Here is a 115,343-nt window from a genome sequence, read left to right as displayed (position 1 = left end):
GCTGCGCACGGTGTGCGTCGACCAGGCGGCGCTCCAGCATCAGAAGGTCGTGATCAAGCGCGAGCTCGAAGGCCTGTCGCCGCAGATGCAGGATCGCGACGGCGAGCGCGTGCTCGTCGGCGTCGGCGTGCCGATCGGCGGGCAGCGGGTCGTCGTGCGCGATCTGAACACGAACGAGCGCTGCGCGGACGATGCGATCGGCGAAATCTGCGTCGCCGGCAAGAGCGTCGCGCCCGGATACTGGCAGCAGTACGAACAGACGATCGCGACGTTCCAGCGCGGCATCGGCGGTGAGGCGGGACAGGAGTTCGCGGGCACGGGCGACCTCGGCTTCTATCATCGCGGCGATCTGTACGTCACCGGCCGCCTGAAGGACATGATCATCATCGCGGGGCGCAACTACTACTCGGAAGACGTCGAGTATGCGGTGATCGGCAGCCGGCCCGAGCTGGTGCCGAACGGCTGCGCGGCGTTCACGATCGAGGCGGACGACGAGGAGCGGCTCGTCGTCATCGCCGAAATCGAGCGCACGCAGCGCAAGGGCGACCTCGACGCGCTGCTCAAGGGCATTCGCGAGGTGATCTGGCATCGCCACGACATCAGTCCCGGCTCGGTGCTGCTGGTGTCGCCCGGCAGCGTGCCGAAGACGTCGAGCGGCAAGGTGCGGCGCAGCGAATGCCGCAACCGGCTGCGCGACGGCGAGCTGACGATACTCGCGCGCTGGGACGCCGACGATCGCATGTCCGACGCGACGCGGGGCGCTGTCGCGCCGACCGCGTCGTCCGCGCCGTCCGCGCCGTCCGTATCGTCCGTATCGTCCGCCGCGCCGAGCGTGAAGCGCGATGAGGCCGATGCGGGCGGCGCCGCTTCGCCGAACGCATCGAAGGTCGAGCAGATGAAGGACTGGCTGCGCCACTACGCGCGCACGCGGATCGATTCGCGAACCATCGACGAGCGCCGCACGATTCCGCCGCACGTCGTGCTCGATTTCGGCAACGAAGGGCTGCTCGGCATGCAGATCGACCGTGCGTACGGCGGCCTCGGCTTCGCGCATCGCGAGATGCTGGAGGTGGTGTCGCAGCTCGCGGCGATCGATTCGACGCTCGCATTCTTCGTCGGCCTGAACAATACGCTCGGCATCCGCCCGATCATGCTGCATGCGCAGCCCGCGCTGCGCGACGAACTGCTGCCGCTGCTCGCGACCGGGCGGACGCTCGCCGCGTTCGCGCTCACCGAGCCGGCCGCGGGCTCCAACGTGCGCGCGATCGCATCGACCGCGCAGCGCATCGACGGCGATCAATGGCTCGTCAGCGGCCAGAAGAGCTGGAGCGGATCGTCCGCGTGGGCGGGCGTGATCAACGTGTTCGCGAAGCAGGCCGACGGCGCCGGGATGATCGGGCTCGCCGTCAGGCAAGGCACGCCCGGCCTGCGGATCGGCGCGGAAGACCTGACGATGGGCGTGCGCGGAATGATCCAGAACGCGCTGCATCTCGATCGCGCACGCGTGAGCGACGCGTGCCGGCTCGGCGCGCTCGGGCAGGGCATGGCGGTCGCGCAGCAGACGATGAATTTCGCGCGCCTCGGCATCGGCGCGGTCTGCGTCGGCGGGATGAAGCGCTGCGCGCAACTGATGCATCGCTACGGCGCGCGGCGCCAGATCGGCACGGGGCTGTTGCTCGACAATCCGCTGAGCCGCCAGCGTCTCGGCGACCTGCGGCATCGCATCGACGGGTTGAACGCGCTGATCGAGCAATTGGCGGCCGATTTCGACGCGGGACGCGACGCGCCCGAAGACGGCTTGCTGATCGCGAAGATCCTCGGCTCCGAATTCCTGTCGCAGTCGTCCGACGAGCTGATGCAGATGCTGGGCGGCCGCGGCTACATCGAAACCAATCTCGCGCCGCAGATCTTCCGCGATGCGCGCCTGCCGCGCATCTTCGAAGGGCCGACCGAGACGCTGCTCGCGCATCTGGGCAGCCGTCTGCTGAACGGCAGCGACGATCTGCTCGGCTATCTGGGCGAGCGGACAGGCGCCGTCGCCCTCGCCGCGGAACTGCGCGAGCTCGGCGAGCAGCTGCTCGAAGACGGGCTCGCGAATGCCGAGCAGCTCGGCGGCGCCGCGCATGCGACGAACTGGGTCAACTACTGGTTCGGCGGCGTCGCGCAATGGGCGCTGTTGCTGGCGGCCGTCGAGCAGGCCGCGAAGCGGCGCGGCGTCGACGGCGCGACGCTCGAATGGGCGCAGAGCCAGTACGAACTCGCCGTCGAAGCGGCGCAGCGCCAGGTCGGCCGGCGGCGCGTGCTGTCGAGCGCCGCGCAGATCGCCGAGTGGGCGAGGCACGTCGAGCGCGAGATCGGACCGATCGAACAGACGGTGCCGGGCGCGACGCAGCGGCTCGATCCGCTGCTGCGCGCCGAGCACGACGCGCGCCCGGAGCCGTCCGATGCCGGCTTCGCGCTCGCTGGCGACGAACCGCTGCCGACGGCGAACGACGCGCCCATGCGTGCGCCGGTCGCTCCGGTCGACCCCGAACTGAAGCGGGAGTTCGAGCAATGGCTGCTGACGTGGCTGGGCGAGCGTCTGCGGAATCGCCGGATCGCGTTGACAGCCGAGACAACCTTCGCCGACATCGGGCTCGATTCGATTCTCGCGGTCGAGCTGACGATGGCGTTCAGCGACGCGTTCCGCACGACCGTCGACGCGTCCGCCGTCTGGGATCATTCGTCGATCGACGCATTGGCGGCGCATCTCGCCACCCGAATGGACCAAGGCACGCACGCGCATGCGGGCGCGGCTTCGTCCGATAAATCTTCTTCCTTGTGAGGCGCATCCGATCATGCAGTCGCTTTGTGAACTTGCCACTTCTGCCGGCATCCTGACCGAGCAGCTCGAAAACTACCTCCGCTCGCATGCGGACGACAGCTGCAAGCTGCTCGGCGTACCGGCGGGCACGCCGTTGCGCGTCGAGATCGTCGACACCGGCGCGCCGATCGAGACGCGCCGCGACGATGGCGCGGCGACGCTGCGCATCGGCGAAGAGGATGCGCAGCGCGTGATGGCCTATACGCGCAGCTGCAACTGGGCGAACGGCATCGTGCTCGTGCCGACGCTCACGCGCCTCGTGCTCGCGGGCGCGTTCGACGGCCTGAAGGCCGGCGAGCCGCGCGCGATGCGCGCGTTCGCCGCCGGGCACAAGGCCGACCCGACGCTCAATCTCGGGCTGCTGTGGGGCGCGCTGAACCTGCTCGGGCTGGCCGGCTGGGTCACGCTGAGCAGCGGCGACGAGCGCGCCGACTACGCGTTGACGCCCGCCGGCGCGTGCGTGGTCGCGTGCGTGAACGCACAGCGGCCGCTCTTCACGCGATTGGCCGACGCGACGTCGATGCTGCAGCACCTGCATGCGCTGTGCCATCGTCGGCGCGTGAACGACGACGAAAGCGCGCTCTATGCGGAGCTCGTGCGAATCTGCATCAACGGATGGCCGCTGCCGGAACCGCGGGACGGCCTCGAGCGGCACGTGCATGCGCAGTTGCGTACCGCGATGGACGGGCTGCTGCTCGGCCCTACGTGGGTCGCGCTCGACATGCCGGTGTTCGAGAAGCAGGGCGAGCAGCAAGGCAAGATCGCGGCGAGCGTCTTCGAGGCGTTCGACGCGCGACGCGACGGAGTGTCGACCGGCGACGGCTGGCCGCACGCGGATCAAGTCGTGCTGAACGCGGCGTGGGCGCTGATGGGCCACGCGGGCGTCGCGGACGTCGATCCGGAGGGCGCGCGCGTGCAGCTCAACGAAGCGGGCCGGATTCATCGGCCGATTGCCGCGCCGTACGCGGGGCTCGCCGCATCGTACCTGCGCACGTACGCGCTGCTCGACGAACTGCTGTTCGGCGACCCCGACCCGCTCGATGTCGATCGCGACGGGCACATCGATCGCGTGATGAACGTCTACGCGTCGAGCGGCGCCGGGTCGGGTCCCGCGTCCAGGGAGATTTCGACGAAGATCATTCGCCGCCTGTTCGACGAGACGCCGCTCGATCAGCAGCCGGCCGGCATTTCCGACATGGGCTGCGGCGACGGCAGCGCGCTGCGGCGCCTCGCGCAGTACGTCATACAGTCGACGCGGCGCGGCCGGCATCTCGCCGACTATCCGCTCATCGTCATCGGCGCGGACTACAACGAATCGGCGCGCAGCCGCGCGGCCGATACGCTGTCGGAGCTGGACAGCGTGCCGGGCGTGCACGTGCGCGTGATCGACGCCGACATTTCGCAGCCCGATCGTTATGACGAAGCGGTTGCCGCGAGCGGCCTGACCGTGAAGGAGCCGGACGGCGGCCGCCGCGCGGCGCGTCTGGGCGATCTGCTGCACACGTTCATGTTCCTGGTCCACAACCGGCGTCTCGACGTGCGTCGCGGCGACGCCGCCGACGCGATCCTCGAGCGCTACGTGCGGCAGGTCGATCGGACGCATCTGCGCAGCGTCGTCGAACGCTACTATCCAGGACAACTGACGGTGTCGGACGATGCGGCGCTGCCGATTCCGCTCGACGAGATCAAGCGTGCGTTCCGCGTCGCGTACAGCGACGCCGAGGGGCTCGTGCCCGGCTACGTCGCGGCCGCCGATCTGATCGACTTCGTCGCGCGCTGGAAGCCGCACGCGAAGCACGGCTTCCTCGTCGTCGAGGGACACAGCCCGTGGGCCGCGAGCCTGCTGGACGACGCGATGGCCGATCCGGGCCGCTGGAGCCGCACCGAGCAGTTGCCGGCCGTGTTCAATTGGGGGATGCACTTCGTGTCGCGGCAGTTCATGGCGCCGTTCGACGAGTTCATGCTCGCGATGTGCCTGGCGGGATTGAGCCCGCGTGACGCGATCCACGGTCGCATCCATCCCGAGGGCTTTCCCGGGCCGGATCTGCTGAACGAATATCGGTTCTTCAGCATTGCCGATTATGTCGCTTTCGACGCGGCGAATGCCTGAATCCGCCTGCCGGCGAACTTCCAGGCAGAGGCGGGACGTATAGCGCGAGAATCCATAAGGGAGGGGAAGCATGACCGTGTCGCAAGCTTGCCTGCTGCTCGCCGCGCTGATGCCGTTCGCCTGGACGATGTGCGCGAAGTCGGGCGCATGCTACGACAACCGCGCGCCGCGCCAGTATCTCGCGCAGCTCGAAGGCTGGCGCGCGCGGGCGTTTGCCGCGCATCAGAACTCCTGGGAGGCGCTCGCGCTGTTCACCGGCGCGCTCGTCGTCGCGTGGCACAACGGCGCGAACGTGCAGCGCGTCGATCAGCTTGCGATCGTCTTCGTCGCGTCGCGCGTGGTCTATGGGGTGTTTTATCTGCTGAACTGGGCGGCGCTGCGCTCGCTGGTGTGGACCGTCGGTTTCGCTTGCGTGGTCTGGCTGTTCTTCGTTGGGCCCTGAGCGCACGGCATGTTCCGTGCTCGTTGACGCCGTTGCGTGCGGCAGGCGCGGCGCGCTTCACATTCTTTCACAGGGCGATGCGGCGGCCGGGCGTTCGATGCGCTCGGCCGTCGCGGCTTCGCGTCGAAACCAAAAAAGCGCCCTCGTCACGATGCTCTCCACATCGCAACGAGGGCCAACGGTAGACAGTTGAACGGATATCGCGCGGATCAGGCGGCGATCATTTCGTCGCTTCGCGCGGTTTCGGCGGCCGGGGCCGGCGCCGCATCCGCTTCGCTGCGGATCAGGTAATCGAACGCGCCGAGCGAAGCCTTCGCGCCTTCACCGACCGCGATCACGATCTGCTTGTACGGCACGGTCGTCACGTCGCCGGCTGCGAACACGCCCGGCGCCGACGTCGCGCCGCGCGCATCGACGACGATCTCGCCGTGCTTCGACAGCTCGAGCGTTCCCTTCAGCCATTCGGTGTTCGGCACGAGTCCGATCTGGACGAACACGCCTTCCAGCTCGACGCGCTTCGTCTCGCCGGTGCGCATGTCTTCGTAGACGAGCCCGTTCAGCCTTGCGCCGTCGCCCGTGAGTTCGGTCGTGCGTGCCTGCGTGATCACCGTCACGTTCGCGAGACTGCGCAGCTTGCGCTGCAGCACTTCGTCCGCGCGCAGTTGCGCGCCGTATTCGATCAGCGTCACCTCGCGGACGATGCCGGCGAGATCGATCGCCGCTTCGACGCCCGAGTTGCCGCCGCCGACCACCGCGACGCGCTTGCCCTTGAAGAGCGGGCCGTCGCAATGCGGGCAGTACGCGACGCCGCGATTGCGATACTCGCGCTCGCCGGGCACGCCGATTTCGCGCCAGCGCGCGCCGGTCGCGAGCACGATGGTCTTCGCCTTCAGCACCGCGCCGCTCGCGAGATGGATCTCGTGGACACGGCCGGGGACGAGCTTGTCGGCGCGCTGCACGTCGATCACATCGACTTCGTACTGCTTCACGTGTTGTTCGAGCGCGGTCGCGAACTTCGGACCTTCGGTCTCCTTGACCGACACGAAGTTCTCGATGGCCATCGTGTCGAGCACCTGCCCGCCGAAGCGCTCGGCGACGACGCCCGTCGCGATGCCCTTGCGCGCCGCGTAGATCGCAGCCGCCGCACCCGCAGGGCCGCCGCCGACGATCAGCATGTCGAACACCGGCTTCGTCGCGAGCGCGTCCGCCGCGCGCCGGCTCGCGCCGCTATCGAGCTTCGCGAGGATTTCCTTCACGCTGCTGCGGCCCTGGGCGAAGGCTTCGCCGTTCAGGAAGATCGTCGGCACGGCCATGATCCGGCGCGCTTCGACCTCGTCCTGGAACAGCGCGCCGTCGATCATCACGTGACGGATGCGCGGGTTGACGAGCGCCATCACGTTGAGCGCCTGCACGACTTCCGGGCAGTTCTGGCAGGTCAGCGAAATGTACGTCTCGAATGCGTAGTCGCCGTCGAGCTGGCGAATTTGCTCGATCACAGCGTCGTCGAGCTTGAGCGGATGCCCGCCTGCTTGCAGCAGCGCGAGCACGAGCGACGTGAATTCATGGCCCATCGGCATGCCGGCGAAACGAATGCCGGTCGCCTTGCCCCGCTCGCCGACGGAGAACGACGGCGAGCGCTCGTCGTCGTCGCGGCGCTCGACGACGACTTGCGGCGACAGCGATGCGATCTCGTCGAGCAGCGCGCGCAGCTCGCGCGATTTGTCGCCGTCGTCGAGCGACGCGACGAGCTCGACCGGGCGGGTGATCCGTTCGAGGTACGATTTCAACTGAGTCTTGAGATTGGCGTCGAGCATGACGATTCGGATTCCGTAGCGAGAGTGGGCCGCGCTCGCCGCTGTCGTGCGACGCGATGCGGGGCGGTGCGGAGAGCGGGCCGCGACGGACGCGGCCCGCGTGGCGCGGACGGCGGCAATGCCGCCGTGCGGAGTCAGATCTTGCCGATCAGGTCGAGCGACGGCGTGAGCGTGTCGGCGCCCGGCGTCCACTTGGCGGGGCACACTTCGCCCGGATGCGCGGCGATGTATTGCGCGGCCTGGACCTTGCGAAGCAGCTCGCCCGCGTCGCGGCCGATGCCGTTGTCGTGGATCTCGCAGAGCTTGATCTCGCCTTCCGGGTTGATCACGAACGTGCCGCGCAGTGCGAGGCCTTCTTCTTCGATCAGCACGTCGAAGTTGCGCGAGATCGCGAGCGTCGGATCGCCGATCATCGGATACTGGATCTTCGAGATCGTGTCCGACGTGTCGTGCCATGCCTTGTGCGTGAAGTGCGTGTCGGTCGACACCGCGTAGATTTCGACGCCGAGCTTCTGGAATTCGGCGTAGCGGTCGGCCAGATCGCCGAGCTCGGTCGGGCACACGAACGTGAAGTCGGCCGGATAGAACACGACGACGGACCACTTGCCCTTCAGGGTGTCGTCGCTGACTTGCACGAAGTCGCCGTTGTGGTATGCGGTGGCCTTGAACGGTTTGATCTGGCTGTTGATGATCGGCATTTGCGCTTCCTCTTGAATCGGTGTGTGATCAGGAAGCGCCAGTATGGCGATGTGGTCCGCTTATGTGAAATTGCTTGTTTCAATGGCTGGAATCGGCAATTCCTATCCGGCCGCCCGGCCGGGACGCGGATGGGCAAGAAAGACTCTTCGTGGAGGCCGTTTCCCGGCCCTGAGCTGCCTCTCGCGCCATCGCGGCGAACGTCCATTGAGCCGCCGCAAATCGGACACTCGCGGACCGCGGCTATCCGGCGCGGGCGAGCGAGCCTGCATAGTCGATCAACCCTCGATCGACGGCTTGCGCCGGAATCGTTCGCGATACTGCATCGGCGTGACGCCCAGGCGCTTCGCGAACGTGGCCCTCATCCGATCGGCGATGCCGAACCCGCTTTCCCATGCGACCACCTTCAGTGGCGCATCGCCGCTCTCGAGCATCTGCTTCGCCGCGTCGAGACGTGCGCGCTCGACGAACTCATGCGGCGTCACGTTCGTTTCCTGCACGAAAACACGGGCGAAATTGCGTGCGCTCATGCCCGCCACGTCGGCGAGCTGGCGAACGGTGAACTTGTCGCGAATGTTCGCCATCACATGCGCCTGCACCTTGGCAATCGGTGATCTATCGTCGGCAGGCGCCGTCAGATACGGACTGAACTGCGACTGCCCGCCCTGGCGCTGGGCGAAGACGACCAGGCGCTTGGCCACCGCGAGAGCCGCGCGCGCACCGTGGTCCTCGGCGACGAGCGCGAGCGAAAGATCGATGCCGGCCGTCACGCCCGCAGACGTCACAAGCCGCTCGTCGCGCAGATAGATCCTGTCGAAGTCGACGCGCGCACGCGGGAACCGGTCCGCAAGCTGCCGGGCATGTTGCCAATGCGTCGTCACGCGGCGTTCGTCGAGCAGCCCTGCATGGCCCAGCGCAAACGCACCTGTGCATATCGACCCATAGCGTTCGCAGCGCGACGCCACGCCCGCAAGCCACGCCGTCAACGGCGGGTCCGGCGGTGCGTCAGGCAGCGCCGGACCACCCGCCACGAGCGCCAGATCGAAAGTCCGCGCGCGCTTGTCTGGCGTAGCGGCTAGCGTTGCGTCGAACGTCGCATCGGGCACAAGCGTCATGCCGTTCGACGCGCGCAACGCAGACGGCGCCGCCGCGAGCAGCGTCATCTCGTACTGATCCTCGGACGGGAGGAAACCATTGGCTTCCGAGAAGACGTCGATCGGACCGGCGACATCGAGCGCCTGTACGCCGGGAAAAATCGCAATCGCCACTGATTTCATGCTTGATGGGCCTCGAATCATGCGTTCCGGTGAAAGCGGAAACGGCGGGGATGCCCGGTTTGCAGCGGCAGCAAACGTCGTGCGCTTGGCAGTCTTCAATGGTCGTCGTGTGTTGTCGATCGCCGCAAGTTCGCCAATACTCGATTGCACCACAACGCAGGGGCGCCGGGTCGAGCAGCATATCAAACGCGCGTCGACCGCAGGTGTTCCGTGATTCCCAAGGACTTCTCACCATGAGCACGACAATCGCCGGCATCAGGATCCCAGACAGCGCAATGGCGCGCGCAGCAACCGAGTTCGTTCGCGACACCGAGCCGGACCTTCTCTATCACCATTCGCGCCGCGTGTTTCTGTTTGGCGCGCTGACCGGTGAGCGTGAAGGACTCAAGTACGATCCCGAGTTACTTTATATCGGCGCGATGTTCCATGACATCGGGCTCGTCGAGGCTTACAGCAGCAAAGCGGAACGCTTCGAAGTGGACGGCGCGAACGCGGCGCGCGATTTTCTTGGGCAGTACGGCGTGAACGGATGCGACATCGATCAGGTATGGATGTCGATCGCCCTGCATACGACGCCAGGCATTCCGAAACATATGAAGCCGGTCGTCGCGCTCGTGACAGCGGGGGTCGAAATGGATGTGCTCGGCATCGCGTACGATGCATTTACGGAATCGCAGCGTTCTCGGGTCGTCGACGCTCACCCGCGTGTGGAGACGTTCAAGACCGACATTATTGACGCTTTCGCCAGCGGCACCATCCGCAAACCCGAGACGACGTTCGGCAACGTCAAGGCCGATGTGCTCGCACTGCGCGACCCGACCTACAAGCGGATGAACTTTTGCGAGATCATTCTCGGCTCCGCTTGGGACGATCGGCGCGGACATGCGCATTGCGCCGGATGCGGGTCCGACGATCACGCCTAGGTCGTTCAGAAGAAGAAAAACCCGTTTTCCACTGAAGGCTTCCCCCTGGTGCGGCGATACGCGCAGCCGGTATCGACATGACTGATTTCAGCGATTTTCGAGGCGGCCATGAACCTCAATCGAGGCAACGCCTTCGAGATTGGATTCGCCGTTGCTGTCGGCAAGCGTGTGTTGGCAAGCAAGGCTGATCGTGAGACGGATGGTGCCTCGTGAAGGGGCGCTCACCAACACGCCGTGAAGGGCCGTTCGTGGCCGAACGCAATCTTCAGCCGTCTCGTGGCTCTCGTGAACACCGCCAAGCGCTCCTCGAGATCTCTGCCGCGTTCCCCGGTATTCCGCGTTGAACCAAAAAAAGGGCGGCGCATCGAGGATCGAGATGCGTCGCCCAATGCGGATATCGAGGGAATATCCGCAAGCACGCTATGTACGGCGACCGGCGCCGCCGGCAGCCGGCGGCGCGCGGTCGCCCGTCCGGTTGGACGGCAGCCGCTATTTCGCGCCGACGACGCCGAGCGCGCTGCTGTAGTTCGGCTGCAGCCAGATCTTGTTCGCGCGCAGGTTCGTCGCGTCGAAGTAGATCGTGTTGCCCGAGCGCACGCCGATCCGCGCGACGCTGCCGTAGCGGCCGTTGACCTGATCGGCGATCTGCTTCGCCCACACGCTGCGATCGACGTTGTATGGCGTGATCGGCTGGCGCACGTCGACGACTTCCGCGCCGCGCGCGTCGGTGCCCATCACGCGAAAGCGAACCTGTTGGCCGGCTTGCGGCGCGACACCCGGCTCGATGAACGCGCGCGTCGCGATCCACGGGAAGCCCGATGTGCTCTCGTCCGCGGCGATCGTCACGTCGCTGCAGTTGAAGAAGCCTTCGTTGCCCGCGTCGATGCGCTGCCAGTAGCTGTACAGCACGGCGTCTCCGGCGCGGCCCGCGGGCAGTGTCACGTCGAGCTTGTAGAACGACTGGATCGAGCCGGGCAGATGGCTCGCGCCGTTCGCGGGAACGGGCGCCGGAGCGGGCGCGTCGTAGATCTGCTGCAGATCGTCCCAGCGCAGCGGCCGCGCCGGATCGTACGACGGCTTCGAGATGAATACGCGCATGCGCGCCGGATTATGCGACGTCGTGTTTTCCCACACGAGCTCGACGTGACCGTTGCGCGGCGTCAGTCGCGTCTTGCGCCAGACCGTCGCCGGCGCTTTGTCGAGGCCCGCCTTCGACGTGTCGCCGCCCGCGCACAGCAGGCCGTCCGGCACGGCCGCCTTCAATTGTCCGAGATCGTTGCCCTGGCCGACCGGATTCGCGGACACTTCGTTCCATTGCGTGAAAGGGTAGGCCGAATTGTTGCCGGTGCGATAGGCCGCGCGGCAATCGTCATTCGGGATTCCCGAGCCGTCGGGCGGATCCCAGTAGCCGCCTTCGAGGCGGCATTGATATTGACGCGCGATCGGGAAGCCGACCGCACCGTGAGCAGCGGCATCGTCGACGGGCGCGAACAGCGCGGCGAGCGACGCGGCAAGCGTGGCGGCGGCGCCGAGCGTGGCGGCGCGACGCGCCCGGTGGCGAGACGACGGCGCATCGAAGAGCGACTTCATGTAGCGTTCCTCCTGGTGAAAAATGACACGGTTCGCGTTCCGCAGCGTGGTGGAGGTGCGTCAATTGTTTTGGATATCGAAATATGATGCGTCGAGGCTTTCTTTCGGGGATTTCGTCAGGATGGTAGATGACGTGGCGCGTCGGTAGGCCTACCAAAAATGGCAGGCGCGGCGAATTCGTGTGGTGCCGGTGCTTCAAGGGAGAGCCGCCGTCGAGCCATTCGATCCATGCCGAGGAGAAGTTCGTAAGCAGAGAGATCGCAAGCCTATCGTCACGGCGGCGGTGAACGTTACCGCGAAACTTGGGAGCTTGACCAAAGGCGGCGCGTGCGGCATTCGCTCGATGAGCGACGCTTACGGCGTGCGCTTGCGTGCGTGTCGGCCGATAGATGGCGGGATCGCGCCCGCCGGCGAGCATGCGACGCCGGATGCGGACGCGACGCTTGCCGAGCGGTGTTATCGATCATCGACGGCGCGCGACCGCTTGATCATTCGCGCGGCGGCGCGTGCGTCGATCGAGTCAGTGCATGTAGGCGGCGGGTTGCGCGGGCAGCTGAATCGCGAGCCCCGCATCGAGCAGCGCAATCGAGAACCACCGCGCGATCTTCAGCACGCCGCTGTCCGCGCAGCGCGGCAGCCAGTCGGCGAGCGCGCGCAGCGCCGCTTCGCTTCGCGTCGATTGCAGATGCGCCAGCGCTTGCAGGAGCCGCGCCTCGTCGCTCGCGAGCCCGCTGGCGCAGCGGCGATGCGTGTCGAGCGGGTGGCACGCATCGCACGTCAGGAAGCGCATCAGCATGTCGAAATGCACGAGGCCGTTGGCGTGCAGTCCTGCGGCGGCCAGCACATCGCGCCACGATTGCCGATCGCGTCGCGCGCCGCCGTCGTCGTCGCCGTTGCCGTTGCCGTCGGCTGCGGGATGCAGCCAGGTGCGAACCGCGGTCAGGACGATCCGCTCCGCGTCGGTGTCGCGCGGTGCGACGTCGGTGTCGACGAGCGGGACAGCGCTCGGATCGGCATGGTGGAAATTCATGACGGAACCCCCGGTAATCGAAGCGGCGCACGATGTGCGAGCCGCGCAATGAAGTCGATCGGCGCGGCCGTCAGCGTGCGGGGCCGAACCATTCGCGCACGTGCGCGTCGCGAGCCGGGCGTCGCGCGCTGCTCGCAGGCTCCGCCGGCGTGCCGACGAACAGAAAGCCGACGAGCCGTTCGTCGGAGCCGAAGCCGAGCGCGTCGTGCATCGCCGGCTCGTACGAGTCGACGCCCGTGGCCCAGAAGCCGCCGTAGCCGAGCTGATGGATCGCATTCAGCATGTTCATCGCGGCCGCGCCGACGGCGAGCAGCTGTTCGATCTCCGGCACCTTCGACGTGCGGTTCAGCGCAGCGCCGAGCGCGACGATGAGCGGCGCGGCGAGCGCCTTGTTCCGGCGGTGCTCGTGCGAACCGGGCGGATCGTCGGGCGCGCGCGCGTCGGCGAGCTCGACGAGCAGATCGCCGAACGCGTAGCGCGCCGCGCCCTGAATGACGACGAAGCGCCATGGGCGCAGATTGCCGTGATCGGGCGCGCAGAGGGCGGCATCGAAGATCGCGTCGAGCTCGCGCGGATTCGGCGCGGGCTCGGTCAGCGGCCAGCGGGAGCGGCGCGACAGCAGTCCGGGCAGCAAGTCGTGCGGCGGGTCGTCGGTGTCGGCGGCGGCGCGGGCGTGCGGCGCGGTGACGATGGCATCCATGGTCGAGGCTTCGGTATCGGGCGATGAACGGAACACATCATCGAACAGTTTCGGCTTAAATGCAAACGATTCTCATTTGCGAGTAGGGTTAATTCGATGATCGCGCGGCGGACGGGCGGGCGGTGCCTCGTCGGTCGCAGAAGCGGTCAAGCGGATTACAGGACCGGGGCAGCAAGAACCTGCCAGTTCGGATGACGCGGAGGCGATCACTGCGAGTGCGCGCTATTCGTGCGTGTCAGGAAATTTTCCGGGCGATCTTTCGAGTCGTCGATTCCTGTTGGTGCTTTATCGGGGCGCCCGACCGCCGCGCATCCGTCGTCGACTCGGCACCGGCCAATTTGCGGCGTCACGCCTGCGACACATGCGTCCCATTTCATGGACGTCCTTGGCTTTCCGCGCGCAGCGCCGCTTCGGCGCGGTTCGCGCTCGCATTCGACGATGCATAACTATCCAGTTAATCCAGAAAAGCCGCCGAATCGATCGGATGCCGAAGTGATCGCCCGCATAGACAGACGCGGCGAAAATCTGCCACGCTACAGACGCGGGCGACGCCGGCTGCGCCGAGTCGGCGCATGCCGCTGGCCGGCCGCCGCACCGTCGTGGTGCGGCGTGCCGCGCAAAAGTGCCAAATCAAACCGGGAATCGGACTCGAACAAGGCACGCTCTTTGCTCGCTACTCGTTACGCCGGTTCGGCATAGACAGATGCCGAGTGAATGATGGAGAACTATTCGATGAAGCCGTTCGACGAAATGCTGCAACCCGGCGATACCGTACGAGCGCCATATGAGCGCTTGAAACGATGGCTCGACACGCAGGATCCCGCGAGCCTGGCCCAGAAGGCGCATGACGCCGAGGGCGTGTTCCGCAAGACCGGCATCACGTTCGCCGTCTATGGCGACGCCGAAGCCGCCGAGCGGCTGATTCCGTTCGACATCGTGCCGCGGATCATTTCCGGGCAGGAATGGAATCGGCTGTCGCAAGGGATCGAGCAGCGCGTGATGGCGCTCAATGCGTTCCTCGACGACATCTATCACCGCCAGGAGATCGTTCGCGCGGGGATCGTGCCGAAGCACCTGATCGCGCACAACGAAGCGTTCCTGCCCGAGATGATCGACTTCCGGCCGCCCGGAAACGTTTACACGCACATCATCGGCGTCGACATCGTCCGGACTGCGGAAAATCAGTTCTACGTGCTCGAAGACAACGCGCGCACGCCGTCCGGTGTGTCGTACATGCTCGAGAACCGCGAAACGATGATGCAGCTGTTCCCCGAGCTGTTCCAGCAGGTGAAGGTGCGGCCGGTCGAAACCTATCCGCAACTGCTGCGCCAGTCGCTCGCGGCCGTCTGCCCGCCGGGCGGCAACGCGGACAATCCGACCGTCGCGGTGCTCACGCCGGGCATCCACAACTCCGCGTACTACGAGCACGCGTTTCTCGCCGACCAGATGGGCGTGCATCTCGTCGAGGGCAGCGATCTGCAGGTGATCGGCGATCGCGTCGCGATGCGCACGACCGAGGGCTTTCGGCCGATCGACGTGCTGTACCGCCGCCTCGACGACGCGTTCCTCGATCCGCTCACGTTCCGGCCGGATTCGGTGCTGGGCGTCGCGGGGATCATGGACGTCTACCGCGCGGGCAACATCACGATCGCGAACGCGCCCGGCACCGGCATCGCCGACGACAAGGCGATCTACTCGTACATGCCGGAGATCGTCGAGTTCTACACCGGCCGCAAGGCGATGCTCGAGAACGTGCCGACCTGGCGCTGCGCGGAAGCGGACAGCCTCAAGTACGTGCTCGAGCATCTCGACGAGCTCGTCGTGAAGGAGGTGCACGGCTCGGGCGGCTACGGGATGCTCGTCGGCCCCGCGGCGTCGAAGGCCGAGCGCGACGCATTCGCGGCGAAGCTGCGCGCGAAGCCGTCGAACTACATCGCGCAGCCGACGCTCGCGCTGTCGACGACGCCGATCCTGACCGAGAAGGGGCTCGCGCCGCGCCACGTCGATCTGCGGCCGTTCGTGCTCGTGTCCGACCGGATCCGCATCACGCCGGGCGGCCTCACGCGGGTCGCGTTGAAGGAGGGTTCGCTCGTCGTCAACTCGAGCCAGGGCGGCGGCACCAAGGACACCTGGGTGCTTGCCGACTGACGCACGCGCAAGACGGCGCGCGCCTGCGCGCCGCACCGAACAACGATCGGAGTGGACGGCAACCATGCTTCTCGGACGGACAGCAAGCGGTCTTTACTGGATGTATCGCTATATCGAGCGCGCGGAGAACACCGCGCGAATCGTCGACGCGGGATTGCGGATGGCGCTCACGCGCACGTCGGATGCGCCGGCGGAATGGTCGTCGGTGCTCGTCAGCTCGGGCGCGGACGACGGCTATCGACAGAAGTACGAAACATACGCGGCCGATACCGTCGCCGACTATCTGCTGCGGGATCGCGACAACTCGTCGAGCGTGCTGTCGTGCATCGAATACGCACGCTCGAACGCGCGGATGGTGCGCACGGCGCTCACGCGCGAGGCGTGGGAAAGCGTGAACGGCGCGTGGCTCGCGATCAGGCGCGGGCTCGCGCGGCCGATCCACGCGAGCGCGCTGCCGGCGATTCTCGACGAGATCAAGCGCGAGACCGCGCTGATTCTCGGCAGCTTCTACAGCACGATGCTGCGCAACGAGATCTTCGATTTCGCGCAGATCGGCGCGTTCATCGAGCGCGCGGACAACACCGCGCGAATCGTCGACGTCAAATATCACCTGCTGTTGCCGTCGGTGTCGCACGTCGGCACGATCCTCGACAATTACCAGTGGGAGTCGATCCTGCGCTGCGTCGCCGCGCACCGCTCGTACCGCTGGGTCTACGACGTCCAGTACAAGCCGCTCAACATCGCTCACTATCTGATCCTCAACGGACGGATGCCGCGCTCGCTGCGCTACTGCTACGGACGCGTCGTGTCGAGCCTCGATCATCTCGCGAAAGATTATGGCGTCACGCACGGATGTCACGAAACCGCCGCCAAAATCAAGCAGTCGCTCGAGGACAACTCGGTCGAGCGCATCTTCAAGAGCGGGCTGCACGAGTTCCTGACGGATTTCATCGCCAAGAACAACAGTCTCGGCCTCGAAATCGCCCAAGCCTACAACTTCGATTGAGATCAGCTATGCGCCTCGCCATCCGCCACATCTCGCGCTTCCAGTTCGACGAACACGCCGCCTACGTGTTGCAGCGCCTGCGGCTGCGCCCGCAAAGCGGCCCGTGCCAGACCGTGCGGGCCTGGCAAGTGACGATCGACGGCGTCGAGCCGACGCTCGGTTATGCAGACGGTCTCGGCAATCGCGTCGACCTCGTGCGGCACGAGCGCGACAAGCCGGAAATTACGATCGTCGCGGCGGGCGTCGTCGAGACGCAGGACCGCGCGGGAATCCTCGGCAACGTCGAAGGCTATGCGCCGCCGTGGATATTCGAGCGCGAGACCGACCTGACCCGGGCGGGCGACGCGGTCCGCGCGCTCGCCGACGCACTGCCGATCGAGAACAAGAGCCTCGACGCGCTGCACTGGCTGATGACCGAGGTGCACAGCCGGATCGCCTACGAGCCGGGCGCGCAGCCGGCGCCGCGCGACGCGGAGACCGCGCTGCAAAGCGGCGTTGGCACGAGCCGCGACCATGCGCACGTGTTCGTCGCCGCGGCGCGCGCGCTGAGGATTCCGGCGCGCTACGTGTCCGGCTATCTGTTGACGGACAGCTCGATGCAACGGATCGCGGAAGCGCTGCATCAGGCGAGCGGCGTCGCACAGCAGGCGATGCAGATGCGCCGCGACTCGGACGGCGCGCGCGAAACGCCGGACGACGCGGCGGGGCAGCCGATCGCCGCGATGCAGGACGCGGCGGTCGCGACGCAGCCGCAATCGGGCCACGCGTGGGCCGAGGCATACATCGAAGGCCTCGGCTGGGTCGGCTTCGATCCGTTCATGAACCGCTGCCCGGACGAGCGCTACGTGCGCATCGCGGCGGGCCTCGACTATCGCGACACGATGCCGGTCTACGGTCCGGGGGCGAAGCCGCTCGGCGTCGAGATCAGCGTGATCCAGTCGCCGGAGCTCGTCTGACGCGCGCGAGCGCCGCGCAGCGGCGCAGTGGGCGGCGGCGCGGTTGCGCCTCGTCGTCGCGCCGCTGCAACGCCGCATCCTGATCGTCCCTGCAACCGCATCGAACGGCCACGCCATGTCCATTCACGTCGCGCTTCACCACGTCACCCGCTATCGCTACGACCGGCTCGTCCATCTCGGCCCGCAGATCGTGCGTCTGCGGCCCGCGCCGCATTGCCGGACGCCGATCCTGTCGTATTCGATGAAGATCGAGCCCGAGCAGCACTTCGTCAACTGGCAGCAGGATCCGTTCGCGAACTACATGGCGCGGCTCGTGTTTCTCGAGCCGACGCGCACGTTCGAGATCGCGATCGATCTCGTCGCGGAGATGTCGGTCTACAACCCGTTCGACTTCTTCCTCGAAGAGCACGCGGAAATCTTTCCGTTCGATTACGGCGACGCGCTGCGCCGCGAGCTCGCGCCGTATCTCGTGTGCGATCCCGATGCGAGCGCCTCCGACGCGTTTCGTTCGTATGTCGAATCGATCGACCGCGCGCCGACGCGCACGATGAACTTCCTCGTCGCGCTGAACCAGCGGTTGCAGCGCGACATCCGCTATGTCGTGCGGCTCGAGCCGGGCGTGCAGACGCCTGTGGAGACGCTCTCGCTCGCGTCGGGTTCGTGTCGCGACAGCGGCTGGCTGCTCGTGCAGCTGTGTCGACATCTCGGCCTCGCCGCGCGCTTCGTGTCCGGCTATCTGATCCAGCTCACGCCCGACGTGAAGGCGCTCGACGGCCCGAGCGGCACCGAAGTCGATTTCACCGATCTGCACGCGTGGTGCGAGGTTTATCTGCCGGGCGCGGGCTGGATCGGCTTCGATCCGACGTCGGGGCTGCTCGCGGGCGAAGGGCACATTCCGCTCGCCGCGACGCCGCAGCCGACGAGCGCCGCGCCTGTCGAAGGGCTCGTCGACGAATGCGAGGTCGAGTTCGAGCACGAGATGCGCGTGACGCGGATCTACGAATCGCCGCGCGTGACGAAGCCTTACAGCGACGAGCAGTGGCATCGCGTGTTGCGGCTCGGCGCGCAGGTCGATGCCGATTTGAATGCGGGCGACGTGCGCCTGACGCAGGGCGGCGAGCCGACGTTCGTGTCGATCGACGATCGCGACGGCGCTGAATGGAACACCGATGCGTTGGGGCCGACGAAGCGCGGCTATGCGACGTCGCTCGTGCAGAAGCTGCGCGCCGAGTACGGCGACGGCGGCTTTCTCCACTTCGGGCAGGGCAAGTGGTATCCGGGCGAGCAGCTGCCGCGCTGGGCGCTGTCCGTGTTCTGGCGTGCGGACGGCGAGCCGGTCTGGCGCGATCCCGCACGCTTCGCCGACGAGCGCGAGCCGTCGACTTGCGCGACCGCGGACGCCGAGCGTTTCATCCGCGCGCTCGCGGCGCGTCTGGGCATCACGAGCGAGTATCTGACGCCCGGCTACGAAGACGTTTGGTATTACTTGTGGCGCGAGCGGCGGCTGCCTGTGAACGTCGATCCGTTCGACGCGCGGCTCGACGACGAGCTCGAGCGCGCGCGGCTGCGCAAGGTGTTCTCGCAGCAGCTCGACAGCGTGATCGGCTACGTGCTGCCGCTCAAGCCGCTCGCGCCGAACCCGGCGCTGGCGGGGCCGCGATGGGAGACGGGGCCGTGGTTCTTCCGTGACGAGCGCATGTATCTCGTGCCCGGCGATTCGGCGATGGGCTATCGTCTGCCGCTCGATTCGCTGCCGTGGGTGAGCAGCGGCGATTTTCCGTATCTCGTCGAGCGCGATCCGTTTGCGCCGCAGGACATGCTGCCCGATGCGCACGCGCTGCGCGCGCGCTATGCGGATGGCGGGTACGACGCGCCGCGGAATCCGGCCGCCGCCGCGCGCGACTTCGCCGAGTCCGCGCGGACCGTGATGCAGGCGCGCGCCGGCGAAGGCGGGAGCGCGGCGTCGGCGAGCGCCGGCGACGATCCCGCGCGCTACCCGCAGCGCTTCGAATCCGCCGGGTGGATCACGCGCACCGCGTTGTGCGTCGAGGTGCGCAACGGCGTGCTTTACGTGTTCATGCCGCCGGTCGCCGCGCTCGACGACTATCTCGATTTGCTGACCGCGATCGAGCTGACGGCCGAGTCGCTCGACGTGAAGCTCGTGCTCGAAGGCTATCCGCCGCCGCGCGACGCGCGCCTGAAGATGCTGCAGGTGACGCCCGATCCCGGCGTGATCGAAGTGAACATCCATCCGGCGCACGACTTCGACGAGCTCGTCCAGCACACCGAATTCCTGTATGACGCGGCCTATCGATCACGGCTGTCGAGCGAGAAATTCATGGTCGACGGCCGGCATGTCGGCACGGGCGGCGGCAATCACTTCGTGCTCGGCGGCGCGACGCCCGCGGACAGCCCGTTCCTGCGCCGTCCCGATCTGCTCGCGAGCCTGATCGCATACTGGCACAACCATCCGTCGCTATCCTATCTGTTCTCGGGGCTCTTCATCGGGCCGACGAGCCAGGCGCCGCGCGTCGACGAGGCGCGCAACGATCAGGTGTACGAACTCGACATCGCGTTCGCCGAGATTCGCCGCAACAAGCTGCGCTACGGCGAAGACATGCCGCCGTGGCTCGTCGATCGCGTGCTGCGCAACCTGCTGATCGACGTGTCGGGCAACACGCACCGCAGCGAATTCTGCATTGACAAGCTCTATTCGCCGGATTCGGCGACGGGCCGCCTGGGTCTTCTCGAACTGCGCGCGTTCGAGATGCCGCCGCACGCGCGGATGAGCGTCGTCCAGCAGTTGCTGCTGCGTGCGATGATCGCGCGCTTCTGGCGCGCGCCGTACACGACGCCGCTCGCGCGCTGGGGTACCGCGCTGCACGATCGCTTCCTGTTGCCGACGTTCGTGAAGATGGACTTCGACGACGTGCTGACCGAGATGCGCGAAGCGGGCTTCGCGTTCGATCCGGCATGGTTCGCGCCGCACTTCGAGTTCCGTTTTCCGTTGTTCGGCCAGGTCGCGGTGCGCGGCGTCGCGCTTGCGCTGCGCGGCGCGCTCGAGCCGTGGCACGTGATGGGCGAGGAGGGGGCGAGCGGCGGCACCGTGCGCTACGTCGATTCGTCGCTCGAGCGGCTCGAAATCCATGTGAGCGGGCTGAACGACAGCCGCTATGTCGTGACCGTCAACGGCCGCGCGCTGCCGCTGCAGCCGACCGGCACCGCCGGCGAATACGTCGCGGGCGTGCGCTACAAGGCTTGGGCGCCGCCGTCGGCGCTGCATCCGACGATCGGTGTGCATGCGCCGCTCACGTTCGACATTGTCGATACGTGGATGCGGCGCTCGCTCGGCGGCTGCCGATATCACGTCGCGCATCCGGGCGGCCGCAACTACGACACGTTCCCGGTGAACGCTTACGAAGCCGAGAGCCGGCGGCTCGCGCGCTTCGTGTCGATGGGGCATACGCCGGGCACGATGACGGTCGAGCCGGCCGCGCCGAGCCGCGAGTTTCCGTTCACGCTGGACTTGCGGCGTGGCTGAGGAATGCGGCGGGCGGGGAAGGGGGGGGTGCGCACCGCGACAGCGGCGGCGGGGACGAAACGTGCGGCGTGCAGGCGCCGCGCGACAGACGTGCCGCGCCGGTCGGGAATGTTAGGATTCGACATCGATGAGCGGCGCGCGCCGCGCGCGGGCGGCATTCGCTTCGCGACGGCGGCGCGGGCCGCTCGCCTTTGAAGAATTGAATCGTGCTTTCACTTTCCTCCGACGACGATCTGGCCGCCGACGCGATGCAGACGCTATTCGACACGGGGTCGCAGCAAGCCGCGGCCGAGCTCGGCGCGGCGCTCGCCGCGCCCGCGGTCACGGGCCGCTACGATGAGTTGCGCGGCGGCGCGGCCGCGTTTTCCAGCGCGTCGCTCGCGCCCGCGTGGCGCGCGTTCTTCACGCAGCTCGGCAGTATCGGCATCGCCGATCTCGACCGCCGCGCCGACGCGCTGCGGCGCCGCATGCGCGAGAACGGGCTCGCCTATCACCCGCACGAGCGCGCCGCGAGCGGCGGCGCGGTGCGTCCGTGGTCGCTCGACCTGCTGCCGCTGATCGTCGCCCCCGACGACTGGGCAACGATCGAGCGCGGCGTGCTGCAGCGCGTGCGCCTCCTCAACGCAGTTCTCGCCGATCTCTACGGAGAACAGACGATCCTGCGCCGCGGGCTTCTGCCGCCCGCGCTCGTGACCGGGCATCCCGGCTATCTGCGGCCGATGTGCGGCGCGCGCGCGCCGGGCGGCACGTGGCTGCACGTCGTCGCGTTCGATCTCGCGCGCGGGCCGGACGGCGCGTGGCGGATGATGGCGCAGCATACGCAGGGTCCATCCGGGCTCGGCTATCTTCTGGAGAATCGGCTGATCGTATCGCGGCTCTTTCCGCGTGCGTTCCGCAGCCTGCAGGTGCAGCGGCTCGCCGCGAGCTATCGCGCGCTGTTGCAGAGCATGCAGGCGCTGAGCCCCGTGCGCAAGAACTCGCGAATCGTGCTGCTGACGCCCGGCCCGCATGCGGCGACCTATTTCGAGCATGCGTATCTCGCGCGCTATCTGGGTCTCACGCTCGTCGAAGGCGGCGACCTGACGGCGCGCGATCAACGCGTCTATCTGAAGACGCTGCGCGGGCTCGAGCCCGTGCACGGCATCCTGCGGCGCGTCGACGACGAATGGCTCGATCCGCTCGAGCTGCGCCCGGATTCGCTGCTCGGCGTGCCGGGGCTGATGCAGGCGGTGCGCGCGGGCAACGTGCTGCTCGCGAACCTGCCGGGCTCCGCCTTTCTCGAATCGCCCGGCATTCTCGGTTTCCTGCCGCGCCTGGCGGAGAGCCTGCTCGGCGAGACCTTGTCGCTTCCCGCGGTGCCGTCGTGGTGGTGCGGCGAGCAAGCGGCGTGCGACGAAGCGCTGCCGCTCCTCGCGCGCGGCATCGTGAAGCCGACGTTCCCGGCGAGCATTCAGGCGGGCGGCGCCTTCGAGCCGGTGATCGGCGCGCGGCTCGCGCCGCCGCAGCTCGCCGAATGGCGCGCGCGGATCGCCGCGCATCCCGCGCACTACACGATTCAGGCGGACTTGCCGCTGTCGCAGGCGCCGACGTGGGCGGGCGGCGCGAGCGCCGGAGACGGCGGCGCGCGGATCGTGCCGCGGCCGCTGCTGCTGCGCGTGTTCGCGCTCGCGGACGGCGCGGGCTCGTGGCGCGTATTGCCCGGCGGGCTCGCGCGCGTCGGCACGCGCGACGAGCTGTTCAACGCGCCGATGCCGCGCGGCGGCAGCAGCGTCGACACGTGGGTGATGACGGAAGGCGCGGTCGATCCGACGACGCTGCTGCAGACGCACCTCGGCCCGGACGATCTGCAGGAGCGGTCGCGAGCAATCGCGAGCCGCGCGGCCGAGAATCTGTTCTGGCTCGGCCGATACACCGAGCGTGCGACGAACCTGACGCGGCTCGCGCGCAGCGCGCTCGAACGGCTGCGCGGCGAGGAGGACGTCGAGACGCCCGTTCATCTGCATTTGCTCGACGCATTGTGTCGCGACAACGGCTTGCTGCCCGCCGACGCGCCGTCGGCCGTCGAGACGCCGCGCGCGTTCCAGCAAGCGCTGACGCTCGCGCTCACGCATCGCGCGGATCGCTCGACGGGGATCGCGTCGTGCCTGTTCGGCATGCGCGGCGCGGCGGCGGCGATCCGCGAGCGGCTGTCGCGCGAGCAATGGCGGCTGATCGACGACGCAACGCAACTGTTCGACGAATGCGGCGACGACGCGGAGCCGGAGGAGCAGCTCGGCAACGACGCGCTGCAGCGGCTCGAGCGCCTGAATCTGCTGCTGTCGGCGATCACGGGCGCGCAGACCGACAACATGACGCGCGACGACGGCTGGCGCCTGCTGTCGATCGGCCGCCAGATGGATCGCCTCGAATTCCTGTGCGGTGTGCTGAGCCGCGCGTTCGAGGACGGTGCGATTCACAAGCAGGAGGGCTTCGAGCTCGTGCTCGAGCTGTTCGACAGCGCGATCACGTTCCGCTCGCGCTTCCAGCGCTGCTTCGACGTGGCGCCGCTGCTGTCGCTCGTCGTGCTCGACACCGACAATCCGCGCTCGCTTGCATGGGTCGCGCAGGCGCTGCGCGGTCGGCTGTCGAAGGTCGAGCGCAGCGAAGGCTACGCGTTGTCGGAACTCGCCGACGGGATGCCGGATATCGCGGGCTGGTCGCTGCATGTGCTCTGCGAGACGGACGGCGACGGCTGCCACGCGGCGCTGCTCGCGCGCCTGCAGGCGTGCAGCAAGGCGACGTGGGACTTGTCGAACCGGATCGGCGAGCGTTACTTCAGCCACGTGCGCGACGCGGGCAGGTCGCTATGGGGATGACGCAATCGCCGGCGAACGCGAAGCCGCGCGCCCGCACGCGCAAGGCCGCCGCCCGCACGGAGCCGGCAGGCGGCGGGCTGCTGCGCGTCACGCACGACACGCGCTATTGCTACGCGGCGCGCGTCGAGTCCGCGCAGCATCAGGCGCGCCTGCGGCCGCTCGAGACGCCGCGGCAGCGCGTGCTCGAGTTCTCGCTCGAGATCGATCCGCGCGCCGAAGGGCTCGTCGTCGATACCGATTCGTTCGGCAACCAGCGCACGTCGTTCGCGCTCAACCAGCCGCACGAGGCGCTCTTCGTGCGCAGCCGCAGCGTCGTGCGGATCACGCCGCCCGCGCTGTCGGCCGGCAAGCGAGGCGACCCGCCGCCTGCGATCGCCGCGCCGCGCGACGGCTGCGCGAGCACGTGGGAAGCGGTGCGCGAGCGTCTGACGTTTCGCGCGGGACAGCCGTTCGATCCGGCAAGCGAATTCGTGTTCGCGTCGCCGCATGTCGCGTGCCATCCGGATCTCGCCGCGTATGCGGCGGCGAGCTTCGCGCCGGGCCGCCCGCTCGTGCAGGCCGCATGGGAGCTGATGCGTCGCATCCACGCGGATTTCGCGTATACACCGAACAGCACCGACGTCGGCACGACCGCGCTCGACGCGCTCGCGCTGCGCAGCGGCGTGTGCCAGGATTTCGCGCACGTGATGATCGGCGCGCTGCGCTCGCTCGGGCTCGCCGCGCGCTACGTGAGCGGCTACCTGCTGACGCAGCCGCCGCCCGGGCAGCCGCGGCTGATCGGCGCGGACGCGTCGCATGCGTGGGTCGAGGTTTACGATCCGGCCTGGCCCGAGGACGGCGGCTGGCTGCAGCTCGATCCGACCAACGATCGCGCGCCCGGCGACGATTACGTGATGCTGTCGATCGGCCGCGATTATGCGGACGTGACGCCGCTGCGCGGCGTCATCCGAGGCGGCGGCGCGGATCAGGTGCTGACGGTCGGGGTGACGGTCGAGCCGCTCGGCTCGGCGGCTTGACGTGCGCTTGGGCGCTGGACGGCGTGGCGCGCGAGCGCGAACCTGAGCGCCGGATGATTGCGGGCAACGCGAAACAAGCATGCGGGTTCGACTCGATGGCTCGGCGCGCCTTCTTTCGGCGACCCACGTCGCGCTGACGGTGCCGGAACGGTTCGTCCAAAGCAGTCGAAGCAGGAACGGCGAACCGGGCCAAAAAAGCACGGGCACGGATCGAGGCCGCCGATCCCGATCCGCGGCGCATCGTTCAATGGTTGTGCCGAACCCGGGAGACGACCGCTTGTCGCGGCGCGTTGCGACTCAGCAGGATTCCGAAGGAAAGGGTATGTCGAACCGAACGCGTGCGACGTGTACCCGAAGCACTGGCAGACGAGCGGGTGTTCGCTGCGAGGCAAGCGCGACGGCAGTGCCGCAGTCGCCAGGCCGTTAGCGCGCGAGACATCGATCGATCAGCGCCGAGAACGCGTCGGGCTGCTCGAGCATCATCAGATGCCCGCACCCGTCGACGACGTGATGGCCCGCGCATTGCGCAATCGCCCAATCCGGCGCGTTCCATCCGTTGCGGGAGCGCGCGCCCGCGACCAAATACACCGGATGACGTTCGAAAACCCGTGCGAGCGTGGCGAGATAGCCGGCGTCTCCGGTCGTCTCGACGACCGATCGTCCCATCGCCCGCAACGTCGATGCCGGCTGATGGTCGAGCCACCGGACCGCGGTCTCGCGCATCGCCGGCGCAGGCCGGTCGACCGCACCGCCGAGCCATGCGAGCGGATCGGCGCGAAAGCCGTCGAGCATCGCCTGCGCGGCGGCTTCGCTCATCCGCCCGACCGACGCTGACCAGAACGCATCGTCGAGCGTGAAATTGCCTTCGACGTTGACGATGCGCCGCACGCGTGACGGATGCGCGTGCGCGAGCAGCATCGCGATCGCACCGCCGACCGAGTGTCCGACGACGTCGACGGGCGTCGTGCCGAAATGCGTGTCGATGAACGCGCACAGGTGCTCGACTTGCGCGCCGAGCGTGATCGAATCGGCCGGCGCGGCGCGATGTTCGCCGTAGCCGAGCAGATCGGGTGCGGCGCGCCGCGACGCGCGGCCATGCGTGCCGAGGCAGCCGATGAATCCGTGGATGAAGACGATGGGCGGCGAGTCGTTCATGAGCGTCCTTGATGTTTGGGGCGCGCGGCGGCTCGATCCGGCTCCGCGCAGCGTTCGTCGAGTTCGACGCAATGTTTGCGGTCGTGATCGAGCCATTCGACGTATACGGCGTTTTCGGATGCGGTCGGCGCCGATCGGCAAGGCTGGGCGCTCGGCGTCGCGGGCTCGGTGATGGCGATCGCGTGGGTCGTTACCGGCTTGCTGACCAACCCGCTGCCGTGGCTCGGCGAAACCGGGCTGCTGTTCGTCGGCGGGATCGGTTTTCTGCTCGGTTTCGCGATGCTGCTCGCCTATCGGCGACGGCGTGCGCCGGCCGGCGCGGCGCGGTAGCCGAAGCCGAAGCCGAAGCCGAAGCCGAAGCCGCGTCGGAACGGCGACGCGTTCAGATGTTCCATTGCGTCGAGGTATCGTGCAGGCGCAGCCGCAACTGCTCGATTTCGCGCGACAGCTTCGCCGTCAGCGACACGTATCCGGACAGCTGCGCGGGCGGCACGTTCTCGCCGAACGGCGCGGCGGACCCGGCCAGCGGCCCGAGCCGGCTCAGCGTGCCGAACTTGAGCGCGCGGCCGGCGCCGACGAGCATCTCCTGAATCCGCCGGTTGCTCGCCTTCATCTGGATCTGGACGAGTCGCCTGCCGGCTTCGTCGTCGGCGCCGGGCTGCAGGCTCGACAGGATCTCGAGCGAGCTGATGCATAGCCGCAGACCGCGCTGGATCGCCTCGAGCTGCGGCATCGACATGGAAATCTCCTTCGATACCGACGGCATCAGCGAGCGAAGCTGGACGAGGAGCGTATTGAGCTTCGCCATGTCCTTCAGATGCTCGTTGTCGCTCACGTGGCGCTCGCCCGCGATTCGCGCATGGACGGCCGCGCAGCCGCGCAGCGCGTCGGCGAGCTTGTAGCGCCACGAGTAGGTCGCGTAAAGCGGCAGCGCGAACGAGAACGCCAGCGCGATCACGATGCCGTTCAGCACGTTCACCGCGCGCCAGAGGCCGTCGGCGATCTCGTTGTCGCCGTGGCCGGCGACGATCACCATCGTGATCGCGGACAATAGCGCGATGTAGCCGGCCTTGCCGATCGCGTGATACGCGCAGACGCCGCACGCGACGCTCATGACGAGAAACGTCAGCGGCGATAAATGCACGGTGGTCTGAAGCAGGATCAGCAGCAGGCCGGCAATCGCGCCGATCAGCGTGCCGAGCGCGCGCTCGGCGGCCTTCTTGCGGATGTTGCCGTGGTGCTGGAGGCCGCCGATCACGATCAGCACCGTGATCGTCGCCCATTCGCCGTGCGGAACGTGCAGGCCGGTCGTCAGTGCGATCGAGGCCAGCACGCTCAGCGCGACGCGCGCCGCGTGGATCAGTTTCGCGTGGCGGTAACGGCGGTAGGGATCGAGCACCGGGCGCAGCGCGTTGCGGGCGAAGCCGGGCAGGCGGGTTTGTAAGGTCGACGTCATGAAGCTGCGGAGTAGGCGGGAAGGCATGACCGCCATGCGCGACGCGCGAAGCGGCGGAGTCGATCGTTACGCTAACCTAAGCATGATGCGCTGTCCATCTCGGCGAAAACGCCGCGTGGCGATTCGCATGCATGATGCGGGCGTGGTGGGTTGCGCGAGGCGCGGCTCGTTGGGCGATGGTTGCCGGCGGATGCGCCGGCCGGCACGGCAGTGGAATATCGATTCGATGTCCGATCGATGCGCATTCGGCCGCGGCAGTTCGGCATGGCTCGGCGTGCTCGCTGCGTCGTCACCGGGCGATTGCGTCGCGCGGCATGTGGCGGCGCGATGCTGTGAAGCGCTTCGAGCGATGATGCCGCGCCGATGCGGCGGGTTGCGCAACGCGGCCGTCTCCGTCGCGACGCCGGGCGAGGTCGCGATCCGAAGGCGCGCTCGATGGACTGTCTGGCGGCGACGGCGACCGTTGTCGGTGTCGTGGAGGCGGATTCGTTCTCGCGCGCTGCATGCCGCGCGCTACGCGCCGCGAAACCGGTCGCGATAGTCGTGCAGCGACGTATCGAATGCGCGCGCGAAGCTGCGCCGCAGCGTCGCGACGCTGCCGAACCCGCAGCGCTGCGCGATCTGCTTGACTGGCAGCGCGGTTTCGCTAAGCAGGTTCCGCGCGGTCTCGACCCGGATGCGCTCGACCGCTTTCGCGGGCGTCGTGCCGAACGTGTTCCGGTAGTGGCGCACGAAGCTGCGCTCGCTCATGTTCACGCGGGCCGCGAGCGTCGGCACCGACAGGTCCGCGCTCAGGTGGCGCCGGATCCACGCATGGAGATCGGCGAACTGCCCGGACGCGCTCTGCAGCTCGATCGACGCGCTGAACTGCGCCTGGCTGCCGGGCCGCACGAGGAACACGACGAGATGGCGCGCGACCGCGAGCGCGAGCGTATGGCCGCAGTCGTTCGTCACGAGGCGCAGGCACAGGTCGATGCCGGCCGTGACGCCCGCGGACGTCCAGATCGGCCCGTCCTGCACGAAGATCGGCGCGCGCTCGACGCGCACCTGCGGATAGCGCCGCGCGAGTTCGTCGCAGCACTGCCAGTGCGTGACCGCGCGGCGGCCGTCGAGCAGCCCGCACGCGGCGAGCAGGAACGCGCCGCTGCAGATCGACACGACGCGCCTCGCCTGCCGCGCGTGCGCGCCGAGCCATGCGAGCGTGTTGGCGTCGCGCGCGGCCGCGTCGACGCCGATGCCGATGCCGCCCGCGACGATCACCGTGTCCGCCGGCGCGTCGACGGGCGGAAGCGGCCGCGTCGACAGCGACACGCCTGTCGACGTCGGCACGCTGCGCCTGCCGTGCGCGACGACGCGGATGTCGTACGGTTCGGCCGCGCCGGTTTCGCGTGCGAGTTCGTTGGCGCTCGACAGCACCTGCAGCGGACCCGACAGGTCCAGGAGATTCACGTCCGGAAAGACGAGGATGTAGACGATCATGCGCGCATCGGGGAAGCGTTGGCGGAAACTGCAACCAGTTTGGCACAACCGCCAACCGACCGCGCGCTAAGCTGGTTGTCGTGCGGGGCGCTGCGTTTCGTCCCGCTCAGCCTGCGTCTCATCCTCACTTTTCGAAAAGGACGACCCGTGTCCCCGACTGCACAACGACCTCTGAAAATCGGTTTTCTCCTCGCGCCCGGCGTCGCCGTGATGGATCTCTTCGGCGCGCACGCCGTGTTCGGCTTCGCGCCGCGGACCGAGCTGCACATGCTGTGGAAGACGCGCGATGCGATCTCCGCGCTGCCGCCGTTCCCGATCGCGGCGACGACGGCCTTTGCCGATTGTCCGGACGATCTCGATGCGCTCGTTGTCGGCGCGGTGCCGGCCGACGTGATCGCCGACGAAGAGGTGGTGGCGTTCGTGCGCCGGCACGCGAGCCGCGCGCGCTACGTGATCGGCATCTGCGGCGGCGTGCTGCTGCTCGGCGCGGCGGGCCTGCTCGACGGCCGCCGGGCGACGACCAATTTCCACGTGCTCGATGCGCTCGCGGATCTCGGCGCGCAGCCCGTCGACGGCGGCGAGGTCGTGATCGACGGCAATCTGTATACGGCCGGCCCGGCCACGGGCGGCTTCGAGGCCGCGCTGCTCGTGCTGGCCGAGTTGCGCGGCGTCGAGCAGGCGAAGCACGTCGAGCTGACGATCGAATATCATCCGCGCCCGCCGTTCGGCGTCGGCACGCCGGAACTGGCTGGTCCGGCGCTGGCGAACGAGGTGCTGGCCGCGCATGCGTGGTTCTTCGATCCGTGCAAGGACGCCGCGCGGGCGATGTACGGGCGCGGGCGCTGAACGCGGGCGAACGGGCGACGCGGCTCGATCCGGCGGCGCGCTGCCGGTTCCGTCGAATTCGTCGAATCCGTATCGATCGACGATGACGCGCGCGCATGATCCGAGCGGACGGCCGCCCGACTGATGCGGCGGACCATAGAGGGCGCGTCGCTGGGCTGTCGGATCCGAATCGACAGGCGATGATGCGCACGCATGCCCGGACGAAACGGGCGCACGCCGCGGCCCCGTTGCATCCGAATCGATCACAGATGACCCGCGAGTGCGCTCCGCGCCCGGTGCGATGAAAGCGGGAGGGGCGCGCTGTTCGCCCCGTCGAATCGACGGACGACGATGTGCACGCACGACCGAGATGGTCCGCCGCGCGACGGCATGATGAAGGAAGCGCGCGGGTGGGCGATCGAAGAAAAACGGCGCCGCGCTCGTGCGCGGCGCCGCTCGCGTCACGAGGACGTCAGCGCGCGAGCGCCGAGAAGCCGTCGAGCAGGCGTTCGACGTCCGCCGGCTCGATTGCGCCCATCGTCGACACGCGGAACAATTCACTCGACAGGCCGCCCTGGCCCGCGTAGATCACGAAGCCGCGCGCCTTGAGCCCGTCGTGCAGCCGCTCGTACGCGACGCCGGCGGGGAGCCGGTAAGCGCGCAGCACGACCGACGATTCGCCGTCCGGCAGCACGAGCGGCATCCCGCGCGCGGCGAGCCCGGCGCTCACCTGCTCGGCGAGCGCCGCGTAGCGCGCGTGGCGCGCGCGCCAGCCGCCTGCTTCGTCGAACTCGCGCAGCGCCTCGACGAGCGCGTAGTACGCATGCACCGACGGCGTGAACGGCGTGTTGCGCACGTCCTGCAGCTTCGCGAGCCGCCCGAGATCGAGGTAGTACGCGCGGCTCGCGGCCGACGCGAGCGCGCGGCGGCGCACGATCACGAACGCCGCGCCCGGCACGCCGTGCAGGCACTTGTTCGCGGTTGCGGCGACGGCGTCGATGTCGCCGCCCGCAAAATCGATCGCTTCCGCGCCGAAGCTGCTCACGCCGTCGACGAGCATCCGCACGCCGCGCGCGCGGCACACGGCGGCGAGCGCGTCGAGGCCGTTCAGGCGCCCCGTCGTCGTCTCGTGATGGATCACGGCGACGTGCGTGATCGCGCGATCGGCGTCGAGCTTCCCGGCGATGCGTTCGAGATCGGGCGCCTGCATCCAGTCGTGCTTCGACACGTCGTGCGCGATCCGGTATTGCGTCGCGATCTGCGTGATCCGCTCGCCGTACACGCCGTTCTCGATCACGAGCAGCTTGCCGTTTTCGGGGACGAGCGCGGCGATCATGCTCTCGACCGCGGCCGTGCCGGAGCCCGTCATCAGCACCGCGCTCCATTCGGCCGGATCGAGCGCGTAGGCGGCGACGAGCCGCGCGCGCGCCTCGTCCTGCAGATCGAAGAACTCGCTTTCGCGGTGGCACAGATCCGGCTGGAGGAGGCTGCGGCGCACGCGCTCCGTCAGCGTCACGGGACCGGGGTTCAGCAACAGCATCTTCGTACTCCTTGTCAGACTGGCGCCGCGCCGATGTGGCGCATCAGGCGCGCTTTCACGTCGACGGGCGTCACGGTCGGGCGAGGCAGGCCGTCGGGCGCGCCGGTGCGGATCGCGAGCCGCGCGAAGTGCGCGCCGCCTCGCTGCGCGGCCTGCTCGCCCGCGCGCGCGGCGTCGAGCGCGGCGTCGAGCACGCCGAGCTCGTCGCCTTCGACCGCGGACGCGTAGCCGCACGCGGCCGCGACGCCCGCGAACGACACGTGGTGCGACACGGTCGCCTGGCCGCCCGTCGATTCGTGCGCGCCGTTGTCGAGCAGCAGATGCACGAGGTTCGACGGCCCGTACGCGCCGAGCGTCGCGAACGCGCCCATCCGCATCAGCGCGGCGCCGTCGCCGTCGACCGCGACGACGGTCAGATCCGGCCGCGCGAGCGCGAGGCCGAGCGCGAGCGGCGTCACGCAGCCCATCGAGCCGACCATGTAAAGCTGGTTCGGGCGGTCGTCGAGCGCGTACAGCTCGCGGCCGCAGAAGCCCGTCGATGCGAGCACGACCGTCGAATCGACCGGCGTGCGCTCGACGATCCGCGCGAGCGCGTCGCGTCGCGCCGGCCAGTCGGCGGGCGCGGCGGCGCGCGGCGTCGAGCGCGCGGCGACGTGCGCGCGGCGCTCGGGCATCGCCGCGTGCTTCAGCGCGTACGGCGCGACGCTGCCTTTCTGCATCACGAGCGCGTACGGGCGGCCCGTCGCGTCCATGTGCGCGATCGCGCGGTCGAGCGCCGGGCCGATCGCGTCCGCGTCGGCCGGAAACGTCTCCCACGGGATTTCCATCGTATCGAGCATCGCCGGCGTGATCGGGCCCATCAGCGCGTGCTGCGGCTCGTCGGGCACGCCCGGCTGGCCGCGCCACGTGACGATCAGGAGCTGCGGCAGCCGGAACGTCCACGTGAGCGACGTGAGCGGGCTCACCGCGTTGCCGAGCCCCGAGTTCTGCATCATCGCGATCCCGCGCCGGCCGCCGAGCGTCGCGCCCGCGACGAGCGCGACCGCGTCGCCTTCGTTCGCGGCCGACACGTAATGGAGCGCCGGGTCCTGCAGCACGTAATTGATGAACGGCGTCAGATACGAGCACGGGACGCCGGCGTACCAGTCGAAGCCGCGCGTGCGCGCTGCCTCGACGAACTGGGCGGCTTCGATCATCTCGCGCCCCCGTTGGCCGTGTTCTGCTCCGCGTACGGCGTCTGGCCGTGCGCGAAGTCGCCCGCGCGGCGGAAGTCGTCGAGATCGTTGACGCCGCGCCAGTGGCCGTGCACGTATTGCACCTCGATCTTCTCGCCCGCGTCGACGAGCGCGTTCAGGAGCGCCGGCAGATCGAGCGAATCGAAATCGGCGCGGGCCTTCAGCGTGTCGAGCATCGCCTTCAGCCGCGCGATGCCCGCCCCGCGGACGTTAAGGAGACCGATCCAGCGGCCGTGCGGCTCACCTTCGCTCGCATCGCTCGACACGCTGCGCAGCAGGGCCTTCTGGCCGAACAGCCCGCGGTCGTCGGCGGCCGAGCACAACGCGAAGTCGCGCACGCTCTGGTTCGACGGCTGCGTCTGCGACGAATCGACGACGACGCTGAACTCGGCCTCGCTCTCGGCGAGATCGCGCAGGATGTAGCTGCGGAACAGCAGGTCGCCGTACGAGATCACGGTGTCGCCCGAGAGGCGCTCGGCCGCGCAGGCGAGCGACGCGAGCTCGCCCGTTTCCGCGTGCCGCTCGTTGACGACGAGCTTCACGCCGGACGTGTCGATCGCGTCCGCGCGATAGCCGCCGACGACCGTGATGTCGTTCACGCCCTGCTTCTTGAAGCCGTCGACGAGCCAGCGCAAGAGCGGCTTGCCGGCGATCGGCAGCATCACCTTCGGCTTGTCCTCGGTGACGGCCTCGAGCCCCGCGCCGCGGCTCGCCGCGAGCACGAGCGCGGCGTTCGACGCGCGCGACGACGACGACAGGTAGATCCGCTCGGCGGCCGAGTATTCGTCGGCATCCTGCAGGCGGAAGATCTCGTTGACGCTCGCGACGCGCTCCTCGACGTTGACGAGTGTCTCGCTGTCCTGAATTTCGCGGGCGACCGCCTGCATCGCGGACGCGGACGCGCGGATCAGATGGTTCGCCCAGATCACGGTGCTGATGCCGGCCTGGCGGAACACGTCGGTCGGCGTGCTGTAGTACTTGGTCGGCACGATGACGAGCGGCGCGCGGCCGCTCCATTCGCGCGCGAACCGCAGGATCTCGTCGGGCCGCGACAGCTTGCTGTGGATCAGGATCGCGTCCGCGCCCGCCTCGGCATACGCGTTCGCGCGGCGCAGCGCCTCGTCCATCCCCCAGCCGGCGATCAGCGCCTCGACGCGCGCGACGATCGAGAAATCCGGATCGCTCTGCGAATCCTTGCCGGCCTTGATCTTGCCGCAGAACTCGTCGATCTCGGCGAGCGGCTGGCGCTCGCCGTCGATGAAGCTGTTGGTCTTCGGGAACTGCTTGTCCTCGATGCACACGCCGGCGATGCCGCGCTGCTCGAGCTTCTTCACGAGGCGGCGCACGTTGTTGAAGTTGCCGTAGCCGGTGTCGCCGTCGAGCAGGATCGGCAGATCGCTCGCGTCGGCCATGAATTCGAGCACGTCGACGACCTGCGTCCAGCTCGCCTCGTTGTTGTCGCGCACACCGAATTGCGCGGAGATCGCGAGGCCCGACGCCCAGATCCCCTTGAAGCCCGCCTCGCGGACGATCCGCGCGGACAGGCCGTTGTGCGCCTCCATCAGGAATTCGAGCTCGCTGCTCGTGAGCATCCGTCGCAGCCGCGCGCTGCGCGATTCGGTGAAGTTCGGTTCGCGTGCATTCATCGGATGGCCCCTATCGTGCGTTGGATTTGTGGCAAGACCTCGTCGCGCGCTCGCGCGACGTCCCCCGGAAAATCGATTTCGATCCACGGCGCGCCCGTCACGTCCGCGATGTCGAACGTGCGGCCGCCTTTGAGCAGCAGGTCGCGCACCGCCTCCTCGTGCGGCATGTTCGCGCGGCCGCCGTCGACGTAGCCCGCGACGATCTCGGCAAGCCGCCGCGCGGTGCCTTCGCTGAAGCGGAAGAAGCCGACCGATTCGCCGATCGTGTCGTACTCGAGGCCCGCGGCGACCTGCTTGCGCAGCTCGACGGGCACGCCGTCCTTCACGCACAGCTTGACGGGCTCGTCGCCCGCCTCGAAATCGCGGTCGATCAGGAGGCGATCGACCGCGCGCGACGGATCCGCCACGAGCGCGTGGAGGATGCTGTCGTCGTAGAGCACGTCGGCGTCCATCAGCAGCACGTCGCCGCCGCGCGTGAGCGCGTCGGCGGCCGTGTGGACGGTCAGCACGCTGCCGAGGTCGTAGCGCGGGTTCAGCACGATCTCGGCCTGTCGGTTCAGGCGCGCGAGCTCGGCATCGACCTTCTCGGACTGGAAGCCGAGCGCGAGCACGATCTCGTCGACGCCGGCCGCGTCGAGCACGCGCAGGTGCCGCTCGAGGAGCGACGTGTCGTCGAAGCGCAGCAGGCACTTCGGGAATTGCGCCTCGGGAGGCAGTTGCAGGCGCAGGCCTAGGCCCGCCGCAAGAATGATGGCTCGCATGAGTTCTCCACGCAAAGGACGCCGACCGTCTCGTCGCCGGATCAGTCGGCGATCGGCTGCGGCGCGCGCCGCCGCTGCCAGTTTCTTTCACTGAAATGCAGATACAGGATGCCGGGCAGGCCGAGCGCGAGCTCGCGCGCGCGCTTCGCGAGCGACAGCGCGAGCGCCGCGTCGGGCGGCAGCCCGACGAGCGGCGCGAGCAGCAGATAGCCGCCTTCCTGCGCGCCGAGCGAGCCCGGGATCGCGAACGCCGCGCCGCGGATCGCCTGCCCGACGCTCTCGAGCAGCAGCGCGTCGAGCCAGCTCACCGGGTGGCCGAGGAAGCGCAGCGCGAGCCATACTTCCGCGGTGCCGACGATCCAGCCGATGAAGCTCAGCACGAACGTCGAGCGGACCTTCGCTCGCTCGCGGTACAGCCTGCCGACCGCATCGTCGATCGCGTCCGCGCGCGTCGCGAGCGACGACCAGTCGCGCGGGCCGAGCAGCCTCGACGCGGCGCGCAGGCCGCGTCCGAACAGGCCGCGGCGCTGCGCGAAATAGAAGAGCGCGGCGCAGCCGCCCAGCACCGCGGTCGCGACGAGCGCCGGCGTGCGCAGATGCGCGGCGGCTTCGTGCGTCGCGTACGCGCTGAATGCCGCGATGCCGACGAGCGCGAACACCATCTGCGCGAGCGCCTGCATCGTCGTGCTGACCGTGATCGCGGCCGCCGCGTCCGCGAGGCGCGTGCCGCGCTGCGCGAGATAGCGGACCATCAGCACTGGCCCGCCGATTTGCCCGGCGGGCAGCAGGCTGTTCACCGATTCGCCGACCCAGCGCGCGCGCAGCGCGTCGCCGAGCGCGCTGCCGGGCTCGCCGCTGCGGAACATCACCGCGATCGCGGTCGCGTCGATGACGAGCGGCACCAGATGGAACGCCGCGACGAGCGCGAGCCCCCAGCCGGCCGCGAACAGCGTCGCCGCGACCGCGCCGAAGCCCTGCCACGCGAGGAGGGCGACGAACGCCGCTGTCCCGAGCGACAGCAGGATCATGCCGGTGCGTGTCATGAGCGCGACGGGCGGCGCGTCGCCGTTTGCTTGAATACCTGACGGAAGCCGAAGTACGCGATCGCGTCCTTCATGTTCGACACGAAGCGCTTCCACGGCCGCATGCCGGGGTTGGTCACGTACTCGAACGTCAGCGATACGCGAATCTCGTTCTCGCCGAGCGGCGTCACGCGGTGGCGCAGCTTGTCGCCGTCGAAGAACACGATGCCGCCGTGCGCGATCTGCACCGAGCCCGGCGCGTCGGGCACGTCCGGGTTGCGCGTGTGCAGCTCGTAGTCGAGCCGGGACGACGAATCGTCGATCACGCCGAAGAGCAGCGTGTAGCGGCGGCCGTCGTAGTACGACGTGTCGTAGTGCCAACCGATGTGATCGCCCGGCTTCGTGTAGTAGTACAGCGCGTACGCGTGCGGATCGTCATCCGGCGACGGCAGCAGCTTGTCGCCCGTCAGCGCCTCGAGAAAGCCGACGAGCGCCTTCGAGCGGTACAGCTCGGCGATGAACGGCGCCTTCGCGTCGATCGTATGGCGGCTCACGCTGCCGCCTTGCTTGTGGCCCGGCAGGTAGTTGCGGTTGATGTCGGACTGCAGCGCGCGGGCGCAGTCGGCGAGGCGGCCGGCGAGATCCTTCGGCAGGAACTCGTCCAGATAGAGAAACGCGTCCTGGCGCGCGAACTCGCCGCGCAGGCGCGCGGCGTCGAGCGCGCCGACGCGCGCGGCGACGGCTTCGTCGAGCGTGCCGCGCGCCGCGCGAGCTTCGGAGTCCGTGATCATTTGGTCGGTTGGATTTCGGTTGGATGGGGCGCGCGGGACGCGCCGCCGCGGCGCACGATGCGCCAGTAGTCGATCACGACCCACGCCGCGAAGAGCGGCGCGCCGATCGCCGCCGCGAGGAGGAACGGCTCGACGCCGTCGAGCAGCGTGACGACGGGCAGCAGATACAGCACGTCCTCGGTCTCGAAGCCGCCGATGAACGCCTGCTTCGTGCCCGCCTTGCCGGCGAACGACTCGATCCGCATCCGCAGGAAGAAGATCAGCGCGACGGCCGCGCCCGCGACGGCGCCGAGCAGCACGGGCGGCGCGGCCATCTGGCCCCCCGCCGCGACGACGCCGGCGCCCATGCTGACGAAGAGGGCGACCGTGACGAGCGCGTCGCTCGCGAGGTCGTAGAAGTGGCCGAGCTTGCTCGACTGGCCGCTGATCCGCGCGAGCTCGCCGTCGGTATGGTCGACGAAATTGGACAGCACGATCAGGAACGCACCGGCGTTGATCCAGCCGAAGCCGGGTTGCGCGAGGCACCAGGCGCCGGCAAGGCCGATCAGAAGACGCAGCGTGGTGAGGTGGTTGGGCGTGACCGGCGTGCCGACGAGCGGCGTGACGAGCCGGCGCGCGAGCCGCGCATCCCAGGTGCGGGGCGGCGGGCTCGCAACACGGTCGGCGGTGGATTTTCTTTGGTCCATCGGCGAAATATATACGGATTTGTAATTTATTGCTTTTTCGTGACTGAGACGCTCGATTGCACGTTCGCGAAAGGCGGGTGTAAGGTTTGGTCCTTGCCGGGAGCGAGGCGCCGGGTCGTCGCGATCGTCGCCTGCTTCGCGGCGCGCGTGTCGCCCGGATTTGATTTCGGGCAAATATCCAGCAAATCCGGCAAGTTACTTTTGCATCGGATGGACACTATGCCGCGGTGCGGTCTGCGATACTCCGGCCGTGCTTCCACTGCCGGCCCGCAATCGCCGTCCGCGCCGGAAGCGCGCGCCACTCCGGAGACACCCCCTGCGGCGCCGCGTCGCCAGATCTAATACAACCGTTCGACATTCAGCCATGCCAACCTCTCGTATCCTCGCACCCAGTCTGCGCCCCCTCGTCCGCACCGCCGACGAGGCCGCCGCACTGATCGGCCCGAACATGACCGTCGCGATGAGCGGCTTCACTGGCTCCGGGTATCCGAAAGCCGTGCCGGCCGCGCTCGCCGCGCGGATCGCCGCCTCGCACGCGCGCGGCGAAGACTTCCGCATCAACGTGCTGACGGGCGCGTCGACCGCGCCCGAGCTCGACGGCGCGCTCGCGAAGGCGAACGGCATCTCGATGCGCCTGCCGTACCAGTCCGATCCGACGCTGCGCGACAAGATCAACGCGGGCGAGCTCGACTATCAGGACATCCACCTGAGCCACGTCGCGCAGTACGCGTGGTTCGGCCTGTTCGGCGAGCTGGACGTCGCGATCGTCGAAGTCGCGGGCATCCGCGAGGACGGCCGCCTGATTCCGTCGGCGTCGATCGGCAACAACAAGACCTGGCTCGACCAGGCGAAGCGCGTGATCCTCGAAGTGAATTCGCGCCAGCCGCTCGGCCTCGACGGGATGCACGACATCTATTACGGCACCGCGCTGCCGCCGGACCGCAAGCCGATTCCGCTCGTGAAGAGCGACGACCGGATCGGCGAGCCGTATCTGCGCTGCCCGGCCGAGAAGATCGTCGCGATCGTCGAGACCGACGCGCCCGACCGCAGCAACGCGTTCGCGGCGCCGGACGAGACGTCGAAGCAGATCGCCGGACTCCTGATCGATTTCCTGCGCCACGAGATCAGGCGCGGCCGCCTGCCCGAAAACCTGCTGCCGCTGCAGTCGGGCGTCGGCAACATCACGAACGCGGTGCTCGCCGGCCTCGGAGAAGGCGGCTTCTCGAACCTGACCGCGTATACCGAAGTGATCCAGGACGGCATGCTCGACCTGCTCGCGAACGGCACGCTGAGCTTCGCGTCGGCGACCGCGCTGTCGCTGAGCCCGGATGCGGTGAAGCGCTTCGCCGACGAGATCGACACGTTCCGCACGAAGATCGTGCTGCGTCCGCAGGAGATCAGCAACCATCCGGAGCTGGTGCGGCGTCTCGGCATCGTCGCGATGAACGGGATGATCGAAGCCGACATCTACGGCAACGTCAACTCGACGCATGTGATGGGCACGAAGATCCAGAACGGGATCGGCGGCTCCGGCGACTTCGCGCGCAACGGCTATCTGTCGTGCTTCATGTCGGCGAGCACCGCGAAGGGCGGGGCGATCTCTCGGATCGTGCCGATGGCGAGCCACGTCGACCATACCGAGCATGACGTCGCGATCGTCGTGACCGAGCAGGGGCTCGCGGATCTGCGCGGGCTGTCGCCGAAGCAGCGCGCACGCAAGGTCATCGCGAACTGCGCGCATCCCGACTACCGCCCGATGCTCGAGGATTACTTCGAGCGTGCGAGTCGCGAGAGCTTCGGCAAGCAGACGCCGCATCTGCTCGGCGAAGCGCTGTCGTGGCACGAGCGCTATGTGAGAACCGGATCGATGAAGGCCTGACGGTCGGGCTTCCGACGGCTCGGGCGGGCGGCGGCTTCCGTTCCGTTCGGGCCGACCGGAGAAACGGCGCGGCACCGGATGGTGGCCGCGCCGTTTTGTTTTGGCGGCGCCGTATGCGGAGCTCTGACGAAGGTCGGCGTTGCGGTGCGGTGGGCGTGTCAAGTTGGGCGCGGACGCGCGAGCGCTTGTTGAACATGTACGCTAGTCCGGAAAGGCGGGCTGCATCGCTTGCGTCGTCTGTCGCGTCGGCGCGCGAGCGAATCGTCATCGAAATGTTCGATCTGGTCGGTTCGGCGTTTCGACAGGGCGGCCGCATGCGACATCGCCCGCACGACACGTTCGCACCGGCTATCGCTCTCATGAACTTATATATCAGTACGACAGGCGCGGCGCGTTATTCGGCCAGGTGCGCGCACTCCGGAGGATGTCTTCGGTCTCACCGGGAAACCGCCGGCACGCGATCTCCTCTAAAACAGTTCGTCATCCTACTGAGCGGCGCGGCTGTCAGCCTTGCCGTATCGATCGGCGCTGCCCGGACAGAGCGGGCGAGCTTCAAGCCTTTCGACGGCACCCTGCGCGGCATGGGCTGGTCTTCGAGATTTCGGCGCTATCGCATTGATATTGATTGTTTGACGGATATGCGGTCTATCCGGCAAAAAGGTTGTCTCCTGCGCAGTTTAAATTGAGCTTGATATAACAAAGATGTTTCACCCGGCGTCTTTGCGTGTACTCGCGCCGCGCATATGCCGGATCGGCTTCGAGGCAAGTGGGGCGGGTATTTTCAGCCGTCTTGCAATTCCGGTGCGATGCGTTTATCTTGGATAAACAGGCCTCGCAAACGATTGCGAATACATATTAAGTAGTCTCAGAAAACAGGCCTGAATGTATGAAGTAGTGATTGAGTAAATCGACGAGCGGACTGACGAATGTCGCTCAGTAGGACCGTTCAAGATAAAAATCTCCGCCCCGCTCGATACTCGCTCCGGTCTGGAGGCAATCCTCTTATTTCAATTTCATTGAATCAAACTTACAGTCCCGTTTGTAAGAAAAAATTATTTCCGCTTGCCAAATTTATGAGCGTTCTATAAGTTTACAGCGTAGACTGTAACGATATGAATGATTGTCACGCCGTTGTCGCCGAGGGCTTTTAAGGTGTGACGCTTCAGATTAAACCCGGTGCTTGGATGATATTTCCGGCGCGATCGCGGCGGCGTATTGATTTATGTGTGCGCCGTATATGATTTAACGGAAGCGCATCTTACCGATTGTCTATGCAGAGAGCCGGCGCTTGCCGGCCTGCAGGGATCGGGCTGGGCGGAAGGGGCGGGTTGATATCGCTGAGAAAAAATCCAGCGACGTAAACGGTTTCCATGGAAAATTTTCCTGGAGGCCGCGGGCGTTCGTTTGCCTTTTTCCGGCGCGCATTCATCTCATTCCCCAAGACGCTCCGGCAGATAGTAAGCACCGGGTTATGTGGTCGTTAATACATTCGAAGAAATAAGTTCGGGTACTTTGACAAAACGCAAGCTAATCTGGTTTTGCGAAGATAGTTCCCGTTGCCTGTGATTTGTGGATAGACCATGAACGACGATGCACAACCGGGCCACTCGCCGGATTTACTGGATTTCGACGAAGATTTTATCAAAATCGACGCGGCCATCTGCGAATACGATTCCGTCGGCTACGCGCCCCAACGAAAAGGTGAGAGCGCATTCCAGTGGGCTTCGGTCGAAACCGCATGTCTCGCCTTATTGAAAAAGGCGAAAGACGTCCGGGTCGCCATTTGGCATCTGCGCGCGTGCATCGCGCGGCGCGGATTGACCGGGCTGGCCGACGGCGTTCGATTGCTGGCCGATCTGATGAGCGCGCCCGTCGAGGAATTGCATCCTCGCGCGCTGCCTGACGAATCGCCCGGCGAAACGCTTTCGATTCATCTCGGCTGGATTTCGGGACCGCAGTTCCTGCATCAGCTCGGCAGTTCGCGATTCGAAGATCGCGACGCGACGCTCAACGACCTGATCGGCGGGCGCGCGGCCTCGATCGTGGAGGATCGCGACTATCGCATTAGAGCGAACACTCTTGTACATGACATTAAGGATTCCTTATCGAGAATCAGGGAATCGATCGCTGCAATAGAGCAAGAGCTCAACGTTTCGCGCGCGCTGGATTTGTTGAGCGTGGCGGCGTCGCGGCTCACGCAGCCGGAAGCGGGAAGTGCGGGAAGCGCAAACGCCGCCGTCACGGAGCCGGCAGTCGCTGCGGTGCCGGGCGTGCCGGCGCAGGATGCTCCGTCACCCGCTGCGGGCCCGGGCGGCGCGCTGAGGTCGAGGCAGGAAGTCGGTGTGGCGCTCGAGCGGATCGTCGAGTATTTCCGCGCGCACGAGCCGAGTCATCCGGCGCCGATCTTCCTGTCGCGGATTCAACGAATGCTGGGGGCGGGTTTCGAGGAAGTGATGGCGGAGCTCTATCCCGAGGCGGCATCTCTCGTGGCCCAGCTGAATCGGCCGCAGAGCTCTATCAAGTAACGTGAACAACTTCGTGTAGAGGGTTTGCTCATCATGGTTCGACAAAAGGATGGACAGAAATTCATCGGGGAGAGTCGTGCGCCCCGCGTGCAGATTGAATATGACGTCGAGGTTTACGGGTCGCAGAAGAAGGTCGAGCTGCCGTTCGTCGCGGGCGTGATGGCGGACCTGTCGGGCGACAACACCGAGCCGCTCGGCCCTGTCGAGGATCGCCGCTTCCAGGAGGTCGACGTCGAGAATTTCGACGAGCGCATGGCGCAGATCGCGCCGTCGCTCAGCTATCACGTGAAGAACGTGCTCACCAACGACGGCACGCTGATCCCGATCGACCTGACGTTCTCGTCGATGGAATCGTTCGAGCCCGCAGCCGTCGTCAAGCGCATTCCCGAGCTGTCGACGCTGCTCGAAGCGCGCAATCGCCTGAAGGAGCTGCTGACCTACATGGACGGCAAGGCCGCGGCGGAAGACGTGATCCAGGAATTGCTGAAGAGCCCGCAATGGGCGAGCGACGCCGAGGCGACGGAACAATCCGGCAGCACCGGTGAAGGCGGCGACCAACAACCGGAAGAGGGTGCGAAATGAGTATGCAGCAGCTTGAATCGTCTGCCGAGAAGGTAGTCGTCGATCAGAACGTCAACGAGGATCTGAAGGATATCCTGCGCCGCTCGTTCCGGCCGCGGACCAACGAGGCCGCGGAGGCGGTGCAGAACGCCGTCGAGACGCTGCTCACGTATGCGCGGCGCAGCCGGGTCGTGGTTCGCGAGGACGTCGCGCAGACGATCGAGCAGCTGGTCGCCGAACTGGACAAGAAGATCTCCGAGCAGCTGACGCTCGTGCTGCACAACAAGCGTTTCCAGAGTCTCGAAGGCGCGTGGCGCGGATTGCACTATCTCGTGTCGAACACCGACACGAGCGAGAACCTGAAGATCCGCTACCTGAACATCTCGAAAGCGGATCTCGGCAAGACGCTGCGGCGCTTCAAGGGCGTCGTGTGGGACCAGAGTCCGATTTTCAAGATGATCTACGAGCAGGAGTACGGCCAGTTCGGCGGCGAGCCGTTCGGCTGCCTGATCGGCGACTACTACTTCGATCACAGCATGCAGGACGTGTCGATCCTGACGGAGATGTCGAAGATCTCGGCGGCCGCGCACGCGCCGTTCATCGCGGCCGCCGCGCCTGGCCTGCTGCAGATGGACGACTGGAGCGAGCTGTCGAATCCGCGCGACGTGTCGAAGATCTTCACCGCGACCGAATACGCATTCTGGCGCCGTCTGCGCGAAAGCAACGACTCACGCTATCTCGCGCTCACGCTGCCGCGCTTCCTCGCGCGCGTGCCGTACGGTCCCAAGACGCAGCCCGTCGAGGAGTTCGGCTTCGAGGAGAAGGTCGATCCGAACCGCGCCGAGGATTTCTGCTGGGCGAACTCCGCGTACGCGATGGGCGCGAACATCACGCGCGCGTTCAAGACCTACGGCTGGTGCACGAAGATTCGCGGCGTCGAGTCGGGCGGCGCGGTCGAGGTGTTGCCGAAGTTCGTGCTGCCGTCGCAGGATCGCGAAGTCGATCTGCACTGCCCGACGGAAATCGCGATCTCGGACCGCCGCGAGCATGAGTTGTCCGAGTCCGGCCTGATGCCGCTCGTGTACCGGAAGAATTCGGACACCGCGGCGTTCATCGGCGCGAAGACCGTTCATCGCCCCGCGATCTACGAGGACGACGACGCGACCGCGAATTCGAACCTGTCGTCGCGGCTGCCGTACATCTTCGCGACGTGCCGCTTCGCGCACTATCTGAAGTGCATCGTCCGCGACAAGATCGGTTCGTTCAAGTCGGCCGAGGACACGCAGCGATGGCTCAACGACTGGCTGATGAACTACGTGGACGGCGATCCGAGCATCTCGAGCGAGGTCACGAAGTCGCAGCGTCCGCTGTCGGCGGCGGAAGTGGTCGTCGACGAGATTCCGGAGAACCCCGGCTACTATCGCGCGCAGTTTTTCCTGCGCCCCCATTTCCAACTGGAGGGTTTGACCGTTTCTCTCCGATTGGTTTCGAAGCTTCCGTCGACCAAGCAAGAGGTGACGACCTGAGCCGCGACTACCGGGCCGGTTGCGGTTTCGCTTAAAGAAGGAGGTGTTCGAGGCGTTGCGGGGCGGAGTCGAACCGTTCCGCAGCGGATTCAACAGCGGTCTTTTCGATATGGTCTTGTTATAACTAATTAGGAGTTCATAGCATGGCAAATGCGTTGGTTGATTACTTCTTGCAGATCGATGGCGTCGAGGGCGAGTCGACCGATCAGCAATACCCCGGTCTGATCCAGATTCAGAGCTGGCAGTGGGCGGAAGAAAATTCGGGTCGCTGGGGCTTCGGCAGCGGCGGCGGCGCGGGCAAGGTCGAGATGAAGGACTTCGAGTTCCGCATGGTGTCGAACAAGGCTTCGCCGAAGCTGTTCCTGATGTGTGCGACGGGCGAGCACATCGGAACCGCGAAGCTGATCTGCCGCAAGTCGGGCAAGGGCCAGCAGGAGTTCCTGACGATCTCGTTCGCGAGCGGCCTCGTGTCGTCGTTCCGTACGCTCGGCAACATGCCGTTCTCGCAGCTCGGTCACGCTAGCGGCGAAGTCGACGGCGTGCTGCCGACGGACCAGATCCGAATCAACTTCGCCCAGATCGAGTTCGAGTACCGCGAACAGCGCAACGACGGCACGATGGGCGCGGTGATCAAGGCTGGGTACGACCTCAAGCAGAACGCCCCGATCTAACCCGTCGGAAGGTTCTAGTTTCCAGGCTAACCTTGGGCAGTGTTGTGGCTTCGCGCCACAACACTCGGGAACACGCACGTGAGCGATCTTCAACTCTACAACAAGCTGTCCAGGCGGATTCGTCGTCATTCGCTTCAAGAGGTCGTCGCGGATCATTTGGTCGACCTGATGAATCATGCGATTCGCGGCGCGCGCATGCGCATCGCGGACGACAGTCCGGCGGCGCATTCGGTGTTGAACTTCGGCTGTCCGCCGATGCAGGCGGCCGGCGCGACGAAGATCAATCCCGCTCACGCAGCCGCGCACATCTGCGAAGTGATTCGTCGCTTCGAGCCGCGCGTCGATCCCGTCAGCACGACGGTCAAGCCTCGGACCGAGAGTCGTCGACGCTTGCCGCAGACGATCTATTTCGACGTGTCGATGAAGGTGCGCGAAGACGGAACCGAGTTCAGCGCGAGTCTCGCGCTCGACTATCTGAGCGGGTATTTCAGCCTGGCGGACGATCGGTGAACGGCGAACGGCGATGAATTTTCTCGACCACTACAACGACGAATTGCGGCAGCTGCGCGATGCGGGCGCACGCTTCTCGAAAGAGCACCCGCAGGTGGCTTCGGCGCTCGGGCTGCATCCTGATGCGGTCACGGATCCGTTCGTCGAGCGGCTGCTCGAGGGCGTCGCGTATCTGTCGGCGCGTGTGCAGAAGCGTCTCGACCGCGAATGCGCGGAGTTCGCGCAGCAGGCGCTCGGGCGCCTCTGCCCGCTTTACACGGCATCGACGCCCGCGATCTCGACGTTCGCGTTCCATCCGGATCTCGGCTCGCCCGATGCGTTCCGCGGCAACACGCTGCCGCGCGGCTCGCTCGTGGCGGCTCATCTGCCCGGTCGCAAGCTGCCGGTGATGTTCTCGACCGCGCGCGACGTCACGCTGCTGCCGCTGCGTCTCGCGTCGGTCGAATGCAGCCGCAGCATCACCGGGCTGCCGTCGCTGCTCGCGCAACGGCTCGCATCGTCGCACGCGGTGCTGCGCTTCAAGTTCGAAGTCGAAGGCGGCGCGTCGATCGCCGAGCTGTCGCGCGAGGACGAAGGGTTCACGCCGCTGCATCTGAGCCTCGCGGGCGATCTGCCGCGTGCTTATGCGCTGCATCGCGCGCTGCTCGCGGATACGACCGCATGGTTCGCGCTCGTGTCGACGACTCGCGGCGACGAAGTGCTGACGCTGCCGATGTCGGGCATTCGTCTTTCCGGCGTCGACGATTCGGAGGCGCTGCTGCCGGAGGACTTCGGCGGACTGCCCGGGCTGCGGCTGCTTCGCGAGTACTTCGCGCAGCCGACGCGCCTGCTCGGCGTCTACGTCGACGCGTTGGCCGCGATCGCCGAGAAAGCGCCGTCCGCGCGCGCGTTCGAGCTGTTCTTCGCGTTGCGCGCCGCGCCGGGCGATCTGGTCGGCGACGTCGACGCGAGTCAGTTCCGCCTGTTCGCGACGCCGGCAATCAATCTGTATTCCAAACGTTTCGATCCGGTGCCGTACGACGCGAATCAGCCCGAGCAGTGGATTCCGGTCGACCGGATGCGGCCCGCCGCGCATCACTTGTGGGCGCTGAACGAGGTGTTCGTGTGCGAGACCAATGGTCGCGCGCATCGTGCGCGGTCGGTGCTCGAGACGGCGGGCTACGAAGGGCAGGATGGCTCGATCCGCTACGGCATGCGGCGCGAGGATGCGCTGCTCGTCGACGGCGTGCGGCGCGATCGTTTCGATCCGCTCGCGAGCCACGACTTGATCGCCGTTTCGATGGTCGACGACACGCTCGATCCGGACGACGTCGCGACGATCACGGGCCGCGCGCTCGTCGCCGATCGCGACTGGCGACCGAACGCGCTGCTCGACGCCCAGCTGCAATTACTCGATCCGACCGCGGTGAAGCGCATCGAATGCCTGTGGCCGGCGAGCGCGCCGCGCGGCAAGCCGAGCGTCGAAGCGTGCTGGGAGGCCGTGTCGCACATCGGCCGCAATCCGCTCGCGCTGCGCGCGTCGCAGCAGCAGGACGTGACCGCGCGCATCGTCGAGCAGCTGCTGCTCGCGATCGACAAGGACGATGCGCTCGACCGGCAGCGGCTCGAGAGCCTGCGCTCGGTCGTGCTGCGCTCGCGCTTCGTCGCGGCGGGTCGCGCGACGCCGACCGCGCTCGTTCGTGCGACGCAAGTCGAGATCGACATCGCCGAGTCGCTGCACGCGGATCGCGGCGGCTGGCTGTTCGGGCGGCTGCTCGCGCAGGCGCTCGCCGAGTCGGCGACGCTCAACGACGGCATCGAGATCGTCGTGCGACTCGACGGCGATGCGGCGAGCTCGCACACGAATGCGGCATCGCGCGACGGGAGGCTCACGTGACGACGCTCGATCGCGTGACGAAAGCGCTGACGCCGCGCCGCACCTTCTTCGAGCTGATGCGGCGGGTCGAAGCGCTGCAGCGCAAGCACGACAAGCGGTCGGCGCGCAGGCGGCGGCTGCCGAAGTGGCTGCGCATCGAGCAGCCGGCGGAGATGCATTTCGCGAGCACGGAGGTCGAGCGCGTGCACGTGACGCTGCCGCGCTTCATCGAGGACGACGATCATCCGCAGGTCACGGTGATCCAGCGTCATTTCGGACTATTCGCGCCGTACGGGCCATTGCCGCTGCACGTGACCGAGCACGCGATGCAGGAGAAGCGCTTCGAGCGCAACGCCGCGTTCGAGCGCTTCGTCAACGTCACATGCGGCGACCTCGCTTGGCTGCATTACTCGGCGTGGTCGTCGATGCATCCGGTGCTCGGCTACGAGCGTGCGCGCAATCCGTTCGTCGAGCGCGTGACGGCGCTCGCCGACGCGCGCCGCGCGCCGCAGACCGACGCCGATCCGTTCGAGCATCACATGCAGGCATGCCGGCGCGCGTTTCCCGGCATCTACTGCGCGCCGCGCCGCTCGCTTGCCGATCTGCAACGGATGCTGCGCGCGTACTTCGGCGTCGCACTGCAGGTCGTGCCGCGGCACGGTCGCTGGATTCCGGTGCCGGCCGCGGCGAGCAACGCGCGGCGGCTCGGCGGCTGGCGGCTCGGCGCGCGGATCTGGGACGTGCAGCACTCGATCGAGATCGTGATCGGTCCGATCGAAGCCGACGAGTTCTATCGGTGGCAACGCCGCGCGGCAGCCGTCCTGGCGGTGTCCGCGGTCGTGACGGATTTCGTCGACGGACGAATTTACCCCGTCATCAAGGTTCAGGTGTGGACGCGCCCTGAACTCGCAGGAAGGGTTGGGTGCATGCGTGTCGGCGTCGACGCGTGGTCACGGCCGAATCGGGCGCTGCGCACCTTGACTGTCTATGAATCTTTTCGGGACTAGACGTGAATCGCGAACGCATATTCAACTGTCTCGGCCGCACGACTTATGCGGCCCTCGTCGACGCCACGGCGCTAGGCCGATCCCGTCGGCACGCCTTCATCGACCTCGATCACTGGGCGCTGTGCCTGCTGCAGCGTGAGCAGAGCGATCTCGCACGATTGTTCGAGCAGTTCGGGAGCGACGCCGGCGAAGCGAAGCGCCGGATGGAGAAGGCGCTCGACGGCTTCGACGTGAGCGGCGACTCGCTGCGCGACATCTCGAGCTCGCTCGAGCGCAGCGTCGGGCCGGCCGTCATCTGGAGCCAGATCGCGGCGCGCGCGGGCAAGGTGCGCTCCGGCCACCTGCTGCTCGCGTGGCTCGACGAGGACCTGACACGCCGCTGGCTGCAGCAGCGCGTGCCGGCCGGCATCACGTCGATCGCGCTCGACGAAGTGGTGAAGCGCTACGAAGCGCTCGCATCGGGCTGGCCGGAAGCCGACGAGGCGCCGGCTGCCATCGGCGGCGGCGCGCTCGGCGTGGACGCGGGCGAAGCCGGCGCCGATGGCGGCAGCGACGCGCTCGCGAAATGGGCGACGTGCCTGACCGAGCAGGCCGCGCGCGGCGAGCTCGATCCCGTGGTCGGCCGCGACGACGAATTGCGGACGGTGGTCGACATCCTGTCGCGCCGCCGCCAGAACAATCCGATCCTCGTCGGCGAGGCGGGTGTCGGCAAGACGGCCGTCGTCGAGGCGCTCGCGCAGAAGATTCAAGCGGGCGCGGTGCCGCCCGGGCTCGTCGGCGCGCAGGTGTGGGCGCTCGATCTCGCGCGGATGCAGGCGGGCGCCGGCGTGCGCGGCGAGTTCGAGCAGCGGCTCAAGTCGCTGATCGACGCGGTGATCGCCGCGCCGAGCCCGATCATCCTGTTCTGCGACGAGACGCACACGCTGATCGGCGCGGGCGGCGCGGCCGGCACGGGCGACGCGGCGAACCTGATCAAGCCGATGCTCGCGCGCGGCCAGCTGCGGATGGTCGCCGCGACGACGTGGTCCGAATACAAGCAGTACATCGAGCCGGACGCCGCGCTCGTGCGGCGCTTCCAGGCGGTGGCCGTCGACGAGCCGAGCGACGACGCGGCGGTCGACATGCTGCGCACGATCGCGCCGCGCTTCGCCGCGCATCACGGCGTGCGCATCGTCGATTCGGCGCTGCGCGGCGCGGTCGAGCTGTCGCGCCGCTATCTGCCCGCGCGGCAACTGCCGGACAAGGCGATCAGCCTGCTCGACACCGCATGCGCGCGTGTCGCGATGAGTCAGAACTGCGCGCCTGCCGAGCTCGAGCGGCTGCAGCACCAGGCGTTCGCGATCGGCCAGACGCTCGATTGGCGCGCGAGCGATCGACGGATGGGCGTGCGCACGCCCGGCGACGAGGCCGAGCTCGAAGGCCGTCAGGCGAATCTCGTCCAGCAGGCGGCGACGCTCGAGACGGTCGTCGACGCGCAGCGCGACGAAGTACGCACGTGGCTTGCGCGCCTGAACGATGACGTTTCCGTACCGGCCGACAGCGACGGCGACTCGTTCGCCGCACGCATCGGCGCGAATCGCTGGGTGCGTCCGTGGGTCGACGAGCACGTCGTGTCGGAAGTGCTCGCCGAGTGGACGGGCGTGCCCGTCGCGCAGCTTGCGCAGGACGACGCGCAGCGCGTCGTCGAGCTCGAGGGCGCGCTGAACGCGGGCATTCACGGCCAGACGGGCGCGATGCGCTCGATCGCGCAGGCGCTGCAGGTGTCGCATTCGGGGCTCAACGATCCGCGCCGGCCGCTCGGCGTGATGCTGCTCGCCGGCCCGACCGGCACCGGCAAGAGCCAGGCGGCGGCCAAGCTTGCCGAGCTCTTGTTCGGCGGCGAGCGCAATCTCATCCAGTTCAACATGAACGAGTTCCAGGAAGCGCACACGGTGTCGACGCTCAAGGGCGCGCCGCCGGGTTACGTCGGCTACGGCAAGGGCGGGCGGTTGACCGAGGCGGTGCGCAAGAAGCCGTACAGCGTGCTGCTGCTCGACGAATTCGATCGCGCGCATCCGGACATTCATGAGGTGTTCTATCAAGTCTTCGATCAGGGCTGGATGGAGGACGGCGAAGGTCGCCGGATCAGCTTCCGCAATTGCCTCATTCTGCTGACGAGCAATCTCGGCGATGTCGAGATCGAAGCGGCGTGCAAGGCCGATGAGCAGATTTCGCAGGCGAAGCTCGACAAGCTCGTTGGTGAGCGGCTGCAAGGGCGCTTCTCGCCCGCGTTGCTCGCGCGAATCCAGCTCGTCGCATTCCGGCCGCTCGACGTCGAAGCGCTGACCGGCATCGCGACGCAGGCGCTCGACGAGCTGGGCGAGCGTCTCGCGGAGAACGATCTGCAGTGGCGCGCGGACGAAGGCGTCGCGGCGTGGGTCGCGCAAGCGGTGTCGCAGCATCCGGCGAATGGCCGCGCGGTGCGCGACCTGCTGCGCCAGCACGTGATGCCGGCCGTCGCGCGCGGCGTGCTCGCTGCGCGCGCGGAGGGGCGCACGCTGAAGACGGTGCGGCTGTCCGCGCACGAGAAGCTGTCGCTCGTGTTCGACGAGGAAGCGTGGGACCTCAACGGCACCGACGCGGCGACGCTCGGCGAGCAGGCGGATGCGGCGGCGCGCGAGGCTGCGGCCGCCGCGGCGCAGGCGCGCGATGCACATGAAGCGCATGACGCACTCGAGTCGCATGACGCGAACGAAGCGAATGGTGGCGTGCGTGCCGATGCGGAGGACGAACATCCGACTGACGCGCGTCATCCTGACGAAACGACCTCGGCGAACGCCGGCACGACGGGAGAACCGTCATGCGTCTGATCGAACTGCGCAGTCCCTTGCTGGAGCCGGATACGGTCGCGCTGAGCTTCGTGGTCCACGAGAATCTGTCGCAGGAGCCGTCGTATCAACTGGAACTGCTGAGCCACGACCCGGACCTGGATTTCGACGAGCTGCTCGGCTCGACGCTGTCGGCCGACATCGATCTGGGCGGCGGCGACGTGCGGACGTTCAACACGCACGTGTTCGGCGGCTACGACACGGGCCAGATGAGCGGGCAGTACACGTACACGCTGGAGCTGAAGAGCTGGCTGTCGTTCCTGGCGGAGAACCGCAACAGCCGGATCTTCCAGAACATGAGCGTGCCGCAGATCGTCGAGCAGGTGTTCCAGGGCCATCAGCGCAACGGCTACCGGTTCGAGCTCGAAGGCAGTTACGAGCCGCGCGAGTACTGCGTGCAGTTCCAGGAAACGGATCTGAACTTCGTGAAGCGGCTGCTCGAAGACGAAGGGATCTACTTCTGGGTCGAACACGAGAATGACCGGCACGTGGTCGTGATCTCGGATACGCAGCGGTTCGAGGATCTGCCGCTGCCGAACGACGAGCTCGAATACTTGCCGGACGGCGAGGAGTCGCGCGCGATCCAGGGGCGCGAAGGCGTGCAGCGCTTGCAGCGCACGCGGCGAATCAAGTCGAACAACGTCGCGTTGCGCGACTTCGATTATCACGCGCCGTCGAATCGGCTGGACAGCGACGCGCAACAGGTATCGCCGCCGAATCTCGAAGGGATTCCGCTCGAATACTACGACTACGCAACCGGCTACCGCGATCCCGAGCAAGGCGAGCGTCTCGCACGTTTGCGGCTCGAGGCGTTCCAGGCGGAATCGCACACGCTCGTCGGCGAGGCGAACGCGCGTGCGCTTGCGGCGGGTCGCGCGTTCACGCTCGTCGGCCATCCGGCCGCGCAGCGCAATCGCCGGTACTACGTGACGAACAGCGAGCTGACGTTCATTCAGGACGGACCGGATAGTACGTCGCAGGGCCGCAACGTCGCGGTCAAGTTTCGCGCGCTCGCCGACGATCAGCCGTTCCGTCCGCTCCTGACGACGCCGCGCCCCGAAGTGCCGGGCATCCAGAGCGCGACGGTGGTGGGGCCGGAGATGGCGGAGGTCCACACCGACAAGCTCGGCCGGATCCGCGTGCACTTCCATTGGGATCGCTACAAGACGACGGAAGCGGATGCGTCGTGCTGGATTCGCGTGTCGCAGGCGTGGGCGGGCAAGGGTTGGGGCGTGATCGCGATGCCGCGGGTCGGGCAGGAAGTGCTGATCACATACGTCGACGGCGATCTCGATCGTCCGCTCGTGACGGGGATCGTCTACAACGGCGAAAACCCGACGCCGTACGACCTGCCGAAGGACATCCGCTACACCGGCCTCGTGTCGCGCTCGATCAAGCGCGCGGGCGGTTTCCAGAACGCGAGCCAGATCACGTTCGACGACCAGCGCGGCGCGGAGCGCGTGATGATCCACGCGGAGCGCGACATGCAGCAGACGGTCGAGCGCAACAGCTCGACGTCGATCGCGCAGGATTTGAACCTGTCGGTGAAAGGGACGGCGACGTCGGTCGTCGGGATCTCGGTCAGCTTCACGGGCATCTCGGTGTCGTACACGGGCCTGTCGGTCAGCTTCACCGGCGTGTCCGCGAGCTTTACCGGCTTGAGCACGTCGTTCACCGGCGTGAGCACGAGCTTCACCGGCGTGTCGACATCGTTTACCGGCGTGAGCACGAGCTTCATTGGCGTGTCGACGTCGTTCACCGGCGTCGATACAGGCTTCAAGGGCGTGTCGACAGCGATGATCGGTGTCTCGACCAGCATCGTGGGTTCCAGCAACTCGGTGACGGGCGTGTCGAACAGCATGACGGGCATCTCGTCGTCTTGGACCGACGTCAGCATGTCGACGACCGGTCAGTCGCAGAGCATCACCGGTGTGTCGCTGTCGTACACGGGCACGTCGAACAGCATGACGGGCACGAGCACGTCGGTGACCGGGACGTCGACGAGCATCACGGGCACGTCGATGTCGAACACGGGCAGCTCGACGAGCATCACGGGCACGTCGATGTCGACGACGGGCAGCTCGACGAGCATCACCGGCTCGAGCGTGTCGACGACCGGCAGTTCGGTGAGCACGACGGGTTCGAGCGTATCGACGACGGGCAGCAGCGTGTCGGTCACGGGGTTCAGCTTCTCGTACACCGGGGCGAGCTACTCGGACGTGGGCATCGACCTGAAGAAGGTCGGCATGCAAGTGAAGAGCTGACGCTATGCGCGATATCACACCATCATCGCTTTTCGCGACTGAGGCAGCGGCACGGATCCACGCTCGGATCAGTAGCGTCGAGGCACCCGAACGTGCGACGCCGGTCGATGTCCGCTTCCGCATCGAGGCACGTACGTCGACGGATGCGAATGCAGACGGAGGGGCCATATGCGTCTGATCGAACTACGCAGTCCACTGCTGGAGCTGGATGCGGTCGCGCTGAGCTTCGTGGTTCACGAGAACCTGTCGCAGGAGCCGTCGTACCAGCTCGACTTGCTGAGCCACGATCCGAATCTGGATTTCGACGAACTGCTCGGCTCGTCGCTGTCGGCCGACATCGATCTCGGCGGCGGCGACGTGCGGACGTTCAATGCGCACATATTCGGCGGGCATGACACGGGCCAGATGAGCGGGCAGTACACGTACACGCTGGAATTGAGGAGCTGGCTGTCGTTCCTGGCGGAGAACCGCAACAGCCGGATCTTCCAGGACTTGAGCGTGCCGCAGATTGTCGAGCAGGTGTTCCAGGGGCATCAGCGCAACGGCTACCGGTTCGAGCTCGAAGGGAGCTACGAGCCGCGCGAGTACTGCGTGCAGTTCCAGGAAACGGATCTGAGCTTCGTGAAGCGGCTGCTCGAGGACGAAGGGATCTACTTCTGGGTCGAGCACGAGAATGACCGGCACGTGGTCGTGATCTCGGATACGCAGCGGTTCGAGGATCTGCCGCTGCCGAACGATGAGCTCGAATACTTGCCGGACGGCGAAGAGTCGCGCGCGATCCAGGGGCGCGAAGGCGTGCAGCGCTTGCAGCGTACGCGACGGATCAAATCGAGCAACGTCGCGCTGCGCGACTTCGACTATCACGCGCCGTCGAAACGATTGGACAGCGATGCGCAGGTCGAGCAGCCGAGCCTCGAAGGGATTCCGCTCGAGTACTACGACTACGCAACCGGCTACCGCGATCCGGAGCAGGGCGAGCGTCTCGCGCGCTTGCGGCTCGAAGCGATCCAGGCCGATGCGCACGCGCTCGTCGGCGAGGCGAACGCGCGTGCGCTTGCGGTGGGCCGCGCGTTCACGCTGGTCGGCCATCCGGCGCCGAGCCGCAATCGCCGGTACTACGTGACGAACAGCGAGCTGACGTTCATTCAGGACGGACCGGATAGCACGTCGCAGGGCCGCAACGTCGCGGTCAAGTTTCGCGCGCTCACGGACGACCAGCCTTATCACCCGCTGCTCCTGACCAAAAAGCCGCGGGTGCCGGGCATCCAGAGCGCGACGGTGGTGGGGCCGGAGATGTCGGAGGTTCACACCGACAAGCTTGGCCGGATCCGCGTGCACTTCCACTGGGATCGCTACAAGACGACCGAGGCGGATGCGTCGTGCTGGATTCGCGTGACGCAGGCATGGGCGGGCAAGGGTTGGGGCGTGATCGCGATGCCGCGGGTCGGCCAGGAAGTGATCGTGATTTATGTCGACGGCGATCTCGATCGTCCGCTCGCGACGGGGATCGTCTACAACGGCGAAAACCCGACGCCGTACGACCTGCCGAAGGACATCCGCTACACCGGCCTCGTCACGCGCTCGATCAAGCGCGCGGGAGGCTTTCCGAATGCGAGCCAGCTGACGTTCGACGACCAGCACGGCGCGGAGCGCGTGATGATCCATGCGGAGCGCGACATGCAGCAGACGGTCGAGCGCAACAGCTCGACGTCGATCGCGCAGGATCTGAACCTGTCGGTGGATGGAACGTCGACGTCGGTCGTCGGCATCAAGGTCAGCTTCACAGGGATCTCGGTGTCATATACCGGGTTGTCGGTGAGCTTCACCGGCGTGTCCGCGAGCTTCACCGGCCTGAGCACGTCGTTCACCGGCGTGAGCACGAGCTTCACCGGCGTGTCGACATCGTTTAGCGGTGTGACCACGAGTTTCACCGGCGTGTCGACGTCGTTTGTCGGTGTCGATACGGGCTTTACCGGTATCAGCACGGGATTCGTCGGCGTAGAAACGAGCATCACCGGTTCCAAGAATTCCGTGACAGGCGTGTCGAACAGCATGACGGGCATCTCGTCGTCGTGGACCGACGTCAGCATGTCGACGACCGGTCAGTCGGAGAGCATCACCGGCGTGTCGCTGTCGTACACGGGCACGTCGAACAGCATGACGGGCACGAGCACGTCGGTGACTGGGACGTCGACGAGCATCACGGGCACGTCGATGTCGAACACCGGCAGCTCGACGAGCATCACGGGCACGTCGATGTCGACGACGGGCAGCTCGGTGGGCATGACGGGCTCGAGCATGTCGGCCACCGGCAGTTCGGTGGGCACGACGGGTTCGAGCGTATCGACGACGGGCAGCAAGATGTCGGTCACCGGCTTCAGCTTCTCGTATACGGGGGCGAGCTACGAAGACGTGGGCATCGACCTGAAGAAGCTCGGGATGCAGACGAAGAACTGACCTATGCGACATATCAAACCACAAGCGGCCCTCGTGGCCACGACCAATACGCAGATCGGCGCGCAGCCGATGCTCGCGATCAGCATCGGGATGGGCTTCCGGCTCGATCAGCCGTCGATCCTCGTGCACGAAGCGGCCGTCTGGGAGGCGCTGAAGGCGGCCGCGCCGTCGCTGCCGCTGTACGAGTCGGCGCTGCCGAAGCAGCGCGCCGAATGGCTGCTCGCCGGCCACGCCGCGCATCCCGTCGCGCCCGGCGCACGCTCGCGCAACGTCGATTGGACCGCGTGGGTCGAGCTCGACGGCGCGCGCAAGATCGTCTCGTGCGCGACGTCGCTCGGCGACGGGCACGCGGAAGGCGGCTTTGCGCGCATCGCGGTCGATCACCGGCACGCGGCGGCGGGCGGCGCGCGGGAAAACCCGCTCGGCGTGACGTCGGGTGCGCCGCCGCTGCAGCAGCTGCGCGCGTTCGGCGTCGGTCCCGCGCCGCTCGCGGCGATGGGCGCGATCGGCAGCGACTGGCCCGAGCGCACGCAATGGATGCCGGCGCGGCCGGGCACCGTCGACGCGATGGCGCAGGACGGCACGCACATGGGCTGGCCCGCCGACGTCGATCTGCGCTTCTTTCAGCAGGCGGCGCCCGACCAGTGGGCGCGCGGCGAATGCTGGACGCCCGGCGCGCGGTTCGAGCTGAGCGGCTTCGGGCCGCAGGGCGAGGGATTCGCGGGCGAGCTGCCGCGTCTCGCGCCCGTCGCGCTCGTGACGCGAAACGGGCGTCCGGGCATCGAGCGCCTGTCGTTCAAGCAGCAAACGGTGTGGTTTCTGCCGGATCGCGGCATCGGCGTGCTGTGGTGGAACGGCGCGGTCGCGCTCGATTTCCTGCTCGACGACAGCCCGACGATGCTCGTCGCCGCGTTCAAGGACGAGGCCGAGCGGATCGACGTCGACGCGCTGATGAAGTTCGCCGATCAGCGTACGGATCTGAATTGCACCGATCCGCTGCAGCAGGCGGATCACGAACTGATGCCCGCCATCGCGAAGGGCTGGACCTGGGAGATGATCCTCGACACGGAAGACCACCCGCGCTTCGCTCCGGCGCCGCGCGGCTATGAAGAAGTCCGTGCGCGGGTCGAGCAGAACCGCCGTCAGCTGATCGAGGCGCGCGACGCGAGCGAGCGGCTCTCCGCGTTCGAGGAAGCGAATCGCAACGCGAAGCTGCCGGGCGCGCCGCGCGGCGGCGAGAACTGGCGGACCCGGCTGCGTCAGGCGAAGACGCCCGAGCTGTCGAACGTCACGATTCGCGACGCCGATCTGTCGTCGCTGCGCTTTGACGGCTGGAAGTTCGACGACGTGCGCTTCGAGCGCTGCACGCTCGATCGCAGCGAATGGACGAACTGCCGGCTCAACCAGGTCCATGCGGTCGACTGCTCGTTCGCCGACGTGAAGATGAGCGACGGCTGGTGGAAGGGCGGCAAGATCCAGCGCTGCAATCTCGAGCGCAGCGCGTGGCTGAACATCGAGATCGAGCGGATCTCGATCGACGAGTGCCGGCTCGACGACCTGAAGGTCGCGGGCGGCTCGTGGGCGATGCTGTCGGTTCAGGGGCGCGGCGGCGTGCGCGGCGACATTCAGGATGCCGAATGGCGCTCGGTGTCGTGGTCCGAGGTGAGCGCGCCCGGCTGGACCTGGACGCGCGTGCGCGCCGACGATCTCGCGATCGTCGAATGCGGGATGGCGGGCCTCGCCGTGTCGCAGTGCTCGCTGTCGAAGCCGAGCATCCTGCTGACCGACCTGTCGGCGAGCGTCTGGCAGCGCAGCATGCTGACGTTCGCGGTGTTGTCGCACGGCACGTCGATCAACGGCGCGCGGCTCACCGATTGCGTGTTCAAGTCGTCGAGCCTGCAGGAGCTGCGCGCGGACCGCGTGCAGGTCGACCACTGCTCGTTCATGCAATTGAACGCGCAGCACCTGCATGCGCAGCAGTCGCACTGGAGCCGCACGGTGCTCGACGGCGCGAACGTGATGCATGCGCAGTTGACGGGCACGTCGTTCGATCGCTGCTCGCTGAAGGAAGCGATGCTGTACGGCGCCGACATGCGGCAGACGCGGATGCGCGACTGCAATCTCGTCCGGGTCCGCACGTCATGGATCCATCCGCCGGAAGCGGGCGCGTGGCGCGGCAATCTGAACGCGGGCCAGCTCGACGTGCCGAGGAGGGTGGGATGAGCACGATCCGCTCGACGGTGCCGCCGCCGCCGCTGCCCGAAGTCGTCGAGGGGCAGCACTACGCGTCGCCGCAGCGCGACGTCGCGCTCGCGGACACGCTCTTCGTCGATTGCCACTTCGATCGCGTCGAATGGTCCGGCTGCCGGCTGTCGAATCTGCGCTTCGTGAACTGCACGTTCGACGCGAACCGCTTCGATCGCTGCGAGCTGCTGAAGCTCACGCACGAATCGAGCCGGATCCGCGCGGGCGCGTGGACGCAGAGCGCGCTGCGCGGCGTGTCGTTCAACGAATGCGAGATCGAAGGCGGCGCGTGGACGGGCAGCCTGCTGAAGGACGTCGTGTGCGCGCAGTCGAAGGGCGCGGGCTGGACGTTCGACGGCGTGCGCGGCGCGCATGTGTCGCTCGTCGCGGGCGATTACGCGGGCGTCACGCTGCGCGGCGGCCATTGGAGCGACACGTCGTGGATCGGCAGCGATCTCGCCGATCTGCGGCTCGAAGCCGTCGGGCTCGAAAACCTGATCGCCGGGCAAAGCGGGTTCCAGCGCGTCATGCTCGTCGAATGCCGCGGCATCAACGTGCGCTGGATCGACTCGCGAATCGAGCGGATGACCGTGCACGGCTGCGAGCTGAAGCAGGCCGCGTGGTCGCACAGCACGTGGGCGACGGGCGAGATCCATGCGAGCCGGCTGCCGCTCGCGAGCTTCGATCATGCGACGGTCAACGGCCTCACCGTGACGAACAGCGATTTGTCGCAGGCGATCTTCGATAGCGCGAGCGTCGCGGACAGCGCGTTGCAAGGCGTGCGCGCGCCGCGGATCGCGCTGCGCGACGCGTGGCTCGCGCGCGTGAATCTGTCGGGCGCGCACCTGCAGCAGCTCGACGCGCGCGGCGTGCATCTCGAGCGCGTCGACCTGCGCGGCGCCGACTGCCGCGGCGGCAACCTGGTCGGCCAGCCGCGCCAGGCATGGAGCGCGGCGGATACGCGGGATGCGGTTTTCGAGGAAGCCACCGGCGCCGACGACCAGCTCTGGTGGCAGCGAGTCCAACCCGGAGCAAGAGGAGTTTGACGATGAGCATGCGGGAAATGTCTGCCGTGCACGGCACGCGTGCATACGAGTGCGACGACGACGCGGCATCGCGTCATGCGCTGACGCGAATCATGAAGGGCGGCGCGCGGGCGCGCGACGCGGGGCCGAATGCGCGTGACGCGCATGCGGAAGCGCCGTCGCGCGAGCCGGCGTCGTCCGCGCCCGCTGCTGAGGCGACGATGCTCGCGCGCGTCGGCGAAGCGCGCACGGCGACGGGCGAATGGCTCGTCACCGTGCAGCCCGGCGTCGTGCTGCGCGCGAAGAAGGCGGTGAGCTGCGTCGTCGCGCCGCAGCCGGGCGATCTCGTGCAGATCTGCCGCGACGGCGAGCGCTGCTGGGTGCTCGCGGTGCTCGAACGCGGCGATGCGAGCGACGAGGTGACGCTCGATTTCGGCGACGCGCACGTCGCGCTGCGCGCGCGCGACGTGCGCGTCGAGGCGCGCGATCGCCTGTCGCTCGAGGCCGCGCAGCTCGCGAGCCGCGCGCAGGTGGTCACGCAGGCGGCGGCCGAGCGCCAGACGCACGTGAGCGGTACCGACGCGACGCACGCGGGCAGCACGGTCGTCCACACCGAGCGGCACATGGCGATGCATGCGAAGAGCGCGGTCGTCACGGCGTCGTCGCTGCTGAAGATCGACGCAGGCCAGATCCATATGGGCTGAGCGTCGCTCGCGCCCGGTTTCTTGAAGGAGATTGTCATGTTTGCAAATTGCTCTGCCGGAGGGATGGCGCTGTCGGGCGCCGACGTCTGCAAGACGCCACCCCTTGCGATTCCCGTGTCGTATCCGAACATCGCGAACAAGCCCGAGGCCGTGCCGAACGTGCCGAACATCATTTACGCGGGCGGTCCGGTGCACAACCTGAACACGATCATTCCGGTCACGCACAGCGACGAGCCGGGCTCGATGGGCGGCGTCGCGTCGGGCACCGTCTCGGGGCCGTCGCGACACGTGAAGGGCTCGGGCAAGGTGATGATCCAGGGCGCGCCGCAGACGCGCCTCACGGACACGAACCTGCCGAACAACCAGAACACGGCCGGGAATTCCGTCGCGCCGTCGCAGACGATCACGATGACCCTCAGCTGAACGCCGTGCGTCGCATGATGGGCCCCTTCAAATCGTTCGCGGCGGCGGTCGCGCTGTGCGCGCTCGCGGGCTGCTCGATGTTTTCGTCGTCGAAGCCCGAGGAGCCGAGGCAGCTGCACGTGACGCTCGTCGGCGGCAGCCGGCTGAACGTCGCGCCGACGGGCGAGCCGCGTCCGGTGCAGACGTGCGTCTACGTCGTGGGCGCGGCCGACTGGCTGCCGACGCAGGGCAGCGACGACTCGTCGTGCGCGTCGCGCGGTCAGGACAGCACGGTCGTCGCCGACTCGCGCCACGTGATCGCGCCGAACCAGGTGCTGCAGTTCTCGCTGAACCTGCCGCGCTCGGGCGACCTCTGGCTCGTGACCGACGCCGACTACGCTCGTCGGCCGGCGAACTACGCGCCGCTGCGCATCCGCATCGAGGGCCGCGGATTGATTCACATGGCCGTCTGGCTCGACCGCAACGGCATCTACAACGCGTTGTTGCCGGGGCCGGTGCCCATCGGCGGCGCGGACGCCGCATCGGCGGTCCGCATCGACGAGCCGCCGCCCGCGCGCAAGACGAAAACCACCTATGGGACAAGGAGAAGCAGGCAATGAGTAGTCTGCCGGTAGGACCGGTCGCGTGGAGCGACGGCATGCTGATCGAGACGCAGCACTTCCAGCAGCTCGAGCGGCATCTCGCGCACCAGGCCGCGCTGCGGCTCGGTCAGACGTCGAATCACGGCTGGGGATTCACGCTGCTCGATCTCGATCAGGACGGCCTGGGGCTCGGCCGGCTCGGGCTGCGCCACGCGCGCGGCGTGTTCCAGGACGGCACCGCGTTCTCGCTGCCGTCCGACGATCCGCTGCCGCCGCCGCTCGAGACCGAGCTCGCGCAGGCGGGCGACATCGCGTGCCTCGCGCTGCAGTCGGCGCGCACGGGCGGCCCCGAGATGGCGTTCGGCGACGTCGCGTCGGCGTCGCGCTATCGCGCGGTATCGACCGAAGTGCCCGATCTCGCGGTCGGCCTCGACGCGCCCGGCACGCCGCGGCGTCTGACGATCGAGACCGGGCAGCTCGTCACGCGCCTCTGCTGGAAGTCGCAGCTGCGCTCGGACGAAGTCGCGCTGCCGATCGCGCGCGTCGCGGGGCGCAACGCGAGCCGCACCGTGTCGCTCGATCCGCGCTTCATCCCGCCGCTGCTCGACACGCGCGCGCACCTCGTGCTGCGCTCGCTGATCGACGAGCTGCAGAGCACGCTGCGCGTGCGGCTCGCGAGCACGTCCGCGCAGCGCGTGCTGTCGACGGGCGGCGGCGTCGCCGACCTGATCGAGCTGCTGCTGCGCCAGGCGATCGCCGAGTACCGGATGCGCCTCGCGAACCTCGACGCGTTCGATCCGCTGCCGCCCGCGATGCTGTACCACGAGCTCGTCGGCCTGCTCGGGCGCCTGAGCGTGCTGCCGGGCGTCGACGAGGAGCTCGCCGACCGCGAGCTCGGCTACAACCACGACGACCTGCAGACGAGCTTCGAGCCGCTCGCGATGATGCTGCGCCAGGCGCTCGCGCGCGTGATCGAGACGCCAGTGCTGCCGCTGCGCTTCGAGGATCGCGGCGATCAGGTGCACATCTGCATCGTCGACAAGCAGTGGAACCTGAAGAAGTTGATTTTCGCGTTTTCGGCCGCGATGCCGGCGGAGAAGCTGCGGCAGTTGCTGCCGCAGCAGACGAAGCTGGGCGCCGTCGAGCAGATCCAGAAGCTCGTGGACCTGCAACTGCCGGGCGCGCGTCTGATCGCGCTGCCCAATCCCCCGCGCCAGATTCCCTACTACGCCCAAAGCACGTACTTCGAAGTGGAGTCGACCGACCCGTTCTGGAAGCAGACCCTCGCCGGCTCGGCGATGGCGCTGCGCATCGTCGGCGATTTCCCCGATCTTCGCTTTGAAGCTTGGGGCCTGAGAGACGGCAAGGTGGCGTGAACCACGACATGAGACGCAATCTGCTATGAGCCTGCTACGAAACCTCTCCACCACGCTGCGCCGCGTATCGATGGCATCCAACATGCTCGATCGCGCCGCGGCGAACCCGGATCTCGCGACGCGCATACCGACGCTGTCGTCGCTGTCCAGCGCGGCGATGTCGAGCACCGCCGTGTCGACTACCGGCACGACGAACGTCGCTGCGTCGGGCGGCGCGGCGGCGAGCTCGGGCGCGCCGAGTTTCGCGTCGTCTGCGGCCGCCGCGCCCGGCGCGAGCCCCGTGCCCGACGCGTACCCGCACGCCGACGGCTCGCCGCGCAATCCGGCTGTGCTGCAGTTTCCGGTGCCGGGCGGCGGGCAGGCGCCGGCCGACGCACGGGCGGCGGCGCCCGTCGTCTACAGCCAGCAAGGCGAGCAGGCGGCGATCATGAAGGCGGGGCTGCAGCAGGCGAGCTGGACCAATCCATTCGTGTCGCACGCGCTGCCCGCGGTGCTGCAGCTTCAGCGGCATCTCGCGGCGGGTCCGCTCAACCAGGCCGCGATCCGCACGCAGCTCGGGCTCGAAGTGCGGCTCTATCGCGAGCGGCTCGCGGGCTCCGGCTGCGAATGGGAGCAGATCCGCGACGCGTCGTACCTGCTTTGCACGTATCTCGACGAGACCGTCAACGATTCGGCGCGCGAGCATTCGCAGGTCGTGTATGACGGCGAGCGCAGCCTGCTCGTCGAATTCCACGATGACGCATGGGGCGGCGAAGACGCGTTCTCCGACCTGTCGCGCTGGATGAAGGCCGACGAGCCGCCGGTCCCGCTTCTGTCGTTCTACGAACTGATCCTGTCGCTCGGCTGGCAGGGCCGCTATCGCGTGCTCGACCGCGGCGACGTGCTGCTGCAGGACCTGCGCTCGCAACTGCATGCGCTGATCTGGCATCACGTGCCGCCCGAGCCGCTCGGCACCGAGCTCGTCGCGCCCGCGACGCGGCGTCGCTCGTGGTGGACGGCCGGCCGCTCGGCGGCCGTCGCGCTCGGCGTGCTCGTGCTCGCCTACGGCGCGATCAGCCTCTGGCTCGATTCGCAGGGGCGGCCGATCCGCAACGCGCTCGCCGCGTGGATGCCGCCGACGCGCACGATCAACATCGCCGAGACGCTGCCGCCGCCGCTGCCGCAGATCCTCACCGAAGGGTGGCTCACCGCGTACAAGCACCCGCAAGGGTGGCTGCTCGTGTTCAAGAGCGACGGCGCGTTCGACGTCGGCAAGGCGAAGGTCCGGCCGGACTTCATGCACAACATCGAGCGGCTCGGCCTCGCGTTCGCGCCCTGGCCGGGCGACCTCGAGGTGATCGGCCACACCGATTCGCGGCCGATCCGCACGAGCGAGTTCCCGGACAACCAGGCGCTGTCGGAGGCGCGGGCGCGCACGGTGGCCGACGAGCTGCGCGCGACCGCGCTGCCGGGCGGCGCGCGTGCGCCGGAGAACGCGGTGCAGCGCAACATCGAGTATTCGGGGCGCGGCGACGCGCAACCGATCGACACCGCGAAGACGGCCGCCGCGTACGAGCGCAACCGCCGCGTCGACGTGCTGTGGAAGGTGATTCCAGACGGTGCGTCGCAACCGGGCCGCAGCCTGAATCTGCAGCAGCCGGAGAAGCCCGGCCAGGTGCCGATGCGTCCGGCGATGCCGGAAGGCGTCGAGATCGCGCCTGAAGGGCAATTGCCGTATGCGACCACGGAGATCACGACCGCGACGCCGGCCACGATGCCAACCACGAAGCAAGCACCGACGCCAGCAACGGGACCGACCACGGAGGGACGTCAGCCATGATCCGCACGAGCTTGAGAGTATTCGCGGCGATTCTGATCGCGATCCTGATCTGGTGGGTGGGGCCGCTCTTCGCGTTCGGCATCTATCACCCGCTCGGCCCCGTGTGGGTGCGCGAGATCCTCGTCGCGCTCGTGCTGATCTGGGGCTTCTGGCCGACGCTCGCGCGGCTCTGGGCGCGGCTCGCGATGAGTCCGCGGCAGGTCAAGGTCGCGCCGAAGACGAAGCAGCTCGATTTCGTCGACAAGCATCTGCGCGGCCTCGACCAGCAGTTGAAGGAGCGCTGGCAGAAGGAGCCGCGCGGCCGCTGGAAGCGCTGGGTCGGCGCGCTCACGCGCCAGCATCGCGCGATGCTGCCGTGGTATCTGGTGCTCGGTTCGGAAGGCAGCGGCAAGTCGAGCCTCGTCGCGAAGGCGGTCAGCGTGTCCGGCTCGCTGCAGGACCGCGTGCTCGGCTCCGACGCGACGTACGGACGCGGCGACGACTTCAACTTCCGCATCACGCGCGACGCGGTGTGGTTCGACGTCGGCGGTCGCTGGAGCCTGCGCGCGGGCGTCGACGAGGCCGAGCTCGATGCATGGCGCAAGCTGCTGCGCGGGATGCGGCGGCTGCGCAAGGGCGCGCCGATCAGCGGCGTCGTGCTGTGCCTCGACGGCGTCGACATGGTCGATGCGCCGCTCGACGCGCGCAAGCGTCTCGCCGATTCGGTGCGTGCGCGGCTCGACGAAATGCGCGAGGCGTTCGGCCAGCAGGTGCAGGTGTACGTCGCGCTGAACGGGCTCGATCGGCTCGACGGCGCGGTGTCGACGCTGTCGCTGCTCGACGCGTCGAAGTGGGCGAAGGGTGTCGGCTTCAGCTTGCCCGACGACGGCGCCGAAGCCGATGCGGCGCGCGCGGATGCGACCTGGCATCACGCGCTGCAAGGGCTGCAGCAGCGGGTTCAGCAGCAGGTGCTGTATTCGGCGCCTGCCGCGACCGAAGTCACGATGAACCATGCGCAGCTGCGCTTCGTCGAGACGCTGAGCCGCATGCAGAAGGCGCTCGTCGCGTGGCTGCACGTCGCACTCGCGCCGGGCGAGACGCATACGGCCGCGCGGTTGCGCGGCGTGTGGCTCGGCTCGATGGCCGAGCTCGCGGATGCGCATCCGGCGGGCGCCGCCGGCCCCGGATCATCGGGGCTGCCCGTGCCGTCGCGGGCGTTGAACGACCTGTGGACGCCGCTCATCCGGCAAGTGTCGCTCGAGCGCGATGCGGTGCGGCCGAGCGGCCCGAAGTCGTGGCGGGGCCGCCTGGGCGAGGCGCTGCGCTGGGGCGCGGTGCCGATCGTCGTGTTGGGCCTGTTGCTGTGGTTCGGCTGGGGCTATGTCACCGAGCGCGATTATCTGGACGGCGTGTGGGCGCAGTTCACAGAGGCGAAGCGGCTTGCGCAGGCCGAGGTGTCGTACGGCAACGACGGCGGCTCGCCGCTCATCGAGATCGCGAACCAGATGCGCTACGCGCAGCTGCAGGCCGAGGACGCCGCGCAAGGGATGGCGACGCCGTACTTCGAGCATGGGCTCGTCGCCGAGACGGCGCGCGACACTTATTACCGCCATCTGCAGAAGATGCTGATGCCGGAGCTGTACAACGAAGTGCGGCGCACGCTCGTGTCGCAGGTCGACGGCGGCGCAGGCGACATCTACCAGACGCTGAAGATCTATCTGATGCTTTGCCGTCCTGATCGCCGTTCGGCGGACGACGTCGTGCGCTGGCTCGACGGCCGCTGGGACGCGCTGTCGGGCGGCCAGTATTCGGACGACGACCGGCGCGCGCTGCTCGCGCACGTGCGCACGCTGATCTCGCTGAAGAACGTGCCGGCGACGCCGGAGGACGCGAACCTCGTGCGCTCGGCGCGCGCGAAGGCCGCGCAGATTCCGCTCGTCACGCGCGTGCTGCAGCACATCCACGCGCAAGGGCTGCCGCAGCAGGTCAACGACATCTCGCTGTCGCGCGCGGCGGGCTTCGAGGCGGCGATGAGCCTGCGCATGCGCAGCAACGTGCCGTCGACCGACACCGTGGTATCCGGCTGGTTCACGCGCGCGGGCTACACGGACGTGTTCGTGCCGCGGCTGCAGAAGAGCGCGCGCGCGATGCTCGAGGAAGAAAGCTGGGTGCTGCGCGACGAGACGCTCACGGGCAACAGCTTCCAGATCGACGGACTCGTGCAGAAGCTTGCCGATTCCGCGCGCAATCAGTTCCTGCAGGACTACATCGGCGCGTGGCAGAACTTCCTGAACGACGTGACGGTGCGCGGCGTGACGGGCCTCGACGACGCGTCGCAGCTCGCCGCGGCGATGATGGAGGCGCAGTCGCCGCTCGCGAACCTGCTGCGTTTCGCCGCGCGCGAGACGACGCTCACGGGCACGAGCGACGAGGGCAACATCGACAGCTGGATCGATCGCCAGAAGTACCGCTTCGAGAAGGGGCGGCGGCAGATCGTCGGCGAGCTGAGCGGCCAGCACTACCGGACCGTGCTGTTGCCCGAGCACGTCGTCGAAGAGCACTTCCAGGCGATCCGCCAGCTCGCCGCGCAGTTGAACCGTAACAACTCGATTGCGAACAATCCGCTGTCGCGTCTCTTCGAGCCGCTGTACCGGCAGCTCGGGCTCGTCAACGGCGCGCTGCAGGCGGGCCAGGTGCTGCCTGCGCAATACGACGCGTTCTCGCGGCTGAAGGAGACGGCCGCGCGTCAGCCGGAGCCCGTGCGCGGGATCATGCTCGACCTCGTGAGCAGCGGCAGCACGATGACGACGCGCGAATCGGGCGCGCTGCTCAATCGCGGTGCGGCGGGCGCGACGAAGATGGTCTGCGATCAGGGCTTCACGAGCCGCTATCCGTTCCGCCGCAATGCACAGTCGGATGCGGGCGTCGAGGACTTCGAACGATTGTTCAGTTCGCAAGGGCTGATGGCGACGTACTTCCGAGATCACCTCGCTGCATACGTCGACACGTCGGCGAAGCCGTGGCAGGCGCTGCGCGCGAACGGCGGTCCGACCGGGATGGTGAGCCAACCCGTGCTCAACTCGTACGAGACGGCCGATCGCATCCGCGGCGCGATGCTCGACGATTCGGGACACCTGCGTATTTCGACCGTGCTGCGTTTCATCGACATGGATTCGCAGTTGTCCGAAGCGCAGCTCGCGGTCGGCGGGCAAACGCTGCGCTTCGCGCACGGCGTGACGTCGCCGCACCGGATCGACTGGACCAATCAGAACACGCAATTGGCGATCAAGCTGCAGCTGAAGTCCGTCGACGGCCGGATGACGACGCTGCAGTTCGACGGGCCGTGGGCGCTGTTCCGCTTCTTCGACGCGGGGCAAGCGGTCGGCGGCACGGGGACGGCGGACCGTCGCGAGCGTCTCTATCAGACGAGCCTCGGGACGGTTCGGGTCGAGTGGCAGGCATTGACGCTGCCGTCGCCGATATGGTCGGGCATCCTGCAGTCGTTCAGGTGTCCGTCGTGATGCGTCGAGCATCGGTATTCATGCGCCGAAGGGCGCGCACACTAGAAAGGAGCAGGACATGATTGATCCGAAGGAAATCTTCTCCGCATGCAGCAACGCGCACCAGTACGGGCAGGACGCGAGCGGCTCGATGGCGCAGCCGTTCATCAACTCGATTCCGGATCTGTCGACGGCGTCGTCGAGCAACGCGAGCAGTCTGATCGGCAACGTGCAGCAGGTCGGCTCGAAGATGCTCGAGCACATGTCGACGATCAAGTCCGCGGTCGACAAGCAGGTGATGATTCATCAGGACAACCAGCAGCGTCAGAAGACCTACGACTTCAACGTCGACATGCGCGATCTGCGTCCGACCAACGCCGTCGGCTTCCCGGAGGAAATGCCGTCGATCTTCTTCGCGCCGTTCAGGACGGGCAAGTGATGCGGTTTGGCTGCGTGGGCAGTTGCGTCGGCGTCGGCGCGCTTCGCGCGCGGGCGTCGTCGCGCGTCGCGCGACGCCTGGCGATGCACAGGCGAGTATCGGGCGCGCGCCGGCGCGCTCGTTTCAATCTATTGTGAGGATGGAGATATTTCGATGTCGAAACGAATCTTGGCAGGGGTCGTGGTGGGGCTCATCTCGGTGAACAGCCATGCGCAGCTGGGCCAGCTGTTTCAGTCGGTGAAGGAGCAGGTGACGCAGGCGGCGACGTCGCAGGTCAACCAGGGCGTGCGCTCGGCGACCGACGAGGCGGTGCAGGCGACGTCCTCGCGCACGCGCAAGGCGATCGAGACGGTGCGCTCGCCGTCGTCGTCGCCTTCATCGACGTCTTCGACGACGGAGACGAGCGACGCGACGCTGAGCGAAGCGCGCAAGTAACGGTCGGCCGCGCATCGCGCCGGCAAGCGGCTATTGCACGGGCGGTGGCGGCGAGCCGGACGGCTTTCGCGACGCGCGTCGCATCCGCGTCGCGAAAGCCGCTTGAATGATCACAAAACTATCGTATAAACGTCGGTTTATGGGCGGAGTAATCGAGGCTCTTCTCGAAATCAACCAGGAGTGTCTTATTGACGAAAAGGGAGCGTATTTATGTTCCAGACTTCGATAATCAGTGTCGTCGGCGTATTGGTGGCGATTGTCCTGATTTTCGTGGTAGTGACGACGTCAATGACCCTGTCGACGGTCATGTCGTCGGTTCGGGCTCAGACCGTCGTGAAGAACGGTTATGAGGCCGTTGCCGACGTCGTGAATATCGGTCAAACCGGCGTGACGCTGAATAACGTGCCGATGATGCGGATCGATCTGCGCATTCACCACAATGGCGCATCGTGGGACGTGACGATCAAGCAGTTCGTCGATTTGGGGAATATTCCGCGTATCGGCGAGCGGGTGCGGGTGATGGTCGACCCGTCGGACAACAGCCGCGTGATGTACATGGGGCTCGCGAGCGGCGGGCATTGATTCCGGCCAGCGCGCTTCGATGCGTCGGGAGGCGGGATTATTCGTCGCGCGAATATGGAACGCGATGACGGGACGCGGTCGTCTTTCAGAAGCGGTGCCGTAAATACTCGATTAAGCTTATTTGAAAATTCCATATTGATATGATGGTGATAAGTAAGTGCATTTTTGAGACTCGCTCAAAAATCGAAAATCGATTCAAAAATGTTTACATTTAGGAATCGATATCTTATGCTGCATCGCAGAATCCTCATTTCATAAAGCACGTCACCGCGCGGCGGTAATGCGGGCGGCAAGGCGTCGGAAAGCGGTTATTTCCTCAAGAGGCGTCATGCGAGATAGAGGCGCTGGAGACCACGGGCCGAGGGAAGCGGGGTGACCGCGGCGGGCCCGGGGGAGCGTATTGCCGGTTGGAATCGGGACGAGGCGATGCGCGGCTCCGGCGAGTGGGTAGCCGTCACGGCGCGCGCGAGGCAGGGCGGGCAGATCGCGCGGGAGGGCGGGCGGCTACATGGAGGCGTCCTTCGAGGGAGGGGCGCGGGATCAGCTCATTTGCCGAGCAGATGCGGGAGATACGCCATGCCTATCGAGAAACAGGTCGTAGCGCTGCCGAACGGACTGAAGGTCCACGTCGAGCGTCACGTGTTCGATCCGGCCTTCGAGACGGTCATCCTCGTCAACGGCGCACTGGCGACGACCGCGTCGTTCGGCCAGACGATCCGTTACCTGGGCGAGCGCCTGAACGCGGTGTGCTTCGACTTGCCGTACGCGGGCCAGTCGCGGCAGCACAATCCGGGCGAGTACATTCTGACGAAGGACGACGAGGTCGAGATTCTGCTGTACCTGGCGGCGCGGTTCGCGCCGAGTTATCTGCTGTCGGTGTCGTGGGGCGGGGTGGCGTCGCTGTTCGCGCTGGCGCGGGGCTGCGCGAGCGTGCGCCGGGCGGTGATCGCGTCGTTCTCGCCGTTCCTGAACGACGCGATGACGGACTACGTGACGCGCGCGCGCGACCACATCGCGGCGGGCGAGAACCTGAAGGCGGCGCAACTGCTGAACGACACGGTGGGGCGCTACCTGCCGCGGATCATGAAGCTGTACAACTACCGCTACCTGACGAAGCTGCCGCGCAAGGAGCAGGACCAGGTGGCGTTCCACGTCGACCAGATCCTGTCGATGCAGCCGGAGCAGTATCTGCCGGAATTCCGCAACATCGGCTGCGACGTGAAGTTCGTCAACGGCGAGCTGGACGAGTACACGACGTCGTCGGACGTGCGCCGGCTCGGCGCGTACGTGCGCCGGGCGGAGTTTGCGACGATCCGCCAGGCGGGCCACTTCCTGGATCTCGAAGGGCGGCAGCAGCAGGAGCAGGTTCGCTCGACGGTCCTGAGCTTCTTCGGCGAGGAGCGGGCGAGCGCGGCGCGGGACGCGGCGCAGGGCGAGGCGCTCGCGCCGCTCGGGCAGATGCCGGCGCTGTCGTAGCGCGGGGCGGCGGTCCAAGGCAGACGGGAGGATGTCATGCGCGCGGCCGTTCGGCGCGCGGCGGTCCCGGCTCGTTCAAACAGGCAAATCGGCGTGACGCGTATCGGGCCTCGTGGCGATGGCCGGCCACGGCGAGGATCGTTCGTTCGACGGAAGCGCGCGGCGGCGTCCGCATTGGGCCAGGCCGATGGCGGCCTATCCGGTTCGAACACGGCCCGCTGCGCGCGTCCGTCGGATGCCGCGTGCATTGAGTGACGAAGCGATGTCGAAAGTAATCGTGACGGCGATCGGGTCGGCGGGGGACGTGCACCCGCTGCTCGGGGTGAGCCGGGCGCTGGCGGCGCGTGGCCACGAGGTGGTGTTCTGCACGCATCCGCCGTTCGAGGCGGCGGCGCGGGCGAGCGGATTCGCGTTCGTGCCGGTGGGCACGGCGGAGGAATACGCGCAGGCGATGGCGGACCCGGCGCTGTGGCATCCGCGGACGTCGTTCAAGACGCTGTGGCGGGTGATCGCGCCGGTGGTGCGGCCGCACTTCGACGTGCTGCGTTCGCTGAGCGACGCGGACACGGTGCTGGTGGGGACGCTGTGGGCGTTCTCGGCGCGGCTGATGCAGGAGCGCTACGGGACGCGCTACGTGTCGGTGCAGGTGTCGCCGTCGACGCTGCTGTCGGCGCACGCGCCGCCGACGCACAAGCGGCTGACGATCCCGAAGGGCTTGCCGCTGCCGGTGAAGGCGGGGCTGATGACGCTGATCGAGCGTCAGGTGCTGGACCGGGTGTGCGGGCCGGAGCTGAACGCGGCGCGGCAGTCGCTGGGGCTGGCGCCGGCGCGGCGGATCCTGGGGCGCTGGCTGCATTCGACGGACGGGGTGCTGTGCCTGTTTCCGTCGTGGTTCGCGGCGGCGCAGCCGGACTGGCCGGCGAATCATCTGCAAAGCGGGTTTCCGCTGTTCAACGAGACGGGGGCGCGGGACGCGGACCCGGAGCTGGACGCGTTCGTCGGGTCGGGCGAAGCGCCGGTGGTGTTCACGGCGGGCTCGACGCGGGTGGACGGCGCGGGGTACGAGGCGGCGGTGATGGCGGCGCTGCGGGCGACGGGGGGGCGTGGGATTCTGCTCGCGCCGGACGCGCCGGCGGCATCGGACGGGGCGACGGGGCCAACGAGGACGAAGACGGGCGAAGTAGCGCTGCTGAGGCGGCGCTACGTGCCGCTGGCGGCGCTGCTGCCGCGCTGCCGCGCGCTGGTGCACCACGGCGGGGTGGGGACGGCGTCGCAGGCGTACGCGGCGGGCGTGCCGCAGGTGGTGACGCCGTTCGCGCACGACCAGTTCGACAACGCGCAGCGGGTCGCGGCGAGCGGCTGCGGGGTGAGGCTGGACGCGCCGGTGCAGGGCGAGGCGCTCGGTCGGGCGCTGCTGCGGGTGCTGGGCGATGACGCCATCGCGGCGCGCTGCGCGCAGGTGCGGGCGCGGATGGCGGCGGAGCCGAACGGCTGCGACGAGGCGGCGCGCTTCATCGAGCGCTTCGCGCCGAGCGTCGCGGCACGGCAGGCGCAGCCGGCATGAGCGCGGTGCCGCTGTCGAACGCTGCGCCGGCGTCGGTGCCGCTGCGCGGCGCGAGGCTCGCGCTCCTGACGTTCGCGCTGTCGCTCGCGACCTTCATCGAGGTGCTGGACTCGACGGTGGCGAACGTGGCGGTGCCGGCGATCTCGGGGAGCCTGGGGGTGTCGAACAGCCAGGGCACGTGGGTGATCAGCTCGTACTCGGTGGCCGCGGCGATCGCGGTGCCGCTGACGGGCTGGCTCGCGCGGCGGGTGGGCGAGCGGAGGCTGTTCGTCGCGTCGGTGATCCTGTTCACGCTGACGTCGCTGTTGTGCGGGCTCGCGCGGGACCTGGAGATGCTGGTTGCGTGCCGGGCGCTGCAGGGGCTGTTCTCGGGGCCGATGGTGCCGCTGTCGCAGACGATCCTGATGCGGTCGTTCCCGCCGGCGAAGCGCACGCTCGCGCTCGCGCTGTGGGGGATGACGGTGCTGCTCGCGCCGATCTTCGGGCCGGTGGTGGGCGGCTGGCTGATCGACAACTTCTCGTGGCCGTGGATCTTCCTGATCAATTTGCCGATCGGGCTGTTCTCGTTCGCGGTGTGCGCGCTGCTGCTGAGCCCGGAGGCGCGGCGGGGCGAGGCGAGCCCGATCGACGTGCCGGGGATCGTGCTGCTGGTGATCGGGGTGGGGTCGCTGCAGGCGATGCTGGACCTGGGTCACGACCGGGGCTGGTTCGATTCGTCGCTGATCACGACGCTGGCGATCACGGCGGGGGTGTCGCTCACGTCGCTGCTGATCTGGGAGGCGGGGGAGGCGCATCCGGTGGTGGACCTGAGCCTGTTCCGGGAGCGGACCTTCACGTTCTGCGTGGTGATCATCTCGCTGGGGATGATGAGTTTCTCGGTGGTGGGGGTGGTGTTTCCGCTGTGGCTGCAGGCGGTGATGGGATACACGGCCTACCAGGCGGGGCTGGCGACGGCGTCGATGGGGGTGCTGGCGCTGGTGTTCTCGATCCTGGTGGGGGTGTACGCGAGCCGGGTGGACGCGCGGGTGCTGGTGACGTTCGGGTTTGGGGTGTTCGCGGGGGTGATGTGGTGGAGCACGCACTTCACGCTGACGATGACGTTCGCGCAGGTGGTGACGCCGCGGCTGATCCAGGGGGTGGGGCTGCCGTGCTTCTTCATTCCGCTGACGGCGGCGACGCTGTCGCGGGTGCCGGACGAGAAGCTGGCGGCGGCGTCGAGCCTGTCGAACTTCCTGAGGACGCTGTCGGCGGCGTTCGGGACGGCGCTGAGCGTGACGTGGTGGGACAACCGTGCGACGTACCACTACGCGGTGGTGTCGCAGTCGGTGACGCGGGCGTCGGAGAACACGCAGCGGTACGTGGACGCGCTGCACGCGATGGGGATGCACGGGGCGCGGGAGCTGAGCTCGCTGCACCAGGTGGTGCGGCAGCAGGCGTACATGATGGCGACGAACGACATGTTCTACATGGCGAGCGGGACGTGCCTGCTGCTGGCGGGGCTGATGTGGCTGACGCGGCCGAAGCGGGGGGCGGCGGCGACGCTGGGGCATTGAGGCGGTGTGGCCGCCCGCGTGCGTGCGGCCGCGATCGGCCGCTCTCCCCCTGATTTGCCGAAGACGAAGGGCGATGCATCGAAGTCCTGACGACTGGGGGCATCGATGCGGCGACGAAGCGACAACCTCGAACCACCGAAGGAAGCACGATGACGACCTTGGGCGCGCTGGTGATTCTGTATTACCCGACGGACGAGCAGCTATCGGGCCTGGCGGCGCTCGCGCGCGACAGCGACGCGCTCGCGGTGGTCGACAACACGCCGCAGGAGCACGCGCTCGCGCGCGAGCGGGTGCGCGCGCTGTCGTCGCGGGCGAACGTCGTGTGGCGGCACCACGGCAACCGCGGCGGGGTGGCGGGCGCGTACAACGCGGGGCTGTCGGCGCTGTTCGCGCAGGGCATCGACGCGGTCGCGCTGTTCGACCAGGATTCGACGGTGCCGGCGACGTTCGTGGCGCGGATGCGCGACACGTGCGCGCGACTGGGCGCGGGCGCGTTCATCGCGGGGCCGCGGATCTACGACGCGAACGATCGGCGGTTCCTGCCGGAGCTGATGACGAACGGCGTGACGGTGCATCGGGTGCGGGTGGAGGGCGAAACGGCGCCGCTGCGCTGCGCGTTCCTGATCTCGTCGGGCAGCGTGATCTCGCGGGCGGCCTATGCGGAGCTGGGGCGGTTCGACGAGGCGCTGTTCATCGACCACGTCGACACCGAGTATTGCCTGCGGGCGCTGGCGCGCAACGTGCCGCTGTACGTGGTGCCGTCGCTCGTGCTGACGCACCGGATCGGCGCGCGCCGGCGGCACCGGGTGGGGCCGTTCGAGCTGACCGCGATGCATCATTCGTGGCAGCGGCGGTATTACGGCGCGCGCAACGCGATGCATCTGGGGCTGCAGTACGGCTTGCGGTTTCCGGTCGCGCTGGTGCCGAATCTGCTGACGGTGTGGCAGGTGATCCAGGTGGTGCTGTGCGAGCGGGAGAAGGGCGCGAAGCTGCGCGGGATCGCGCTGGGCGTGCTCGACGGATTGTTCGGCCGCTTGGGCTCGATCGAGGCGGCGCGCTCGGGCGGGGCGGCTGGGTCGCCCGTGCGGCAACGCGGGGCGGGTCAACCGGAATCGTCAAGCAGCCCGAACGAACCTCGCCGCGACGTGATGCCTGACGCCTTGCGTCACGAGGGTGAGATCACGGCGAGACAACCTTGGAATCCGGCTGTCGATGAAACCGGACGGTAGGCGGATGATCTGTCGAACTTGACGCACGCAACGCTACATCATGACAAACGACCCGGCGCGCATGAAGGACACCCGACGCGGATGAATCAGGAAGCAACGAGAACGGCAGTCGGACGTGGGGCGCGCTGGCTCGCGCTCGCGACACTCGCATGGACGCTCGCCGGCTGCGTGCCGTCGGGCTTCAAGCCGACGCTCGCGCCGCGCGAGCTTGACGGCGACGCGCTCGCGCAGACGACGGGCGGCGCCACGCACGGCGCCTGGCCGAGCCCGGACTGGGTCAGGCAGTTCGGCGATCCGCAGCTCGACACGCTGGTCGGCGAAGCGCTGCAGCGCAACCCGACGCTGCAGGCCGCGCAGGCGCGGATCGGCGTCGCGCAGTCGCAGCTGCAGCAGTTCGAATCGCTGACGGGCCTGACGGCGACGGCGGGCGCGTCGCTGAGCAAGGCGCACCTGCCGCGCTCGGGCGGCACCGTGAACACGGTGGTGAACGGCTTCCCGGTGTCGGTGCCGCTCGTCGGCGAATCGGTGATGTCGTCGTCGTCGCTGTTCGTCGGGCTGAACTACCAGATGGACCTGTGGGGCAAGAACGCGGCGGCGACGCGCGGCTTGATGTCGATGCGCGACGCGGCGCGGGTCGAGGCGGAGCAGGCGCGGCTCACGCTGTCGGTGGCGATGGTGACGCTGTACGGCGAGCTGGACCGCGCCTACGCGCTGCGCGACCTGCTGCAGCAGAAGCGCCGGTCGAGCGAGCAGGTCGAGACGGTGCTGCGCGAGCGCGCGGCGCGCGGGATCGACAACGGCTACGACGCCGACGACGCGGCGCTCAAGCGCAGCAAGCTGCTCGAGCAGATCGCGCTGACCGGCGAGCAGATCCAGCTGCTGAAGCTGCAACTGGGGGGGCTGACGGGTCGCGGGCCGGAGCGGGGGCTGTCGCTCGCGCGGCCGAAGCTCGCGCCGCTCGCCGACGCGCCGCTGCCGGCGCGGCTGCCGGCGGAGCTGCTGGGGCGGCGGCCGGACATCGTCGCGGCGCGGCTGCGGGTGGAATCGGCGTACGCGGCGATCGACGGCACGCGCGCGTCGTTCTACCCGGACGTGAACCTGGCGGCGCTGGGCGGGCTGTTCGCGCTGACGCCGGCGTCGCTGTTCTCGCGGGACGCGCTGGGCGGCTCGATCGGGCCGGCGCTGTCGCTGCCGGTCTTCGATCGCGGCCGGCTGAAGGCGAAGCTGGGGGGCGACGTGGCGAACGCGGACGTGGCGCTGGCGCTGTACAACCAGACGGTGGATGCGGCGCTGGGCGAGGTGGCGCGGCAGTTGACGTCGCTGTCGACGGTCGATGCGCTGCTGAAGGAGCAGCAGCAGGCGGTGCGCTCGGCGCAGCGGATGGTGGCGCTGGCGGAGGACCGGCACCGGCGGGGGATGGGGATGCAGAAGGACGTGAACCTGGCGAGGCTGACGCTGCTGGACGAGCGGTCGCACGCGATCGAGCTGCAGGCGCGTCGGCGGACGCTGCGGGTGGGGCTGATCGGTGCGCTGGGCGGGGGCTTCGACGGACGGCAGGCGAGCGGCGCGCCGCTCGCGCAGGCGGGCAAGCCGTTCGCGGCGGCGCCGCGGCCGGCCGAGACGCCGCATGATTGATCGAGCCGGCGAATGGCCGCGCGCATGCGACCAAGCTGACGACCCGGTCGACGAGCGAGCCGGCCGAGGCAAGCGCGCCGCGCACACGACCCCGTCAAACCCGAACCCATCGAACGCCACTTCCATCGTGCACCCGAGAGAATCGACCGACACCGTTACCGAGCATGCGAGCGCATCGGGCAAGACCGCCGTCGCGCTCGAGCCCACCTGGCCGCCGCATCATGGCGCCACCGACACCACGCACGCGAAGACCTTGAACGATACCGCCACCGACCCCCTGCGCGCGAAGACGCAAAACGACACGGCGAGCGCCGACGGCTCGCCCGCGAAGCATCCGGCCGCGGACGGACCGTCCGCCCGCCCCGAAGACGCCGCGTCCCTCGCCGCCCGCCGCGCGACGCGCCGCCGCCGCTTCACGGTGCTGTTCGGACTGCTGGCGATCGTGGCGCTGGCGGCGGGGCTTTACTGGTTCCTCGTCGGCCGCTACAGCGAGGAGACCGACGACGCGTACGTCGCCGGCAACATCGTGCAGATCGCCGCGCAGATCCAGGGGACGGTGACGGACATCCGGGTGACGGACACGCAGCAGGTGAAGGCGGGCCAGGTGCTGGCGAAGCTGGACGACGCGGACGCGTCGGCGACGTTCGAGCAGGCGCAGGCGCAGCTCGCGCAGGCGGTGCGGCAGGTCGCGAACACGCGGATCTCGATGGGGATGTACGAGGAGACGGTGAAGGCGCGGGAGGCGGACCTGAAGCTCGCGCAGCAGGCGTATCGGGCGCGGGCGGGGGCGTCGGTGGAGGTGGTGGCGCCGGAGGAGCTGGCGCGGGCGAAGTCGAACCTGGCGAACGCGCAGGCGGCGCTGGCGAGCGCGCGGGCGCAGCGGGACGCGGCGCGCGCGCTGGGCAGCGAGCGGCCGGTGGAGCAGAACCCGTCGGTGCAGCAGGCGGCCGCGCAGTACAAGCTCGCGTACCGGAACCTGAAGCGGACGACGATCGTGTCGCCGGTGGACGGCACGGTGGGGCAGCGGTCGGTGCAGATCGGCCAGCAGGTGGGGCCGGGCGTGCCGCTGATGTCGGTGGTGCAGTTGCGGCAGGTGTGGGTGGAGGCGAACTTCAAGGAAGGGCAGATCCGCCACATGCGGGTCGGGCAGCCGGTGCGGCTGGAATCGGACCTGTACGGCTCGCGGGTGACGTATCACGGTCGGGTGGAGGGCTTCTCGGCGGGGACGGGGAGCGCGTTCTCGATGCTGCCGTCGCAGAACGCGGCGGGGAACTGGATCAAGGTGGTGCAGCGGGTGCCGGTGGTGATCTCGCTGGAGGCGTCGGAATTGACGGCGCATCCGCTGCGGGTGGGGCTGTCGATGCGGGCGACCGTGGAGACGAAGGCGCGCGGGGGGCATTTGCTGGACGGCGAAGCGCCGCTGCCGGGGCTGCGCACGCGGGTGCACGACGGCGATGCGGAGGAGGCCGATGCGGCCGCCGACGCGGTGATTCGGGCGAACGACGGCGGGAAGTGAGCGGGCGTCGGCGGGAGGTTGATCGATCAGGCGCGCGACGGCTTCGCGCCGGTCGTATCGCCGGGATGCCCACGGTTCCGCCGGATCGGCGTGCTGCCAGGATCGGCGCGCGACGTGGCGTGATCGGATGGGGGATGTCATGTCACACGCTTCCGATGCGAAAGACGAGCGAAGCGCGCCTGTGTCGCTCGTCTTCCGCACGGTGGCATCTCCGTCTCCGCCGACAGAACGCGGCGAGTACATCGACCGCGAAATCGTCAGTCACCCTTAATATTTCGCGCACGTCCCTGGCGCGAGCGCCTTCGCGTCGAGATTCGTCACCACGACGTCGCTGAACGTCGCGTCGCCGCCTTCGGCGAACACGGCGATCCGATCGTCCGCCGGCGACGGAAACACGAGATCGGTGACGACGGTCCGGCCGTCGCCGTCGAACACTTCGATCGAACCGCGATCGACGATCACGTCGAGCCGCAGTTTCCCGTTCACGAGCGGTAGCGCGACGATGTGCTGCTTGCTGAATGCGTTCGAAAAATTGATCTCGCCGGAAGCCGAGCGATCGACGCTCAGCGTGCGCGCTACGGTGTCGTAGACGATTCGCGTGCCGGTGCGGCCGTCTGCCGAACGCCGCACGACCACCCCGGCGCGACGCGCCGATCGAGGCTCGATCGTCAGCGCGATACGCTGCACGGTGCCGCGCGTATCCGCGCCGAGCTCACGCGTCGACGATGCGACCGCGAGCGACCCGACGCGCACGGCAGGCCGATTGCGCGCGAACGCATCGAACGACCGGGCGGGCGCGAACGTCAGCCGCGGCCGGCCGTCGATCGTCTTCAGCGCGAGCTCGCGCGGCAGCGTCATCGCGCCTTTCCACGGCGTCGTCGGGATACGGTCTGCGTAATCCCAATTGCTCATCCACGCGATCGCGACCGGACGATCGCCCGGTGCGTTCGCGAACGTGCCGGCCGCATAGTAATCGGCGCCGTGATCCAGCCATTGATACTGCGCGGGATCGGCGTTCGCCGGCGCGACGCGATCGGGCGTGAACGTCTTGCCGTCGAAGCTGCCGACGAAGTACATCGCGCCCGAGCCGCCCGCGATCGACCACGGATTGACGTTGACGATCATCACCCACTTCGTGCGTCGTGCGGCGCCGTCGAGCGGCATCGGCAGCAGCTCGGGCATTTCCCACAGCGCGCCGCGATGCGGGACGTCGGGCAGCGTGAAGTCACTGAGAAAGTCCCAGTGGATCAAGTCGCTCGACCGATACAGCTTGACGACGTGCGCATCGGCGACGACGGTCGACATCAGCCAGTAGCCGCCCGGCGCGTACCACGATACTTTCGGGTCGCGGAAATGCTGTGATTCGGGCTCGAGCGTCAACACCGGATTGTGCGCGTACGGCCGCCACGTCCTGCCGTGATCGATGCTGTACGCGAGCGATTGCGCCTGCGTGCCGGGCGCGTGGCCGGAGCCCGCCTTGTAGACGCTCGTATACAGCGCGACGAGCGGCGGCGCACTCGCGGTGCCGAGGCCCGACGTATTGCGCGCGTCGGCGACGATCGATCCGGAGAAGATCTCCTCGCGCGCGTTCGCCGGCATCGCGACCGGCTGCTCGTCCCAGTGCACGAGGTCGCGGCTCGTCGCGTGCCCCCAGGACATGTCGCCCCAGAAGTTGCCGTGCGGATTGTATTGATAGAACAGGTGATAGACGCCGCCGTCGTAGACGAGGCCGTTCGGGTCGTTCATCCAGTTGCGCTGCGGCGCGTAGTGCAGCGCGGGGCGCCATTGCGGCGTGCCGTCGGCGAGCGTCGGGGACGGCGACGGGCAAGGCGCGCTCGACGCATGCGCGGCCGCGCACAGCACGGCGGCCGTCGCGCCTGCGAGGACGAGCGGAACGCGTATTCGGGAAATGAACATCGGGGGAATCCTTCTTGACTGCCTGACTGGCGCCGGCGACGCAGCGCGCGAGAACGGCCGGGCGCGGCGAACATGCGGCCCGCCCGCTCTCGCGCCGGAAAGCAGGCGGACCGCTTCCCGCTGCCGCTGCGTCAGTCGTTATGGCCTGCGCCTTCGGCCGGCTTGTTCGCGGAAATGTCGCCGTAGCCGCCGAGGCCGCCCGCGCCGTACGCACGGTCGACCGACGTCGATTTGCCGTTGACGTTGACCTTGACGGTCGGTGCGAGCGTGCCGCCGCGACGCGCGCCGATCGCATCGATGAACGACTCGACGAGACCGCCCGGCATCACGTAGTGCGAGTACGACTGGAACGCGCGCGGATTCTGATTCGGGTCCTGCGCGTACGGCGCGCCGGCGGGCGAGGAGAAGTCGGTCGGGTTGCCGAGCACGAGGCCGCTGCCGCCGTTGAGCGGCTGGAAATCGCTGCGGATGCCGTTGCCGACGAAGCCGTACACGCCGTCCGGGCCGTCGACGCCCGCCGCCATCGTCGTCCGGTGGCTGATCGTGAACAGATAGTACTTGCCGTCCTTCAGATAGATCTGCGGACGCTCGGTCTGATCGTCGACGCAGTTCGCCGACAGCAGCGGCGGCAGGAACTTCCATTCGGTCAGTTGCGGGTTCGTCGCGATCGCGAGGCCGACATTGGCCTTCTGATACACTGCGCCCATGTTCATCACCGCGTTCAGATCCTCGCGATACGGATCGTTCGGCGCGTAGCCGAGATCGGCTTCGGTGCAGGTGCGCGCGCCGCGCGGGCCGCCCGTGTTGCCTTCGAACACCATGTACGTCTTGCCCGGATGCGCGGGGTCGGTGAACACGAACGGATCGCGGAACGAGTAGTAGTCGTTCTGCTGACCGGTCTGGTACATCTTGCCGTCGGGCTGCAGCAGCGCCTTGTGATCGTCGAACCCCGAGAACCACACATGCTTGTCGTCCGCGTGGATATGGCCGTCCGCGCGCGTGATGATCGCGATCGGCGGTGTGATGTCGGCGCCGCCCGGCGCGGAGCGGTTGAACGACAGCGCGGTGTAGTAGAGGCTCACGTTGTCGCCGTGCGAGAGTCGCGCGGAGCCCGACCACTCGGCGTTGTTCGTCATCGGCGCGGTGCCGAACACCTTCACGCTCGCGCCTTCGGGGAACAGGTGGCCGCCCCAGGTCCAGCCGCCGTTCGCCGGGCGCTGCGACGCCGGAATGCCCGCGCGGCGATAGAAGAAGCCGATGCGCGCATGCACGTGGCGGTCGTCGAACGTGTAGCCCGCGTGCGGGTCGGCCGTCAGCGAGAAGATCACTTCCCAGCCCTTGTAGCTCAACTGGTTCGCGCGCACGTCGGCGAGCGGCCACGTGTCCCACACCCACACGTTCGAATTGATCAGCGGGAAGTTCTGCGGGATGTCAGGCATCGTCAGCGCGAGCGGCAGCGAATTCTTGTCGGCGCCCGCGGTATGCGACTGCTTGACGATCTGGCGCATGTCGGCGCGCGTCCAGCGCATCGTGAAGCTGCTTTCGGGGTCGTAAGCCTGCTGCGTGTGCGGTGTCGGCGCGGGGCCGGCGCCGTAGCTCTGCGCGTGTGCGGATGCGCACGCTGTCGCGGCGAGCGCCGCGGACAGCGCCAAACGTTTGCGTCGACGGAACGAGGGCTGTGAGGAATGTGTCATATGGATGTTATGAATCAGTAAGTTTGTGATAGAAACTTGCTGTGGCTGGATATCAAAACCGGTTTGGATGCTAGTCCAAACCGGTTTGGTCGTCAAAAGTAATTTATTTGACGCAATGCCCCACGATTGAGAAACAATGGCCGGCGCGGTTGCCGGCCGAACGCAGGGAGACCGTTCGAGGTGAGATCGTGAAAGTGAATCTGAAGGCGCTGTCGGAGGCGCTCGGCTTGTCGCGCACGACGGTGAGCCGCGCGCTGAACGGCTACGACGACGTCAGCGAGGCGACCCGCGAGCGCGTGACGAAAGCGGCGCGCGAACTCGGCTATGCGGCCGATCCGACCGCGCGCCGTCTCGCGACCGGGCGCGCGGACGCGGTCGGCATCGTCTATCCGTTCGGCGCGGGCGACCTCGGCGACCCGCGCTTCGCCGAGGTCGTCGCGGGCATCACGGAGCGCCTCGGCGACAGCGGCCGCGATTTCTTCATCGTGTCCGCGAGACCGAACGCGGAGCTCGACACGTATCGGCGGCTCGTCGACGGCAGGCTCGTCGATGGGCTGATCGTCGCGCGCACGCTCGTCGACGACTCGCGGATCGGTTTTCTTCAGGAACGCGAATTTCCGTTCGTCGCATACGGCCGGACCGTCAGCGCGAAGCCGTATGCATGGTTCGATTTCGACAACGAGGCGGGCGCGCACGCGGCCGCGCAGCGGCTGATCGCGTTCGGGCATCGGCGCATCGCGCTCGTCTGTGCGCCGCAGACACTGAACTTTGCCGCGCAGCGCCGCGCGGGTTTCGAGCGCGCGCTGCGCGACGCGGGTTTCGAGCCCGACGCCGCGTTGATTCGCGAATGCGCGTTCACGCGCGACGGCGGCTACGACGCGGCGCGGGCGCTGCTCGCGCTCCCGCATCCGCCGACCGCGCTCGTCGTCGACAACAACATCGCCGGCGCGGGCGTGTTCAGGGCGATCGTCGAGAGCGGCAAGCGCTTCGTCGACGACGTGTCGCTGATCGTCTACGACGGCGTATCGCGCGACATCTCGTTTCCGCACAAGGCGACCGCGGTGCTGCAGCCGACCGGGCACGCGTCCGGCCGGGCGATCGCCGAGCTGATGCTCGGCGTCATCGCGGATCCGGCCGACGTCGCGCATCGGCTCGCGTCGCCTGTCGTCGAGCCGGGCGATACCGACGGGCCGGTGCGCGGTTGATGCGCGCCTGACGCGCGACGGGGGCGAGGCGCGGCGACGCGACGCGTGGCGACGCGCCGGGTTGCGCGACGCCGTGTGCGCGCCACGCCATGCTGCGCCGATCGCCATCGCCATCGCCGCCGTCTCCGCCGTCTCCGCCGTCTCCACCGTCTCCACCGTCTCCACCGTCGCCGCCGTCGCCGCCGTCTCCGCCGTCTCCGCCGTCTCCACCGTCTCCACCGTCTCCACCGTCTCCACCGTCTCCACCGTCTCCACCGTCTCCACCGTCGCCGTCTCGTCCGATGTCGGCCGCAGTCAAGCCGATGTCGGTTTTTGGACGCTCGGCCCCCCGGCTCGCGGACTACCCTCGAAAAGCTCGCTGCAAGCCCGTCCGATGCGCCCGAACGCGCGGGCCGGGCGACGCGCGGCGCACCGCCAACGAGACATGGAGACAATGCGATGAGCAGCAACCGAGGTGTCGTGTATCAGGGACCGGGCAAGGTCGAGGTGCAGAAGATCGACTATCCGAAGATGGTCGATCCGAGCGGCCGCGCGATCGGCCACGGCGTGATCTTGAAGGTGGTCAGCACGAATATCTGCGGCTCCGATCAGCACATGGTGCGCGGCCGCACGACGGCGCCCGTCGGGCTCGTGCTCGGTCACGAGATCACGGGCGAGGTGATCGAGGTCGGCCGCGACGTCGAGACGCTGAAGATCGGCGATCTCGTGTCGGTGCCGTTCAACGTCGCGTGCGGCCGCTGCGCGATGTGCAAGGAGCAGCACACGGGCGTGTGCCTGAACGTGAATCCGTCGCGCGCGGGCGGCGCGTACGGCTACGTCGACATGGGCGGCTGGATCGGCGGCCAGGCCGAATACGTGCTCGTTCCATACGCCGACTTCAACCTGCTGAAGTTCCCCGACCGCGATCAGGCGATGGCGAAGATCCGCGATCTCACGTGCCTGTCCGACATCCTGCCGACGGGCTATCACGGCGCGGTGTCGGCCGGCGTGAAGCCCGGCTCGACCGTCTACGTCGCGGGCGCGGGCCCGGTCGGGATGGCGGCCGCCGCGTCGGCGCGCCTGCTCGGCGCGGCCTGCACGATCGTCGGCGACATGAACGCCGAGCGTCTCGCGCATGCGAAGGCGATGGGTTTCGAAGTCGTCGACCTGTCGAAGGACGCGTCGCTCGGCGAGCAGATCGAGCAGATCCTCGGCAAGCCGGAGATCGACTGCGCGGTCGACTGCGTCGGCTTCGAGGCGCACGGCCACGGCGCGTCGGGCCACGCGGAAGAGGCGCCCGCGACGGTGCTCAACTCGCTGATGGAAATCACGCGGCCGGCCGGCGCGATCGGCATCCCGGGCCTGTACGTGACCGACGATCCGGGCGCGAAGGACGTCGCCGCGCAGCACGGCAGCCTCAGCATCCGCTTCGGCCTCGGCTGGGCGAAGTCGCATTCGTTCTTCACGGGCCAGACGCCGGTACTGAAATACAACCGCAACCTGATGCAGGCGATCCTGTTCGACCGGCTGCCGATCGCGAAGATCGTCAACGTGTCGGTGATCTCGCTCGACCAGGCGCCGGAAGGCTACAAGAAGTTCGACGGCGGCGCGCCGCGCAAATTCGTCATCGATCCGCACGGGATGCTGAACGCCGCGTGACGCACGCGCAGGCGCGGCACGATCGATGCCGCGCCCGGCTGAAGCACGGCCCGCCGGTCTGGAAAACCGGCGGGCCGTTCGTTTCGGGTTCCGAAGTTCGGCGAAGCGATGCCGGCGACGCGCGCCGCGACTATGCTCAGGCGTGCAGCAACATCGACGGCACGGGCGCGCCGCTCGCCATCGCGGATTGCGCCAGCGGCGCAACCTGCTTGCGGCGCTCGCGCGTCGGCGCGGTGCCGAACGCGTCGCGATAGCTCTTGCTGAAGTGGCACGCGGACTGGAAGCCGCACGCCATCGTGATGTGCATGATCGACATGTCGGTCTGCAGCAGCAGCTCGCGCGCGCGGCGCAGGCGCAGCGTCAGGTAGTAATGCGTCGGCGTCATCCCGAGATGCTCGCGAAAGAGGCGCTGCAACTGCCGCTGCGACATGTTCGCGAGCCGCGCGAGCTCTTCGCGCGACAGCGGCTCCTCGATGTTGTTCTCCATCAGCGAAATCACTTCGAACAGCGACTTGTTCGCGGAGCCGAGCCGCGCGACGAGCGGCATGCGCTGCTGCGCGCTCGTGTCGCGCACGTGCTCGACGATGAACTGCTCGGCGATCTGCGTGACGCGCGCGGTGCCGATCCGCGCGGCGATCAGGTTCAGCACCATGTCGAGCGGCGCGACGCCGCCCGTGCACGTCACGCGGTCGCGGTCGATCACGAACAGTTCCTTCAGGAACCGGGTGTCCGGAAATTCTTCCTTCAGCGCTGAAAGATTTTCCCAATGGATCGCGCACGCATAGCCGGCGAGGAGGCCCGCCTTCGCGAGCGCGTAGGTGCCCGTGCACAGGCTGCCGAGCGCGACGCCCGCGCGCGCGAAGCGGCGCAGCGTCGCGAGATGCTCGGGCTGCGTCGCGCGCTGCACGTCGATGCCGCCGCAGACGAACACGATGTCCGGCTGACCGACGCAGTCGGCCGGACCGGTATCGACCGAAAGCCCGTTGCTCGCCGTGACCAGACCGCCCTCCGGGCTGATGATCGACCAGCGGTACAGCGGCTGCCCGCTCAGGTAGTTGGCCATCCTGAGCACTTCGATCGCATTGGTGAACGCGATCATCGTGAAATTGGGCAGCGGCATGAACGCGAAGTGAGACAGCGACACGGTGCGGTCGGGCGACATGGGGAGGCGTTCCTTGAATCTGGTCTTGATGCAGCCGGGGCGCTTGGCTTGCGTATTGTGAAATCGAGCGCAACAAGCGTGCCATACGGCTAAACCCTAGATCGGCGCGATTGCCTGTCTGCCGCGTTTCGCTGCACCGCACCGTAACCGGGAGCGGCTGCGCAGCGCGAGTGCAGCGGCGGCACCTCGCCAGTGCCGGACGGCGTGCGGGAGCCGGGGACAGCCGGCGCAGAAAACGCACGATCGGTCACTTGTTCAAAAGTGACGAGCATGTCGGAAAAGGGAAAGAAAGCGTCTGAATTCATCAATCGGCGAAAAATCCGAACGACAAGAATAGAGCCGTCGGCAGCCGCTGCGGCGGGACGCCAAAACGCCGTGCGACGGGCCTTCGAGCCTGCCCCGGAGCCCCTCAAAATCCAGTGACGAGACGCCCTATGTCGAACGCCAATCCTTTCTTCTCGCAATCGCTCGCCGAGCGTGACGCGTCCGTGCGCGGCGCGATCCTCAAGGAACTCGAACGGCAGCAGTCGCAGGTCGAGCTGATCGCGTCGGAGAACATCGTGTCGCGCGCGGTGCTCGAGGCGCAGGGCTCGGTGCTGACGAACAAGTATGCGGAAGGCTATCCGGGCAAGCGCTACTACGGCGGCTGCGAATTCGCGGACGAAGTCGAGGCGCTCGCGATCGATCGCGTCAAGCGGATCTTCAACGCCGGCTATGCGAACGTACAGCCGCACTCCGGCGCGCAGGCGAACGGCTCGGTGATGCTCGCGCTCGCGAAGCCGGGCGACACGGTGCTCGGCATGTCGCTCGACGCGGGCGGGCACCTCACGCACGGCGCGAAGCCGGCGCTGTCCGGCAAGTGGTTCAACGCGGTCCAGTACGGCGTGAACCGCGACACGATGCTGATCGATTACGACCAGGTCGAGGAGCTCGCGCAGCAGCACAAGCCGAGCCTCATCATCGCGGGCTTCTCCGCGTATCCGCGCAAGCTCGACTTCGCACGCTTTCGCGCGATCGCCGATTCGGTCGGCGCGAAGCTGATGGTCGACATGGCGCACATCGCCGGCGTGATCGCCGCGGGCCGCCACGCGAATCCGGTCGAGCACGCGCACGTCGTCACGTCGACGACGCACAAGACGCTGCGCGGCCCGCGCGGCGGCTTCGTGCTGACGAACGACGAAGACATCGCGAAGAAGATCAACTCGGCGGTGTTCCCCGGCCTGCAGGGCGGCCCGCTGATGCACGTGATCGCCGGCAAGGCGGTCGCGTTCGGCGAGGTGCTGGCCGGCGACTTCAAGACCTACATCGACAACGTGCTCGCGAACGCGCAGGCGCTCGGCGAAGTGCTGAAGGCGGGCGGCGTCGATCTCGTGACGGGCGGCACCGACAACCATCTGCTGCTCGTCGATCTGCGTCCGAAGGGCCTGAAGGGCGCGCAGGTCGAGCAGGCGCTCGAGCGGGCGGGCATCACGTGCAACAAGAACGGCATCCCGTTCGACACCGAGAAGCCGACGGTCACGTCGGGCATCCGCCTCGGCACGCCGGCCGGCACGACGCGCGGCTTCGGCGTCGCGGAGTTCCGCGAGGTCGGCCGGCTGATTCTCGAGGTGTTCGACGCGCTGCGCGCGAACCCGGAAGGCGACCGCGCGACCGAACAGCGCGTGCGCCGCGAGATCTTCGCGCTCTGCGAGCGCTTCCCGATTTACTGAGCGCCGCGCATCAGCACGACGACCGACCAACGCGCAGACCAGACTGGAGAATCCATGAGCACGCTGCATCAGGACAGCATCATCATCGATGGCCTGAACATTTCGAAGTTCGAACGCTCGGTGTTCGAAGACATGCATCAAGGCGGCGTGACGGCCGCGAACTGCACGGTGTCCGTGTGGGAGAACTTCACGAAGACGGTCGACAACATCGCGCTGATGAAGAAGCAGATCCGCGACAACGGCGAGTTGCTGACGCTCGTGCGCACGACCGACGACATCCACCGTGCGAAGCAGGAAGGCAAGACGGGCGTGATCCTCGGCTTCCAGAACGCGCATGCGTTCGAGGACAACCTCGGCTATGTCGAGGCGTTCGCCGACATGGGCGTGCGCGTCGTCCAGCTCTGCTACAACACGCAGAACCTCGTCGGCACCGGCTGCTACGAGCGCGACGGCGGCCTGTCGGACTTCGGCCGCGAAGTGATCACCGAGATGAACCGCGTTGGGATCATGGTCGATCTGTCGCATGTCGGCGGCAACACGTCGTCGGAAGCGATCGCGTTCTCGAAGAAGCCCGTCTGCTATTCGCACTGTTTGCCGTCCGGCCTGAAAGAGCATCCGCGCAACAAGAGCGACGCGCAGCTGAAGGAGATCGCCGATGCGGGCGGCTTCGTCGGCGTGACGATGTTCGCGCCGTTCCTGAAGCGCGGGATCGACGCGACGATCGACGACTACATCGAAGCGATCGATTACGTCGTGAACCTGATCGGCGAGGACGCGGTCGGCATCGGCACCGATTTCACGCAAGGCTTCAGCGTCGACTTCTTCGACTGGCTCACGCACGACAAGGGCCGCTATCGCCGGCTCACGAATTTCGGCAAGGTCGTGAACCCGGAAGGAATCCGCACGATCGGCGAATTTCCGAACCTGACGGCCGCGATGGAGCGCGCCGGCTGGAAGGCGTCACGCATCCGCAAGATCATGGGCGAGAACTGGGTGCGCGTGTTCAAGGAGGTCTGGGGCGCGTAAACGTCCGCTTTCTCCGTTTTCAACCGATTCGATTCAGGACGCGCCCGCTCGACGAGCGACGGCGCGCGGACGATGCCGCGCGTGCGCGAAGACGCCGCGCGTTTTACCCCACGGAGTCACACGATGCAACCGCAACTGCCGATCGACGTCGATCCGAACACCGGCGTCTGGACCACCGACGCGCTGCCGATGCTGTACGTGCCGCGCCATTTCTTCACGAACAACCATACGGCGGTGGAAGAGGCGCTCGGCCGCGACGTCTACGCGGAAATTCTCTACAAGGCCGGCTACAAGTCCGCGTACCACTGGTGCGACAAGGAAGCGAAGCAGCACGGAATCGCCGGAATGGCGGTGTTCGAGCATTACCTGAAGCGCCTGTCGCAGCGCGGCTGGGGGCTGTTCTCGATCATCGAGGCCGATCCGGCGAACGCGCGCGCGAAGATCGAGCTGCGCCACTCGTCGTTCGTGCTCGCGCAGCCGGGCAAGGAAGGCAAGCTCTGCTACATGTTCGCCGGCTGGTTCGCGGGCGCGATGGACTGGGTCAACGACACGACGCCGGCAGGCTCGGGCGCGCCGCGCGCGCAATCGAACGAAGCGCAATGCGCGGCCGAAGGCCACGACCATTGCGTGTTCGAAGTGTCGCCGCTTTCGCACTGACACGACATCCACCACGCCAACGTCACGCTTACGAGAACGCCAGAGGTCGCCCGCGATGCGCTATCCCCATCTGTTCAAACCCTTGACGCTGAACCAGCTCACGCTGCGCAACCGGATCGTCAGCACCGCGCACGCTGAGGTGTACGCGGAACCGGGCGGGCTGCCCGGCGACCGCTACATCCGCTACTACGAGGAAAAGGCGAAGGGCGGGGTCGGCCTCGCCGTGTGCGGCGGGTCGAGCCCGGTATCGATCGACAGCCCGCAAGGCTGGTGGAAATCGGTGAACCTGTCGACCGACAAGATCGTCGATCCGCTGTCGCGGCTGGCCGAAGCGATGCATCGGCACGGCGCGAAGATCATGATCCAGGCGACGCACATGGGCCGGCGCTCCGCCTTTCACGGCGAGCACTGGCCGCACTTGATGTCGCCGTCGGGCGTGCGTGAGCCGGTGCACCGCGGCAACGCGAAGATCATCGAGGTCGAGGAAATCCGCAGGATCATCGGCGATTTCGCGGCGGCCGCGAAGCGCGTGAAGGATGCGGGGATGGACGGCATCGAGATCTCGGCCGCGCACCAGCATCTGATCGACCAGTTCTGGAGCCCGCGGACGAACTTCCGTGCCGACGAATGGGGCGGCAGCCTCGAGAACCGGCTGCGCTTCGGCGTCGAGGTGCTGAAGGCGGTGCGCGAGGCGGTCGGCCGCGATTTTTGCGTCGGCCTGCGGATGTGCGGCGACGAGTTCCACGAGGACGGCCTCGATCACGCGCAACTGAAGGAGATCGCGCAGGCGATGTCCGAGACGGGCTTGATCGATTACCTCGGCGTGATCGGCTCGGGCGCGGACACGCACAACACGCTCGCGAACTGCATGCCGCCGATGGCGCTGCCGCCCGAGCCGTTCGTGCATCTCGCGGCGGGCATCAAGTCGGTCGTCAAGATTCCGGTGATGCACGCGCAGAGCATTCGCGACGCGGGCCAGGCCGAGCGCCTGCTCGCGAACGGGATGGTCGACCTCGTCGGCATGACGCGCGCGCAGATCGCCGATCCGCACATGGTCATCAAGATCCGCGACGGCCGCGAGGACGAGATCAAGCAGTGCGTCGGCGCGAACTATTGCATCGACCGCCAGTACAACGGCCTCGACGTGCTGTGCGTGCAGAACGCGGCGACGTCGCGCGAGGCGACGATGCCGCACGTGATCGAGAAGTCGCGCGGGCCGAAGCGCAAGGTCGTCGTGGTCGGCGCGGGGCCGGCAGGTCTGGAAGCGGCCCGCGTCGCGCGTTCGCGCGGCCATGACGTCGTGCTGTTCGAGAAGAATCACGAAGTCGGCGGTCAGATCATGCTCGCCGCGAAAGCGCCGCAGCGCGAGCAGATGGCGGGCATCGTGCGCTGGTTCGACATGGAGACGAAGCGTCTCGGCGTCGATCGGCGTCTCGGCGTCGAAGCGGACGAGAAGATGATCATGGCCGAGAAGCCGGACATCATCGTGCTCGCGACGGGCGGCCGGAGCTTCACGGATCAGGTGCCGGCATGGGGCGTCGCCGAAGGGCTCGCCGTCAGCTCGTGGGACATCCTGTCGGGCCGCGTCGAGCCGAAGCGGAACGTGCTCGTCTACGACGGCGTCAGCACGCATGCGGGCGCGGGCGTCGCCGATTTCATCTCGAGCCGCGGCTCGCAGGTCGAGATCGTCACGCCGGACGTGAAGATCGCCGACGACTGCGGCGGCACGACGTTCCCGATTTTCTACCGGCGCCTCTACGCGCAGGGCGTGATCCACACGCCGAACTACTGGCTCGATCGCGTCTATGAGGAGGACGGCAAGAAGATCGCGGTGCTGCGCAACGAATACACGGAGGAGCAGGAGGAACGCGCGGTCGATCAGGTCGTGATCGAGAACGGCATCAGCCCGAACGACGCGCTGTACTGGAAGCTGAAGCCGGAATCGGTCAATCGCGGCCAGATCGACGTGCACAAGCTGTTCGCCGCCGAGCCGCAGCCGTGCCTGTCCGAGGCGCTCGGCAACGGCCGCTTCCTGCTGTTCCGCGTCGGCGACTGCATCTCGATGCACAACATCCATGGCGCGATCTATGACGCGCTGCGTCTCGTGAAGGATTTCTGACGATGAATCCGGCCTTTCTGATTACCGCGTTGCTGTGGCTGTCGGTCGCGGGCCTCGCGTTCGCGGTCGCGAAGCGTTCGTCGTACTGGCGGCTCGGCCGCGCGACCGCGCCCGGCGCGTTCGGGCTCGCGAATCTGTTTGCGATTCCGAAGCGTTATTTCGTCGATCTGCACCACGTCGTCGCGCGCGATCCGTACATCGCGAAGACGCACGTCGCGACGGCGGGCGGCGCGATCGCCGCGCTCGCGCTCGTGTTCGTCAACTATGGGCTCGCGATCTACTCGCCGTGGCTCGACAAGCTGATCTTTGTCGCGGCGCTCGCGATGCTCGTCGGCGCGGTGTTCGTGTGGCGCCGCCGTCAAGCGAAGGACGTGCCCGCGCGTCTGTCGCGCGGCCCGTGGAACACGCTGCCCTGGCTGCTCGGCGCGTTCGCGCTCGGCCTCGTGCTGTTCATGCTCGTGCCGACGGCCGCGATGTCGGGCGCGTTCGCGGCGTTGTGCGCGGCGCTGATCGGCGTCGGCGCGTTCGCGATGACGGTCGGCGCGGCGAAGGGCGGGCCGATGAAGCATGCGATCGCCGGCCTGTTGCACCTCGCGTTCCATCCGCGTCAGGAGCGCTTCGCGGCGACGCGCGAGTCGTACGCCGGCAACGGCGCCGCGACGCCGCCGACCGCGCTGAAGCCGTCCGACGTCGAGCATGACGAGTACGGCGTCGCGAAGCCGGCCGAATTCCGCTGGAATCAGCTGCTGAGCTTCGATGCGTGCGTGCAGTGCGGCAAGTGCGAAGCCGCATGCCCCGCGTTCGCGTCGGGCCAGCCGCTCAATCCGAAGAAGCTGATCCAGGATCTCGTCGTCGGGATGGCGGGCGGCACCGACGCCGCGTACGCGGGCAGCCCGACGCCCGGGATTCCGGTCGGCCGGCACGGCGGCGATCCGCAGCGTCCGATCGTGTCTTCGCTGATCGAAGCCGACACGCTGTGGTCGTGCACGACGTGCCGCGCGTGCGTGCAGGAGTGCCCGATGCTGATCGAGCACGTCGACGCGATCGTCGACATGCGGCGCAACCAGACGCTCGTGCACGGCGCGGTGCCCGGCAAGGGCGCGGACGTGCTCGCGAACCTGCGCGAGACCGGCACGATGGGCGGCTACGACACCGCCGCGCGCTACGACTGGTCGGTCGATCTGAGCGCGCCCGTCGCGCAGCCGGGGCGTCCTGTCGATGTCCTGATCGTCGCCGGAGAAGGCGCGTTCGACATGCGTTATCAGCGCACGCTGCGCGCGCTCGTGAAAGTGCTGAATCACGCGGGCGTCGATTACGCGGTGCTCGGCCGCGCGGAAACGGACACGGGCGACGTCGCGCGCCGGCTCGGCGACGAAGCGACGTTCCAGCAGATGGCGAAACGCCTGATCGGCACGCTCGGCGCGCTGTCGTTCGAGCAGATCGTGACGGCCGACCCGCACGTGATGCACAGCCTGCGCAACGAGTACCGCGCGCTCGGCGGCCGCTATACGGTCAAGCATCACACGACCTTCGTCGCCGAGCTGGTCGCGGCCGGCAAGATCAAGCCGCAGGCGGCCGAAGCGCTGCGCGAGAAGCGCATCGCCTATCACGATCCGTGCTATCTCGGCCGCTACAACGGCGAGACGGAAGCGCCGCGCAAGCTGCTGAAGACGATCGGCATCCAGGTCGTCGAGATGGAGCGTCACGGGATGCGCGGCCGCTGCTGCGGCGGCGGCGGCGGCGCGCCGCTCACCGACATCCCCGGCAAGCAGCGGATCCCCGACATCCGGATCGCCGACGCGCGCGCGGTGGGCGCTGACGTCGTCGCGGTCGGCTGCCCGAACTGCACCGCGATGCTCGAAGGCGTCGTCGGCCCGCGGCCCGACGTGCTCGACGTCGCCGAACTCGTCGCCGCCTCGCTGGAGTGACCCGATGACCACGCTCAAACGAATCGATCCGCGCCGGCCGTTCGTCATCACCGCGGCGGGCCTGAAACGCATCACGCTCGGCGAGACGGGCAGCGCTTCCGGCGATGCGGCGCAGTGGACGGCGCACGCGCACGGACCATCGGCCGCGAAGCCGGTGCGCGTCGTGCGCGACGCGAAGCGCGTCTTCCTCGTCGCCGCGCACAGCGAGCGCGGCGCGCTCGACGACCATGCGCGTCAGACGCTGGCGGCCGCCGCGCTGCTCGCCGATGCGCAGACCGAAGTCGCGCTCGTCGTGTTCGGAGAACTGAACGACGACGCGGGCGCGCTCGGCGCCGACACGCTGATCGTGCTGCGCGGCTTCGACCGCCGCGCGTTCGCGCCGGAGCGCGAGCTCGATGCGCTGCGCGCGTGCGCGGCCGCGCTGATGCCGCAGCATGTGTTCATTCCCGACAACGCGACGGGCGACGGCGATCTCGGCCGCCGCTACGCCGCGGCGACGAACGCGAGCGTGGCGGCGAACGTCGTCGAGATCGCGGCGGACCACGTCGGCGCATACGTCGACGCGAAACGCGGCTTCGCGACGCGCGCGCTGCCCGACGTCGTGCTGCTCGCGCCGAACGCGGTCGAGCCGAAGCTGCCGTTCGTCGGCGCGGCGCGCGAGCGCACGCTCGACGGCGCGCCGGCCGCGCGCTCGTTGGCCGGCGACGACTACCGCGACCTCGGCCTCGAAGAGATCGACGCCGCGCAGGTCGCGCTCGAAGAAGCGGACTTCATCGTGTCGGCGGGCAACGGCGTGACCGACATCGCCGCGTTCGAGACGCTCGCCGCAACGTTCGGCGCGGCGATCGGCGCGAGCCGCGTCGCGGTCGACAACGGCCACTTCACGCGCGACAAGCAGGTCGGCGCGACCGGCAAGACGGTCGACGCGAGCGTCTACATCGCGTTCGGGATCTCGGGCGCCGTCCAGCACCTTCAGGGGATCAAGGACTGCCGCCACGTGATCGCGGTGAATCTCGACGGCAGCGCGCCGATCGCCAAGCGCGCGAACCTGACGATCGTCGGCGATGCGCAGGCGACGATCGCCGCGCTGATCGACGAAGTGAGCGCCGCGCGCGCCGCGCATGTGCGATCGAGCGCCGCATCGCAAGAGACCGAATACGTGGGAGCCGCCGCATGAATGCAAATCGAAAGCTGGGAAGCATTGCGGTGCTGGTGTCGGTCGGGCGCCATCCGGTGTCGGGCGCGCCGCGCTACAGCCGCAACGACGCGGCCGCGCTCGAGATCGGCCGCGCACTGGCCGCCGAGCATCGCGCGCGGCTCGACGTGATCCACGCGGGCGATCCGCGCAACCCGGCGCTCGCCGACTACCTCGCGCTCGGCGCGGCCGGCGTCGAGGTGCTCGAATGCGCGGCCGGCGACGACGCGGCCGCCGCGCTCGCCGAGCGCGTGCGCGGCCACGATCTCGTGCTGACGGGCACGCGCGCCGAGGGCGCGTACGACACCGGCATGCTGCCGTACCGCGTCGCGGCGGCGCTCGGCTGGCGGTTCGCCGGTGCGGCGGTCGACGTGAGCGTCGACGCCGGGCGTGCGACGCTGCGGCAATTCTTGCCGAAAGGCGTTCGTCGGCGCGTCGACGCGGCGCTGCCTGCCGTCGTCGCCGTGCATCCGCTCGCGAGCGCGCAGCCGCGCTACGCGTATGCGCGGCTGCGCGCGGGCGAGGTGCGCGCGACGCGCGTCGCGACGCATGCGTCGGCGGACGCCGCGCAATGGACGACGCGTGCGGCCGAGCGCAAGCCGGTGAAGCTCGCGGCGGCCGACAAGCGCTCCGGCCACGCGCGGATGCTGTCCGCGACGACGACCGAAAGCCGCGGCGGAAACGTCGTAATTGAAGGGAGTTCGGTCGAAAAAGCACAAGTGATCCTCGCGTATTTGCGCGAGCATCAGCTCATCGACTACTGAACGATGGCTGTCGGCAACAACACCATGGATGCAAGGAATCCGGAGCAAACGATGAAAGTATCGGCAGACATCCGCGCGCTCGTGGCGCGGCGCAAGGCGGGCTACAGCCTCGAGGCCCAGTTCTATCTGAGCGACGAGATCTTCGCGCTCGACATGGACGCGATTTTCCGGCGACATTGGATTCAGGTGGGCGTCGAGCCGGACGTGCCCGAGCCCGGCGATTACGTGACGGTTCAGCTCGGCGCCGATTCGATCCTGATCGTGCGCGACGACGACATGCAGATCCGCGCGTTTCACAACGTCTGCCGCCATCGCGGCGCGCGCCTGTGCAACGACGAAAAGGGCTCGGTCGGCAACATCGTGTGTCCGTATCACAGCTGGACGTACAACCTGACCGGCCAGCTGATGTTCGCCGAGCACATGGGCGAGAAGTTCGATCGCTGCAAGCACAGCCTGAAGCCCGTGCACCTGGAGAATCTCGCGGGGCTCCTGTTCGTGTGTCTCGCCGACGAGCCGCCGACCGATTTCGCGACAATGCGCGCGGCGATGGAGCCGTATCTGCTGCCGCACGATCTGCCGAACACGAAGATCGCCGCGCAGGTCGACATCATCGAGAAAGGCAACTGGAAGCTGACGATGGAGAACAATCGCGAGTGCTATCACTGCGTCGCGAACCATCCGGAGCTGACCATTTCGTTGTACGAATACGGCTTCGGCTATCAGCCGTCGCCCGCGAACGCCGAAGGGATGGCCGCGTTCGAGCGCACCTGCGTCGAGCGCGCCGCGCAGTGGGAAGCGCTGAGTCTGCCGTCCGTCGAAGTGGAGCGCCTGACCGACGTGACGGGCTTCCGCACGCAGCGGCTGCCGCTCGATCGCAGCGGCGAATCGCAGACGCTCGACGCGAAGGTCGCGTCGAAGAAGCTGCTCGGCGAATTCCGCCGCGCGGATCTCGGCGGGCTGTCGTTCTGGACGCAGCCGAATTCGTGGCACCACTTCATGAGCGACCACATCGTCACGTTCTCGGTGATTCCGCTGTCGGCGGGCGAAACGCTCGTCCGGACGAAATGGCTCGTTCACAAGGACGCGAAGGAAGGCGTCGACTACGACGTGAAGAACCTGACGGCCGTCTGGAACGCGACGAACGACCAGGATCGCGCGCTCGTCGAATTCTCGCAGCGCGGCGCGGCGAGCACCGCGTACGAGCCGGGTCCGTATTCGCCGTTCACCGAGGGGCTCGTCGAGAAATTCTGCGAGTGGTACGTCGGCCGCCTGGCCGCGCATATCGGCGCATAGCACGTCGACGGAGCGCAACATGATGCGAGATGCCGCGAATTTCGAACCGGCCGACAGCCGCGTGACGCGTCCCGCGTTCTGGCAGGCGCTGCCGGAGCGCTGGACGAGCGACGTCGAGGAAACGCTCGTCTGCTGCCACGTGCGGCAGGAAACGCACGACGTGAAGAGCTTCTTCTTCCGCTCGCCGCAGGGGCGCGCGTTCTCGTTCGAGCCCGGGCAGTTCGTCACGCTCGAGCTCGACATCGACGGCGAGACGATCAACCGCTGCTACACGATCTCGTCGTCGCCCGCGCGGCCGCACACGATCTCGATCACGGTCAAGCGCGTGCCGGGCGGCAAGGTGTCGAACTGGCTGCACGACAACCTGCAGCCGGGCGCGCCGCTGCGCGTGCTCGGCCCGGCGGGCGAGTTCACGTGCGCGCGGCATCCGGCGCGCAAGTACCTGTTCCTGTCCGCGGGCTCGGGCGTCACGCCGCTGATGTCGATGAGCCGCGCGCATCACGATCTCGCCGAGGATCGCGACATCGTGTTCGTCCACAGTGCGCGCACGCCGGACGACATCATCTTCGCGCGCGAGCTCGACCTGATCGCGTCGACGCATGCGAACTTCCGCACGGCGTTCGTCTGCGAGCGGCTCGGCGCACGTACGAACTGGCACGGCGTGACGGGCTTTCTGTCGCTGCCGATGCTGAAGCTGATCGCGCCGGATTTCCACGAGCGCGAGATCTTCACATGCGGACCCGCGCCGTACATGAAGGCGGTGCGCGACATGCTCGACGAAGCCGGGTTCGATCGCAGCCGCTATCACGAGGAGAGCTTCTCGTTCGAGACGCTCGCCGAAAGCGAAACGCGGGCGGGCGACGGCGACGCGGCGCCGGCCGATGCGGCGGACGATTGCGCGAGCGATGCGCACGTGCGCCAGTACATGGTCGCGTTCGCGAAGAGCAACCGCGAGATCGCGTGCGGCGCGGATCAGCACGTGCTCGACGCGGCGCGCCGCTCGGGCGTGCGCCTGCCCGCGTCGTGCACGCAGGGGATGTGCGGCACCTGCAAGGTGAAGCTCGTGTCCGGCCAGGTCGACATGAAGCACAACGGCGGCATTCGTCAGCGCGAAATCGATCAGGGGATGGTGCTGCTCTGCTGCAGCAAGCCGCTGTCCGATCTCGTCGTCGACAAGTGAGCGCGTCGCGGCTGCGCAAGAACGTGTCGTAAAAGAACGATACCGGGGAATTGTGGTTGAAGAACCTAGAGAGGCCCTACGCTTTCCGACAACCTCAAGGAGATCGATCATGAAATTCCTCGCGAAACTAATGGGCTGCGGCTTGCTGTCGATGATGCTCGCCGTTGCCTCGCCGGTGCAGGCCGATACGAAACCGACGCTGAAGATCGGCTACGTCGAAGGCTGGGACGACAGCGTCGCGACGTCGAACGTCGCCGCGCGCATCATCGAGACGCGGCTCGGCTATCCGGTGCAGCTCGTGCCGGTTGCGGCGGGCGTGATGTGGCAGGGCGTCGCGCGCGGCGATCTCGACGCGACGCTGTCCGCATGGCTGCCCGTCACGCAGGGCGCGTACTGGGATCAGTTCAAGACGAAGGTCGTCGATCTCGGCACCAATTTCCCCGACGCGAAGATCGGTCTCATCGTGCCGAGCTACGTGAAGGCGAAGACGATCGAAGATCTCAACGCGGAAAAGGCCGACTTCGCCAGCCGCGTCGTCGGCATCGATGCAGGCGCGGGCGTGATGCGCAAGACCGACGACGCGATCAAGGCATATGGTCTGAACTATTCGCTGATGCCGAGCTCGGGCAGCGCGATGACCGCGGAGCTCGCGCGCTCGATTCACGCGAACAAGCCGGTCGTCGTGACGGGCTGGGCGCCGCACTGGATGTTCGCGAAATGGAAGCTGCGTTTCCTCGACGATCCGAAGAAGGTCTACGGCGAAGCCGAGCACGTCGACAGCGTCGTGAATCCGGCGCTCGAAACGAAGGCGAAGCCGGTCGTCGCGTTCCTGAAGAAGTTCCAGTGGAAGCCGGGCGAGATCGACGGCGTGATGCTCGCGATCCAGAACGGATCGAAGCCTGCGGCGGCCGCCGATGCATGGATCGCCGCGCATGGCGATCGCGTCGGCGAATGGGTCGGCTCCGCGCAGTGACGATCGTCCGCTCAGGCCCATGCGCCCGGGCTTGAGCGGATGGTGAAAAATTCGAAGGTATCCGAATTAATTAGAGAAAATAGCGGGTTTTCTCGCGGGATTTTTGACATTTTTTCGACTCGCACAACGAAGTGTTGTTAGAATGTACCCTTGTGCGGAGCCTTCACTGGAGGATTTTGGATGAGTCAGGCAGGACTGCGCGCGCGCAGCACCAGCGACATCGAGGCAACCATCTCACATGAAGAAAGAGGCCACACGCTGCATCGTGGCCTCAGTTGGAAGGACGCATTTTGGGTGACGAGCGGCGTGCCGGCGGGCGTGCTGTTCACGATCGGCGGCGTATGCGCGACGGTCGGTCAACCCGCGTGGGCGGTGTGGATCGCTGCGATCACGATGGGCTTGATTCAAAGCGCGACTTATGCGGAAATTTCCGGGCTATTTCCCCATAAATCGGGCGGCGCATCGGTTTACGGTGCGATCGGCTGGGTGCGATACAGCAAGTTGATCGCTCCGGTCTCCGTGTGGTGCAACTGGCTCGCGTGGTCGCCGATGCTCGCGCTCGGTTGCGGCCTCGCAGCAAGCTATGCGCTCACCAGCCTGTTCCCGGCGGACGCGGCGATCCTGCACTGGCAATGGACGCTCGCCGATCTCCGCTTCATCAAGCCCGGCCTGACCCTGCGGGTCAACGCCACCTTCGTGATCGCGACGATCCTGCTGCTGATCACGTTCAAGCTGCAGCACAGCGGCGCATCGAAAGCCGCGCGCACGCAGCGCATTCTCGGCATCGCGTCGTTGACGCCGCTCCTCATCGTCGGCATCGTGCCGTTCGTCACGGGCGATGTGCCGATGTCGAATCTCCTGCCGCTCTTGCCGCTCGGCCACGACGCGCAGGGCAATCTCACGGCGGCCACGTTCGGCAGCTGGAACGGGCAGGGCGTCGTGATGGCGCTCGGCGCGATGTTCATGGCGGGCTGGGCGTCGTACGGCTTCGAAACGGCCGTCTGCTACACGCGCGAATTCCGCGATCCGCGCCGCGACACCGCAAAGGCGATCTTCTGGTCGGGCGCGCTGTGCCTGATCGTGATGACGCTCGTGCCGATGGCGTTCCAGGGCGCGCTCGGCACCGCGGCGATGCTCGATCCGCGCATCGGCGACGGCACGGGCGTCGCGGCCGCGATGGCGCGCATCGTCGGCGGCGGCGCGTGGGTCGCGAACGCGGTCGTCGTGATGCTGATGCTGTCGATCCTGCTGATCGTGATGACGTCGATGATGGGCTCGTCGCGCACGCTCTACCAGGCGTCGGTCGACGGCTGGCTGCCGAAGTACCTGTCGCACGTGAACGAGCACGGCGCGCCGACGCGCGCGATGTGGACCGATCTCGGCTTCAATCTCGTGCTGCTGCTGATGTCGGACTACATGACGGTGCTGTCGATCTCGAACGTCTGCTACATGTTGTTCGTCTTCCTGAATTTGCAGTCGGGCTGGATTCATCGAATGGATCGCGGCGAATGGGAGCGGCCGTTCCGCTGCCCGACGTGGCTGCTCGTGCTCGGCTCGATCTGCGGCTATGCGAATCTCGTCTATGTCGGCGCGGGCGCGGACCTGCAAGGCGCCGGCACGCTGCGCAACGGCCTGATCGCGATGCTGCTGATCGTGCCGGTGTTCGTCTATCGCCATTACTGGCAAGATCGCGGCCGCTTCCCTGCGCAAATGCAGCGCGACATGGAGCTCGTCGTGCCGGCGCGCGGCATGTGGCTGAACGTGGCGCCATACGCGGCGCTCGCGGCCGCCGCGCTGACGATCGGGATGGCGTACTACTTCGCTTGGGTTCGATAGGCCCGTGCGCAGGCCGGAATGCCCGGATGCATCGCCGCATCCGGGCCGAAGCCGATCCGCGAAGCCGCGGCGCGCGCGGGGCTCGCTACTGGAAGACGACGGTCCGGTCGCCATTCAGGAACACGCGGCGCTCGATGAACGCCTTCACCGCGCGCGCGAGCGTGATGCACTCGACGTCGCGGCCCACGGCGAGCAGCTGCTCGGGCCGGTACGAGTGATCGACGCGCTCGACCACCTGCTCGATGATCGGCCCTTCGTCGAGATCGTCGGTGACGAAGTGCGCGGTCGCGCCGATCAGCTTCACGCCGCGCGCATGCGCCTGGTGGTATGGCTTCGCGCCCTTGAATCCCGGCAGGAACGAATGATGGATGTTGATCGCGCGGTTCGCGAGCTTGGCGCTCGTTTCCGGCGACAGCACCTGCATGTAGCGCGCGAGGATCACGAGTTCGGCGCCGCTCGTGTCGAGCATGTCGAGCCATTGCGCTTCCTGCCGCGCCTTCGTGTCGGCCGTGATCGGGAAATGCCGGAACGGCAGCCCGTGCTGCGCGGCGAGCGGTTCGAGATCCGGATGGTTCGACGCGATCCCGACGATGTCCATCTTCAGCTCGCCCATCTTCCAGCGGAACAGCAGGTCGGCGAGGCAATGCTCGAGCTTCGACACCATGATCAGCACCTTCGGCCGCGCGGCGACGTCGTGGATCGCCCATTGCATGCCGAAGCGCGCGGCGATCGGCTCGAACTCGCGCCGCAGCGCGTCGAGGCGCAGCGAATCGACGGCGTCCGCCGCATGGAACACGCAGCGCACGAAGAAGCGCTCGCTGAGATCGTCGTCGAAGACGGTCAGCTCGTCGACGTAGCAGCGGTGCCGGTCGAGCAGGCCGACGACGGCGGCGACCTGGCCCGCCGCGCTCGGACACGACAGCGTCAGTACGAACTGATGGGGACGTTGGGGAACGGACATGTGTTTCCTCTGGCTCGATGGGCGCCCGGCGCGCGACGCGGGTGCCGGGCGTCCGAGGCGATGCACAAGTTAATCAAGTCAGATCGGATGCGGATAGAACCGAATCGCCGCGCTGCTGGAATCGGCGCGCCAGTGCGTGCGGCGTCACGCGCACGCGTCGGGCAGCCAGCGGCGGAACAGCGGCGCGGCGCGCGCTTCCGGGCGCGCGGGCGGCCGAACGAGGTAGTCGCCGCGCGGCGTCACGACGGGCGCATCGACGAGCCGCACGAGCTGGCCGGCGGCGATCAGCGTGTCGACGAGCGGCGCCCAGCCGAGCGCCACGCCCTGATTCATCAGCGCCGCGTGAATCACGAGCGCGTAGCTGTTGAACGTCATCCCGTGCGGCTCGGGCGGCGCGGCGAGCCCGTGCGCGTCGAACCAGCCGTGCCAGGCGAGCCAGCGCTCGGGGCGCGTAGGCTGCACGTGCAGCTGCGGCAGGCGCAGCAGATCGGCGGGCTGGTCGACATCGACGTGCGCGGCACGAAACGCGGGCGAGCACGCCGGTGTGACGTGCTTCTGAAAGAGCCGCGTCGACGTGCAGCTCGCCCAATCGCCGGCGCCGAACAGGATGGCGGCGTCGGCGTGGCCGCGCAGCGGATCGATATCCTGGGCTGGGAGCTGCATCTGACGAATACGAAGTTCCATCTCGTCTACCTGTCGGGCGGCGACGCGTACTTCGGACCGAACTACGGTGGCGCGACCGTCAACACCGTCGCGCGCGCGGATTTCTTGGGCCGGTGCGCGAATCTCGCGCGCTTGTTCCGGCAGATGACGTTCACGGTCGATCTGGAAAACGAAATGATTGCCGGGATGCTGCAGGAAAAGCTGTCCGCTGTGGACGCCGCGCAACGCGCGCTGCGCGCGCACCCGTCGCTCGTCGACGAATGGCTCGGCGGCGTGACCACCGCGACCGGAGCGCCAGGCTTGCCTGCCGTGCGTGCCGCGCTCGATGCGCGATGATCGTCGCCCTCCGCATTTACCCCAAACGGTCGCATCGTGACCATTCGACGTCGCCTAGAGACGGGTAGGGCGAAAAATGGGTTTGTATTTTTCGCCAACGGCATCCGATTGTGCGCGTGATGCGCAACGGTCGTCGGAGTGGTGCGTCGTTTAAGAAATAGTCGCGGATTCGCGTGGGCAAGGCGGGAATCCATTTTCTCTCGAACAGGCAGGGTGGGGTGTCGACAATGACGAAATCGAATGTGGCCGTGATGAGCGCAATTGCGCTTGCGATCGGAATCGCGCCGGGCGCAAGCCGCGCGCAGAGCAGCGTGACGCTGTACGGGATTCTCGACGCCGGGATTACGTATGTCAGCAATGCGGGCGGCTCGCACGTCTTCAAGTTCGACGACGGCGTATCGTACGGAAACCGGATCGGCTTCAAGGGCACCGAGGATCTCGGCGGCGGCCTGAAGGCGGTCTTCGTGCTCGAGAGCGGCTTCAGGCTCGGCAACGGCCAGCTCGGTTTCGGCGGCGCGGAATTCGGCCGCCAGGCTTACGTCGGATTGCAGAACAACTGGGGCACGCTGTCGTTCGGCAATCAGCTCGACATGACGGAGGAGATGGTCTATCTGAACAACATCTCCGCATGGGCGAGCGGCTACGCGATCCACCAGGGCGACTTCGACCGCTTCAACGGCGACCGCCTGCCGAACTCGGTGAAGTTCCTGTCGAACGATTTCAGCGGCTTCAAGTTCGGCGCGATGTATTCGTTCGGCAACGTCGCGGGCAACTTCCACCGCAACAGCGCATGGAGCGCGGGCGCGAACTACACGCAGGGCAATCTGTCGGTGGGCGCCGCGTACACGCACCTGAACAACCCGTCCGGCATCTACGCGTTCGATCCGTACGCGATGATCGGCACGAAGACCTTCCTCGGCCAGCCGACCGTCAGCGTCGACCCGGCCACCGGCCAGGTCACCGATCTGTTCGCGAATTCGCCGATGAACATCGACAGCCAGGGCACGTTCGGCGTCGGCGGCAGCTACACGCTCGACAAGCTGACGCTGTCCGGCAATTTCACGTACTCGACGATCAAGGGCTTCGGCAACACGTCGCACATGCAGGTCTACGAAGGCGGCGGCTCGTACCAGTTCACGCCGGCGCTCAGCTTGGTCGCGGGCTACCAGTACACGCGCTTCGAGGGCCATCACTGGAATCAGGGTTCGGCCGGCCTGCACTACCTGCTGTCGAAGCGCACGGACGTCTATATCTCGGGCGACTATCTGCGCGCGTCGAACGGCGTCGATGCGGTGATCGGCTACAGCTTCACGCCGTCGTCGACTCAGACGCAGGCCGACGTGCGCATCGGGATGCGGCATTCGTTCTGACGCATCGCAATACCCGGCACTCGGGCGCGGCGCGTCTTGCGCGCCGCGCCCGACGCCGCTTACCGCTTCGCGGACGCGCTCAGCCCGCCGCCCAGCTCCGCCGCATACGCGAGCGCGAGCTTGCCGAACTTCAGCGCATGATTGCCTTGCTGGTCCGATCGGTCGAGCGTGTCGTATGCGGAGTGGATGTACGGATTGTCGTTCTGATCCGCTTCGAACGGGAACGATGCCGGATAGCCTTGCGCATTCCACGACGCATGATCGGAGCACGCATAGCCGCATTGCGACGTGCCGACCGCGAGCTCGGGCAGATAGGCCTTCGCGAGATTCGCGAGGTACGTGTTCTGCGTCGAATTCGTGTAGTCGGTGATCAGGTAGATGTCCTTCGGATCGCCCTTGTAGTTCGTCATGTCGAGCTGGAACGCACCGACCACGTTCACGTTCTGCGCCCTGAACTGCTTCGCGATCGCCTGCGAGCCGAGCAGGCCCGCCTCCTCCGCCGCGTAGCCGATGAACTTCAGCGTGCGCTTCGGCTGATAGCCGTTTGCGAGCAGGACGCGCAGCGCTTCGGTGAGGCTCGCGATGCCCGACGCGTCGTCGTCGGCGCCCGGCGCGCGCGTGTTCTCGCTCATGCGGCCCACGGTCGAATCGAGATGCCCGCCGATCACGACGACGCCCGCACTCGGGTCGCCGCCCTTGATCGTCAGGATCACCGACTTCTGCGGCCAGCCGGTGTGCGTGAACTGCTCGACCGTCACGTCGTTGCGCGAGCCGGCGAGCTGCTTCCATTGCTGCGCGAGCCAGTCGGACGCCGCGACGCCGTGCGACGTCGTGTAATAGCGGTTCGTGAAGCCGGACATCGACACGATCGTGCTGACGATGTTGCTCGCCTGAAGCTGCGAGATCCAGTTGCGGATCTGCTGCGAGTTGGTGATCGGGTAATCGATCGCGGCCGCCTGCTTGGCGGTGCGAGGCTGCAGTGACGCGCGAGCGTCGTCGTAGGTCGCGTGGACGAAGAAGCCGGGACCGTGGCCGCGCGCGCGGCGTACCGTCTGCGACAACGATTCGAGCAGCGAATCGTCGACTTGCGCGACGTGGACGGTCTCGGTGCGCGCGGCATCCCCCGTCGGGACGGCCGTGCTGTAGCGGCTCGTCGCGGCAGGATCGATCACGCGCAGTTCGCGGAATGCGGGATCGGCGAGCGTGATCCACACGGGCGCGGCGTGGGCGGCCGAGACGCAGAGGACGCCGCACAGCGCGGCGGCGACGTGTTGGAGCTTGGACATGTTCGATCTCCTCGGGTGAGGGAGATGCGGTCGTGGGGAGAGGCGCGCAGCAGATCGTGCCGCGCGCCCAGCGTACGTTGTCGCTTACGTCTTCTTTATACGGGTTACAGCTTTTGCGGCACGGTTACGCCGTACGTGCAGCTCTTGTTGTACGCGTCGCCGATCGCATTGAGCTGCGCGCTGCTGTAGCCGAGCGCGGCCGCCGCGGTCAGCACCGCCTGAGCCGCGGCTTTCTGGTTCGTCGAGCCATTGGTCATCGACAGTCCTTTCAGGAACGCCTTGTCCATCGCCGCGCCGCCGATCGCATCGCGCGCGACCATGTTGCACGACGCCCAGTACTGGCCGGCCGTGTGGATCTCGGTATTGCGGACCTGCGAGTAGGTGCGGCCGACGTTGTAGTTGGTGACGCGGCCGGGCCAGAACTCGTTGTGGCCGTCCCAGTTGAAGACCCAGTGATACTGCGCGTCGGACGGGCTCCATTGATTGAAGTCGCGGCTGTAAGCGGCCGCGAGGTAATCGCCCGTGCCTTCGGACAGGCCTTCGACCTGCGAGAGCCCGCCGTTCGTGATCCAGTCGTGGATGCCGTGGCCGAGCTCGTGAATCACGACGTCCGCGTCCTCCGCGTCGTCGACGCCGCCCTGGCCGAACGAAAGCTGGCCGGAGCCCGACGAGTACGACGAGTTGTCGGCGCCGGATTCGCCGTGCGGATCGTACTGGACGCCGCCCGAGTACTGATACGGCAGCGCCTTGATGCCGAGCGTCAGGTTCACGTAGCGCAGGAACGTGTCGATGTGGTAATACGCGTTGACCGCCTCGAAATACAGGTTCGAGCGCGTGAAGTCGAAGGTCGTCGACGACTGCACCGGGCACGCGTTGTCGCGCGGCGCGTCGAAATCGACGCACGACGCATACGGGCCGGAGAGCTTGTAGCCGCCGCTCGTTTGCGTCAGATCCTTGAGCGTCACGCGCACGCGCGCGGCGTTCAGTTGCGGCGAGTCGGCGTCGTTGTTGTCCTTGAAGCCGGTGCTGCCGTAGCTGCTTTTGGTCGGCGACAGCGGATCCGGCCGGAACACGAGACCGCTTCCGTCCGTTGCATAGGAGGCCTTGTCTTCGGCGCGCAGCACTTCGCCGCTGTTCGCGTCGATGATCAGCTCCCAGTCGCCGCGCAGGCCGTCCTGCGGCTTGCCGCGCACCTTCCACGCGGTATGCGTGCCCGAGCCGTCGACGAACGCGACGAGCTGCGATTGCACGCCCGCGAGGCCGCTTATGCCGAGGTACGCGCGTGCGCGGTCGAGCGCCTGCTGCTCGTCGACCGCCAGCGCCTTGCTCGACACGGCCGCGACGCCGCTCACCGCCTTGCTCGCGACGTACAGCACGCGGCCGTCCGGCGCGACCGTGACCGCGATGTCGCTGTCGTAGACCGGCAGCCCCGCCGCGCGCTGCTGGAAGCGGACGACGGTGAAGTCGGCGTCGGCGCGCTCGGCCGCGACGACGAGATTCGCGAGCGCGGATGGGTCGAGGCCGAGCTGCGCGGCGCGCGCGGCGATGAATTCGCGCGCCATCGTCGCCGCGTCTGCCTTCTTCGCGTGGAACGCCGGGCTGGCCAGCGTGACGGCGACGGCGCCCGGGCGGAATTGTCCGGTTTTGCCGGCCTTCTCCGCGGGCGGCACGACGCCGCGTGTGAGGCTCGCGCGCCGGCTTTCCTCCTGCGGATTCGGCGCCTTCGAATCGGCCCACGCGGGGAGCGCGGCGCCGATGCCGATGGCCAGGCTCAGTGCGAACGGCAACGCTTTACGGGATGTCTGCATGTTCTGTCCTCGTCATCATAAGTTGGGGTAACAAACGAAACCACGGGAAACGCAGGGACGACCCGATCCGTGCGTCGGCCTCGACGAGCCGATGCAAACGGGCGGAGCTACAGCGGAAGCGGCGCGACGCCGCGAGAAATCAGCGCGCGCGAAGCGTGCGGGGCGGAGGGACGGGGAACCGCCAGAGAACGGCGGGCGAAGCAAACGGCAAGCGCTGCGATGGCTGAATGAGCATCGTCATTGCAAACCCCTCGGAATAAATATTTGGAATGCTGCTCTTCTATTCGGCAAACAAACGGTCGCACTGGAATTTCACGTCGTTAGTCTGCCTATCTATTTTTAGAACATGTTACAGAATATTTTCAATCTTATTTCCAACTATTTTCGAGGGGCGGTTCGATAGGCGAAAACAGTAAGGCGGCGCACGATTTCGCGCCGCCGCGATCGCCCCATGCGCAGCACGGTGTTTGGCTCAGCGCAGCGCGTGCCGGTCGTTTCGCGGGCTTGTGCCGAATTGCGCGCGATAGGTGCGGGAAAAATGCGAAGGCGATTCGAAACCGCAAGCCGCGCATACGGCGGCGACCGTCATATCGGTCTGCTGAAGAAGCTCGCGCGCGCGATCGAGCCGCAGACGCAAATAGAAGCGCGTCGGCGTATCGTCCAGGATCGAGCTGAACAGCCGTTCGAGCTGGCGGCGCGTGACGCCGATTTCCTGCGCGAGCGTGTCGGACGGCAGCGGGCTTTCCATGTGATGCTCCATCGTCCCGATCACCTGGATCAGCTTGCGGTTGTGCACGCCGTAGCGCGCGGCGATCTCGAGGCGCTGACGATCGGAGCGCTGGCGGATCCGGCTCAGCACGAACTGCTCGGAGATCGTCGCGGCGAGATTGGCGCCATGCCGGCGGCCGATCAGGTCGAGCATCATGTCGATCGACGCGGTGCCGCCCGCGCAGGTGATGCGCCGTTCGTCGATCTCGAACAGCTCCTGCGTCGTTTTCAGGTGCGCATAGCGTTCCTGGAACGCCGCGAGCGCTTCCCAGTGCAGCGTCAGCGCATGGGACGCATCGAAGAGCCCCGCCTCCGCGAGCACGAAGCTGCCGGTGTCGATGCCGCCGAGCGTCGCGCCGCGTCGATACTCGCGCTTGAGCCAGTCGCCGAGCGCGCGCGTGTAGCACGCGAGCGGATCGAAGCCCGCGATTACGAAGATCGTGTGCGCGTGCTCGACCTGCGCGAACGCGGCGTCCACGTTCAGCGAAATGCCGTTGCTCGCGACGACGGGCGCGCCGTCGCCGCTGACGATGCGCCAGCGGTACAGACTCGGCCTGAAGCGGTTCGCGACGCGCAGCGGCTCGACCGCCGACATGAAACCCAGCGCGGAGAAGCCGGGCATCAGCAGGAAATGGAACTCTTCTGGCATGGACGCATGTGCAACTGAACCGATCGGCCGAGCGTAGCAAGCAAGACGCAAGCAGGCAAGCCGCCTCACGCGCTGTATGCCTGAAAAGCCCCGTCATGCCTGACAGTTCGTCCATCTAATGGTTTTCACGCATAGTCGCTAACAGGCAAGAAAAGGTCGCCGTCGGTCGCTTTGCCGCGAATATGGCCCGTTACCTTTGAGCCCACGGTGCAGGCTTCGTCGTCCCCTTGAAATCGCCTGCGGAATCCGTCGAACAGGGAGGCAACCATGAAGTCCACCACGACATTCGTATTCGGCGCGGCGCTCGCCGCAGCATGTGCGCTGCCGCTGCCGTCCTTCGCGCAGGACTCGGCCGCATGCCGCAACGTGCGCTTCGCGGACATCGGCTGGACCGACATCACGTCGACGACGGCGCTCGCGTCGCTGCTGTTCGACGGTCTCGGCTACAAGCCGACGACGACGATCTCGTCCGTGCCGATTTCGTTCGCCGGACTGAAGAACAAGCAGCTCGACATATCGCTCGGCTACTGGTGGCCGGTGCAGCAGCATCAGCTTCAGCCGTTCCTCGATTCGAAGTCGATCGCGGTCGTCGAGCCGCCGAACCTGTCCGGCGCGAAGGCGACGCTCGCGGTGCCGAGCTATGTGTACCAGGCCGGACTGAAATCGTTCGACGACATCGCGAAGCATCGCGCCGAGCTCGACGGCAAGATCTACGGGATCGAACCCGGCAGCAGCGCGAACGCGACGATCCAGAAGATGATCGACACGAACCAGTACGGGCTCGGCGGCTTCAAGCTCGTCGAATCGAGCGAGGCCGGGATGCTCGTCACGGTGGACCGCGCGATCCGCGACAAGAAGTGGGTCGTGTTCCTCGGCTGGGAGCCGCATCCGATGAACATCCAGATCAGCATGAACTATCTGTCGGGCGGCGACGCGTCGTTTGGCCCGAACTACGGCGAAGCGCGCGTGTACACGCTGACGGCGCCCGACTACATGACGCGCTGTCCGAACGCGGGCAAGCTCGTCGGCAATCTGCGCTTCACGACGCAAATGGAAAACCAGCTGATGCAGGCGGTGATGAACAAGGTGAGGCCGACGGAAGCCGCGAAGGCGTACCTCAAGAAGAATCCGCAGGTGCTCGACGCATGGCTCGCCGGCGTGAAGACCTACGACGGCAAGGACGGCCTGTCCGCGGTGAAGGCTTATCTGGGACTCTGAACCGGGCGTGCCGGCCGCGACATCCGGACGGCGCGCTCATCCGAATCTGAACGAGGCGACAGCGATGAATCAAGAAGTCATTGTGACGTGCGCGGTGACGGGCGCGGGCGACACGGTCGGCAAGCATCCGGCGATACCGGTCACGCCGAAGCAGATCGCCGATGCGGCGATCGAGGCCGCGAGGGCGGGCGCGACGGTCGCGCACTGCCACGTGCGCGATCCGCTGACGGGCCGCGGCAGCCGTGATCCGAATCTGTATCGCGAAGTGGTGGACCGCATCCGCTCGGCCGACGTCGACGTCATCATCAATCTGACGGCCGGCATGGGGGGCGATCTCGAGATCGGCGCGGGCGAGGATCCGATGCGCTTCGGCAAGGGCACGGACCTCGTCGGCGGCTTGACGCGCCTCGTGCACGTCGAGGAACTGCTGCCCGAGATCTGCACGCTCGATTGCGGCACGCTGAATTTCGGCGACGGCGACTACATCTACGTGTCGACGCCCGCGCAGCTGCGCGCCGGCGCGAAGCGCATCCAGGAGCTGGGCGTGAAGCCGGAACTGGAGATCTTCGATACCGGGCATCTGTGGTTCGCGAAGCAGTTGCTGAAGGAAGGACTCCTCGACGATCCGCCGCTCTTCCAGCTTTGCCTCGGCATCCCGTGGGGCGCGCCCGCCGACACCGGCACGATGAAGGCGATGGTCGACAATCTGCCGCCCGGCGCGCACTGGGCGGGCTTCGGGATCGGCCGGATGCAGATGCCGATGGTCGCGCAGGCGATGCTGCTCGGCGGCCACGTGCGGATCGGCCTCGAAGACAACCTGTGGCTCGATCGCGGCGTGCACGCGACGAACGGCTCGCTCGTCGAGCGCGCGCGAGAGATCGTCGAGCGCCTGGGCGGGCGCGTGCTGACGCCTGCCGAAGGGCGTCGCAAGCTCGGCTTGCCGCCGCGCGGTGAGCGTCCGCTCGAGCGGCGCGCGATCGCCGAATACGCGTAACGCGCGAGCGCGACGCAATACGGCGCAACGTAGCGGAAGCGGTCGGACGCGCATCTGTGTCGCGCCGAACCGGCCCTTTCGCGTCATTTTCTCGTTCAAGGATCGAAGGTTCATGGCTGTCATCACCGAAATCAACACGTTCGCGGCGATCGGCGCAGGCGTCATCGGCAGCGGCTGGGTCGCGCGCGCGCTCGCGAACGGACTCGACGTCGTCGCGTGGGATCCCGCCGACGGCGCGGAAAAGCAATTGCGCGCGAACATCGAGAACGCGTGGCCCGCGCTCGTGCGCGTCGGGCTGGCGCCGGGCGCGTCGCCCGAGCGGCTGTGTTTCGTCTCGACGATCGATGCGTGCGTCGCCGACGCGGACTTCATCCAGGAAAGCGCGCCCGAGCGCGAAGCGCTGAAGCTCGAGCTGCACGATCGGATCAGCCGCGCTGCGAAGCCCGATGCGATCATCGCGTCGTCGACGTCCGGCCTGCTGCCGACGGATTTCTACGCGCGCGCGCATCGTCCCGGGCGCTGCATCGTCGGACATCCGTTCAACCCGGTCTACCTGCTGCCGCTCGTCGAAGTGCTGGGCGGCGCGTGCACCGCGCCCGAGACCGTCGACGCCGCGATCGGCGTCTATCGCGCGCTCGGCATGCGGCCGCTGAGAGTGCGCAAGGAGGTGCCGGGCTTCATCGCGGACCGCCTGCTCGAAGCGCTGTGGCGCGAGGCGCTGCATCTCGTCGACGAAGGCGTCGCGACGACGGGCGAGATCGACGACGCCATTCGTTTCGGCGCGGGGATCCGCTGGTCGTTCATGGGCACGTTCCTCACGTATACGCTGGCGGGCGGCGAGGCCGGCATGCGCCACTTCATGCAGCAGTTCGGTCCCGCGCTGGAGCTGCCGTGGACCAAGCTCGTCGCGCCGCGACTGACCGACGAGCTGATCGACCGCGTCGTCGAAGGCACCGCGGAGCAGCAAGGACAACGCAGCATCAAGGCGCTCGAGCGCTATCGGGACGAGTGCATCACCGAAGTGATCGCGGCGATCGCCGCGGTGAAGGCGCGCCACGGAATGCGCTACGAGGAATGACGATGACGACGGCCGCGATGCAAGCGACGGAGCTGACGATCTACCGCGACGCGGTTCGCGCGGATTGGGTCGATTACAACGGGCATCTGCGCGATGCGTTCTATCTGCTGATCTTCAGCTTCGCGACCGATGCGCTGCTCGACGCGATCGGCCTTGACGATGCGGCGCGCCGGGCGCGCGGCCGCTCGGTCTACACGCTCGAGGCGCACGTCAACTATCTGCACGAGATCAAGGCGGGGACGCGCGTGCGGGTCGATGCGCGCGTGCTCGCGCACGACGCGAAGCGGCTGCATCTGTATCTCGAGATGTTCGCGGAAGGGATCGACGGCGCGGTGTCGGCGAGCGAGCAGATGCTGCTGCACGTCGACACGGGCGGACCGAAGGCGGCGCCGTTCGACGCCGACGTCGCCGAGCGGATCGCGAATCTGCATGCGCGGCAGCGCACGTGCCCCGCGCCCGCTTATGCGGGACGCGTGATCGGCCTGCCCGCGCGCCGCTGACGCGCGGCGAACCGACAAGCCCGGCGACGCGCGCGATGCTGGAACCGGAAATCGAAGCGTTCGTCGCGCGCGTCGCCGCGTGGTATCCGGACGACGCCGCGTCGCGCCCGATCGCGGAGCAGCGCGCGTGCTACGAGCGGTTCGCCGCGGCGTGGACGCCCGCCTTGCCGGTGGACGTCGATACGGCCGACGCGCGCTTCGTCGCGTCCGACGGCCGCGCGATCGGCTTGCGGCGCTACCGATCGCGGCGATCCGATGCGCGCGGGACGGTTCTGTTCTTTCATGGCGGCGGCTTCGTCGTCGGGTCGCTCGACAGCCACGCGCTCGTCACCGCGCGGATCGCGGCGGACACGGGGCTCGACGTGATCGCCGTCGACTATCGGCTCGCGCCCGAACATCCTGCGCCGGCCGCGTTCGACGATTGCCTGGAGGTCGCCGTCGCGGCGCTCGACGGCCGGCTGCCGTTCGATTCGATCGCGCTGCCGCTTCGGCTTGCAGGCGACAGCGCGGGCGGCACACTTGCGGCGTCGGTGATCGCGGCGCTGCGCGACGGCGAATTGGGTGGCGGCCGTCGCGCGGTCGGCGGCGTTTGCGCGGTCGCACTCGTCTATCCGATGCTCGGCTTCGAGCCGCAGTCGCCCGCGCGCGAGACGGAGGCGCACGCGCCGATGCTCACGCTCGCCGACGTGCACGCATGCCGCCGCCTCTATTGGGGCGATGCCCGGCCGCCACGCGGCACGGTGCCGCTCGACGCGAACGGCTTCGACCGCATGCCGCCCGTGCTGGCGGTCGGCGCGGAGCACGATCCGCTGCGCGACGATGCGCGCGTCTATGTCGAGCGCATCCGGTCGGCGGGCGGCGCGGCGCGCTTCTGGCTCGGCGACGGGCTCGTTCACGGCTGCTGGCGGGCGCTCGACACGAGTCCGCAGGCCGCGCGAATGCATCGGATCGTCTGCGAATTCCTGCTTGAGCCGGGTAAGTGACGCGCGACGCGTGAGAAGCGCGGTAAGTGCCGAACGCATGGCGTCGTAAGGGCGGGGCTGGGGAGAGCGCCTTTCCGTCGAAATGGAAAGACCGCAAGCGACGCGAATAAGCAGCGTGCCGCCCGACATGCGGAACAACGGGTACCTGCCGACGTGACAATGACGACACGAATCGATAAACGCGCCTCTACCGGGACGCAATTGGAATTCGGACGGGTGTTTGAAACCGCACGCGCGCGGCGCGAAACGATGGGCAATGGTTGCGTCGACGTTTGATACGGCCGGTGATTGCGACACGTACGGCGAGCCGCCATAAAAAAATCGATCCTTACAAAATATGTAAGGATCGATTTTGTTTCCCACTCGTGGGATCCGCCGCGATCGCGGACTTGCGCCTCAGCCGAAAAAGCGCCCAGGCGCCAGGCGCCCAGGCTAAGCCGCTCCAAATGGAGCGGCGGAGGTTAGGGGCCCGAATGGGGTCGACGATGCGCCGAACGACCGGCTCGTCGTACGAGATTCAGACCGCGCGGCGGCCGGATCAGGCAAGGCCGCACGGTCCGTCGACTGCTTTACTGACCGAAGTAGATCGAGTCGCGCGGCGAGCGGGGCGCCGCAGCCGTCGGAGCGCCGACGTGCGCGACGGGCGCGGCTTGCGCACCGTAGCCGCTCGTGTCGGCGGCCCCTTGCGCGCGTGCTTCGGCGGCCTGGATGTCTTCCGGATAGTACGGGCTCGACACGCCCGGGTGATAGCCGGCCTTCTCGAGCTGGACCAGTTCCGCGCGCACTTGCGCACGGGTCAGCGACTGGTTGGATTGCGCGAACGCACCGAACGAAGCAGTAAGAGCGGAAGCGGCGACGACTGCATAAACGAGCGATTTCATGAGAACCTCCGAATGTTTTATTGACTTCGCTTTCGACACCATGTCTTAAGCGATTGGTTACATCGTAGTCTTCGGGTTCTTACGGGTAAACGCTGGCTTTAGCGAAATATCTTTTCAAAAAATGAAAAAATCCCGGTGGCAAGCGGCGGGGTGTCGCGGCGATAAAAAAAGCCGCCCGACCGCCGGACTGCAGCGGGCGAAGCGGCGAGCCTGGGCTTGGCGAAATGCTTCAGAGTGCGCGGAATGTCGCGTCGTAGCGCGATGGGCCGCGGCGCGAACCGGGCGGCCGCGTGTCGAGATAGCGCACGCCGGTCAGTTGTTCGGATTTCTCCCACAGGCGGGCGCCCACCTGCACGTCGCGCGCCTGGTGCGGGATGCGCGCATCGGCCGGATAGCCGCGCGTTTCGCACAGGCGCGCGGGGCCGATGTACGCGCCGCCCTCGACGTCGGCCGTCGTCGCCGCATGGATCGCGGGCAGTGCGCCGACCTCGGCCGGCTGCGCGACGAAGCGGTTCGACAGGCGCATCGCGAACGAGCCGAACGGCGAGTTTTCCATCGTCGGACCGGCGAATTGCAGGTTGGTGGCCGCATAGCCCGGATGCGCGGCGACGCTCAGGATCGACAGTCCCGCGTAATCGAAGCGGCGCTGCAGTTCGAGCGTGAACATCAGGTTGGCGAGTTTGCTGTCGCAATATGCGCGGTACTTGTTGTAGCCGTGCTCGGCGAGCATGTTGTCGAGGCGGATCTTGCCGAGCCGGTTGAAGCCGCTCGACATCGTCACGACGCGCGCGCGGTGCGACGCGCGCAGCGCGGGCAGCAACAGGCCCGTCAGCGCGAAGTGGCCGAGATGATTGGTCCCCATCTGCATTTCGAAGCCGTCGCGCGTGCGGCGCAGCGGCAGGAACATCACGCCCGCGTTGTTGCAGAGGATGTCGACACGGCCGTGGCGATCGGTGACGGCATCGGCAAAACGGCAGACGGAGGCGAGATCGGCGAGATCGAGCGACTCGACCTCGATGCGCGCGCGCGGGTAACGGGTGCGGATCGTGTGCGCGGCCAGTTCGCCCTTCGCCGAATCCCGGCACCCCATCACCACCTGCGCGCCCTTGGCGGCGAGCGTTTCCGCGATCTGCCAGCCGAGACCGCTGTTGGCTCCTGTGACAACCGCGACTTTTCCGCCTTGCGGCAGCACATGTTGCGCGCTCCATGCATGCATCTTCGTCTCCATCCGGTGGCGCGCCGTGGGGCGGCGCGTTCACGAGCCCGTTTTTTGCGTGAACGGGCCCTAGATCCGGTGCATCGGAGCAGCGGCGATTCCCTCGTCCGCGCCCCACACCGTTACATTGACTGATGTAACGGTAGTGACGCGAGCTGGCGAAAACAAGGGGCAAGCTAGAGACGTCGCTCTAACTATATATGGCGCGGCATCGGCCGCGCCGGCGGCGGGATCGCGGCGTTACTTGCCGCTCGTATGGCCGAGCACTTCGGCGGCGGAGATCATCGCGCCTGCGTTTGCGGGCGCCGGACGCTCGGCGGGGCGGAACACTTCGTCGCCGCGATGGATCACCTGGCGCGACAGCGCGCAGGTGCCGGTGCGTTGCGCGAAGCGGCGGCGCCAGCGTTGCTCGCCGTAGTGGCAGCGGCCGGGTTCGACCCATCGGACGACGAGCAGCGTGTCGGAGCGTTCGAGGATTTCGACGTGAACGTCAGCGGGATCGAGCACAGGCTGGGATTTGGAGGACTTCATTTTGCCGTTTCCTAAAGCTCGTGCGGTATCGGCCTAGGCA

General features: G+C 67.5%; 88 protein-coding genes and 3 pseudogenes (1 of these 91 cut by a window edge). 63 read left to right on the top strand and 28 right to left on the bottom strand.

What is annotated here, in order from left to right:
- The 3 genes from BG90_RS30065 to BG90_RS30055 all read left to right on the top strand — a co-directional run.
- Window positions 1-2,824: the 3' portion of an AMP-binding protein gene (locus BG90_RS30065; protein ID WP_010118043.1), read on the top strand. Its footprint begins 1,025 nt before the window's first position; 2,824 of the gene's 3,849 nt are visible here — the last part of the coding sequence; its start codon lies off the left edge, out of view; its stop codon occupies window positions 2,822-2,824.
- Window positions 2,825-2,837: 13 nt separating this feature from the next.
- Window positions 2,838-4,973: an AprA-related methyltransferase gene (locus BG90_RS30060; RefSeq protein ID WP_010118045.1), complete on the top strand. Its 2,136-nt coding sequence runs from the start codon at window positions 2,838-2,840 to the stop codon at window positions 4,971-4,973.
- A 70-nt stretch (window positions 4,974-5,043) separates the two neighbouring features.
- A complete protein-coding gene (locus BG90_RS30055) occupies window positions 5,044-5,415 on the top strand; it encodes an MAPEG family protein (protein WP_010108130.1) in 372 nt (123 codons plus the stop codon).
- A gap of 209 nt (window positions 5,416-5,624) precedes the next feature.
- On the opposite strand, the gene ahpF is transcribed toward BG90_RS30055, so the two are convergent.
- The 3 genes from ahpF to BG90_RS30040 form a co-directional block, all read right to left on the bottom strand.
- The gene (gene ahpF / locus BG90_RS30050; protein WP_010118046.1) at window positions 5,625-7,229 is read right to left on the bottom strand and encodes an alkyl hydroperoxide reductase subunit F; all 1,605 of its coding nucleotides are present in this window, start codon (window positions 7,227-7,229) and stop codon (window positions 5,625-5,627) included.
- A 134-nt stretch (window positions 7,230-7,363) separates the two neighbouring features.
- Window positions 7,364-7,927, bottom strand: a complete 564-nt coding sequence (ahpC, locus tag BG90_RS30045) for an alkyl hydroperoxide reductase subunit C (RefSeq protein WP_010118048.1) — start codon at window positions 7,925-7,927, stop codon at window positions 7,364-7,366.
- A gap of 276 nt (window positions 7,928-8,203) precedes the next feature.
- Window positions 8,204-9,202 carry a GlxA family transcriptional regulator gene (locus tag BG90_RS30040; protein WP_025990146.1) on the bottom strand — a complete coding sequence of 333 codons (999 nt, stop codon included), beginning with the start codon at window positions 9,200-9,202 and terminating at the stop codon, window positions 8,204-8,206.
- A gap of 233 nt (window positions 9,203-9,435) precedes the next feature.
- Between BG90_RS30040 and BG90_RS30035 the strand changes: the two genes are divergently transcribed.
- Both BG90_RS30035 and BG90_RS37650 read left to right on the top strand, forming a co-directional pair.
- Entirely contained in the window at window positions 9,436-10,125 is a 690-nt protein-coding gene (locus BG90_RS30035; protein WP_025990147.1) for an HD domain-containing protein, read from the top strand.
- Between the two features lie 108 nt (window positions 10,126-10,233).
- Window positions 10,234-10,338 carry a nucleoside 2-deoxyribosyltransferase gene (locus tag BG90_RS37650; protein WP_220376969.1) on the top strand — a complete coding sequence of 35 codons (105 nt, stop codon included), beginning with the start codon at window positions 10,234-10,236 and terminating at the stop codon, window positions 10,336-10,338.
- A gap of 276 nt (window positions 10,339-10,614) precedes the next feature.
- Here the strand turns inward: BG90_RS37650 and BG90_RS30030 are convergent, their stop codons facing one another.
- From BG90_RS30030 to BG90_RS30020, 3 genes are all read right to left on the bottom strand, one after another.
- Window positions 10,615-11,715 (bottom strand): lytic polysaccharide monooxygenase, encoded by a 1,101-nt coding sequence (locus BG90_RS30030; protein WP_010118051.1) that lies wholly within the window; start codon window positions 11,713-11,715, stop codon window positions 10,615-10,617.
- A 520-nt stretch (window positions 11,716-12,235) separates the two neighbouring features.
- Window positions 12,236-12,745: a hypothetical protein gene (locus tag BG90_RS30025; RefSeq protein ID WP_025990148.1), complete on the bottom strand. Its 510-nt coding sequence runs from the start codon at window positions 12,743-12,745 to the stop codon at window positions 12,236-12,238.
- A 70-nt stretch (window positions 12,746-12,815) separates the two neighbouring features.
- Window positions 12,816-13,445: a nitroreductase family protein gene (locus tag BG90_RS30020; protein WP_010108138.1), complete on the bottom strand. Its 630-nt coding sequence runs from the start codon at window positions 13,443-13,445 to the stop codon at window positions 12,816-12,818.
- Window positions 13,446-14,177: 732 nt separating this feature from the next.
- Here BG90_RS30020 and BG90_RS30015 point away from each other — a divergent pair.
- The 6 genes from BG90_RS30015 (at window position 14,178) to BG90_RS29990 (ending at window position 24,967) form a co-directional block, all read left to right on the top strand.
- Window positions 14,178-15,593, top strand: coding sequence for a circularly permuted type 2 ATP-grasp protein (locus tag BG90_RS30015; RefSeq protein ID WP_025990149.1), 1,416 nt, complete (start codon window positions 14,178-14,180; stop codon window positions 15,591-15,593).
- 64 nt (window positions 15,594-15,657) lie between these two features.
- Window positions 15,658-16,599 carry an alpha-E domain-containing protein gene (locus BG90_RS30010; protein ID WP_010108140.1) on the top strand — a complete coding sequence of 314 codons (942 nt, stop codon included), beginning with the start codon at window positions 15,658-15,660 and terminating at the stop codon, window positions 16,597-16,599.
- Window positions 16,600-16,607: 8 nt separating this feature from the next.
- Complete coding sequence (locus tag BG90_RS30005) at window positions 16,608-17,555, top strand: transglutaminase family protein (protein WP_010118055.1); 948 nt, start codon at window positions 16,608-16,610, stop codon at window positions 17,553-17,555.
- A gap of 115 nt (window positions 17,556-17,670) precedes the next feature.
- Window positions 17,671-21,096, top strand: coding sequence for a transglutaminase family protein (locus BG90_RS30000; protein WP_010118056.1), 3,426 nt, complete (start codon window positions 17,671-17,673; stop codon window positions 21,094-21,096).
- A 248-nt stretch (window positions 21,097-21,344) separates the two neighbouring features.
- Complete coding sequence (locus tag BG90_RS29995) at window positions 21,345-23,951, top strand: circularly permuted type 2 ATP-grasp protein (protein ID WP_010118057.1); 2,607 nt, start codon at window positions 21,345-21,347, stop codon at window positions 23,949-23,951.
- Window positions 23,942-24,967 (top strand): transglutaminase family protein, encoded by a 1,026-nt coding sequence (locus BG90_RS29990; RefSeq protein WP_025990151.1) that lies wholly within the window; start codon window positions 23,942-23,944, stop codon window positions 24,965-24,967. The genes BG90_RS29995 and BG90_RS29990 overlap by 10 nt, the downstream gene beginning before the upstream one ends.
- Before the next feature lie 423 nt (window positions 24,968-25,390).
- On the opposite strand, the gene BG90_RS29985 is transcribed toward BG90_RS29990, so the two are convergent.
- Window positions 25,391-26,122 (bottom strand): alpha/beta fold hydrolase, encoded by a 732-nt coding sequence (locus BG90_RS29985; protein WP_010118059.1) that lies wholly within the window; start codon window positions 26,120-26,122, stop codon window positions 25,391-25,393.
- Window positions 26,123-26,224: 102 nt separating this feature from the next.
- Here BG90_RS29985 and BG90_RS34330 point away from each other — a divergent pair.
- Window positions 26,225-26,452: pseudogene (locus tag BG90_RS34330) on the top strand (MFS transporter); the annotation flags it as partial.
- 52 nt (window positions 26,453-26,504) lie between these two features.
- Here BG90_RS34330 and BG90_RS29980 read toward each other — a convergent pair.
- Together BG90_RS29980 and BG90_RS29975 are read right to left on the bottom strand one after the other, a co-directional pair.
- Entirely contained in the window at window positions 26,505-27,578 is a 1,074-nt protein-coding gene (locus BG90_RS29980) for an FUSC family protein (RefSeq protein ID WP_010108160.1), read from the bottom strand.
- A gap of 513 nt (window positions 27,579-28,091) precedes the next feature.
- On the bottom strand, window positions 28,092-29,057 hold the full coding sequence (locus BG90_RS29975) for a GlxA family transcriptional regulator (protein ID WP_010118062.1): 966 nt from the start codon (window positions 29,055-29,057) through the stop codon (window positions 28,092-28,094).
- A 147-nt stretch (window positions 29,058-29,204) separates the two neighbouring features.
- Between BG90_RS29975 and BG90_RS29970 the strand changes: the two genes are divergently transcribed.
- Window positions 29,205-29,903: a DJ-1/PfpI family protein gene (locus BG90_RS29970; RefSeq protein WP_045568513.1), complete on the top strand. Its 699-nt coding sequence runs from the start codon at window positions 29,205-29,207 to the stop codon at window positions 29,901-29,903.
- Window positions 29,904-30,354: 451 nt separating this feature from the next.
- Here BG90_RS29970 and BG90_RS29965 read toward each other — a convergent pair whose 3' ends face one another.
- Genes BG90_RS29965 through BG90_RS29935 form a run of 7 tightly spaced genes read right to left on the bottom strand, consistent with a single transcriptional unit; the run spans window position 30,355 to window position 37,563 of the window.
- The gene (locus BG90_RS29965; RefSeq protein WP_010118064.1) at window positions 30,355-31,422 is read right to left on the bottom strand and encodes a 2-aminoethylphosphonate aminotransferase; all 1,068 of its coding nucleotides are present in this window, start codon (window positions 31,420-31,422) and stop codon (window positions 30,355-30,357) included.
- A gap of 14 nt (window positions 31,423-31,436) precedes the next feature.
- Window positions 31,437-32,618, bottom strand: coding sequence for a phosphonopyruvate decarboxylase (gene aepY, locus BG90_RS29960; RefSeq protein ID WP_045568512.1), 1,182 nt, complete (start codon window positions 32,616-32,618; stop codon window positions 31,437-31,439).
- On the bottom strand, window positions 32,615-34,303 hold the full coding sequence (gene aepX, locus BG90_RS29955; RefSeq protein WP_010118070.1) for a phosphoenolpyruvate mutase: 1,689 nt from the start codon (window positions 34,301-34,303) through the stop codon (window positions 32,615-32,617). The genes aepY and aepX overlap by 4 nt, the downstream gene beginning before the upstream one ends.
- Window positions 34,300-35,064 carry a phosphocholine cytidylyltransferase family protein gene (locus tag BG90_RS29950; protein ID WP_010118072.1) on the bottom strand — a complete coding sequence of 255 codons (765 nt, stop codon included), beginning with the start codon at window positions 35,062-35,064 and terminating at the stop codon, window positions 34,300-34,302. The genes aepX and BG90_RS29950 overlap by 4 nt, the downstream gene beginning before the upstream one ends.
- A 41-nt stretch (window positions 35,065-35,105) precedes the next feature.
- Entirely contained in the window at window positions 35,106-36,107 is a 1,002-nt protein-coding gene (locus tag BG90_RS29945) for an HpnL family protein (protein WP_010108170.1), read from the bottom strand.
- Complete coding sequence (locus BG90_RS29940) at window positions 36,104-36,877, bottom strand: 2OG-Fe(II) oxygenase family protein (protein WP_045568511.1); 774 nt, start codon at window positions 36,875-36,877, stop codon at window positions 36,104-36,106. The genes BG90_RS29945 and BG90_RS29940 overlap by 4 nt, the downstream gene beginning before the upstream one ends.
- A complete protein-coding gene (locus tag BG90_RS29935) occupies window positions 36,874-37,563 on the bottom strand; it encodes a CDP-alcohol phosphatidyltransferase family protein (protein WP_010108175.1) in 690 nt (229 codons plus the stop codon). Before BG90_RS29935 ends, BG90_RS29940 begins: the two co-directional genes overlap by 4 nt.
- A 364-nt stretch (window positions 37,564-37,927) precedes the next feature.
- Here BG90_RS29935 and BG90_RS29930 point away from each other — a divergent pair, with 364 nt between their 5' ends.
- From BG90_RS29930 to BG90_RS29795, 29 genes are all read left to right on the top strand, one after another.
- Window positions 37,928-39,442, top strand: coding sequence for an acetyl-CoA hydrolase/transferase family protein (locus tag BG90_RS29930; RefSeq protein WP_010108176.1), 1,515 nt, complete (start codon window positions 37,928-37,930; stop codon window positions 39,440-39,442).
- Between the two features lie 188 nt (window positions 39,443-39,630).
- The gene (locus BG90_RS35955) at window positions 39,631-40,128 is read left to right on the top strand and encodes a hypothetical protein (protein ID WP_124072386.1); all 498 of its coding nucleotides are present in this window, start codon (window positions 39,631-39,633) and stop codon (window positions 40,126-40,128) included.
- Window positions 40,129-41,022: 894 nt separating this feature from the next.
- Window positions 41,023-41,967, top strand: a complete 945-nt coding sequence (locus BG90_RS29925; RefSeq protein WP_010118078.1) for a type VI secretion system protein TssA — start codon at window positions 41,023-41,025, stop codon at window positions 41,965-41,967.
- A gap of 33 nt (window positions 41,968-42,000) precedes the next feature.
- A complete protein-coding gene (gene tssB / locus BG90_RS29920) occupies window positions 42,001-42,549 on the top strand; it encodes a type VI secretion system contractile sheath small subunit (protein ID WP_010108178.1) in 549 nt (182 codons plus the stop codon).
- A gap of 2 nt (window positions 42,550-42,551) precedes the next feature.
- Window positions 42,552-44,054, top strand: coding sequence for a type VI secretion system contractile sheath large subunit (gene tssC / locus BG90_RS29915; protein ID WP_010108179.1), 1,503 nt, complete (start codon window positions 42,552-42,554; stop codon window positions 44,052-44,054).
- 143 nt (window positions 44,055-44,197) lie between these two features.
- Window positions 44,198-44,725, top strand: coding sequence for an Hcp family type VI secretion system effector (locus BG90_RS29910; protein WP_010108180.1), 528 nt, complete (start codon window positions 44,198-44,200; stop codon window positions 44,723-44,725).
- Between the two features lie 78 nt (window positions 44,726-44,803).
- Window positions 44,804-45,235: a GPW/gp25 family protein gene (locus BG90_RS29905; RefSeq protein ID WP_010108181.1), complete on the top strand. Its 432-nt coding sequence runs from the start codon at window positions 44,804-44,806 to the stop codon at window positions 45,233-45,235.
- 13 nt (window positions 45,236-45,248) lie between these two features.
- Entirely contained in the window at window positions 45,249-47,111 is a 1,863-nt protein-coding gene (gene tssF, locus BG90_RS29900) for a type VI secretion system baseplate subunit TssF (protein ID WP_010118079.1), read from the top strand.
- Window positions 47,108-48,097: a type VI secretion system baseplate subunit TssG gene (tssG, locus tag BG90_RS29895; protein WP_010108185.1), complete on the top strand. Its 990-nt coding sequence runs from the start codon at window positions 47,108-47,110 to the stop codon at window positions 48,095-48,097. Before tssF ends, tssG begins: the two co-directional genes overlap by 4 nt.
- Before the next feature lie 2 nt (window positions 48,098-48,099).
- Window positions 48,100-50,946: a type VI secretion system ATPase TssH gene (gene tssH / locus BG90_RS29890; RefSeq protein ID WP_010118082.1), complete on the top strand. Its 2,847-nt coding sequence runs from the start codon at window positions 48,100-48,102 to the stop codon at window positions 50,944-50,946.
- Entirely contained in the window at window positions 50,937-53,228 is a 2,292-nt protein-coding gene (locus tag BG90_RS29885) for a type VI secretion system Vgr family protein (RefSeq protein ID WP_010118083.1), read from the top strand. The genes tssH and BG90_RS29885 overlap by 10 nt, the downstream gene beginning before the upstream one ends.
- 168 nt (window positions 53,229-53,396) lie before the next feature.
- On the top strand, window positions 53,397-55,685 hold the full coding sequence (locus BG90_RS29880) for a type VI secretion system Vgr family protein (RefSeq protein WP_010118084.1): 2,289 nt from the start codon (window positions 53,397-53,399) through the stop codon (window positions 55,683-55,685).
- Window positions 55,686-55,688: 3 nt separating this feature from the next.
- Window positions 55,689-57,908 (top strand): DUF2169 family type VI secretion system accessory protein, encoded by a 2,220-nt coding sequence (locus BG90_RS29875; protein ID WP_010118085.1) that lies wholly within the window; start codon window positions 55,689-55,691, stop codon window positions 57,906-57,908.
- The gene (locus tag BG90_RS29870; protein WP_010108206.1) at window positions 57,905-58,975 is read left to right on the top strand and encodes a pentapeptide repeat-containing protein; all 1,071 of its coding nucleotides are present in this window, start codon (window positions 57,905-57,907) and stop codon (window positions 58,973-58,975) included. Before BG90_RS29875 ends, BG90_RS29870 begins: the two co-directional genes overlap by 4 nt.
- A 2-nt stretch (window positions 58,976-58,977) precedes the next feature.
- Window positions 58,978-59,658, top strand: coding sequence for a DUF3540 domain-containing protein (locus BG90_RS29865; RefSeq protein WP_025990152.1), 681 nt, complete (start codon window positions 58,978-58,980; stop codon window positions 59,656-59,658).
- Between the two features lie 36 nt (window positions 59,659-59,694).
- Window positions 59,695-60,081, top strand: coding sequence for a DUF4150 domain-containing protein (locus tag BG90_RS29860; RefSeq protein WP_025990153.1), 387 nt, complete (start codon window positions 59,695-59,697; stop codon window positions 60,079-60,081).
- A gap of 5 nt (window positions 60,082-60,086) precedes the next feature.
- A complete protein-coding gene (locus BG90_RS29855; RefSeq protein WP_010118087.1) occupies window positions 60,087-60,680 on the top strand; it encodes a type VI secretion lipoprotein TssJ in 594 nt (197 codons plus the stop codon).
- A complete protein-coding gene (gene tssK / locus BG90_RS29850; RefSeq protein ID WP_010108213.1) occupies window positions 60,677-62,038 on the top strand; it encodes a type VI secretion system baseplate subunit TssK in 1,362 nt (453 codons plus the stop codon). The genes BG90_RS29855 and tssK overlap by 4 nt, the downstream gene beginning before the upstream one ends.
- 82 nt (window positions 62,039-62,120) lie before the next feature.
- On the top strand, window positions 62,121-63,857 hold the full coding sequence (icmH, locus tag BG90_RS29845) for a type IVB secretion system protein IcmH/DotU (RefSeq protein WP_045568510.1): 1,737 nt from the start codon (window positions 62,121-62,123) through the stop codon (window positions 63,855-63,857).
- Window positions 63,854-67,357: a type VI secretion system membrane subunit TssM gene (gene tssM, locus BG90_RS29840; protein ID WP_010118091.1), complete on the top strand. Its 3,504-nt coding sequence runs from the start codon at window positions 63,854-63,856 to the stop codon at window positions 67,355-67,357. The genes icmH and tssM overlap by 4 nt, the downstream gene beginning before the upstream one ends.
- Window positions 67,358-67,415: 58 nt before the next feature.
- Complete coding sequence (locus BG90_RS29835; protein ID WP_010108221.1) at window positions 67,416-67,775, top strand: DUF6277 family protein; 360 nt, start codon at window positions 67,416-67,418, stop codon at window positions 67,773-67,775.
- A 153-nt stretch (window positions 67,776-67,928) separates the two neighbouring features.
- A complete protein-coding gene (locus tag BG90_RS29830; protein WP_025990154.1) occupies window positions 67,929-68,210 on the top strand; it encodes a hypothetical protein in 282 nt (93 codons plus the stop codon).
- Window positions 68,211-68,516: 306 nt separating this feature from the next.
- Entirely contained in the window at window positions 68,517-68,792 is a 276-nt protein-coding gene (locus BG90_RS29825) for a hypothetical protein (RefSeq protein ID WP_025990155.1), read from the top strand.
- Window positions 68,793-69,368: 576 nt separating this feature from the next.
- Window positions 69,369-70,268, top strand: a complete 900-nt coding sequence (locus BG90_RS29820) for an alpha/beta fold hydrolase (protein WP_010109296.1) — start codon at window positions 69,369-69,371, stop codon at window positions 70,266-70,268.
- 262 nt (window positions 70,269-70,530) lie between these two features.
- Window positions 70,531-71,832, top strand: a complete 1,302-nt coding sequence (locus BG90_RS29815; RefSeq protein WP_045568595.1) for a glycosyltransferase — start codon at window positions 70,531-70,533, stop codon at window positions 71,830-71,832.
- Complete coding sequence (locus BG90_RS29810) at window positions 71,829-73,385, top strand: DHA2 family efflux MFS transporter permease subunit (RefSeq protein ID WP_010109293.1); 1,557 nt, start codon at window positions 71,829-71,831, stop codon at window positions 73,383-73,385. Before BG90_RS29815 ends, BG90_RS29810 begins: the two co-directional genes overlap by 4 nt.
- A gap of 149 nt (window positions 73,386-73,534) precedes the next feature.
- On the top strand, window positions 73,535-74,614 hold the full coding sequence (locus BG90_RS29805) for a glycosyltransferase family 2 protein (RefSeq protein ID WP_045568509.1): 1,080 nt from the start codon (window positions 73,535-73,537) through the stop codon (window positions 74,612-74,614).
- Between the two features lie 81 nt (window positions 74,615-74,695).
- Window positions 74,696-76,249 carry an efflux transporter outer membrane subunit gene (locus tag BG90_RS29800; protein ID WP_010109291.1) on the top strand — a complete coding sequence of 518 codons (1,554 nt, stop codon included), beginning with the start codon at window positions 74,696-74,698 and terminating at the stop codon, window positions 76,247-76,249.
- A gap of 253 nt (window positions 76,250-76,502) precedes the next feature.
- Window positions 76,503-77,765, top strand: a complete 1,263-nt coding sequence (locus BG90_RS29795; protein WP_045568594.1) for an HlyD/EmrA/EmrK family protein — start codon at window positions 76,503-76,505, stop codon at window positions 77,763-77,765.
- Between the two features lie 267 nt (window positions 77,766-78,032).
- On the opposite strand, the gene BG90_RS29790 is transcribed toward BG90_RS29795, so the two are convergent.
- The gene (locus BG90_RS29790) at window positions 78,033-79,682 is read right to left on the bottom strand and encodes a glycoside hydrolase family 32 protein (RefSeq protein ID WP_010118093.1); all 1,650 of its coding nucleotides are present in this window, start codon (window positions 79,680-79,682) and stop codon (window positions 78,033-78,035) included.
- Window positions 79,683-79,813: 131 nt separating this feature from the next.
- Complete coding sequence (locus tag BG90_RS29785; RefSeq protein WP_081464223.1) at window positions 79,814-81,376, bottom strand: glycoside hydrolase family 68 protein; 1,563 nt, start codon at window positions 81,374-81,376, stop codon at window positions 79,814-79,816.
- Window positions 81,377-81,564: 188 nt separating this feature from the next.
- Here BG90_RS29785 and BG90_RS29780 point away from each other — a divergent pair, with 188 nt between their 5' ends.
- The 3 genes from BG90_RS29780 (at window position 81,565) to fdhA (ending at window position 84,219) form a co-directional block, all read left to right on the top strand.
- Complete coding sequence (locus BG90_RS29780) at window positions 81,565-82,581, top strand: substrate-binding domain-containing protein (protein WP_010118094.1); 1,017 nt, start codon at window positions 81,565-81,567, stop codon at window positions 82,579-82,581.
- Window positions 82,582-82,642: 61 nt separating this feature from the next.
- Window positions 82,643-83,023: a hypothetical protein gene (locus tag BG90_RS36340; RefSeq protein ID WP_045568508.1), complete on the top strand. Its 381-nt coding sequence runs from the start codon at window positions 82,643-82,645 to the stop codon at window positions 83,021-83,023.
- Window positions 83,020-84,219 carry a formaldehyde dehydrogenase, glutathione-independent gene (gene fdhA / locus BG90_RS29770; RefSeq protein WP_010108235.1) on the top strand — a complete coding sequence of 400 codons (1,200 nt, stop codon included), beginning with the start codon at window positions 83,020-83,022 and terminating at the stop codon, window positions 84,217-84,219. The genes BG90_RS36340 and fdhA overlap by 4 nt, the downstream gene beginning before the upstream one ends.
- Window positions 84,220-84,355: 136 nt before the next feature.
- Here the strand turns inward: fdhA and BG90_RS29765 are convergent, their stop codons facing one another.
- Window positions 84,356-85,381, bottom strand: coding sequence for a GlxA family transcriptional regulator (locus BG90_RS29765; RefSeq protein WP_010108236.1), 1,026 nt, complete (start codon window positions 85,379-85,381; stop codon window positions 84,356-84,358).
- 434 nt (window positions 85,382-85,815) lie between these two features.
- Here BG90_RS29765 and BG90_RS29760 point away from each other — a divergent pair, with 434 nt between their 5' ends.
- From BG90_RS29760 to BG90_RS29710, 11 genes are all read left to right on the top strand, one after another.
- Complete coding sequence (locus BG90_RS29760; RefSeq protein ID WP_010108237.1) at window positions 85,816-87,090, top strand: serine hydroxymethyltransferase; 1,275 nt, start codon at window positions 85,816-85,818, stop codon at window positions 87,088-87,090.
- 54 nt (window positions 87,091-87,144) lie between these two features.
- On the top strand, window positions 87,145-88,116 hold the full coding sequence (locus BG90_RS29755; protein ID WP_010108238.1) for a dipeptidase: 972 nt from the start codon (window positions 87,145-87,147) through the stop codon (window positions 88,114-88,116).
- A gap of 123 nt (window positions 88,117-88,239) precedes the next feature.
- Entirely contained in the window at window positions 88,240-88,773 is a 534-nt protein-coding gene (locus BG90_RS29750; protein WP_010108239.1) for a DUF5943 domain-containing protein, read from the top strand.
- 55 nt (window positions 88,774-88,828) lie between these two features.
- A complete protein-coding gene (locus tag BG90_RS29745) occupies window positions 88,829-90,892 on the top strand; it encodes an NADH:flavin oxidoreductase (protein ID WP_010108246.1) in 2,064 nt (687 codons plus the stop codon).
- A gap of 2 nt (window positions 90,893-90,894) precedes the next feature.
- The gene (locus BG90_RS29740) at window positions 90,895-92,820 is read left to right on the top strand and encodes a (Fe-S)-binding protein (protein WP_010118097.1); all 1,926 of its coding nucleotides are present in this window, start codon (window positions 90,895-90,897) and stop codon (window positions 92,818-92,820) included.
- Window positions 92,821-92,824: 4 nt separating this feature from the next.
- Window positions 92,825-93,997 (top strand): electron transfer flavoprotein subunit alpha/FixB family protein, encoded by a 1,173-nt coding sequence (locus BG90_RS29735; RefSeq protein ID WP_010118098.1) that lies wholly within the window; start codon window positions 92,825-92,827, stop codon window positions 93,995-93,997.
- Window positions 93,994-94,779: a drug:proton antiporter gene (locus BG90_RS29730; RefSeq protein ID WP_045568507.1), complete on the top strand. Its 786-nt coding sequence runs from the start codon at window positions 93,994-93,996 to the stop codon at window positions 94,777-94,779. The genes BG90_RS29735 and BG90_RS29730 overlap by 4 nt, the downstream gene beginning before the upstream one ends.
- Before the next feature lie 24 nt (window positions 94,780-94,803).
- Entirely contained in the window at window positions 94,804-96,072 is a 1,269-nt protein-coding gene (locus BG90_RS29725) for an aromatic ring-hydroxylating oxygenase subunit alpha (protein WP_010118103.1), read from the top strand.
- Between the two features lie 19 nt (window positions 96,073-96,091).
- Window positions 96,092-97,252 (top strand): FAD-binding oxidoreductase, encoded by a 1,161-nt coding sequence (locus tag BG90_RS29720; protein WP_010118104.1) that lies wholly within the window; start codon window positions 96,092-96,094, stop codon window positions 97,250-97,252.
- A 109-nt stretch (window positions 97,253-97,361) separates the two neighbouring features.
- Entirely contained in the window at window positions 97,362-98,225 is an 864-nt protein-coding gene (locus BG90_RS29715; protein WP_010118105.1) for a glycine betaine ABC transporter substrate-binding protein, read from the top strand.
- 180 nt (window positions 98,226-98,405) lie between these two features.
- The gene (locus BG90_RS29710) at window positions 98,406-100,061 is read left to right on the top strand and encodes a trimethylamine N-oxide permease (RefSeq protein WP_010108255.1); all 1,656 of its coding nucleotides are present in this window, start codon (window positions 98,406-98,408) and stop codon (window positions 100,059-100,061) included.
- A gap of 85 nt (window positions 100,062-100,146) precedes the next feature.
- Here BG90_RS29710 and purU read toward each other — a convergent pair whose 3' ends face one another.
- Together purU and BG90_RS29700 are read right to left on the bottom strand one after the other, a co-directional pair.
- Window positions 100,147-101,022: a formyltetrahydrofolate deformylase gene (purU, locus tag BG90_RS29705; RefSeq protein ID WP_010118106.1), complete on the bottom strand. Its 876-nt coding sequence runs from the start codon at window positions 101,020-101,022 to the stop codon at window positions 100,147-100,149.
- A gap of 144 nt (window positions 101,023-101,166) precedes the next feature.
- A pseudogene (locus BG90_RS29700) lies at window positions 101,167-101,673 on the bottom strand (LysR substrate-binding domain-containing protein); the annotation flags it as partial.
- On the opposite strand from BG90_RS29700, the pseudogene BG90_RS29695 reads away from it, so the two are divergent.
- Both BG90_RS29695 and BG90_RS29690 read left to right on the top strand, forming a co-directional pair.
- Window positions 101,659-102,021: pseudogene (locus tag BG90_RS29695) on the top strand (glycine betaine ABC transporter substrate-binding protein); the annotation flags it as partial. The pseudogenes BG90_RS29700 and BG90_RS29695 overlap by 15 nt on opposite strands.
- A 227-nt stretch (window positions 102,022-102,248) precedes the next feature.
- Window positions 102,249-103,391 (top strand): porin, encoded by a 1,143-nt coding sequence (locus tag BG90_RS29690; protein WP_010118110.1) that lies wholly within the window; start codon window positions 102,249-102,251, stop codon window positions 103,389-103,391.
- Window positions 103,392-103,450: 59 nt separating this feature from the next.
- Here the strand turns inward: BG90_RS29690 and BG90_RS29685 are convergent, their stop codons facing one another.
- The 4 genes from BG90_RS29685 to BG90_RS36915 form a co-directional block, all read right to left on the bottom strand.
- Entirely contained in the window at window positions 103,451-104,677 is a 1,227-nt protein-coding gene (locus BG90_RS29685; protein WP_010118111.1) for a M28 family metallopeptidase, read from the bottom strand.
- Window positions 104,678-104,781: 104 nt separating this feature from the next.
- Window positions 104,782-106,485 carry a M36 family metallopeptidase gene (locus tag BG90_RS29680; protein WP_025990158.1) on the bottom strand — a complete coding sequence of 568 codons (1,704 nt, stop codon included), beginning with the start codon at window positions 106,483-106,485 and terminating at the stop codon, window positions 104,782-104,784.
- Window positions 106,486-106,957: 472 nt separating this feature from the next.
- The gene (locus BG90_RS29675; RefSeq protein ID WP_010118112.1) at window positions 106,958-107,902 is read right to left on the bottom strand and encodes a GlxA family transcriptional regulator; all 945 of its coding nucleotides are present in this window, start codon (window positions 107,900-107,902) and stop codon (window positions 106,958-106,960) included.
- Window positions 107,903-108,027: 125 nt separating this feature from the next.
- Window positions 108,028-108,171, bottom strand: a complete 144-nt coding sequence (locus BG90_RS36915) for a hypothetical protein (RefSeq protein ID WP_164466508.1) — start codon at window positions 108,169-108,171, stop codon at window positions 108,028-108,030.
- Here BG90_RS36915 and BG90_RS29670 point away from each other — a divergent pair.
- The 5 genes from BG90_RS29670 (at window position 108,170) to BG90_RS29650 (ending at window position 112,675) form a co-directional block, all read left to right on the top strand.
- Window positions 108,170-109,120 (top strand): choline ABC transporter substrate-binding protein, encoded by a 951-nt coding sequence (locus BG90_RS29670; RefSeq protein WP_010118114.1) that lies wholly within the window; start codon window positions 108,170-108,172, stop codon window positions 109,118-109,120. The two genes, BG90_RS36915 and BG90_RS29670, sit on opposite strands and share 2 nt — an antisense overlap.
- Before the next feature lie 64 nt (window positions 109,121-109,184).
- Window positions 109,185-110,114: a 3-dehydrocarnitine:acetyl-CoA trimethylamine transferase CdhC gene (cdhC, locus tag BG90_RS29665; RefSeq protein WP_010118115.1), complete on the top strand. Its 930-nt coding sequence runs from the start codon at window positions 109,185-109,187 to the stop codon at window positions 110,112-110,114.
- A 112-nt stretch (window positions 110,115-110,226) separates the two neighbouring features.
- Window positions 110,227-111,192 (top strand): L-carnitine dehydrogenase, encoded by a 966-nt coding sequence (locus BG90_RS29660; protein WP_010118116.1) that lies wholly within the window; start codon window positions 110,227-110,229, stop codon window positions 111,190-111,192.
- Window positions 111,193-111,194: 2 nt separating this feature from the next.
- A complete protein-coding gene (locus BG90_RS29655; protein ID WP_025990159.1) occupies window positions 111,195-111,692 on the top strand; it encodes a thioesterase family protein in 498 nt (165 codons plus the stop codon).
- A 35-nt stretch (window positions 111,693-111,727) separates the two neighbouring features.
- Window positions 111,728-112,675, top strand: a complete 948-nt coding sequence (locus tag BG90_RS29650) for an alpha/beta hydrolase (protein WP_010118117.1) — start codon at window positions 111,728-111,730, stop codon at window positions 112,673-112,675.
- Window positions 112,676-113,244: 569 nt separating this feature from the next.
- Here BG90_RS29650 and BG90_RS29645 read toward each other — a convergent pair.
- The 3 genes from BG90_RS29645 to BG90_RS29635 form a co-directional block, all read right to left on the bottom strand.
- The gene (locus tag BG90_RS29645) at window positions 113,245-113,556 is read right to left on the bottom strand and encodes a DUF4148 domain-containing protein (RefSeq protein WP_010108281.1); all 312 of its coding nucleotides are present in this window, start codon (window positions 113,554-113,556) and stop codon (window positions 113,245-113,247) included.
- 229 nt (window positions 113,557-113,785) lie between these two features.
- Window positions 113,786-114,772, bottom strand: a complete 987-nt coding sequence (locus tag BG90_RS29640; protein WP_010118119.1) for an oxidoreductase — start codon at window positions 114,770-114,772, stop codon at window positions 113,786-113,788.
- A 240-nt stretch (window positions 114,773-115,012) separates the two neighbouring features.
- Entirely contained in the window at window positions 115,013-115,303 is a 291-nt protein-coding gene (locus BG90_RS29635; protein ID WP_015603862.1) for a DUF3331 domain-containing protein, read from the bottom strand.
- Between the last annotated feature and the right edge of the window lie 40 nt (window positions 115,304-115,343).

It is taken from the genome of Burkholderia oklahomensis C6786, assembly GCF_000959365.1.
Lineage (GTDB): Bacteria > Pseudomonadota > Gammaproteobacteria > Burkholderiales > Burkholderiaceae > Burkholderia > Burkholderia oklahomensis.
This window is presented reverse-complemented; position numbering and strand designations above follow the sequence as displayed.

Excerpts from the sequence above, each read along its gene's own strand:
- fdhA (WP_010108235.1), top strand. The coding sequence starts at position 83,020 with ATGAGCAGCAACCGAGGTGTCGTGTATCAGGGACCGGGCAAGGTCGAG.
- BG90_RS29945 (WP_010108170.1), bottom strand. The coding sequence starts at position 36,107 with ATGACACGCACCGGCATGATCCTGCTGTCGCTCGGGACAGCGGCGTTC.
- BG90_RS29875 (WP_010118085.1), top strand. The coding sequence starts at position 55,689 with ATGCGACATATCAAACCACAAGCGGCCCTCGTGGCCACGACCAATACG.
- BG90_RS29800 (WP_010109291.1), top strand. The coding sequence starts at position 74,696 with ATGAATCAGGAAGCAACGAGAACGGCAGTCGGACGTGGGGCGCGCTGG.
- BG90_RS29830 (WP_025990154.1), top strand. The coding sequence starts at position 67,929 with ATGTCGAAACGAATCTTGGCAGGGGTCGTGGTGGGGCTCATCTCGGTG.
- tssB (WP_010108178.1), top strand. The coding sequence starts at position 42,001 with ATGGTTCGACAAAAGGATGGACAGAAATTCATCGGGGAGAGTCGTGCG.
- BG90_RS37650 (WP_220376969.1), top strand. The coding sequence starts at position 10,234 with ATGAACCTCAATCGAGGCAACGCCTTCGAGATTGGATTCGCCGTTGCT.
- BG90_RS29885 (WP_010118083.1), top strand. The coding sequence starts at position 50,937 with ATGCGTCTGATCGAACTGCGCAGTCCCTTGCTGGAGCCGGATACGGTC.
- BG90_RS30005 (WP_010118055.1), top strand. The coding sequence starts at position 16,608 with ATGCGCCTCGCCATCCGCCACATCTCGCGCTTCCAGTTCGACGAACAC.
- BG90_RS29805 (WP_045568509.1), top strand. The coding sequence starts at position 73,535 with ATGACGACCTTGGGCGCGCTGGTGATTCTGTATTACCCGACGGACGAG.
- purU (WP_010118106.1), bottom strand. The coding sequence starts at position 101,022 with ATGTCCGTTCCCCAACGTCCCCATCAGTTCGTACTGACGCTGTCGTGT.
- BG90_RS30020 (WP_010108138.1), bottom strand. The coding sequence starts at position 13,445 with ATGGATGCCATCGTCACCGCGCCGCACGCCCGCGCCGCCGCCGACACC.
- BG90_RS29860 (WP_025990153.1), top strand. The coding sequence starts at position 59,695 with ATGTTTGCAAATTGCTCTGCCGGAGGGATGGCGCTGTCGGGCGCCGAC.
- BG90_RS29650 (WP_010118117.1), top strand. The coding sequence starts at position 111,728 with ATGCTGGAACCGGAAATCGAAGCGTTCGTCGCGCGCGTCGCCGCGTGG.
- BG90_RS29785 (WP_081464223.1), bottom strand. The coding sequence starts at position 81,376 with ATGACACATTCCTCACAGCCCTCGTTCCGTCGACGCAAACGTTTGGCG.
- BG90_RS29810 (WP_010109293.1), top strand. The coding sequence starts at position 71,829 with ATGAGCGCGGTGCCGCTGTCGAACGCTGCGCCGGCGTCGGTGCCGCTG.
- BG90_RS29760 (WP_010108237.1), top strand. The coding sequence starts at position 85,816 with ATGTCGAACGCCAATCCTTTCTTCTCGCAATCGCTCGCCGAGCGTGAC.
- BG90_RS29995 (WP_010118057.1), top strand. The coding sequence starts at position 21,345 with ATGCAGACGCTATTCGACACGGGGTCGCAGCAAGCCGCGGCCGAGCTC.
- BG90_RS29730 (WP_045568507.1), top strand. The coding sequence starts at position 93,994 with ATGAATGCAAATCGAAAGCTGGGAAGCATTGCGGTGCTGGTGTCGGTC.
- BG90_RS29670 (WP_010118114.1), top strand. The coding sequence starts at position 108,170 with ATGAAGTCCACCACGACATTCGTATTCGGCGCGGCGCTCGCCGCAGCA.
- aepX (WP_010118070.1), bottom strand. The coding sequence starts at position 34,303 with ATGAATGCACGCGAACCGAACTTCACCGAATCGCGCAGCGCGCGGCTG.
- BG90_RS29660 (WP_010118116.1), top strand. The coding sequence starts at position 110,227 with ATGGCTGTCATCACCGAAATCAACACGTTCGCGGCGATCGGCGCAGGC.
- BG90_RS29750 (WP_010108239.1), top strand. The coding sequence starts at position 88,240 with ATGCAACCGCAACTGCCGATCGACGTCGATCCGAACACCGGCGTCTGG.
- BG90_RS29975 (WP_010118062.1), bottom strand. The coding sequence starts at position 29,057 with ATGATCGTCTACATCCTCGTCTTTCCGGACGTGAATCTCCTGGACCTG.
- BG90_RS29715 (WP_010118105.1), top strand. The coding sequence starts at position 97,362 with ATGAAATTCCTCGCGAAACTAATGGGCTGCGGCTTGCTGTCGATGATG.
- BG90_RS29820 (WP_010109296.1), top strand. The coding sequence starts at position 69,369 with ATGCCTATCGAGAAACAGGTCGTAGCGCTGCCGAACGGACTGAAGGTC.
- ahpC (WP_010118048.1), bottom strand. The coding sequence starts at position 7,927 with ATGCCGATCATCAACAGCCAGATCAAACCGTTCAAGGCCACCGCATAC.
- ahpF (WP_010118046.1), bottom strand. The coding sequence starts at position 7,229 with ATGCTCGACGCCAATCTCAAGACTCAGTTGAAATCGTACCTCGAACGG.
- BG90_RS30055 (WP_010108130.1), top strand. The coding sequence starts at position 5,044 with ATGACCGTGTCGCAAGCTTGCCTGCTGCTCGCCGCGCTGATGCCGTTC.
- BG90_RS29725 (WP_010118103.1), top strand. The coding sequence starts at position 94,804 with ATGGATGCAAGGAATCCGGAGCAAACGATGAAAGTATCGGCAGACATC.
- tssC (WP_010108179.1), top strand. The coding sequence starts at position 42,552 with ATGCAGCAGCTTGAATCGTCTGCCGAGAAGGTAGTCGTCGATCAGAAC.
- BG90_RS29990 (WP_025990151.1), top strand. The coding sequence starts at position 23,942 with ATGGGGATGACGCAATCGCCGGCGAACGCGAAGCCGCGCGCCCGCACG.
- tssF (WP_010118079.1), top strand. The coding sequence starts at position 45,249 with ATGAATTTTCTCGACCACTACAACGACGAATTGCGGCAGCTGCGCGAT.
- BG90_RS29865 (WP_025990152.1), top strand. The coding sequence starts at position 58,978 with ATGAGCATGCGGGAAATGTCTGCCGTGCACGGCACGCGTGCATACGAG.
- BG90_RS29745 (WP_010108246.1), top strand. The coding sequence starts at position 88,829 with ATGCGCTATCCCCATCTGTTCAAACCCTTGACGCTGAACCAGCTCACG.
- BG90_RS29950 (WP_010118072.1), bottom strand. The coding sequence starts at position 35,064 with ATGCGAGCCATCATTCTTGCGGCGGGCCTAGGCCTGCGCCTGCAACTG.
- BG90_RS30040 (WP_025990146.1), bottom strand. The coding sequence starts at position 9,202 with ATGAAATCAGTGGCGATTGCGATTTTTCCCGGCGTACAGGCGCTCGAT.
- BG90_RS29790 (WP_010118093.1), bottom strand. The coding sequence starts at position 79,682 with ATGTTCATTTCCCGAATACGCGTTCCGCTCGTCCTCGCAGGCGCGACG.
- BG90_RS29690 (WP_010118110.1), top strand. The coding sequence starts at position 102,249 with ATGACGAAATCGAATGTGGCCGTGATGAGCGCAATTGCGCTTGCGATC.
- BG90_RS36915 (WP_164466508.1), bottom strand. The coding sequence starts at position 108,171 with ATGGTTGCCTCCCTGTTCGACGGATTCCGCAGGCGATTTCAAGGGGAC.
- BG90_RS29720 (WP_010118104.1), top strand. The coding sequence starts at position 96,092 with ATGATGCGAGATGCCGCGAATTTCGAACCGGCCGACAGCCGCGTGACG.
- BG90_RS29655 (WP_025990159.1), top strand. The coding sequence starts at position 111,195 with ATGACGACGGCCGCGATGCAAGCGACGGAGCTGACGATCTACCGCGAC.
- BG90_RS29740 (WP_010118097.1), top strand. The coding sequence starts at position 90,895 with ATGAATCCGGCCTTTCTGATTACCGCGTTGCTGTGGCTGTCGGTCGCG.
- BG90_RS29980 (WP_010108160.1), bottom strand. The coding sequence starts at position 27,578 with ATGACGTCGACCTTACAAACCCGCCTGCCCGGCTTCGCCCGCAACGCG.
- BG90_RS29880 (WP_010118084.1), top strand. The coding sequence starts at position 53,397 with ATGCGTCTGATCGAACTACGCAGTCCACTGCTGGAGCTGGATGCGGTC.
- BG90_RS29935 (WP_010108175.1), bottom strand. The coding sequence starts at position 37,563 with ATGGACCAAAGAAAATCCACCGCCGACCGTGTTGCGAGCCCGCCGCCC.
- BG90_RS29965 (WP_010118064.1), bottom strand. The coding sequence starts at position 31,422 with ATGCTGTTGCTGAACCCCGGTCCCGTGACGCTGACGGAGCGCGTGCGC.
- BG90_RS29645 (WP_010108281.1), bottom strand. The coding sequence starts at position 113,556 with ATGAAATCGCTCGTTTATGCAGTCGTCGCCGCTTCCGCTCTTACTGCT.
- BG90_RS29635 (WP_015603862.1), bottom strand. The coding sequence starts at position 115,303 with ATGAAGTCCTCCAAATCCCAGCCTGTGCTCGATCCCGCTGACGTTCAC.
- tssK (WP_010108213.1), top strand. The coding sequence starts at position 60,677 with ATGAGTAGTCTGCCGGTAGGACCGGTCGCGTGGAGCGACGGCATGCTG.
- icmH (WP_045568510.1), top strand. The coding sequence starts at position 62,121 with ATGCTCGATCGCGCCGCGGCGAACCCGGATCTCGCGACGCGCATACCG.
- BG90_RS30030 (WP_010118051.1), bottom strand. The coding sequence starts at position 11,715 with ATGAAGTCGCTCTTCGATGCGCCGTCGTCTCGCCACCGGGCGCGTCGC.
- BG90_RS29870 (WP_010108206.1), top strand. The coding sequence starts at position 57,905 with ATGAGCACGATCCGCTCGACGGTGCCGCCGCCGCCGCTGCCCGAAGTC.
- BG90_RS29940 (WP_045568511.1), bottom strand. The coding sequence starts at position 36,877 with ATGATCACGGACTCCGAAGCTCGCGCGGCGCGCGGCACGCTCGACGAA.
- BG90_RS29640 (WP_010118119.1), bottom strand. The coding sequence starts at position 114,772 with ATGCATGCATGGAGCGCGCAACATGTGCTGCCGCAAGGCGGAAAAGTC.
- BG90_RS30000 (WP_010118056.1), top strand. The coding sequence starts at position 17,671 with ATGTCCATTCACGTCGCGCTTCACCACGTCACCCGCTATCGCTACGAC.
- BG90_RS29835 (WP_010108221.1), top strand. The coding sequence starts at position 67,416 with ATGATTGATCCGAAGGAAATCTTCTCCGCATGCAGCAACGCGCACCAG.
- BG90_RS29765 (WP_010108236.1), bottom strand. The coding sequence starts at position 85,381 with ATGTCGCCCGACCGCACCGTGTCGCTGTCTCACTTCGCGTTCATGCCG.
- BG90_RS29985 (WP_010118059.1), bottom strand. The coding sequence starts at position 26,122 with ATGAACGACTCGCCGCCCATCGTCTTCATCCACGGATTCATCGGCTGC.
- BG90_RS29675 (WP_010118112.1), bottom strand. The coding sequence starts at position 107,902 with ATGCCAGAAGAGTTCCATTTCCTGCTGATGCCCGGCTTCTCCGCGCTG.
- BG90_RS29815 (WP_045568595.1), top strand. The coding sequence starts at position 70,531 with ATGTCGAAAGTAATCGTGACGGCGATCGGGTCGGCGGGGGACGTGCAC.
- BG90_RS30035 (WP_025990147.1), top strand. The coding sequence starts at position 9,436 with ATGAGCACGACAATCGCCGGCATCAGGATCCCAGACAGCGCAATGGCG.
- cdhC (WP_010118115.1), top strand. The coding sequence starts at position 109,185 with ATGAATCAAGAAGTCATTGTGACGTGCGCGGTGACGGGCGCGGGCGAC.
- BG90_RS29910 (WP_010108180.1), top strand. The coding sequence starts at position 44,198 with ATGGCAAATGCGTTGGTTGATTACTTCTTGCAGATCGATGGCGTCGAG.
- BG90_RS29735 (WP_010118098.1), top strand. The coding sequence starts at position 92,825 with ATGACCACGCTCAAACGAATCGATCCGCGCCGGCCGTTCGTCATCACC.
- BG90_RS29925 (WP_010118078.1), top strand. The coding sequence starts at position 41,023 with ATGAACGACGATGCACAACCGGGCCACTCGCCGGATTTACTGGATTTC.
- BG90_RS29710 (WP_010108255.1), top strand. The coding sequence starts at position 98,406 with ATGAGTCAGGCAGGACTGCGCGCGCGCAGCACCAGCGACATCGAGGCA.
- BG90_RS29825 (WP_025990155.1), top strand. The coding sequence starts at position 68,517 with ATGTCGTCGGTTCGGGCTCAGACCGTCGTGAAGAACGGTTATGAGGCC.
- aepY (WP_045568512.1), bottom strand. The coding sequence starts at position 32,618 with ATGATCGAAGCCGCCCAGTTCGTCGAGGCAGCGCGCACGCGCGGCTTC.
- BG90_RS29680 (WP_025990158.1), bottom strand. The coding sequence starts at position 106,485 with ATGCAGACATCCCGTAAAGCGTTGCCGTTCGCACTGAGCCTGGCCATC.
- BG90_RS29755 (WP_010108238.1), top strand. The coding sequence starts at position 87,145 with ATGAGCACGCTGCATCAGGACAGCATCATCATCGATGGCCTGAACATT.
- BG90_RS30060 (WP_010118045.1), top strand. The coding sequence starts at position 2,838 with ATGCAGTCGCTTTGTGAACTTGCCACTTCTGCCGGCATCCTGACCGAG.
- BG90_RS29930 (WP_010108176.1), top strand. The coding sequence starts at position 37,928 with ATGCCAACCTCTCGTATCCTCGCACCCAGTCTGCGCCCCCTCGTCCGC.
- BG90_RS30010 (WP_010108140.1), top strand. The coding sequence starts at position 15,658 with ATGCTTCTCGGACGGACAGCAAGCGGTCTTTACTGGATGTATCGCTAT.
- BG90_RS30025 (WP_025990148.1), bottom strand. The coding sequence starts at position 12,745 with ATGAATTTCCACCATGCCGATCCGAGCGCTGTCCCGCTCGTCGACACC.
- BG90_RS29685 (WP_010118111.1), bottom strand. The coding sequence starts at position 104,677 with ATGTCCAAGCTCCAACACGTCGCCGCCGCGCTGTGCGGCGTCCTCTGC.
- tssM (WP_010118091.1), top strand. The coding sequence starts at position 63,854 with ATGATCCGCACGAGCTTGAGAGTATTCGCGGCGATTCTGATCGCGATC.
- BG90_RS30015 (WP_025990149.1), top strand. The coding sequence starts at position 14,178 with ATGAAGCCGTTCGACGAAATGCTGCAACCCGGCGATACCGTACGAGCG.